The organism is Pontixanthobacter luteolus, assembly GCF_009828095.1.
Classification (GTDB): domain Bacteria; phylum Pseudomonadota; class Alphaproteobacteria; order Sphingomonadales; family Sphingomonadaceae; genus Pontixanthobacter; species Pontixanthobacter luteolus.
The window spans coordinates 1,360,588-1,471,965 of sequence record NZ_WTYP01000001.1 but is presented as its reverse complement, the minus strand read 5'-3'; the positions used below and the strand labels follow the sequence as shown (position 1 = coordinate 1,471,965).

The window sequence follows — 111,378 nt, the reverse complement described above, 5'->3', positions numbered from 1 at the left end:
TTCGCATCCTGCGGCGTGCGGTCCCAACCGGGAAAGAACGCGTCCGAATCGGCAAACGGCAGCGAAATCCCCAGATCCATTCCGATCAGGATGTCATTGCTGGCCAACCCTTCGATCAGCGAACGAACTTCTTGCCTCGACCAGTGTTTTCCCGGCGGAGACACAAGGCGCGGGGCGTCCTGCCCTTTGGCGGCTGCAACCGCGATACCCTTGTGGCGCTCACCCTTCGCGCCAGACCAGTCGATGGCAATGAATTCGGCAAAGCGGCCCGGTTTCATCGGCTGCGCAGTTCGGTCCGTTTCCGGTCCCACCATTCCATGCGTTCGCGCACCTTACGTTCAAACCCGCGCTCAACCGGTTGGTAATATTCCTGCGGCTCCATCTCGTCAGGCCAGTAATTGTCGCCGGAAAAACCGCCTTCGGCATTGTGATCGTAGGAATAGCCTTCGCCGTAGCCGATATCTTTCATCAGCTTGGTTGGTGCGTTCAGTATGTTCTGCGGCGGCATGAGGCTGCCGGTTTCGCGGGCGCTTTTGAAAGCGGCCTTTTGCGCGGCATAGGCGGCGTTCGATTTCGGCGCGGTCGCCAGATACAGGCACGCTTGCACGATGGCCAATTCGCCTTCCGGACTGCCGAGGAATTCATAGGCATCCTTAGCCGCGAGGCACTGGGTCAGGGCCTGTGGATCGGCCAGCCCGATATCCTCGCTGGCGAAACGGACCAGACGCCTAAGGACATAGCGCGGCTCCTCCCCGGCGGTCAGCATACGGGCCATGTAATAGAGCGCGGCCTGCGGATCTGACCCGCGCAGGCTTTTATGCAGCGCGGAAATCAGATTGTAGTGACCGTCACGATCCTTGTCGTAAACGGCAACACGCCGCTGCAGGAATTTACCTAGCCCCGCCGGATCGAGCGGTGTTTCGATCTTCGCCGCGTAAAGTGTCTCGGCCTGGTTGAGCAGGAAGCGCCCGTCTCCATCGGCGGATGCCACCAGCGCCTCGCGTGCGTCGGGGTTCAAGGGGAGGGGGCCCTCCAGGCCCTCTGCCCGTTCCAGAAGGATCGACAGTGCGGAATTGTCGAGCCGCCTCAGGATCAGCACCTGCGCGCGGCTGAGCAGCGCGGCGTTCAGTGCGAAACTGGGATTCTCGGTGGTCGCGCCGACCAGCGTTACCGTGCCACGTTCGACAAAGGGCAGAAAACCGTCCTGCTGGGACCGGTTGAAGCGGTGGATTTCGTCAACGAACAACAATGTGCGCTGGCCTGCATCGGCTGCCTTGTCTGCGGCGGCGAATGCCTTCTTCAGGTCTGCCACCCCAGAAAAAACCGCGCTTATCGCCTCGAACCGCATGCCGACAGCATCAGCAAGCAACCGTGCGGTTGTCGTCTTGCCTGTGCCCGGCGGACCCCAGAGTATCATGGAAGACAGCCGCCCCGCCGCGACCATGCGCCCGATTGCGCCCTCTTCGCCAGTCAAATGATCCTGCCCGACCACTTCGCTCAACTCGCCCGGGCGAAGGCGATCGGCGAGCGGCGCGTCCTCGCGCGGCGTATCGGCGGGAGGGGGCGGCGGGAGGTCGTCGGCAAACAAATCAGTCATTCGTCGATCCAGATAGTGACTTTGCCGAAGGATTGCACCAATCGCTTGACCAAACAGCCTTAAGATATATCTTAGAGCTATCTTAGTTATATCAGAAGGATCGAGAATATGAGACTGCACAAAAATCGGAAAGCGTGGAAAGCAGCCTTTCCCATGGCAGCAATGATGGCCGCAGGACGCGGTTGGGATGGCCGTTTCAGTTGGGATGGTGACGGTCCATGGGGCGGGCGAGGCGGTCAGGGTGGCCGCGGTCCGCGTAGCAGGCGCAGGATATTTGGATCGGGCGAGCTCCGGCTGACCTTGCTCATGCTGATCGGTGACGAACCGCGTCACGGCTATGAACTGATCAAGGCGATCGGCGAGATTACCGGCGGCAATTACGAGCCAAGCCCCGGCGCCGTTTATCCTACTCTGCAATTGTTGGCAGACGAGGGTTCGATCAGGGAAGCCAAGCCGAAAAAGGGCGATGAAGCCAAAAAGGCCTTTGAGATCACTCAGGCCGGCACAGACGAACTGGCTGAACGGGAAGCGGAAATCGCCGCAATCGTTCACAAGCTGACCGCCATGTCCGGCGACGAGGAACGGCACCGTGCGCCTGAGCTTTTCCGTGCGATGGGCAATCTGGCGGGCGTGCTCAAGAACAAGTACCGCGCAGGCGGATTCAAGGATGGCGACATCGAAGAAATCGTCGACATCATCGACGAGGCAGCAAAGCGTATCGAGCGCCTCTGACCCACGGGGGTTAACGCATTTGCCGGTCTGGATGCCGTGAGTTAGCTTCCTCCTATTGAGCCGCGCTAAAATTCTGCGCGGAGGGAGGAAATTATGAACGGCACGACCGGTAAAGCACCGTGGCACCTGTGGGTGATCGGTGTTCTGACACTGCTTTGGAACTCGATAGGGATCATGTCCTATCTGGCAACGCGGATGGACAAGCTGGAATCGCTTGGAATGACGGCTGACCAGATCGCGTATTTCGACAGCTACCCCCTGTGGGCGAATGCGTTCTGGGCGCTGGGCGTATGGGGTGCATTTGCAGGGTCGATCCTGCTTCTGCTCAGGTCGAGATGGGCCGTGACATCGCTAATCGTGGCGATTGCCGGGCTGGTGGGGACTTCGCTGTATCAGCATGTCCTCACCCAGACACCGGAAAGCCTCCAAAATCCCGTTCTTGCCGTATCGATCTGGGTGATCACGGCACTGATGCTCTGGTATGCTGTCAAAATGCGCAGCGCAGGGGTTTTGCGCTAACGGGCGTTGAGGCCATTCGCCTCAGGTTTTGCGTGCTTCGATCAGGCGGACGTAGGTATCTGCAACCGCCTGATTGATTGCATCCCAGCTGAAATCCAGGCTGCGTTTTTCACCGGCATCGCCGTGCTCCTTGCGCAGCGCGTTGTCCTGACAATAAGGCGCGATTGCCTCGGCAAAATTCTCCGGCGATCCATGCGGGACAAGCCGTCCTGTAGCCCCGTCATTTACCAGGCTGGATGAGCCGGTCGCACCGGCTGCGACAACCGGCAGACCGCACGCCATTGCTTCCAGCGTGACATTGCCGAAGGTCTCGGTAACCGACGGGTTGAAGAAGATATCCCCGCTGGCCAGCGCGCGGCCCAGATCAGGCCCGGTCTGAAAGCCGACGAAGATGCCGCCCGGCAGGTTCTTCTCGAACCATTTGCGGGCAGGGCCTTCGCCGATGACCATCACCTTGTGCGGCACCTGTTTCTTGCGCAGCTGCACAATCGTTTCGGCAAAAACGTCGAGACCCTTCTCCATCACCAGACGGCCAAGAAAAACGATGGCTACATCGTCGTCCTCGATGCCCAGTTTGCGGCGCCATTCCAGATCGCGCTTCTGGGAAGCGAAAACAGTCCGGTCCACCCCGCGCGACCAGATGGAAATGTCATCATGCATTCCCTGTTCGCGCAAAGTCTCGATCTGGCTTTCGGATGGTGCAACGAGCCCGTCGCAGCGATGATAGAACCGGCGCAGAATGGCCTCGAGCCACGGCTCAGTGAAACCAAGCCCGTAATAGCGCGGATAGGTTTCGAACCGCGTGTGCACCGAAGCGAGGATCGGGATGTCGTGTTCGCGTGCCCAGCTAACTGCACGGTGCGATGATACATCGGGCGAGGCCACATGAATGATGTTGGGATCGAAATTCGCAATGTCGTCGCGCACGCTTTTCGGCAGACCAAGCGGGAAACGGAATTCGCTGCGCCCGGGGATTGGCACTGAAGGTACGCTGACGAGGTCGCCCTGCGGCTCGAACGCGGGTTCATCCACGGTCGGCGCGTAAACGCGAACGCTGGCACCCTGGCGCAGCAGATATTCAACCAGACGGTTGAGCGCCTGATTCGCACCATCGCGAACGTAATTGTAATTGCCGCTGAAGAGCGCGATGCGAAGGTCGGACGTCTGCATATGCCAGCGCTTTAGATTGCCGCACCGCGTTTGGCGAGTGCGGAGTTCGTCGCGCACACAAAGCATTCCACCGATCATTTGCCGGGAAATGCTGATGCTGCTTGACATGCTGCGGCGCAACATTATTGCCGCCGACGGGCCACGCGGTCCCAACGCCGCGCGTGCTCTCTGTGAGGAGAGAATACATGACTGACGTACCTGCGCTCAAACCTGAGCGTCCTTTCTTTTCGTCCGGACCAACTGCCAAGTTCAAAGGCTGGTCGGCGAGCAATCTCAAAACCGAAGCACTCGGCCGTTCGCACCGTTCGGCAACCGGCAAGGCGCGCCTGAAATACGCGATCGATCTGACCCGTGAACTGTTGGGCGTGCCCGACGACTACCTTGTCGGCATTATGCCCGGTTCGGATACCGGCGCGCTGGAATGCGCGATGTGGACCATGCTTGGCGCGCGCCCCGCGACTGTCGCCGCATGGGAAAGCTTCGGCAATGTCTGGATTCAGGACGCGGTCAAACAGCTCAAGCTGAAGGACCTGACTGTCCTTGATGCCGATTACGGCGAAATCCCCGATCTGGCGAGCATTCCGCAGGACAACGATGTCGTGTTCACCTGGAACGGAACAACTTCAGGCGCACGCATTCCTGACACCGATTGGCTGGCCGAAGGCCGCGAGGGTATCACCATCAACGACGCCACCAGCGCGATCTTCGCGCAGGAAATGGACTGGTCGAAACTCGATGCGACCACGTTCAGCTGGCAGAAGGTGATGGGCAGCGAGGCACAGCACGGTATGCTGATCCTCAGCCCCAAGGCAGTCGCGCGTATCGAAAGCTACGATCCGGAATGGCCGCTGCCGAAACTGTTCCGCATGAAAAAGGGTGACAAGATCAATCGCGCGATTTTTGAAGGCGCGACCATCAACACACCCAGCCTGCTGGCGACCGAGGATTACATTCTCGCGCTGGAATGGGCCAAATCGCTCGGCGGCCGCCAGGCAATGTTCGAACGGGCCAGCGCCAACGCAAGAGTCGTGACCGACTGGATCGAAGCGACACCGTGGCTGCGCAACATGGTTTCCGACCCGGCAAAACGCACCAATACCGGTGTGTGTTTCGTGTTCCAGGGCGACTATTACGACAGCCTGTCGCCAGAAGACCAGGCAGCCGTGCCCAAGACCATCGCCAAGATGCTGGAAGAACGTGACGTAGGTTACGATTTCAACGGCTACCGCGATGCACCGCCAAGCCTGCGCATCTGGTGCGGCGGAACCGTGGAGAAGGAAGACCTCGAGCGTCTTCTGCCATGGATTGAATGGGCATACGCCGAAATCCAGAAATGATCGGCGGCCCCGGCACTGCCCGGGGCCCCGTTTTCCGCTGACGCGGCCGCTGTGCGGTCTGCGCCGGATTTTGCGAAGGAATTTTCTATGACGAAACCCAAAGTACTCATCTCTGACAAGATGGACCCGAACGCCGCCCGCATTTTTCAGGAACGCGGCTGCGATGTCGATGTAATCACCGGCGAAACACCGGAAGAATTGGCGGCGCGGATTGGCGAATACGACGGGTTGGCGATCCGTTCGTCCACCACGGTCACCCCTGAAATTCTCGATGCTGCGACCAATCTGAAGGTCATTGGCCGCGCCGGTATCGGGGTCGACAATGTCGATATCCCCTATGCCAGCGGCAAGGGCGTGGTCGTGATGAACACCCCATTCGGCAATTCGATCACCACCGCGGAACATGCGATTGCGATGATCATGGCGCTGGCTCGCCAGATCCCGGCGGCCGATGCCCGCACGCAGCAGGGCGAATGGCCGAAAAGCGCGTTCATGGGTGTGGAAGTCACCGGCAAGACGCTGGGCCTGATCGGTGCCGGCAATATCGGCTCGATCGTTGCCAGCCGCGCGCTCGGTTTGAAGATGAAGGTTGTCGCTTTCGACCCGTTCCTGACAGAGGACCGCGCCGTGGAAATGGGCGTGGAGAAGGTTGACCTCGACACGCTTCTGGCCCGTGCGGATTTCATCACGCTGCACACGCCGCTGACCGACCAGACCCGCAATATCCTTAGCCGGGAAAACCTTGAAAAGACCAAGCAGGGCGTGCGTATCGTCAATTGCGCCCGCGGTGGCCTGATCGACGAGGCGGCTCTGAAGGACCTGCTCGAAAGCGACCATATCGCAGGCGCTGCTCTCGACGTGTTCGCGCAGGAACCGGCCAAGGAAAACCCGCTGTTCGGCACCAAGAATTTCATCTGCACGCCGCACCTCGGCGCCTCGACCACAGAGGCACAGGTCAATGTTGCGCTGCAGGTTGCCGAACAGATGGCCGATTACCTGGTCAATGGCGGCGTCACCAATGCGCTCAACATGCCAAGCCTGAGCGCGGAAGAAGCGCCCAAGCTCAAGCCTTACATGTCGCTGGCTGAAAAGCTCGGCTCGCTCGTCGGACAATTGGCCCACGGCAATCTCGACAAGATCAGCATCGAGCGCGAAGGCGCCGCCGCCGATCTGAACGGCAAACCGATCACCGGTGCGGTGATGGCCGGTCTGATGAAACAGTATTCGGACACGGTGAACATGGTCAACGCGCCATACCTTGCAAAGGAACGCGGGCTGGACGTTCGCGAAATCCGCCACGACCGCGAAGGCGTGTATCACACGCTGCTGCGCGTGACGGTTGAAACCAGTCAGGGTGCACGGTCTGTGGCGGGCACGCTGTTCGGCAGCGAAGCGCCGCGACTGGTTGAAATCTTCGGCATCGGTATCGAGGCGGATTTGCAGGGCGATATGCTGTATATCGTCAACGAAGATGCGCCGGGTTTCATCGGCCGCATCGGTTCGCTTCTGGGCGAAAACGGTATCAATATCGGCAACTTCAACCTTGGCCGCCGCGATGGCGGAGGGGAGGCCGTGGTACTGCTTTCGGTCGATCAGCCGATCCCGCAAGACATTGTGCAAAAGGCCTGCGCGCTGGAAGGCGTCAAAGTCGTAACTCCGCTGGCCTTTTGATCACGTTTGGGGCAAGCGCCCGCTCGATATGAGTGAACAGCTATGAGTAATTCGACCGACGACTTGCTGCCAGTCGGACTTTCCGACCGCTTGCCCGAAGAAGCGGCAATTGCGACCCGTGTAATGCGGGCCGCATTGCAGGCGATGGACGCACACGGCTATGACCGCGTGCGTCCGCCGCTGATTGAATTCGAAAAATCGATGGCCGAACGGATGGACGGTGTGTCGCCGCGCCGGATGTTCCGCTTTGTGGATCCCGGCAGTCTGCGCACGCTGGCGCTGCGTTCCGACATGACGGTGCAGGTCGGGCGGATTGCCGCGACCTCGCTCGCTGGCGCCCCGCGTCCCTTGCGGCTGTGCTATGCAGGCGAAGTTGCGACGATCACCGCAGACCAGCTGGACCCGTCGCGCCAGCGATTGCAGATCGGCGCTGAATTGATCGGTGCCGACAGCGCAGCAGCGGCAGCCGAAATGGTGGAATTGGCGATTGAATCGCTCAAGGCAGCGGGAGCAATCGGAATCTCGGTCGATTTCACGTTGCCCGATCTTGTCGATACGCTCTCCGCGCAAACCATGCCGCTGGACGAAACCCAGATTGAGGCTGTTCGCCGCGAACTTGATACCAAGGATGCCGGCGGGCTGAAGGCTGCCGGCGGCGACGCCTATTTGCCGCTGCTTTACGCAACCGGCGACTTTTCCGATTCCATCGCTCGTCTTGCCGAACTGGATGCCGGCGGTGCGCTGGCATCACGGATCGAAGGGCTGAAAACCATCGCCAGCCGGGTTGGCGGCAGCGCGCGCGTCACTCTCGACCCGACCGAACGGCACGGTTTTGAGTATCAGAGCTGGTTCGGCTTTACGATTTACGCACAGGGTGTGCGCGGCGCATTGGGCCGCGGCGGCACGTACACAATTGGCGGCAGCGACGAGGCTGCGACCGGTTTCTCTCTCTATGTGGACCGGCTGGTTGATGCGCTCGACAGCGATAGCCAGCGCGACACGCTGTTCTTGCCGGTCGGTCATGACCGCGCAGCGGCGGCAGCACTTCGTGCCAATGGGTGGCGAACAGTTGCTGCCTTGTCTGGGGAAGACGACGCAGGGGCTCTTGGCTGTACGCACGTCCTTTCAGACGAGCAGCCGAAACCGCTATGAAGCCATTGCCTGTTTGCCAGTGGGGTCTGCGCGTTTGGCATACCCCGCCGGCTAACCGGTTATGAGTTGAACTTGCCCGGTTCCGGACCGATCCGGCCATCTGCATCGTCAAGGTCATCGATCATCTTCATCTGATTGGCGGTCAGTTCGAATGACAGTGCAGAGAAATTGTCCCGGATATGGTCAGGATTGGTGGACCGGGGCAGGGTGCTCAATCCGCACTGGATATGCCAGCGGATAACCACCGCAGCTTTGGACTGGCCGATCTCCTCCGCAATCTTGCTAACTGCATCGCTGCCCATGGCGTTGCCTTGGCCCAGCGGTGACCAGCTTTGCGTGACGATGCCCATTTCATCGTGCAGCTTGCGCATATCACGCTGCTGGAATGTCGGGTGCAGTTCAATCTGGTTGAGCGCGGGCACAACGCCTGTCTCATCGGCAATCCGTTTCAGGTCTTGCTCGCGGAAATTGGACACGCCGATTGACTTCGCCTTGCCTTGGTCGCGCAGTTCGATCAGCGCCTTCCAGGTGTCGACAAACAGATCTTTCTCCGGGCACGGCCAATGGATCAGCAACATATCGACATGATCGCGGCCCAGGCGCTGCAGGCATTTGTCTGCCGCCTTCAATGTGCGGTCATAGCCCTGGCTTTCGTTCCAGATCTTGGTCTGAAGGAAAATATCGCTCCAGTCGCCGATCCCTTCGCCGACGCCGCGTTCGTTCTGATAAATAGCCGCTGTATCGATCAGCCAGTAACCGGCTTCCAGCGCGGTTCGGACAGCGCCAGCGGCATCGTCTTCATCGATTTCCCAGGTTCCAAAGCCAAGCTGCGGAATCTGGCGATCATCGTTCAGGGTGAGGGTGGGATAGTTGTTTGTTTTGTTCATATCATTTCTACGAACGCCGGTGCGAGCGGTTCCGGTGAATTTGCATCCACCAGACCGCTTGACTTGCACTGCCTTGCACCTCTACCCCGCACACGCAATTCGGGCTCCGGTCCGTCCATTTCATCCCTGACGTCGAGTCCTGTCGAAGGACGTTTGAGGATCCCCGGGCAGGGGTGAAGGAATACCTATGGCTAACGTAACTGTGATCGGTGCCCAGTGGGGCGATGAGGGCAAGGGCAAGATCGTCGACTGGCTCGCCAGCCGCGCAGATGCCGTGGTGCGTTTCCAGGGCGGCCACAATGCCGGCCACACGCTGGTCATCGATGGCAATGTGTTCAAGCTTAGCCTGTTGCCCAGCGGCATCGTGTCAGGCACGCTGTCGATTATCGGCAATGGCGTGGTGCTGGACCCGTGGGCTCTCAAAGGAGAGATCGAGAAACTCGAATCGCAGGGTGTGACGATCACTGACGACAATTTCGCGATTGCCGACAATTGCCCGCTGATCCTGCCAATCCACCGCGATCTTGACGGTCTGCGCGAAACCGCCGCCGGCAGCGGCAAAATCGGGACCACCGGACGCGGCATCGGCCCGGCCTATGAAGACAAGGTCGGCCGCCGCGCGATCCGGGTGTGCGACCTCGCACATCTCGATACGCTGGAGCCGCAGCTAGACCGCCTGTGCGCGCATCACGATGCGCTGCGCGCCGGTTTCGACCAGCCGCCGGTCGACCGGGAGGCTTTGCTTGCCGAACTGAAGGAAATCGCCCCCTTCGTGCTGCGGTTTGCCCAGCCGGTTTGGAAACGGCTCAAGAAAGTGCGCAAGGCTGGCGCCAAGATCCTGTTCGAAGGCGCGCAGGGCGTGCTCCTGGATGTCGATCACGGCACCTATCCGTTCGTCACCAGTTCAAACACGGTCAGCGGAACAGCGGCCAGCGGGTCGGGCCTTGGCCCCAACTCGACCGGCTTCGTGCTCGGCATTGTAAAGGCTTATACGACCCGCGTCGGCAGCGGCCCGTTCCCGACCGAACTGGACGATGCAGACGGCCAGCGGCTGGGCGAGCGAGGCCATGAATTCGGCACCGTCACCGGACGCCAGCGGCGCTGCGGCTGGTTCGATGCGGTGCTGGTCCGCCAGAGCTGCGCAATCAGCGGCGTCACCGGTGTCGCGCTGACGAAGGTCGACGTGCTGGACGGGTTCGATACGGTGAAAATCTGCACCGGCTACCGCTTGCGCGGAAAGATCATGGATTATTTCCCCAGCCACGCTGCCGATCAGGCCGAGGTCGAACCGATCTATGAAGAAATGGAAGGGTGGAGCGAAAGCACTGCCGGTGCGCGCAGCTATGCCGACCTGCCCGCCAATGCGATCAAATACATCCAGCGTGTGCAGGAATTGATCGAAACGCCGGTTGCGCTTGTGTCCACAAGTCCGGAACGCGACGATACTATCCTGATGCGAGATCCCTTCGTCGACTAGAATTGTGACGATATGATCTTTACTTGATCTACATTTGTTCTTACCCTGTTCTTGTTATCAGGAGCTGGGAAGATGTCAGGTCACAGGGCGCAAGCCGATTTCGATTACCACCCGACAGGGGTTGCGCGCGGCGTTGCAAACGATCCCGCCGGGCTGCCGCTGACGGTATCGGTGTTTGCCGACCGCAGCCACGTGCGCGCCGGTATCCTCGATGATGCGCTGGCTGCCGGGCTGCGTCAGGGGCAGGTCGGCAGCGTTGATGACCTGCTGGGCGGTGAAGCCTGCTCGCTTGGCGAGGTGGTGCTGCTCGATTGTCCGGTTGTGGACGGCAGGGCACTGGCTGCGCTGGCCCGGCTGGATATGCGCATCGCCAATTCGGGCGCGCAATTGGTGATTTCAACGTCGGTCGATGCGCTCGATGACGTGTTCGGATGTCTTGACCAGTCGGCTCCGCAAATTCTTGTCGATCCCGCTAGGTCGGAACGCGTAATTGCGCTTGGCCGCGTTCTGGCGAAAATGCCTAACATGCGCCTACGCGATCTTTCGGATGATGATCGGATCACACTCCTGCGCCTGACCGAGCAGGTCGGACAGATTGCCGAGCGGCTGGAGCGCTTGGGTGCGGATGGAAAGTCCGCCGATGGGGGCGCCTTCCGCTTCGAATCTCCGACTGACGATTTCAGCGGGCAGGAAAGTGAGGACGGTTCGGGCCGGCTGGTGCGCAAAGTGCGTCCCTCGCTGCCCGATCCGCGTCTGGTGCGGCGCATCGTACGCCAGCGCCAATTGCGCGCGCGGTTTTTCGACGGTGATCTTTTCGCTGATCCGGCATGGGATATCCTGCTAGACCTGACGGCAGCCCGCGCAGAGCACACGCGTGTGTCGGTCACCTCCCTGTGCATTGCGAGCGGGGTTCCGCCGACAACCGCGCTGCGCTGGATCAGCCAGATGGTCGATGCTGGTCTGTTGGAGCGGGTTGAGGATGAGGCCGACAAACGCCGCGCCTTCATCGCGCTCAGCGACCGTGCGGCAGACGCAATGGCCCGCTATTTCATCGAATTGAAGAAAGACGCCGCCGCGCTGGTATGATTTCAGCCGGCTGCGCGCAGGATAATTGTCAGGCCGCAGACAGGCTCCCCGCTGTAAGGCAATTCGCGGCGCAGCGCGTCAGCTCTTGCCCGGTCGAGGATTTCTGTCGGCACCGCCGGATCGTGGAGCAAAAGGTCGGCCGTGCCGAGCAAACGGGCCTGTTTCAGCGTCAGGTCTTCAGGGTCATCGCTCGTAAGCTGAATTTCCACTGTCTGTGACGCTTCGGGATCGCTGGCCGCGGCAAGCCAATCGTCCACCCGATCTACAGACCCAGGATCGAGCGGATCAAGCGTGCCGCCTTCGGCAAGTGCTGCATCCAGAGCATTGCGGCGCTGTGCGCCGTCGGGGAACCGCGCACGCATGGCATCGCGGCTGGCGGCCAGTTTCGCGGCAAGATCGCCTAGGGTCTGAGGCAAGAGTTTCTCCAGACGCAGCCTGATCTGTTTGGAAAGGCCGGCTGAGGCACCGGATGTCCCGATCGCGATCAAGACCGGGTCACGGTCGAGAATGCTGGGGGTAGTGAATTCGCACAAATCCGGACGGTCGGCGACATTGACCAGCAGACCCTTGCGGCTCAGCCGCATGGCTGCCGCCTTCGCAGCGCGCTCATCCTCCAGCGCGATAAAAGCCAGCTTGGCGTGATGCGCCTCAGCCTCGCCGCAGGGGATCCCGCCCGCACGCTCGATCAGGCGCTTCTTCGCTTCGCCCATCTCCCCTTCGCCGAGCACGACCACGCGTTGTCCCGCAATGCGGTGGAGCAGGGGAAGCGAACCGATCACAGCCAGTCCGGCACCCGTTCTGCCGCCATGATGTCTGCTGCCGGCAAACGGTCTGCAACGACCGCGAATTTGTCGCCATCGACCAGCACTTCGGCCACGAAACCGCGGCTGTTGTAGCTGGACGCCATAGTCGCACCATATGCACCAGCGGTGCGGAAGATCGCCAGGTCGCCGCTTTCCAGAACGTCGAGATCGCGGTTCATGGCAAAGGTATCGCCGGTTTCGCAGATGGGGCCGACCACGTGGGCATTCATCTTGCCGCCCTTGGGGGCCACAGCTTCGATATCATGCCATGCGCCGTACATTGCAGGCCGGGCCAGATCGTTCATCGCTGCATCGACGACGATAAACGGGCTGGCATTCGAACTGCGTTTCACCCGGATCACCCTGGTCAGCAGAATACCGGCGTTGCCCGCAATGACGCGGCCCGGTTCGAAAGACAGCGCCACATCCCAGTCTTTGGTGACGCGCGCAACCATCGCCCCGTATTCGGCGGGGCTGGGCATGATTTCACCGGCCTTGTACGGCACGCCAAGTCCGCCGCCCAGGTCGACATGCGTTACCTTTTGCCCGGCATCGCGCAGTTCCTGCACCAGCTTGCCTACTTTCACGAAAGCAGTTTCCAGCGGTTCGAGGGTGGAAAGCTGGCTGCCGATATGGACGGCGATCCCGCGCATATCCATGCCGTCCTGATCGGCCAAATTGGCGTAGATTTCAGCTGCCCGGTCGATCGGAACACCAAACTTGTTTTCCGCCTTGCCGGTCGAGATTTTCTCGTGAGTGCGCGCATCGACGTCCGGGTTTACCCGCAATGCGCAGCGCGCTGTCATTCCGTAGCGTGCCGCGATCGAGGCCAGTTCATAGCCTTCTTCTTCGGATTCGATATTGAACTGTCCGATATTGGCGCGAAGACCCTGCAGCAGTTCATCATGCGTCTTGCCAACGCCGGAAAACACGATGTCCTGCGGCGCCATGTCGGCAGCCAATGCGCGCACCAGTTCGCCCCCGGACACGACATCTGCGCCGTAGCCTTCTTGCTGCAAGACTTTCAGCACTGCCAGGTTGGGATTTGATTTCACTGCAAAGGCGATGTGCGGTTTGTTCACCCCCGACAACGCATCGCGGAAAACACGGGCGTGGCGGATCAGGGTCGCGCGGGAATAGACATAGACCGGCGTGCCGACTTCTTCGGCGATCTTGGTCAGGGGCACGTCTTCGGCATGAAGCACGCCGCCGCGAAGTTCAAAATGATCCATCGTCTTGTTCTAAGCTCAATTTTCAGGCGGAAGATCGAACGGATCGTCTTCGCGTTCTTCACTGCGGCGGCGTAGTTCGACGCTGCGTTCCGGGGCGGCCTGCGGGTCCAGTTCCAGCAATTCGTCGGCGGTAGGCCGTGCCTCGCTACCCGTTGGGGCGACCGGCAGGCTCTGGCCCTCCAGCGGCTCCAGCGGTGCGCGCTGGGCACACGCACCCAATCCCGCAAGCAATGCCGGCATCACGCAAACGGCGATCGGGGATTTGCGGATCATGTGTCGTTTCCTTCAGCAATACCCAGAGCTTTGCGCGCTGTTTCGACCTGGCGCATTACCTGTTCAGGCGCAGTTCCGCCATAAGATGACCGTGCGGCAACCGATGCTTCGACGGACAGTGCGGTATACACCCGTTCATCGATACGTTCGTCGATGGCTTTGAGTTCCTCCATCGAAAGTTCGTCCAGCGCCGCGCCTTTTTGTTCAGCCAGCTTGACCGCTGCGCCGGTGATATGGTGCGCTTCGCGAAACGGTATGTCCGCCTCTCGCACCAGCCAGTCGGCAAGATCGGTTGCGGTGGCATAGCCAAGCTCTGCAGCCTGCCGCATCCGGTCGGTTTTGAAGGTGCTGTCGGCCACCATTCCGGTCATCGCCGCAATCGACAGCGCGAGCAGGCTGGCTGCTTCGAATACCGGCGGTTTGTCGTCCTGCATATCCTTGGAATAGGCGAGCGGCAGTCCTTTCATGGTGATCATCAGCGCGGTCGCTGAACCGATCACCCGGCCTGCATGTCCGCGCACCAATTCGGCCGCATCGGGGTTTTTCTTTTGCGGCATGATCGAACTGCCGGTCGACAGGCTGTCTGCCATCCGCACGAACCCGAATGGCTGGCTCGCCCAGATGATGAATTCTTCTGCCAGCCGCGAAAGATGCAGCGCGATCTGGCTGGCGGCCATCAGGTAATCGAGCGCGAAATCGCGGTCGGATACGGCATCCAGGCTGTTTGCGGTTGGCCGGGCGAACCCCAACGCCTCGCTGGTGGCGTCGCGGTCGATCGGAAATCCGGTGCCGGCCAGCGCCGCAGAACCAAGCGGGCATTCATTCATCCGTGCACGCGCATCTGCCAATCTCGACCGGTCACGCCGTAGCATTTCATAATAGGCCAGCAGATGATGGCCCAGCGTCACCGGTTGCGCGGTTTGCAAGTGAGTGAAGCCGGGCATGATGCTGTCTGCATGACGGCCCGCCTGCGTCACCAGCGCGTGTTGTAGCGCGGCAAGACCGGCATCGGTCTGCTCGATCGCTTCGCGAACCCACAGCTTGAAATCGGTGGCGACCTGATCGTTGCGGCTGCGTGCGGTGTGAAGCCGGCCGGCGGCAGGGCCGATCAGTTCCGCCAGACGGCTTTCGGTGGTCATGTGAATGTCTTCGAGGTCCCAGTTTTCCGGCACCCCGTCGCGTTCATATTCGGCGGCGACAGCATCAAGCCCGTCTGTGATCGTCGCTGCATCGTCTGCGCTAACAATACCCTGCGCACCCAGCATTGCGACATGCGCCTTGCTGGCGGCGATATCCTGACGCCACAATGCCTTGTCGAACGGGATAGAGGCGTTGATTTCGCGCATGATCGCGCTAGGTCCCTCAGCGAACCTTCCGCCCCACATCTGGTTGGAGCCTGCCTTGTCCTTACGATTTTCGCTCACGCGTAACGCCTTGATCCTGATTGGCCTGACTGCCGGCCTTGCAGCTTGCGATAGGGAAGCTACCAACCCGGCGCAAGAACAGGGCGAATTGGGCGCGGAGAAGTCCAGCTTGGTCGGAGAGATCGATCGCAGCCGGGCCGGGGAACTGCTGCCAGCGGTCAATGTGACCGGGCCGGACGGGGAAACGCTGAATCTGGGCGCGGCACAGGGGCAGCCGATCTTGCTGAACCTGTGGGCGACATGGTGCGCGCCCTGCGTGGTGGAGATGCCAATGCTGGATGATCTGGCGGGCGATCTGGACGGTCAGGTCCGGTTGGTCACCGTGAGCCAGGATTTTCAGGGCGCGGAAAAGGTCGTCCCGTTCTTCAAAAAAAAGGAATTCCAGAATCTGGAGCCGTGGATGGACCCGCAGAACGAACTGGGTTTTTCCGTAGGTAGCGAGATCATGCCTGTGACCGTGCTGTATAATGCCAGCGGTCAGGAAGTGTGGCGCGTAGTCGGCGAGTATGACTGGTCCAGCGCCGAAGCGCGCGAGGCCATACTCGCCGAATAATCGCGGAAATTACGCGTCAGAACTGGTAAGCTACACCAGCGCTGAGGACCCACGGGTCCAACTTGTGCTCTGTCTGAATGGCAAGGGTGTTGCCTGCGAACCAGCGCGCGGTCGTGTCGATGAAATAACGCTTTGCATCGACGCTGAAGGAAATGCCCTTGTCATTGATCGGCACATCAACGCCGGCTTGCAACGCCAGGCCGAGTTCATTCGACATATCGAAATCGGTGACGCCCAACGGGATTGTGGCAGCGCCCGGTTCTTCGTCGAAGAACAGGAAGTAAGCGGGGCCGGCACCGACATAGGGTTTCACACCGCCGAGATCGAAATGGTATTTCGCGGTCACGGTGGCCGGGATCAGCTTGGCATCAGAAACCAGTTCTGCGCCGGGCAGGCCGGTCGTCCCGTCGACATCGTGCTGCGTCATGCAGCAGATGGTTTCGACGGAGAAATTCTCGGTGAAGAAATACTCCACCGCCAGCGTCGGCACGAAGTTGTCGTTCGCTTCGGTCTGGGTATTGGCTGGCAGTCCGACAATATCGGTATCGATGCTCGTGATCTTGCCATCGGGCAGCACACCGGTGGCAAACAGTTTTGCCTGAACCGTGCCAGCCCGTTCAGCGGCCATAGCTGGCGCAGACACGGCAGCGATTGATGCGAAGGCCATTAGGCATACGGCAGTTGTGCGTTTCATAATCCTTATTCCCGGTGCCGCAGTGGCTGCCCGATGCAGCCAAGGGTTCTTGCGGCAACGAGGCTGGATTATTCGCGAAAAGACCTGCGTTCATTGATCTGGGTCAAAGACTGACCGGCTTTTTTGCACCAATTCGGTGGCACGTATTCAATTGCCACATTTCGGTGCCCATCATGGTCGCAAACGATGCATTCGGTTCATTCCTGCGCGACATTCCGCGTTCCACGCCGCACGCCAGCACGGCGTGCGGGCTGCAGAAGTTAGCCCATTTGCTGCCGATTTGCCGCGGGTCCATGGTACCGCTGGACCCCACCGAAAATTCGCTGGCCTACGTCGCCAGCGGGGCGACGAAACTCATCGCCAGCGCATCCGGCGGCAGGGAGCAGATTGTTGCGTTCCATTTTCGCGGTGATCTGGTGTCCGTTCCTGGCAATGCGTGGCATTCTTATGATCTGTGCGCGCTGGTCGACACGCAGATACTGCTTTTTCCGGCGCGTGAATTCATTGACCTGACCCGAACCGACCCGGCGTTCGAAGACATCCTGCTGGAACGATCGCTGACCGCGCTGCACCGGTGCCGGGACAAGGCCGTGGGGCTGGGCCGCAAGAATGCACAGGAACGGCTCGCCAGCTTCCTGGTCGGAATGGCCGAACGGATTGGTACACGTGAAGACGGCACGACTATCCTGGACCTGCCAATGTCGCGGCGGGATATTGGCGACAGTCTGGGGCTGACGATTGAAACCATCAGCCGCCAATTCGGTGAATTGCGGAAGTCCGGCCTGGTGCAGACCGTGGGCCGATGCCGGGTGGAATTGTGCGATTTGGCGGAATTGGCGAAACGGGCGGGTCATGCCTGAACCGCGAGCTTGTCCGGTAGAGCACGGCATTTTTTTCAAATTTGATCTGGATCAATGCGGGTCCGGGGCAGGCTTTCTAATGAGAGCGTGTTCTAGAGGGGTGAATTTCTAATGGAAGCTGTACTTGGCAGGGTCGGACTGTGGTTCCTGATCCTCTTGCTCGCCATCGGTGCGATAATCGGTGCGCAGGATAGCGGTTTTGCCGCGCATGCGACGATCATCGCAATTGTCGCGTTCGTTTTGATCTGGGTCACCGCTGGGCGGTACGACCCGATGGCGAAGGCGCAAAGCCTGTTCAAGATGCCAACCGGGCCGGAAACATATGATGATGATCCGGTCCGCTGGGGCGTGCTCGCGACCACGTTCTGGGGTCTGGCGGGTTTGCTGGCAGGATTGTTCATTGCCTTGCAGCTCGCCTTCCCAGTCCTGAATTTCGAACCCTATCTGACATTTGGCCGGGTCCGTCCGCTGCACACATCGGCGGTGATTTTTGCGTTCGGCGGAAACGCGCTGATCGCGACCAGTTTTTATGTTGTGCAGCGCACCTGCCGGACCCAATTGGCATTTCCTTCGCTCGCCCGGTTCGTGTTCTGGGGCTACCAGCTGTTCATCGTGCTGGCGGCCAGCGGCTATCTGCTCGGTATCACCCAGTCGAAGGAATATGCAGAGCCGGAATGGTATGTCGATCTGTGGCTGACCATTGTCTGGCTTGCCTATCTGGCGGTGTTCGTAGGGACCATCGTTCGCCGGCATGAACCGCATATCTATGTGGCCAACTGGTTCTACCTCGCGTTCATCGTGACGATCGCGATGCTGCACGTCGTCAACAACCTGGCGATCCCGGTCAGCTTCCTCGGCGCGAAAAGCTATAGCGCGTTCGCAGGCGTTCAGGATGCGCTGACCCAGTGGTGGTATGGCCATAACGCGGTCGGGTTCTTCCTGACCGCAGGCTTCCTCGCGATGATGTATTACTTCGTGCCGAAGCAGGCAGAGCGGCCGGTCTATTCCTACCGGCTGTCGATCATCCACTTCTGGTCGCTGATCTTCCTCTATATCTGGGCAGGCCCGCACCATCTGCACTACACCGCGCTGCCTGACTGGGCGCAGACACTGGGCATGGTGTTTTCGATCATGCTGTGGATGCCTAGCTGGGGCGGGATGATCAACGGCCTGATGACGCTGAACGGCGCATGGGACAAGGTCCGCACAGACCCGATCATCCGCATGATGGTGATGGCGCTGGCGTTCTACGGCATGAGCACGTTCGAAGGGCCAATGCTGTCGATCAAGGCAGTCAACGGCCTGTCGCATTACACCGACTGGACCATCGGACACGTCCATTCCGGCGCGCTGGGCTGGAACGGCATGATCACCTTCGCGGCGCTTTACTACCTCGTTCCGCGCCTTTGGAAGCGCGAACGGCTGTACTCGCTGCGGATGATCAACTGGCACTTCTGGCTCGCGACGCTCGGCATCGTTTTCTATGCCGCCAGCATGTGGGTCGCCGGGATTACCCAAGGCCTGATGTGGCGTGAATACGGCGTCGACGGATACCTGGTGAACAGCTTTGTCGACAGTGTCGCAGCTCTCCACCCGATGTACCTGATGCGGGCATTTGGCGGGCTGCTCTACCTCAGCGGCGCGCTGATCATGACCTACAACATCTGGATGACTCTGGCTGGCCGCATTCGCGAAGAAGCGCCCATGACAGAGACGCCGCATAGCGATGCTGCAGACCGTCCAATCACCACAGTTCCGGCCGAATAGGAATCCGACCGATGAGCAAGCAAAACAGCATTCTCGGGCGCCACAAGAAGCTCGAAAAGAACATCACGCTCCTGGCGGCTGGGACACTGGCGGTCGTTGCGATCGGCGGACTGGTGGAAATCGCGCCGCTGTTCTGGATCGATAACACGATCGAGAAGGTGGACGGGATGCGGCCTTACACTCCGCTGGAGCAGGCGGGCCGCGACATCTACATCCGCGAAGGGTGTTATACCTGCCACAGCCAGATGATCCGTCCGTTTCGCGACGAAGTGGAACGCTACGGTCACTACAGTCTGGCAGCGGAGAGTATGTACGATCACCCTTTCCAATGGGGTTCGAAACGTACCGGACCGGATCTGGCGCGCGTTGGCGGGCGGTATTCGGATGACTGGCATGTACAGCATCTGAAGAACCCGCAAAGCGTGGTTCCGCAAAGCATCATGCCGCAATATTCCTTCCTTGCCGAAACCGATCTGAAGGTTGCCGATCCGGCTGCGAATATGCGCGCATTGCAGATGGTCGGCGTGCCATACACTGATGAGCAGATTGAAATGGCCGAAGAGGATCTTCGCGGCCAGGCGGACGAGGCTGGCGATGCCAAGGGTATCGAAGGCCGGTATCCGAAATCGCAGACCCGCGATTATGACGGCAACCCCGCGCGTCTGACCGAACTCGACGCACTGATCGCTTACCTGCAGATGCTGGGTACGCTGGTGGATGTGAACAAGGCTGCGGCGCAGGAAGAACTGGCTGAGGAGAAAGGCCGGTGAGCTTCTACGAAACCTTGCGGCATTTTGCCGACAGCTACGGGCTGGCGCTGATGTTCGTGCTTTTCCTGATGCTGTGCCTGTGGCCGTTCCGGCCGGGATCGGACCGCCACAACCAGACTGCAGCCAATTCGATTTTTAAGGAAGACAGCGATGGCCAATAAGCCAACCGAAGGGCAGCGCGTCGACGAGCCTACTGGCACCGAATTCGTCGGGCATGAATGGGACGGGATCGAGGAACTGGACACCCCGATGCCGCGCTGGTGGGTGTGGACATTTTATCTCACCATCGTGTGGGCGGCGGTGTATGTTGTGCTCTATCCGGCATTGCCAATGCTGGAAAAGGGTACCGAGGGCATTCTCGGCTGGAGCAGCCGCGGCGATCTGGCCAAGGATATGAGCGCCGCCGATCTGGCGCAGCAATCCTTCCGCGAACAGCTCGCTGCGATCGATGTGGTGAAATTGCAGGATAACCCGCAGCTGATGCAGCAGGCGGTTGCTGGCGGGGCTGCCGCTTTCAAGGTCAACTGCGTCCAGTGCCACGGTTCCGGCGCAGCGGGCAGCCAGGGGCTGGGCTATCCCAACCTCGCCGATGATGACTGGCTGTGGGGCGGTGATTTGCAGGCGATCGAATACACGCTGATTCACGGCATCCGCCAACAGGGCGATGATCAGACGCGGTCGAGCATCATGCCGCCATTTGCCGGCGTCTTCAGCGATGAAGAGCTGAACGCGATTACCGATCACGTGATGTCGTTCAGCAAAATGGCGAACAGCAACCCGCTCGGTGCGGAAATCTATGCCAACAATTGCGCATCCTGCCACGGTGCAAACGGTATGGGCGACCGCGCACAGGGCGCACCAAACCTGTCCGATGCGATCTGGCTGTATGGCAACAGCCGCGCTCAGATCCAGAGCCAGATACTGGCACCACGCATGGGTATGATGCCCAAATGGGAAGGGCGGCTGGACCCGGTCACCATCAAGATGCTGGCAGTCTATGTGCATTCGCTCGGCGGCGGTGAAGATGTGATGGAGGTCGCTGAAGACCCGGCGGTCAATCCTGATGAGCAACCCTGACAAACCGATCGAGATAGAGGGCGGGGTCGTCAAAATGGTCGATCCTGCCGCCCATTCGGTTTCTGCCGCAACCGCAAAACCGGAAGCTGCAACCCGCCGCCACGCGCCGGAAGAGCCGCCGCCTGCGCATCTCTATGAGAAGCAGAAAACTGTCCATAACCAGCGCATCGACGGGCGTTTCCGGCGGTTCAAATGGGCGGTGATGATCCTGACGCTGGCGGTGTACTACATCACCCCGTGGATCCGGTGGGACCGCGGCCCATATGCGCCGGACCAGGCGGTTCTGGTCGATCTAGCCGGGCGGCGTTTCTACATGTTCGGCATAGAGATATGGCCGCATGAGTTCTATTTCGTGGCCGGCCTGCTCATCATGGCGGGGATCGGCCTGTTCTTGGTGACCAGCGCGGTCGGCAGGGCCTGGTGCGGCTATGCCTGCCCGCAAACCGTGTGGACCGATCTGTTCCAGCATATCGACCGGCTGGTCGATGGCGACCGTAATGCGCGTATCCGTCTGGATGCCGCACCGTGGGGACCAAGCAAGATCGCCAGGCGCGCGCTAAAATGGACCATCTATCTGGTGATCAGTTTCTGGACCGGCGGCGCGTGGATCATGTACTTCGCCGACGCGCCGACGCTGACCGCGGACTTCTGGACCGGTCAGGCCGCGCCTGTCGCATACACCACAGTTGCCATTCTGACGCTGACGACTTTCGTGCTTGGCGGGTTCATGCGCGAACAGGTTTGCATCTACATGTGTCCGTGGCCGCGTATCCAGACTGCGATGCTCGACGAAAAATCGCTTATCGTGACTTACAAGGACTGGCGCGGTGAACCGCGCGGCAGCCTGAAGAAAGCGCGCAAGGAGCCGGAAAAATTCGGCGACTGTATCGACTGCAAGCAATGTATCGCAGTGTGCCCGACAGGAATCGATATCCGTGAGGGTCCGCAGATCGGCTGCATCACTTGCGCGCTGTGCATCGATGCGTGCGACCGGGTCATGGCTGACATCGGCAAACCGCGCGGATTGATAGACTACGCGACGCTGGAAGATTGCGAGAAAGAAGCTGCCGGCGAAGAACCCCGTCCGGTTTGGAAAGCTTTGCTGAGGCCGCGCACAATTGCCTACACGATGATCTGGGGCAGCATCGGGCTAGCCATCCTGTTCGCCCTGGGTGTGCGCAACCATACGGAGATTTCCGCATCGCCAGATCGGAATCCGCCTTTCATGCTGATGAGCGACGGATCGATCCGCAACGCGTTCACGCTGAAGGTCCGCAACATGGAAAGCCGCCCGCGTGATATGCAAATTGGTCTGGAAGGTCTTCCGGGAGCGGTCATGTGGACTGGCGAAATTGGCCGCGGCGATGCAGCTGTAACGCAAGTTATCAAGGCGCAGGCTGATCAGACCAAGACCATCCGGGCCTACGTCATGGCGCCTGCAGATACGCCCGTCACAGACTTCCGCTTCACCGTCACATCATTGGACGAACAGCGTGAGACCGACACCAGCGAAACGCGCTTTTCCGCGCCAGGAGATAACTGATGGGCAAGCCGCTGACAGGCCGCACGATTTTGGGCATTTTCGTTGCCGGGTTTGGCATCGTTTTTGCCGTGAATTTCTACATGGCGTCGCTGGCAGTCGGCGGCTTCAGCGGGGTCGTGGTCAAAAACTCCTACGTCGCCAGTCAGGAATTCAATGGATGGCTGGAACAGGCGGAAAAACAGGATCGCCTAGGCTGGAGTGCTGAAGTCACCAAGGCACAGGCGGGGCATTTCTCTGTCGCGACCAAAGGCGTGCCGGAAGGGGCGGCAGTTTCCGCAACCGCACGCAGGCCGCTTGGTCAGCCGGAAACTGTCGACGTCGAATTCACGCAGGGCGCACCCGGCAATTACGTTTCGACACGTCCGCTCGCAGATGGCCGCTGGATCGTTCGTCTGGTCATCACTGATGGCGTGTCCCGCTGGATTGAAGAATTGCACGTTTCATGACCGCTCCGGCCACCATCGCGGCCGATACGGCGCAAGAGCTGGTGGACACACGCTTTACCGTTCCGGGGATGCGCTGTGCGGGCTGTATTGCAAAAATCGAACGCGGGCTGGCGGAGGTTGACGGGGTCGAGAGCGCACGGGTCAATTTTTCTGCCAAGCGTGTCGCGGTGCGCCATACGAAATCGCTGAGCGAAGATCACCTTACGCAGGCGCTGCTCGAACTTGGGTTCGAAGCGCAGGCTGCCGCGGTCAATCCGCTTGCTGAAGATGACCGCGAATCCAAGGCACTGCTGCGGGCGCTGGCGGTTGCCGGGTTCGGAATGATGAACATCATGCTGTTGTCGGTCAGTATCTGGGCGGGGGCAGGCGGCGCAACGCGCGAGATGTTCCACTGGCTGTCCGGCCTGATCGCACTGCCGGTCATTGCCTATGCAGGCAGACCGTTCTTCTCCTCCGCATTGATGGCGCTGCGGTATCGTAGAACCAACATGGACGTGCCGATTTCGATCGGCGTTCTGCTGGCCACCGGTCTGAGCATGTACGAAACACTCTACGGCGGCGGTCATGCCTATTTCGAAAGCGCAGTCATGCTGCTGTTCTTCCTGCTGGCGGGGCGCGCGCTCGATTCCATGATGCGCAACAAGATGCGCGCGGGCATTGGATCATTGCTCGGCCGGATGGGGCGCAGCGCGAGCGTGTTTCAAGGCGACGGATCGCTCTCGAGAATACCGGCTGACGAACTGGAACCGGGGATGCTGATGCTGGTCGCGTCGGGCGAGGCATTGGCCGCAGACGGAGTAATCGAACAAGGCAGCGGCGCGATAGACAACGCCATGCTGACTGGCGAAAGCGCGCCGCAGACTGTCGCCAGGGACAGCGCAGTTCACGCTGGTGCGATCAACTTGCTGGACCCCTTGCAAGTCAGGATCACCGCCGCCGCATCGGACACTGCGATTGCAGAGATCGCGCGCCTGATGGATGAGGCCGGGCAATCGCGCAGCCGATATGTCCGGATTGCTGACCGTGCAGCGCGGCTTTACGCGCCTGCCGTCCATTCACTGTCTGCGCTGGCATTTGCGGGATGGATGATAGCCGGGGCCGGGTGGCATCAATCGCTGGTGATTGCCATCGCTGTACTGATTATCACCTGTCCGTGTGCGATGGGACTGGCCGTTCCGGCAGCGCAGGTTGTTGCCAGCAACGCCCTGATCAAGCGCGGCGTTCTGGTGAAGGATGGCAGCGCGCTGGAAAGGCTTGCGGAGGTTGATACCGCTCTGTTCGACAAGACAGGCACCTTGACGCTTGGCGAAGCGCGTGCGGATGTCGAGGATCTGAGCGAAGCCGAGCGAGCAATCGGTCTGGCGCTTGCGCAGCAGAGCCGGCATCCGTTGAGTAAGGGTTTGGCAAGATCGCTTGGCTTGGCAAAGACTGCCCCGGCAGTGCTGAGCGATGTAAGCGAAGTGGGCGGTGCCGGTGTCTATGCGCGATGCGGCGGTGTCGATGTGGCGTTGGAAAAACCGGCGGGCGCGGTGTCGGCGATGGCCGTTTCTCTGCGTATTGGAGATGAAACGAAGCTGATCCGTTTCACCGATCAGATGCGCGCCGATGCAGGGGACACAGTTTCCCGTCTGGGCACATTGGGCATTACATCTGCGATCATGTCGGGCGACCGGCAGGATGCAGTGGACGAAATGGGCCGGGCGCTCGAAATCGAAGGCCAAGGCAATATGTTGCCGGCTGAAAAGCTGGAAAGGCTTTATGCGATGAAAGCCGCAGGCAGACTTCCCCTCATGGTCGGCGATGGCCTCAACGATGGACCCGCGCTGGCGGCGGCGCATGCCTCCATCGCGCCGGGCACGGCCAGCGACGCCAGCCAGCAGGCCGCCGATGCCGTGTTTCTGGGCGAAAAACTGATGCCGGTGGTCGATGCGATCCGGGTTGCCCGCCGGACAATGGTAATCGTGCGGCAGAACTTCGGATTTGCTATCGGATACAATGTGCTGGCCGTGCCGCTGGCCTTGGCCGGGCTGGTCACGCCGCTGATCGCAGCGATTGCGATGTCGCTCAGTTCTGTAGTGGTCGTTGCCAATTCGCTGCGACTGGCGAGGGCTGCAAAGTGAGCGGCCTTGCCATTCTGATCCCGATTGCGCTCGGCATGGGCGGCCTCGGCCTCGCGGTGTTCTTCTGGGCTATGAAAAACGGCCAATTCGACGATCTGGACGGCGCTGCGAACCGGGTTCTGATCGATGATGAAGAGGACGCGCTGTGAACTTTTCTCTCGCTGCGATCGGGGTTCTGCTGCCGGTTATGATCGGTCCGCTGCCTGCGGACGATGGGATGCAGGTTTTGCAGGTGCAGCTCTGTTCGGGCGGTGCGATCTCGATCCCGATTGGTGAACAGGAAACGCCGCCTGGACAGCCATGCCCCGCGAAGGCGTGCCATGCGGGCGCTTGCCGCAAGAAAATTTGATCTGACGCAAAGACGCCTGCCGGTAATGCGGCCACACAGGCTGGCATGTGGCCTTATCATCCAGACCTGCTGGCGACCCCGGTCCCCCGCTATACGAGCTTTCCCACCGCAGCAGAATTCGCAGCCGTGGACCCCGGCGCCTATCGCAATGCGTTGATGCAGGCAGAGGGCGAGATATCGCTCTACGTCCATATCCCATTCTGCGAGAAGATTTGCTTCTACTGCGGATGCAACACCGGTGCTGCAGGTCGCAGGCAGCGGGTGGTTTCCTATCTCGATGCCTTGCACAGCGAAATCGAAACGATTGCCGCCCTGCTGCCCGATAGCGCCCACATCGGGCGCATTGCGTTCGGCGGCGGCAGCCCGAATGCGATCACGCCAGAGGATTTTGAACGACTGACTGCTGCATTGCAGGACAATTTCGACTGCCCTGATCCTGTGTTTTCGATCGAACTCGATCCGCGAACGATGACTGAAGAATGGGCCGCAACAATCGCCCGCACCGGAATAGACCGGGCAAGCCTGGGCGTGCAGACATTCGCGGCGCAGTGTCAGAAGGCGATTGGCAGGGTTCAGTCAGAAGAAATGATCGTGCAAACGGTCAACTGGCTGCGCGATGCCGGTGTCACCTCGCTCAATTTCGATCTCATGTATGGCTTGCCCGAGCAGACTGAAGGCGATTTGCTCGACACATTGCATCGTACACGCGTGCTTGGCGCTGATCGGATCGCGTTGTTCGGATATGCCCATGTACCCCACATCGTGCCGCGTCAGCGGGCTATCGATGCCAGCAACATGGCCGGACAGGACGGGCGTTTTGCAATGGCCAAGCTCGGATATTCCTATCTCTGCACGCACGGCTACGTGCCGGTGGGCTTTGATCATTTTGCGAAACCGGGCGGCGATCCGCTAGCCCACGCGGCACTATGCGGCGGGCTGAGGCGCAATTTCCAGGGGTACACCGATGACCGCGCAAATACGCTGATCGGACTGGGCAGTTCGGCAATCAGCAGCTTCCCCGGCCTGCTCGCCCAGAACGAGAAGAACAGCGGGCGCTACAGGATGCAAGCTTCGCAGGGCCGGCTGACGGCCAGCCACGGCATCCTTCGTTCGGATGACGACCAGAAACGCGGTGCGATCATCGAATCGCTGCTGTGTCAGGGACACGCACGGATACCAGAGGCGATTCGCAGCGAGATCGCTGGCAGGCTGTGTCCGTTTACCGTTCGTGGCCTGGCTGCAATGGAGGGGGATTACCTGACCATCCTGCCAGATGGATTGCCATATACGCGTACAATCGCCGCGCTGGTTGACCCTTACCACGCAGAATCGCAGCGGCGTTTCAGTTCCGCCGTTTAGGCCCGGTTGGGCCGTGTTTGCACTGTAGGGGAATGGTGGGCGATGACAGGCTCGAACTGCCGACCCTCTCGGTGTAAACGAGATGCTCTACCAACTGAGCTAATCGCCCGATATCCATCGGAAGCGCCCTAATAACGCCCAAAGGTGCAAAATCAATCGCCAAAGTGGATTTCTTTGAACCTTTTTTTGCACACGGCTAAGGCCGCGGCATGAGCGACAAGCATATCAAGGTGTTCGCCACGGGCGGAACTATCGCCGGAGTGGCCGGTTCGGCGACGCGGCGCGACTACCGGCCGGGCCAGATCGGCATTGCCGATTTCCTGTCGGAGATGGATCGGATCGGCCTGTCTGCCAACCTGGTTGGCGAACAATTTGCCAATATCGGTTCGGAAGATATCGGGCCGCAGCTGTGGCACCGCCTGCACGATGCGGCGACGCGCGCGATGGCGGACGAGGATTGCCGCGGTATCATCATTACCCACGGGACTGACACAGCAGAAGAAACTGCGTTCCTGCTGGACCAGACGCTACCGACGACGAAGCCGGTCGTCGTTGTGGGCGCTATGCGCGCTGCCGATGCAGTGGGCAGTGACGGATTGCGCAATTTCGCCAATGCCGTGCGCGTGGCGGGCGATTCCGATGCGGCCGGTCGCGGCGTTCTGCTGGTCATGAGTGACCGCGTGTTTGCCGCCCGCGATGCGCGCAAGGCGCACACAGAGATGACGGATGCGTTCAAAGCGTTCCCACGCGGCCCGGTGGGGCACGTTACGCCGACCTCGCTGGAATGGTTCGGCCCGCCGTGGCGGACGGGCGAACCGGCGCGATATGAATTTTACGAAGATATGCCCAAGGTCTCGATTCTTTACGCCTATGCCGGAATGTCACCCGACAATGTTGCTCAGGCGCTGGAAGGCGGCGCGAAGGGTATCGTGCTGGCGGGGTTTGGTCACGGAAACGCGCCGCGCGGAATTCGTGATGCGCTGGCCGAAGCGGTTCGGCAGGGCGTTCCGGTGGTTCGCGCATCGCGCGTGGACGAAGGGCTGGTCGACCGTGAGCCGGAGGATGATACCGCCGGCTTCGTTGCGGCGCGGGCACTTGGCCCTGCACGGGCGCGTATTTTGCTGCAGTTGCTGCTTGCGAACGGGATCACCGACCCCACTCGCATACAACAGGAATTCAGCCGACGCTGACGTACTAAATTATCAGCTGTGCGGCGTGACGAGGTATTTCTCGCCGGTTTTCATTGCCCGGTAATCCAGCACGGCTTCCTTGGTCAGCATCTCTTCAAGGTTGACCTTGGTCTTGTAGCTGCTGGCGAAGGTGGTGGTCAGGTTGTCGAGCACGCGCTGGCGCATGCGGGTGACGGTTTCCATTCCGGCATTGGCGAGAAACGGCGTCAGCAGCCAGCCCGAAAGCGTCCAGCCAAAACCATAGCTCGGAGTCAGAATGGTCGGGCCCATATCGAGGCGGCCATAGATGAACATGCGCTTCTGCTGGTTTGAACCATAGCGGCTGTATTCGGTCATTTTCGACACAGCGACCTGTTCCATCGCCTTGAACACGTTGTCGGTCGCCTGACCGCCGCCAATCGGATCGAAACCGTAAAAGGCGTCAGTCGCATCGATCGCTTCGCGCAGCTGCTTCATGAAATCATCGTCGGATGAATTGACGACATGCTTCGCGCCAAGTCCCTTGAGCAGGTCGACATGGTCCGCCTTGCGCACGATGTTGACGAGTTCGAGGCCGTCTTCCTGACAGATCTTGATCAGCATCTGACCAAGGTTTGACGCCGCGGCCGTGTGCACGATCGCGTTTTGGCCATCCATCTTGGCATTCTCGACAAAACCGAGCGCAGTCATCGGATTGACGAATGCCGATGCGCCGTCTTCCACCGAATGATCGCCAAGCGGCAGGCACATCGTGGCATCGGCAATGCAATACTGGCTGTAGGCGCTGCCGGGGACGCAGGCGACGCGCTGACCGACCAGAGCCTTCGCCATGTCGCTGTCGCCCGCTGCGACAACCGTGCCGGCACCTTCGTTACCGGCGGGCAGTTTCTGGCCGTGGCGGGCCTTGGAACCGGTGTTGAAGGGTTCCGGCATTTTCGCGACGAATTTGCCGTTGCTGTATTCGGCATTTTCCAGATCGGCGGCACTGGTCAGGATCGCGAGGTCCGACGGGTTGATCGGGGCCGCTTCCATCTTGACGAGCACCTGATTGTCTGTCGGTTCGGGGAACGAAACATCTTCAATGGCGACGGTCAGTGTGCCGTCGCTTTCGAGCGTTGTGAAAAGCTGTTTGCCTGTGGTGGTCATCTCTCGTTCTCCTGGATGTTATGTTTTGTCGGGATATTTGGCTGATACGAAATAGAGGCCGTAGGGCGGGGCATTCAACCCCAGCGCCTGCCTATCTTTTGTTTCAAGTGCAGCAGCGACTCTCTGCTTGTCCCACCGGCCCATGCCCACATAGGCGAGGCATCCGACCATTGACCGGACCTGATGATGCAGGAAACTGCGCGCCTCTGCTTCGATAAAGACCCATTCATCGCGGCGATAGACATTGAGCCGGTCGAGCGTTTTTACCGGGCTTTGCGCCTGGCAGTTGACCGACCGGAAGGTGGTGAAATCATGCTGGCCGACCAGCACCTGCGCTGCGTCGTGCATCGCCGCCTCGTCCAGATGCTGCGGCACCTGCCAGGCACGGTTTTTCTCGATCGTCAGCGGCGCACGGCGGTTGCAGATGCGGTAAATGTAACTGCGCCCCTCGCATGAAAAGCGCGCGTGCCAGTCATCGGGCACGATTTCGCAATGCGTCACGGCAATTGGGTGGGGACGCAAATGAGCGTTCAGCGCCTCGGAAACCTTGAAAGTGGGCCATTCGCGTTCAAGATCGATATGCGCACGCATCGCATAAGCGTGGACACCGGTGTCGGTGCGCCCTGCCGATTGCATCCGCACCTGTTCGCCGCAGAACGCCTCTACGGCTTCTTCCACGGCCTGCTGGACGCTGGGACCATGCGTTTGGCGTTGCAGCCCCATGAACGGGGTGCCGTCAAATTCCAGAGTGAGCGCGTAACGGGTCAAGCGAACTGCGTCCCTTCGGGCACCGGCACGCCGCGCAGAAATTCGTCTGCGTCCATTTTCGGCTTTCCGGCTCGCTGGATGCGGACCAGCCGCAATGCACCGGTTCCGCAGGCGATGGTCAGCATGTCGTCCAGGGTGGCACCTGGCGTTCCCTGGCCCGCAGCCAGTTCCGCCTTCAAGACTTTTACGCGTTCACCGTTCATCTCAAACCATGCGCCAGGGAAGGGGGCAAGCGCGCGTATCTTCCGCTCGATAACCTCTGCATCCTCCGACCAATCGATCTTCGCCTCTGCCTTGTCGATCTTGGGCGCATGGGTCGCATCCTCATCGTCCTGTTCGACCGGGTGGTGGAAGCTCAGATTACGGACGGTGCCGACCATCAATTGCGCGCCCAGTTCGGCCAGTTCCTCGGTCAATTCGCCCGTCGTCTTGTCATCAATCGGTGTGCGAACGGTGGCCAGCATCGGGCCTGTGTCGAGCCCGGCCTCCATCTGCATGATGGTGACGCCGGTCACCGGGTCGCCGGCCATGATCGCGCGGTGAATTGGTGCCGCACCGCGCCAGCGCGGCAGGATCGACGCGTGGACGTTGAGGCAGCCATGCACCGGAATATCGAGAATCGCCTGCGGCAAGATCATCCCGTACGCTGCGACAATCGCGATGTCGGGTTCCAGCGCGGCAAATGCTTCCTGCGCTTCAGCAGTTTTCAGCGATGTCGGGCAGCGAACCTCGATACCGAGTATCTCGGCCTCTTTCTGCACCGGCGATGGTTGCAGTTTCTTGCCGCGCCCAGCGGGGCGGGGCGGCTGGGTATAAACCGCAACGATCGTGTGGCCGGCTTTGTGCAGGGCGTTGAGCGTCGGCACCGCAAAGTCGGGTGTTCCCATGAAAATGATGCGCATGGCGGGGTCTCTCGGCCTTCCTATTAAGCGCGGCAAGCCCTATCTTCGCCGGCATGGCATCGCAAGAGATCGAAACACTCAGTTCTGCATTGGCGCGGTTGCCCGGGCTTGGCCCGCGTTCCGCGCGGCGTGCGGTGTTGTGGCTGGTCAAACGCCGCGAAACTGCGCTGGCGCCTCTGCTGGACGCGCTTCTCGCGGTGCAGGACAGGCTGGTCGAATGCGAGATTTGCAGCAATGTCGATACGCAGCAACCATGCGGCATCTGCGCCGACCCGCGCCGCGACCAGCGTTCGATCTGCGTGGTGGAGGATGTGTCCGATCTGTGGGCGCTCGACCGGGCAAAGCTGTTCACCGGGCGTTACCATGTGCTGGGCGGGAAACTGTCAGCGATGGACGGAATCCGGCCCGAAGACCTGAATATCGGCTCGCTCCTCGACCGTGTATCGGTTGGCGGGATCGACGAGATCGTTCTGGCGATGAATGCCACGCTGGAAGGGCAAACGACCGCGCATTACATTGCTGAACGGCTGGAGGAATTTCCGGTACGTATCACTCAGCTGGCGCACGGCCTGCCGGTTGGCGGTGAACTCGATTATCTCGACGAAGGAACGTTGGCGCAGGCGCTGCGTGCGCGCAGACCGGTCGATTGAGCGTCTGCTGCGGCTTGCGATAGGGCGAAACCCACCCTAAATAGGGCGCATGGCTATCCGTGAAATTCTTGAAGTGCCGGACCCCCGGCTCAAAACCGTCTCGACCCCTGTCGATGTGTTCGATGACGAACTGAAGACGCTCGTCGAAGACATGTTCGAAACCATGTACGACGCGCCCGGTATCGGCCTTGCGGCGATCCAGGTCGGCGTTCCCAAGCGCGTTCTGGTGATCGATCTTCAAGAACCGGACATGGATGCGGAGCCGGAGGAATGCGGTCATGATCACGGTGACGGTCAGGGATCGCACAAGCACTATCCGGTGAAGAAAGAGCCGCGCGTATTCATCAATCCGGAGATTCTTGATCCGGCGGAAGAACTCGCGACTTATCAGGAAGGCTGCCTTTCGGTTCCGGAAATCTATGCCGATGTCGACCGTCCGGCGACCTGCCGCGTCCGCTATCAGGATCTGGACGGCAAAACGCACGAAGAAGACCTAGATGGTCTGATGGCGACCTGCATCCAGCACGAAATGGATCACCTCGAAGGTATTCTGTTCATCGACCACCTTAGCCGGTTGAAAAAACAGATGGCGATCAAGAAGCTGAACAAGCTGCGCCGCGCGGCCTGATCGTCAAACACCCAGCAGCAGACCAGAAACAGAAAAGCCCCCGATTTTCGGGGGCTTTTTGTTTGTCGGCGGTGCTTATGCCGATCAGGCGGCCTGACGCATCTGGCTTAGCGCTTTCAGACAATCGTCGGCACATTCACGGCACATCTGCGCGCACCGGCGGCAATGGTCGTTATCGTGCTTGGAACACTCGTCGAAACATGCCTCGCAAGCTGCAACGCAGGTACGCAGCATAGCCTCGATCACGCCGACATTTCCAGCGGTGCGGCGGGTGGCGACGCGGTAGGTCGCGGTGCAAATGTCCGAGCAATCCATGCACAGGCGGATGCATTCGCGCATATTGCCTTCTTCGGCGCTGCACGCATCGGCGCAGCTGTTGGCTATCGCCGCGCAATACATCGCGTGCTTGACCGCCTCGCCCAGATGTTCGTTGTAATCGGCCCCGACTTGGGGGTGATCCTGGATCATTTCCTTGATCGACATGAATAATCTCCTTTTCCATGGATCAGCGAACGAGGCAGGGGATTGGTTCCAGATGGAGCTTGGATTGGCCAAACGTTCCAGCTATGTTCCGTAAATGGACATTATTGGATTGATAGCCGCGCTAATTGCTTTGGTGGTTGGCGGCGCGCTCGGATTTTTTGTTGGCTCCCGGCCCGTAGCCGATTGGAAAACGCGCTATGAGCAACGCGACGCTGAGGCCAAGGAAGCATCGGACAAGGTTGGCCGCATGGCGCCTGAACTGGCAACCATGAGCGACCGCGCCTCGCGTGCGGATAAACTGGCGGAAAGGCTCGATCGCACCAGCGAGGAACTCACCGCGCTGAAGGCGCAGGCCGCCGGGTTCGCGGAACAAAAGCGATTGCTTGAAGAATCGCGCGAAAAACTGCTGAAGGAATTCGAGAATACCGGCGCGAAGGTGCTTGGCGCGGCGCAGGAGAAATTCCTTGAGCGAGCGAACGAGCGGCTGGGTCATTCGGAAAAGACATCGGAAGAGAAGATCAAGGCGCTGCTCCAGCCTGTGGGCGACCGGCTGAAGAAATACGAGGACCAGGTTACCGCGCTGGAGGAGAAGCGCACAAATGCTTTCACCTCGCTCAACACGCAGATCGAACAGATGCGCCTTGGCCAGGAAGAAGTCCGGCGCGAGGCGCAAAAGCTGAGCAATTCACTGACGGCCGGGCCAAAGGCTCGCGGCCGTTGGGGGGAACGGGCGCTGCAGAACGTGCTCGAACAATGCGGCCTCTCGCAGCACACCGATTTCAATCTGGAACAATCGATTGATACGGATGAGGGCCGCTTGCGGCCGGATGCCATCGTCAACGTGCCCGGCCAGAAGAAACTGGTTATCGATGCAAAGGTTTCGCTCAACGCCTATCAGGAAGCGTTTGAAACTGATGACGACAATGTGCGCAAGGCCGCACTGAGCGCTCACGCCAAATCGATGCGTGGCCACGTTCAGCAATTGGGCGCGAAAAGTTATCAGAGCCAGTTCGATGACGCGCCTGATTACGTGGTGATGTTTGTGCCCGGCGAGCACTTCGTCGCCGCCGCGCTGGAAGCTGATCCGGACCTGTGGGATTTCGCCTTCCAGAACGGTGTCTTGCTGGCCACGCCGACCAATCTGGTCGCCATTGCACGCACCATCGCGCAGGTTTGGCGGCAGGATCAGCTGGCCGATGAAGCACGTGAAATCGGGAAGGCCGGGGCTGAACTTTACGAACGGCTTGCTGTTGCATCACAGCATTTGAAGCGGGTCGGTTCCGGCCTCGAAACGGCGGTCGGCAATTACAACAAGTTCGTCGGCAGCTTTGAACGCAATGTCCTGTCTTCGGGCAAGCGACTGGCTGAGAAGGGCATCGAAATAGGCAAGCGCGAGATCGAAGAGGTTCCTCTGGTGGAATCGGCCCCGCGCTATACCGCTGCCGACGTGCGATCTGACGAGCAGGCTTCCCTGCCGGATCAGTCCAGCGACGCCAGCACTTCGTAAGCGAGGACAGCGCCCGCAACCGCAGCGTTCAGGCTGTCGGCGCGGCCTTTCATCGGCATCGTGACGCGCAAGTCGCACTCGGCCTCATATTCCTCTGGCAGACCGCGCGATTCGTTGCCGACCAGAATGAAACAGGGTCCGGCATAAGGGGCGCCGCGATAGGGCACTGCATCACGCAGGCTTGCTGCGACCAGCTGGCCATCGCCTGCGCGCAGCCATGTGACGAAATCCGCCCAGTCTGCCTGCGCCACCTGCTGAGTGAAAATCGCCCCCATGCTGGCGCGAACGGCCTCCACGGAAAAAGGATCGGCGCAGTCGTCAATCAGGATCAGGCCGCCGGCCCCGACCGCATCGCAGGTGCGCAGCATGGTCCCCAGATTGCCCGGGTCGCGCAGCGCCTGAGCGACCATCCAGATGTCAGCCGAGCTTCGGTCCAGCGCGCTCAGGGACGTGTCGAATTCACTGAACACCCCCGCCACGGCCTGCGGGTTATCCTTGCCTGTAATCTTGGTAAGGATATCGGCGGTGGTTTCGATAATCTCACCGCCATGTGCCTCGACTGCGCCTTCCAGCTCGGTCAGCAAAGCGTGCGGATCGCGTCCCTTGGCCATGACCAGCGTTTCCGGCAGGCGCCCGCATTCACGGGCATCGGTCAGCAATCGCAGCCCTTCGGCCAAGAATTTGCCTTCGCGCTTGCGGTGTTTCTTGTCGCGCAGACTGCGCAGGTATTTGACCGTCGGATTGGAGAATCCGGTGATTTCGCGCCGACCTGCAAAGGACATTATTCTTCGCCGAAGCCGTCTTCGACCAGCGCGCCAAGTTCGTGCAGGACCGCGTCGCTGTTTTCGCCGGTGACGATCAAATCGATCGTATCGCCCTTCGCCGCGCCCAGCATCATCAGGCCCAGGATCGAACCGCCTGCGGCCTCGTTACCATCCTTGGCGACCTTTACGTCGACGCCTGCTGGCAAGGCGGCCACTGCGCCGACGAATTTTGCGCTGGCCCGCGCGTGGAGACCGCGCTGGTTGACGATGGTGATTGTGCGGCGAACTTCGCTCATGATGCCTTTGCCTCGGCATTCTCCTGGCCAAGGAATTCGGATGCGATGGTGATATAGTTGCGGCCCGCATCGCGTGCGGCCATCGCGGTCGTCAGCAAATCGTTCTTCTTGCGTGCGCCCGCCAGCCTGATCAGCATGGGCAGATTGATCCCGGCGATGACTTCGACCCGGCCCTTGTCCAGCAGCGAAATCGCCAGGTTGGACGGTGTGCCTCCGAACAGGTCTGTCAAAATGATGACACCGGCACCGCTATCGACATCTTCGATTGCAGAGGCGATTTCCGCGCGGCGGGCCTCCATATCGTCGTTCGGGCCGATGCAGATCGTGGCGATCGCATCCTGCTTGCCGACGACATGCTCCATCGCATTGACGAATTCGTTGGCGAGATCGCCGTGCGTAACCAGAATGACTCCAATCATGGTCGGCGCATGTGTGACGATTTTCGTAAAGGCGCAAGGGCAATGCTGCGCAAGGTGGCGATCATGCCTTGGGTCCTTCAATTTCATCCGCGGCGCGCGAGGCCAGATTGCGATGAATGACCGTGGGCGAAAAGCCGTCTTCTTGCAAGGCATCGGCCATCCGCGCCGCGGTAAACACAGAGCGGTGACGGCCCCCGGTACAGCCGAACGCGATGTTGACGTAGCTTTTGCCCTGCGCCGCATATCGGGGGAGCAGAGTGCCCAGCAATGCGCGGATTTGGGCGAATGCGGTATCAAATGCCGGATCGCTGCGGATATGATCACCCACGGGTTTGTCCAACCCGGTCTGCTCACGCAGATCTTCTATCCAGTGCGGATTATCGAGAAACCGCATGTCGAACACCAAGTCGGCCAGAGGCGGCGTGCCGCGGGCAAATCCGAAGCTGGAAATAATGATCGACATGCTTTGCGGAGCACTGCCGCCAAACTGTTCGCGAACGTTTTGCTGCAACTGGTTGCTGGAAAACTCCGACGTATCGATCACCACATCAGCCCAGCGGCGCAGCGGCTCCAGCAATTCGCGTTCCGCCTGGATGCCCACCCGTACCGGCCGCCCTTGCGCCATAGGGTGGCGGCGGCGCGTTTCATTGTACCGGCGCTCCAGTTCCCCGCTCGCACAGTCGAGGAATACCGTTGTGACCAACAGATCGTCGCGCTCTGACAGTTCTTTCACCTTGGCGATAATGTCTTGCGGGACGAAACCGCGCGTGCGGGAATCGAATCCGATGGCCAGCGGGGTTCGCTGTTCGTCGCTGCCGCTGCGTCCGATCAAACGGCCAAGAAGGCGAATGGGGAAATTATCGATCGCTTCCCATCCGAGATCTTCGAGAACCCGCAGCGCGGTTGTTTTTCCAGCGCCGGAAAGGCCCGTGACCAGCAGAATGTGCTGGCGCCGATCGGTTGTTGTGGTTGGCGAATCGTTGGTCATCGGGCTTCGTGGTCTGGGCCTAAAACTGCCGCCTGCAAAGGTCTTTCACAGGAAAGGCAGCGATCATGGCAATCCATGGATCCGCATTGCCCAATGCACCCGTGTCGCCGCAGGCGACAGGCGTGGGTCGAATTGCAGCCGCGGTATTGCGTGACCTTCAATATCTATAATTTCAGCCTGCTCGACATAGCGCGGCGCATCAACGGTCAGCGCAAGGACAAGGCAAACCGGCGCATCTGTGACGGGCAGCGCCGCGATCCCGACATTCCGTATTTCAATCAGGCCTTCGGTGTTTGGCGGAGGGGAAGCATGCAGACGGCCGTTCTGCACATCGAGCGTCACGCCATCATCCCCGATCAGCATCGCACCGCGATCAATCAGCGTCAGGGCAAGAGAAGTCTTTCCCGCGCCCGGCGAACCTTCGATCAACATTCCGCGGCCTTCGATCGACACCGCTGTCGCCTGGCGCAGCGTCGTGCCGGTCATAACGCGTTTTCGACAACGTGCGGCAGTGACAGGATGAGGCACGCACCGTTTGTGCCATCGGCGCGGCTTTGTGCGAACAGCGACCCTCCATGCGCCTCTGCAATCGTTCTGGCGATGGCGAGGCCCAGGCCGCTATGATTACCGAAGGCTTCGGCATCGGGCCGCAGCGAATGGAAGCGCTGGAAGACTTTCTCGCGCGCATCCTCCGGAATGCCCGGACCTTGGTCGCACACCGTCAGGCGCACGGTCTGGTCTTCGATATTGATTTGCATGTCGATGCGACCGTTCTGCGGGGAAAATGAGACCGCATTGTCGAGCAGGTTTTCGATCACACGCTCTAGCCTCACGGGTACGCCCATCACGTTCGCGGCGCCAAGTGGTTTTGCTACTTCAACTGAAAGGTTGCGGTTTTCATCGCGGTATTCTCGCCGCTCGATAATCGCTTCGGCAAGAGCGGCCAGATCGATCGGTTCGAACTTCGCGCGCGACATTTCGGCATCGATCCGGCTCGCATCGGAGATTTCCGTTACCAGCCGGTCGATCCGGCGAACGTCATGCGATGCAATGTCGGTCAATTGTTTGCGGAGTTCCGGATCATCGACCCGAGCGAGCGACTCGATTGCGCTGCGCAGACTGGCCAACGGGTTCTTGATCTCGTGGGCGACATCGGCAGCGAAATGTTCGACGGCATCGATGCGCAGCCGCAGGGCGTCGGTCATATCCGAGACAGCGCGTGCGAGCAGGCCGATTTCATCTGCTCTTTCAGGCAGGCGAGGTACTTCGACTTCGCGTTCCCGCCCGAGCCGCACCCGGATTGCGGCCTTGGCCAGTGAACGAAGCGGCAGGACAATGGTCCGCGCCAGATAAAGCGACAGCGCGATGGAGATAAACAGCGCAAGGAACACCGCGCCGACCAGCGTTGTGCGGGCGCTGCGAACGGTTTCGGTGATGTCCACGGCATTGCGGGTGGTAAGCAGGGTCGACCCCTTCAGTCCCACAGGCGCCGCCGCATTGATTACAGGGGTCCCGTCAGGCGCATCACGCAGCTGGATCTGCGACAGACCTTGTTCGCGCGCTCTTGCAAGTTCGGGCCAGGAATCGGCCTGCGCCTCTGCCGGCTCGATGTAATCCGGGATCGGTTCGGCGCCGACGATCGTGTCCACCGCGCGGTCCAGCATCTGGGCGAAATCTTCCCGCCACGTATCCTGCCCCACATCGTCGAATGCAAAGGCAGGTTCGTCCAGCGCAAAACTGTCGGCCCACAAATTTCCTTCCGCATCGAACATGCGCAGGCGCATCCGCTGTTCCTTGCCGATTTGGATGAGCAGCGCTTCCTGTCGTTCGCGGGTCGCCCCCGCCAGCGCCTCTGCGGTAATCTGCGCCTCGATCCGGGCAAGTTTGTAGCGTTCGTCGAGCAGCTGTTTGCGGTAACCGTCGAGGTAGAAAATACCGCCGCCAAGCAAGGCAAGCGGCAGTATGTTCACTGCAAGAATACGGGAAGTGAGCGAGATCCAGCTGGACCAGCTGAGCTTGTCCAAGCCAGCTTCCAGCTTTTCTCCAATCGTGCTGTCAGCCATCGGTGAAGCTGTATCCCGCGCCGTAAAGCGTATCTATCGCATTGAAATCGGAATCCACGCTGCGGAATTTGCGCCGCATCCGCTTGATGTGGCTATCCACCGTACGGTCATCCACGAAGATATCGTCGGGATAGGCCGCGTCCATCAACTGGTTGCGTGACTTGATCACCCCGGGACGCGCAGCAAGGGCTTCCAGGATGAGGAATTCGGTTACCGTGAGTGATACGGGTTTGTCATTCCAGGTCACATGATGGCGGGCAGGGTCCATCGACAACCGGCCGCGTTCAATCGTCCCAGCGGGATTGCTGCCTTCATCACCCTCTGGCCCGGTAATGATCGCAGCCCGCGCATCGCTGCGGCGCAGGATTGCGCGGATGCGGGCGAGCAGCAGGCGCAGGCTGAAAGGTTTGGCGATGTAATCATCCGCGCCCTGAGCAAGCCCGGCCTCCTCGTCCTGTTCATCATCCTTGCTGGTCAGGAAAATGACGGGAAGGGCGGAATTCTGGCGCAATCGGCGAAGCAGTTCCATCCCGTCCATGCGCGGCATCTTGATGTCGAAAACGGCGAGGTCTGGCGGATTTTCCAGCAAGGCTTTCAGGGCTGCTTGGCCGTCGGAATACAGGCGCGTTGCATACCCTTCCGCCTGCAGCGCAATCGAAACTGTCGTCAGGATATTGCGGTCATCATCGACAAGCGCGATCACTTGCTGCCCGTCGGCAGGTTCCTCGCCATGTCCGATCACGGACCGCTGCTGCGGTTGCGACATTCCCTCTCCAAGCACACTGAATATTTCGATTGCCGGTGAAGTAGCGATTTCTACCGCGCTAGACAACGCGAGAGCGGCGAAATCCTGCGCCCAACCTGATTTCAGGCCGCGTGAGCGCCCGCCGGTTTGACGTAGCGGCGCGGGATGATTATGCGGCTAGCGAACGCCGGTGCATTCGTATGCAGGCGAATCGGTTACCACCGTAGCGACCTAAAATCCCGCGCTTGTTGGCCGGGTCAGGAGACATTTGTGACAACCCCGCTTTCATTCCCGCTTGCCAGCCAGAACATCGAAACTTCGGCCACGATCCATCCCAATCTGGGTACGGCACAATTGGTTGAACAGGCACTTGCCAACGGCGAAGGCCGCCTGGCGAAGCACGGGCCGCTGGTTGTTGAAACCGGGCAGCACACCGGCCGTTCTGCGAACGACAAATTCATCGTTCGCGACGATACGACCGAAGACACGGTCTGGTGGGGCAAGGTCAACAAGTCGATGACCGCTGAACACTTCGCGAATCTGAAACAGGATTTCCTCGCCGCTGTTGGACAGAAGGACACGCTCTACGTGGCTGACCTGTTTGGCGGATCGCAGCCGGAATACCGCGTAAATGTTCGCGTGATCAACGAACTGGCATGGCACAACCTGTTCATTCGCACTCTGCTGGTTCGCCCGACTGCGGATGAACTCGCCGATTTCACCCCTGAATATACGATCATCGATCTGCCCAGCTTCCGCGCTGATCCGGAACGCCATGGGACGCGCAGCGAAACCGTGATTGCGGTCAATCTGGCAGAGAAGCTGATCCTGATCGGCGGCACGAAATATGCTGGCGAGATGAAGAAGAGCGTGTTCGGCATCCTGAATTATCTGCTGCCGGCCAAGGGCGTGATGCCGATGCACTGTTCGGCGAATATTGGTTCTGACGGAAAGACCGCCGTATTCTTCGGCCTGTCGGGCACCGGTAAGACCACGCTTTCGGCTGATGCCAGCCGTACACTGATCGGCGACGACGAACATGGCTGGTCGGACACCGCGGTCTTCAATTTCGAGGGCGGTTGCTACGCAAAGATGATCCGCCTCTCGGAAGAAGCCGAGCCGGAAATCTACGCCACCACGCGCAAGTTCGGGACGGTTCTTGAAAACGTCGTGATGGACCCCGAAACCCGCGAACTGGACTTCGACGACAACTCGCTCGCGGAGAATACCCGCGGTGCCTATCCGATCGAATCGATCCCCAACACATCGGAAGACAATCTTGGCCCGGTGCCGAGCAATGTCATCATGCTTACCGCAGATGCCTTCGGCGTATTGCCTCCGATTTCGCGGCTAACGCCCGATCAGGCAATGTATCACTTCCTGTCGGGATACACCGCGAAGGTTGCCGGCACTGAAATCGGCGTGACCGAGCCAGAGGCCACTTTCAGCACCTGTTTCGGTGCACCTTTCATGCCGCGCCACCCAAGTGTTTACGGCAATCTTTTGAAAGAGCGCATCGCCAAGGGCGGGGTTGCCTGCTGGCTGGTCAACACCGGCTGGACCGGCGGCAAGTACGGTGTTGGCAACCGCATGCCGATCAAGGCAACGCGGGCCCTACTCAATGCGGCACTCGACGGATCGCTCAACAACGCTGAATTCCGCAAAGACCCGAATTTCGGTTTCGAAGTGCCAGTGGCTGTTCCGGGCGTCGAAAGCAGCATCCTCGACCCCCGCTCGACCTGGGCTGACGGTGAGGAATACGACCGCACCGCTCAAAAGCTGGTGCAGCTGTTCGTCGACAATTTCTCGGAATTTGAAGAGCATGTCGACGAAGGCGTGCGCAAGGCTGCGCCGACGGCTGCCTGACCAGACTGATTTCCAGTTGGAGAGGAAAGGCCTCTTTCCCTTGAGGGGGAAGGGGGCCTTTTTCGTGGCCGCCGGTCATTTCGCGGTCCAAGATATTGATATTATGGATAAATGGGTCTGAGGGGCAGGCTTCTGCCGAATGATCGGGCGAACGTTCAGCCCCTTTACATTGGTCCGTATTCGGACATGATACTCCTGACTGAAATAGCAGGAGAATAACATTGGGTCTTTTCGACGAAATTCTTAAAAACATCGGCGGCGCGCCGGATGATGTTGCGAACCTTGCCGACAAGATCGGCATCGATCCCGCGATGGCGGAAAAGGCGATCGCGGCACTTGGCCAGACCCATCAGATGCAAGGCGACACGGTCGAACTCGCATCTGCCAAGACCGGGCTGGACACCGGCGTGCTCAACCAGATCGTGCAGCATGTTGGCGGCGAAGGATCGCTGAGCAAGTTCGCTGCGATGATCGATCAGGATGGCGACGGTAATCCGCTGGACGAGATTGCCGGGTTTGCCGGCAAGCTTTTCGGCAAGAAATGAACTGAACCCTATTACAATCAGGAGGGCAGTATGAGCCTTGCACAAATGTTACAGCAAAGCGGCGTCATCGAAAGCATGGCCGGCGAACTGGGTATCGACCCGCAGACAGCAAAGGTGGGCGCCGGTGCGCTGTTGCCCGCAATCGTGGCAGGCATGGGCCGCAGTGCGACTGGCGGTGCGGCCACCAGCGATCCGCTAGGCGGTCTTGGCGGTCTGGCAGGTGCCATTCTTGGCGGCGGGGGCGGTAACATGCTCGACGCAGTTCTCGGCCAGTCACCAACGCCAACCCAACAGGGGAACGATATCCTCGGTACAATCTTTGGCAGCAAGGATGTGAGCCGCGGCGTCGCTGGCGAAGTTGCTGCACTGACCGGGATCGATGAAGCGATCCTGAAGAAAATGTTGCCGATTCTGGCGATGGCGGCGGCTGGTTATATGGCCAAGAACGCCGCAGGTGGCGGGGCGCAGCAACAGGGCGGAGGAGCGCTGGGCGGCATTCTCGGCTCCATCGTTACCGGCATGATGACCAGGTAACCAGGCGGCGGCGGGGCCGTTATCAGGCCCCGCCGCTGTTTCCTGATTCGTCTGCGCCGTCCGGCTCGGAGGCGCCCTCGTCATCACCATCAGTCGGCACGATTTCGACCACCGGCATGGATGACAGCATAGAGACGTCGAAAGGCTCGCCCTCGGGTGCCTTTTCCAGAGCCGCGACGAACCGACGTGCTTCAGCTGCCAGCCGTCCGCCATGCGGGTTGGCCATCAGCGGACGAACGCTGTGCGATGCCAAGCCGATCTTGCCTTCTTGTGCCTGCATCCTGCCGACCCTCATCCACAGCCCCTGATCGAAAGGTGCCAGCTGTGCTGCCCGCTCAAGGGCGTGCTTGGCCTGTTCCGGTGGTTCCAGCCCGCGCTCTGCGTAGCTGCGGTAGTAATGGATCAGCGGCAGAGGGTGATCGTTTTCCAGTTTGTTGAGTTTTGAGAATGGCACCATCGCTTCGCCATAGGCCTTGCCGCGATCTTCAGCGTCAGCTGCCAGCCTGAACAGCGAATAACCTTTCTGGATATAAGCGTTTTTGGTGCCAGAGTTCGCCGCGATGGCCCTGTCAGCTGCGGCGATGGCTTCTGCGTAGTTGCCGGCGTCATGCTCGGCTTCGGCCAAGACTGCCTGAACCGCCGCGTCAGCCGGGTATTCTTCCGCAATCTCGCGGACCTCTTCGAGCAACTCTATCGCCTCTTCGCGGTTGACGCCGCGCTGGGAGACGATTTGCAGCGGCAAAACCTTGTCATGCCCTTCGCTTACTTCGCGGACTGTAATCGCCCCTGTCTCCAGTTTGTCGGGACTGATCGTGAAGTTATACATCCGCTTGGCGCGCTGATATTTGTCCAGCTCATCTTCAAGCTGGTCCAGATCGCCAAAGGCTGATTGTGCAGCGTCAAGCGCATCCTGGCCACCGACCAGCGCGGCCAGATACGCCCTCATTTGTCCCTGACGTTCCTGATTGAAGGTCAGGTAATGATACAGCAGCCAGCTGCGGCCATAGAATGCGTCATACCGCTTCCCGCGATTTTCAGCGTAAAGTTCGCGGTCGAACAATTCGCGGACCGAAACCTTGTCGGCATAAAACAGCTCGTTTGCACGGTGGTTGGCGGGGCGGCCCACCACCACGTTTCCGTTAGCGGGGAACTTTGCCGAAGCGAAGAATTCGGCTGCGCCCTCGTTGATCCAGCGCGGCATTGCGAACCGCGAGCCCGAGATCATGAAGTGATGCGCGTATTCGTGGAGCAGCGTTCGCATGGAAGCGGTCGGTTCGCGGTTGCTCATCCGGATGTCGGGGACGAATGCGCGCGATCCGCCAGCACGGGGAACATAAAAGCCGCCGATGTATCGGCTGTTCTCACCATAAAGTTTCTGCAAGCTGCGACGGCTGCCGACCGCAAAGATCGTAACTCTGTTGGACGGGCTGGGTTTGGGCACGGTGCGGCCGCTCACATACTCCATCGCGGCATGATAGCTTTCCAGCATCTGCGCAAACTCGCGAATATCTTTCTCGCTATCATCTGCATAGACGACGAAATAATCGCTTTCCGCGACCCGCCACTTTGCTTGGGCACTATTCGGCAAAACGAGGAAAGATGCGGCGACGAGTGCCAGCAAGCGATAAATCATAAATCCCAACCCGTAGTCTGTTCGTTCGCACCGATGATAGCGGAAGAACTACGAAGTTACAGAGTGTTGTTTGGGCCGGTTTTATTTCTGGCTTAAGTCTCTCACATTCTCTGTCAGTCGCGTATCGACTTCAGTGTCGCCATGCAGAACCGAAACGTCACCTGTTGTCTCTAACACGACCGCCCTGATCTTGGAGAATTCAAGGGCGTTTGCTTCGCGCAGCTTCGCGATGAGATCCGATTGTGCGACCCGTTCTGCCTTCAGCGCCTCGTGGCAAATTTTCCCGTCCTTCATCAGCAGGACGGGATCATTCTGCATCGCACTTTCTACCTTGTCCGAGCTTTTGCGCAGCCGGGACGAAATGTTCTGGAACACAAACAGGGCCAGCATTGCTGCGCCGACCTGAGCCAGCGTCGGCCAATCGCTCGCTTGAGAGGCACCGGCGACCAGCGAGCCCAGCGCGACTGTCATGACGAAGTCGAAATTGGTCATTTTCGAAAGTGAGCGAAGCCCGTTTGTGCGGATCAGCAGCACTACCCAGACCATCGCAATGATCGAAAGCAAAAGCCCCCGGACGATGGCATCGATGACAGGATCGGATGGAAAAAACATTCTGGCCCCTTGGAAACGCGCACGCAGCTGCGTTCGCTCTTGTTAAGGGAGCGAACCAGCTGCGGCATTGTTCCCTCAGGCGCCGGTTGCGGATCCGATATAACGGTCGACGTTCTTGGCCAGCACATCCATCGGAACGTTGCCGCCAAGAATGACAGCATCGTTGAAAGCCTTGAAATCATATTTGCCGCCCAGCTCGGTCTGTGCGCGGCTGCGCTGGCTGACGATTTCGCTGTGGCCCAGCTTGTAGCCCGTGGCCTGACCTGGCCAGCTGCAATAACGGTCGACTTCGCTGGCGACTTCCTGCTTTTTCGATCCGTTGCGTTCGACGAAGAAGTTGACCGCGCGCTCGCGGCTCCAGCCTTTCGAATGCAGGCCCGTGTCGACCACCATCCGGCAGGCACGGAAGGCGAGTGATTGCAGGTAACCGAGGCGGCCAACCTTGAAATCGTCATACGCGCCAAGCTCGTCGGCCAGCTGCTCGGCATAAAGCCCCCAGCCTTCGCTGAACGGATTGAACGCCAGGATCGACCGGATCAGTGGCAGACGATTGGAATACTCACCCTCCCAGACGTGGCCGGGTATAGTCTCATGATATGTCAGATCGGCAAGATCGTACTTCCGGTGCAAGTCGGTGGTGTGCAGATTGATCCACATGCGGCCCGGGATTGATCCGTCCTTGCTGCCTGCTCCGCCATATGCGCCGGGTGCGCCGGGTTCTTCGGCGGGTGGCAGGCGGCGGATTTCCATATTGGGATCGACCAGAGTGTTGAACGCGCGCGGCATTTGCGCCTTGATCCAGTCGACCCGTTCATTGATGAATTCCATGATTTCCGCGCGGCCGGGATCACCTTCGGCAAATTTGTAGCGCGGGTCTTGGCTCAGTGCCTGCATGCGTTCACCGACACTGCCGGTGGTATAGCCGATTTCGCGCAGGATCGGGTCCATCTTGCCGTGCAGTTCCTCCAGTTCGGCGAGGCCCTGCCGGTGAATTTCATCCGGCGTCTTGCTGGTCGTGGTGCTGGAACGCAGCGCCCAGGAATACCATTCCTCACCAAAAGGCCGCTCGCGCATTCCGGGATCGCCCGTGGCTACAGTCTGTTCCTTGAACAGTTCGGCAAGCTGCGCTTCCAGTGCCGGGGCAACCTTCTCGAGAGTGATCTTCTCTCCTTCGGTCGCCCATTTGCGGGCGCCGGGCAGGGTGGCACCGGCTGTGCGCAATGGATCGACCAAAGATCCGCCGCCCTGCATCAGGTCACCCAGCGTCGCCTTCATCTGGCTGACTGCCTTCGCAAGTAGGAAATCAGGCGGAACCACGCCCATTGCCCGGGCCTGCTTCATCCGTTCCAGCTCGCCCGCGAAAACGCCGGGGACGGCTTCAAGCCGCGCAAGATACGCTTCGGCATCTTCAACATCGGCGAGTGGGTGAGTGGAGCCCATGAAACGGGGCAGGTCGAGATAACTCCCGACATTCTGGATCACGACATAGGGCGCGGTGCGCCAGCTGCCGACCGGGACATCGCCGTATGGCAAGGCGAAACCGGCCAGCGCCGTCTCGTATCCGCTTTGCACGACCTCAAGATTGGTGATGTGTTCCGCATCGAGGCCTTCACGTGGCCAGCTGCGGATAATCTGCAAATCGGTTTTGAGCTGAGCTGCATAGGCTGCCTGCCCCTCTGGCGACTGATCTTCCAGCTTGCCTCGCAGACCGGAATGATCGCCGGTGTCGACGCCGAGCCCGGTGGCTCTCTCAGGCTCATGCTGAAGCAAATTGTATGCAACTTTTTCCAGCATGAACTGGGTGCTGCGCGTCTGGGCAGACGCTGCAATTGTGCCTTCGCCAGCGGCGATGGTCGTGCAGCCGCCAAGTGTGACAGCGGTTGTGGCGCCAAGGCCTGCGATGGCTTGACGGCGAGTTATCTGAAATTGTGGTGTGGTCATGGCTGAGTGTGTGGCGCGGCGCAGGCACCGTGTCAAACCGTCATGCGCCCACAAAAAAGGGGCGAGCAAACGCCCGCCCCTTCCAGTTCAATGTCTGACAGATCAGTCGAGGAATTCGGCTGGAACCTTGCCGCCATTCTTGGCCAGTTCCTGCATCGTTTTCTTGTGCAACCAGATATTCTCTTCAGCCGATCCGGAATAATTCGTGTCGCCGAGTTCACCGGCCAATTCCTTGCGATTGGCGAAGGAAGAATCCACGCCAATCAGCTTCATCAAGTCGACGATCGACGTGCGCCAGTTCAGTTTGTCGGAACCGTCCATCGCATCAAGACGGGCAGCAACATCAACTTCGCTGATCGCAGCTGGCTGGGTGCTGGCAGCTGGCGTGACCGGTGCCGTCGGTGCTGCTTTCTCTTCTTTTTTGCCGAAGATCGCGTTTTTGATCGAGCTGAAAATACCCATTACCTAATTCTCCCGTCTATTTCGAAATGTGAGTTTTACCGCAGATTTGCGACTCAGACATGTAACGGTCCAGAGTCGCTTTAGTTCCACTCTTTCAGGGTGACACATACTGGTAAAAAGCGCTATCCGAACGATATGAATACAGTTCTTTCGATCTTGGCGCTCGCGGTTGTCGCACTTCTATTCGGGGCATTTTTGCTGTGGCGAAAAGGCGGTCCGATCAAGCAGGTTCTGCTGATGGTCGTTCTGGCCATAATTGCGGCAGTCAATATCGCGATCTGGACACTTCCCGACGACGAAGGAAAAGCGCCCCTCGACCGGTTGGACCAGATCGAGGGGCCAGTTGCAGGCTCGTGATTTCGTAAGGTCTATTCGGGCAGCTGCCAGCGCACTGCATTGGTATAGGTACCGCTGACCTTTTTGCCGCTGCTGTTGCGGGCCGGTTCGAAACGCGCGCGGCGCTGGACCAGTTTGCAAGTCGCCTGGTCGAGAACGTTATGGCCAGTCGATCCGGTAATCTGGCAGTTTTCGACTTTGCCGCTGGCGCTGACCGTCAGTTTGAAGCGGGCCAGACCGTCAAATTCCTTGCGGACCCAACTGGACCGGTAATCGGATTGGCTCACCCAGTCTCCCGGATTGTTCTTCGGCGCAGCTGCAACTGGATCGAACGCAGGGGGATCGGCTGGCTTCGTCCCGCCGCCAAGACCAGCACCCGTACCGGGCTTCAGGATCAATTCGTCCGCGAAATCATCGAAAGTCGGTTCGACGATGAAATCGGCCTCATTCACGACAATCGTTATCGGAAGGTCTGGAGCGGTCACGTTCTCGTTCCTCACCGGTGCCTTTGGCTTGACCGCTTCTTCCACCTCTTTCGGCGGGGGCGACGGCGGAAGGTCGATGACCGTTGTGCCTGTGAGCGGAGGTGGCGGATCGAGGATGTCGATTACCGTCGACAGTCCGCTGACCAGCACATAGCCGAGGCCGGCATGGATAGCGATAACTGCGGCAATGGCGGCGGGCTTGTTCGTCCGCGTGCCTTGATCGATATAGGACATGGCTTGCTCTCCTGTTGCGACCTCTTAGCGGCCTCCAATAGCGCAATGTTACAACATAACATTTGAAGAGCAAGGTATATCGCGTGGCAATTTGCCACTGATTTCAGGTGTGTAGGAATTCAGGCTGTGCGGGGCGTTAGCCCACAATCACTTGATCGGGCAGGCCGGGTCCAGGCGGAAATCGAGGTAATTGTCGACCGAGGCCATCAGTTCATCCTGCTCGTTCTCGAAGAAGTGGTTCGCCCGCGGGATCTCTTCGTGATGGATGGTGATGTGTTTCTGCGTGCGCAGCTTGTCGACCAGTTTCTGCACCGCGCTCGGCTGAACAACGGTGTCTGCGGTTCCCTGTATGAAGATGCCCGATGCGGGGCAGGGCGCAAGGAAGCTGAAGTCGTACATGTTTGCGGGCGGAGCGATCGAGATGAAGCCGCGCACTTCCGGGCGGCGCATCAGCAATTGCATGCCGATCAGCGCGCCGAACGAAACGCCGGCAACCCACGTCGTTTGCGCTTCGGGATGAATAGACTGCACCCAGTCGAGTGCCGATGCCGCATCGCTCAATTCGCCAATGCCATTGTCGAAGCTGCCCTGACTGCGGCCGACACCGCGGAAATTGAAGCGCAGCGTTGCAAATCCACGGTCGGTGAAAGTCTTGAAAAGTTTTTGCGTAATCCGCTCGTTCATCGTGCCTCCCCCTTGTGGGTGCGGGTGCAGGATCATGGCGACCGGCGCGCGCGGGCGCGGGGCGGGTGTGTAGCGGCCTTCAAGACGGCCTTCGGGACCGGGAAAAATTACGGATGGCATGAGTTCAACCTGTCAGATGTAGCGGACGCGCGGGTAGCGCGGCGTATTTCCCTGTCTATATAGTGTCACATGCGATTTTCGCAATTGTGATAACCATATCCAGAGGGCGCTATTTCCGACCGTATCTATCTCGACCATGCGGCGACTTCACCGATCCGGCCCGAAGCGCTGGCCGCGATGCAGGACGGGTTCCGGAAATGGGCCAATCCCAGCAGCCCGCACGCAGAGGGGCGCAAGGCGAAACAGGAGCTGGAGGATGCCCGCGCACGGGTCAAGAATGCTCTCGGCTGGAACGGCGAAGTGATCTTCACCAGCGGTGCGAGCGAGGCGCTTTCTATCGGATTGCAGCGCGCGAAAGCTGACCGCCAGATCGTGAGCGCGGCGGAACATGACGCAGTTTTCCGTGCGGCACCCGGTGCAGATGTCGTCGGGCTGCAAGGGCCGCTGGTCGACCGCGACGCGCTGGATCGACTGCTTCAACCGGATGGCTCCGCGATAGTTGCGGTCCAGCATGTGAATTCGGAGACGGGCGTAATGCAGCCGATCATCGAATTGGCACAGCAGGTCCGCTCCCGGAATGGCGTGATGCTGTGCGATTGTTCGCAAAGCGCGGGCAAGCACGCGCTCCCCGATTGCGACATGGCGGTGATATCGGCTCATAAATTCGGCGGGCCGATCGGGATCGGGGCATTGCTGGTGCGTGATTATGCGCTTCTCGATCCGATTGGCGGGCATGAGCGCGGATACCGTCAGGGGACGGAAAACCTGCCCGGTGCATTGGGTATGGCGGCGGCGCTCGAACAATGGGCGCCAGACGATCCGGAACCGTTCATTGATGTTGGCGACAAGTTCATAGAATTGACTGAAATTGTGACCGACCATGGCGGTGTGATCGTTGATGCAGATGGCATGACAACAATGTTCATCAAGTCGATCGCCCACCCGAGCCTGAGCGCGCAGGCGCAGTTGATCCGCCTGGATGCGATGGGGTTTGCCGTGTCGGCGGGCAGCGCCTGTTCATCCGGCACGCTCAAGAAAAGCCGGGTTCTCGACGCATTCGGAGTGGACGATGAAACCGCATCGCGCACGATCCGCGTCAGCATTGGCTGGAACACAGCGGCAGAAGATCTGGAACGCTTTGCACAGGCATGGGTAGGTCTGACGTGATCTATCTCGACTATCAGGCAACCACTCCGCTTGCCCCCGAAGCACGCGATGCCATGCTGCGCTGGCTCGACGGGCCTGACGGGCAGGGCTTCGGCAATCCCCATTCATCCCACAGGATGGGCCGCGCTGCCGCCGCCGCTGTCGAACTGGCGCGGGACAGAGTTGCGGCGCTGTTCCCGGCCGGCGGCAAGGTCATTTTTACCAGCGGCGCGACCGAGGCGATCAATCTGGCCATTCGCGGCACGAAAGGCGGAAAGGGAAAAGACAGCGTCTCCTTCTCCGCAATCGAGCATTCCGCAGTGGGCGATACCGCACGGTCGCTGGGCAAATTTCACGAGCTGAACGTCGCGCAAGACGGCCAGTGCAACATCAAGCAGGATATGCCGGCAGACACCCGGCTGGTCGCGGTGATGCAGGTCAATAACGAGATCGGCGTAATCCAGCCCACTGTCGAATGGCACCGCCGTGCGAAGGAGGCGAACGCGCTGTTCCTGTGCGACGCTGTGCAGGCCTATGGCAAGATCGAGGTCACCGGTGCGGACATGATCGCGATCAGCGCGCACAAATTCCACGGGCCCAAGGGCGTGGGCGCGCTGTGGATCCGCGATGGTCTTGACCTGACTGAGGTGCAGACCGGCGGCGGACAGGAAGGCGGGCTCAGGTCCGGCACGCTCAGTCCGGCTTTGTGCGCCGGTTTCGGTGCCGCTGCGAAAGAGGCGAAAGAGCGCATGGCGCAGGACGCGGAACATATTGCGGCGCTATGGGACCGCGCGCGGGAAATGTTCGCAGGCTGGGAATTGAATGGCAGCGCCGATGCCCGGTGGAAGGGCAATCTTAACATCCGCAAAGACGGTCTCGATGTTGCGAGGCTGATGTCCGATGCACGCAATGTGTGTTTTTCCGCCGGGTCTGCCTGCGCCAGCGGGTCCGGACGGCCCAGCCATGTTCTCAAGGCGATCGGGCTGAGCGACAAACAGGCCAAAAGCTCTATCAGGCTGGGTTTCGGCCGTTATACCAGCATGGAGGATCTTGAGGCAGGAGCCAGATCAATCCTCGAAGCAGCAGAGGCGCAAGGTATCTGATGGTTTGTGTTCGCTTTCAGGCGCCCGATGGCGCGATCACCGAAGCCCGCGCCGAAGCGGGTACATCCCTGCTGACAGCGGGGCAGGCGGCGGGAATGCCGCTAGAGGGCACCTGCGAAGGTCAAATGGCCTGTTCAACATGCCATGTGATTGTCGATCCCGATTGGTTTGGGAAATTGCCCGAGGCAAGCGAGGAAGAGGAAGACATGCTAGACCTCGCTTACGGTGTCACCCGAACCAGCCGCCTTTCCTGCCAGATTGCACTGACTGACGAACTGGACGGGATCACCGTAAGAATTCCCAGCGAAAGCCGCGATATGAGCGGGCTTTAGCCAACTGGCATTTCGTTGTATTCCGGGCCTTTCAGCAATCCGGAACCAGGACGGCCCGCCGCGCGCCAGCCTTTGACGGCCAGCCAGCCCAGCAGCAAGAGCGGCAGCAGGAATGTCAGCAGCCGGATCAGCGCGCCGATCATACCGCCGAAAGTCGGTCCCGCCGCGCTCAAGGCATCGGTTACGGGATCGGTGAAGCTGGATTCGCGCGCAATCACCGCGCCTGACGAATATGTAATATGCATCTGGCTGAAATCGACACGGCCAGTCATTTCGGCAAGCCAGCTTCGCGCCTGATCGATCTCTTCATTGACCTTGGCCACACCGCGTTCTGCCTCGACCAGTTCAGCGACGGTTCCGCGCCTGCTTCGCAGCACTTCCATCAGCCTGTCCCTCAGCACGATCCGGGTGCGCAGGCGTGCCTCGGTGTCGACGATTTGCTTTGATAGATCTTCGCCATCGATTGACGAAGATACCAGCTCTCCTTCGGCATTTTGCGCCACGCCGGTTATTGCCTTGCCGAAACTGCGAGCAATGGGGGCGGCAACGGCAAGTTGAAGGCTGCCTTGATGCGCGGCATCGTCCTCTCCGCTTTGCTGCATCGAAATGATCCGGCAAACATTTGGGCCGCGTGTTTCGCACATATCCGCATGCCGGTCCTGTAGCGGCTTCACGGCATCTTCCGGCAGGCGGAAGCCATATCCAAAGCGGTATGCAATCCGCGGCTGTCCGGCGATCGCTGTGCCTTCGTTTTCAAGAGCCGGAATCTCGGGCATCGCCGCTTCTGAGGGTGGTATCATCATGGCAGCAGGCGCAGAAATCGACTGGGCTGGTTCGACGTAGTCGTAGCTCGTCGAAGGTGAAGGGGGGTCCATAATCGTCAGACGTTCGATGATCTCCTCACCTCCGTTTTGCGAGTTTTCGGTCATGGTCACGACAACCGCCAACAGGCCGATTGCTGCGACGCCGCTGGCTGCCAACACCTTGTAATTCATCTCACTCTCCCTGTTTCATCTGTGAAGGCATATCCCAGTTTACGTGATGTGACAACATATCATAAGTGCAGGAGATGTTCTGGCGGAGGCGAGAGAAACAGAAGGGGCGGCCGCTCTCGCAGTGAAAGCAGCCGCCCCATCAAGCTTATCGGTTAGTCTTGTCTTTCTTAGGCGTCAGCAGTCTGGCGGATGCCGAACCTGCGATTGATTGCCCTGCCGCCAAGCACCAGGCCGCCGATTGGAACCAGCACCGCGGCGAGCATGATCAGCGCCGCAATCAGGAACCCGAAGATCGATCCGAGCGATCCGAGCGCACCCTGGATCGGGGAGAGGAAGTCGTTGCGGGCGACAGCTCCGGTTTCATAGCGGATATTGACCCGGCTATAGGCAACCCGCCCGCGCATCTCCTTCAGCCAGCTGCGTGCCTGATCGATTTCCTCATTGACCTGCGCGACGCCGCGCTCTGCCTCCACCAGTTCGCGGACCGTCCCTTTGCGTGTGCGCAGGACATTCTGGAGCCGGTCACGCAAGGCGGTTCGCGCCTCCAACCGAGCTTCGGTGTCGACGATAGCCTTGGAAAGTTCTTCGGCCGCGATATTCGCGGAGATCTGTTCTGCGCCGCTTTCGCCAGCTTCTTTCTCCAGCAACGCGCCGAACGCCCGCGCATGGCGGGTGGCTACAGCCAGTTGCAATTCGCCGGTCACCTCATCGCCGACCTCGCCGTTCTTGCGCATGCCCAAAATCTGGCAGCTTGCCGGCCCCTGTTGATCGCAGAGATCGGCGTGGCGCCGCTGAAGCTTGCCGATGTCTTCACCCGGCATCCGCCACGCGAAGTCATAAGTATAAGCCAGCTTGGGCAAATTGATCGCAACACTGCCGAGATCCGGAATGGCTGAGGATGCGGATGGCCCGCTCCCGGCTGAGTAGCCGGCCTCAGTCGCCACCTCGTCAGCTGCGGAGTCCGCCTCATAGCTTTGCGCGATATCCGCAGCTGCTTCGGTGCTTTCGCCCCGGTCCTCAGCGCAGGCCGCCAGCCCCAGCAGCGGGATCGCAAAACCAGCCAACATCGGACGTTTCATATTCTGCCTCATTTCAGCCTCCTTCTCGCCATAATTTAGCCACAATTGAGGCTCGCGAGGCCGATCGGTCAAGGCCAAAATGCAAAAAGCCCCACCGCGATCACGCGGCAGGGCCTTTCAAGCTGTTGATTATTTGCGTTTTTAGGCTGCTTCGGCCATCGCATTTTTCAGTTGGGCAATTAAGGCATCCGAGAAGGCAGGGATGTCATCCGGGTTGCGACTCGTGATCAGATTGCCATCTTCTGCCACTTCCTGATCCACGACCTTGCCGCCTGCATTGGTCAGATCGGTCCGCAGCGACGGCCAGCTCGTGACGGTCTTGCCCTTCACAATATCGGCCTCGACCAGAAGCCACGGCGCATGGCAGATTGCAGCAATTGGTTTGCCGCGCATGTTGAAGCTGCGCACGATATCAATCGCATCGCTTTCCATCCGCAGAATATCCGGGTTGATCTGTCCGCCGGGCAGCAGCAGCGCGTCAAAATCGTCGACCGATACGTCTCCCAGAGTCGTATCAACTTTGACGCTTTCGCCCCAATTGCCGTCTTTCCAGCCTTTGATCTCACCCGTTTCGATGCTTGCGACCGTGGTGTCGATGCCGGCATCGTTCAGACGTTTCATCGGACCCATCAGTTCGCTTTGTTCGAACCCGTTGGTGGCCATGATCAGTACGTTTGTCATAAAATAACTCCTTGAATTGCTTTTGCCTGATCAACGGGCGGGGACAGTGAATCGTTCCGGATTGTCCTGCGAGCCGTGCCGGTGATAAGGCGAAACGTATGGCGACTACCGACATTGAAAATACCGAACCGGATCCGTTCGACGCGATCGTCGATGCACCTTTCGATTCCGCGCTGTCGGAACGGTATCTGGTCTATGCCCTGTCCACGATTACGGCGCGTTCGTTGCCTGATTTGCGTGACGGGCTGAAGCCTGTTCACCGGCGCCTTTTGTGGACCATGCGCCAGCTCAAGCTGGACCCGTCAAACACGTTCAAGAAATCCGCCCGCGTCGTCGGCGAAGTGATCGGCAAATACCACCCGCACGGCGATACTGCGGCGTATGATGCAATGGTCCGCCTGGCCCAGGATTTTTCGCTCCGCTATCCGCTGGTCGAAGGGCAGGGCAATTTCGGCAATATCGACGGCGATAACGCGGCCGCCTATCGTTACACCGAAGCGCGGCTGACGCGCACCGCCATGCTGCTGATGCAGGGGCTGGACGAAGGCACGGTCGATTTCATCCCGACCTATAATGGTGAAGAGGAAGAGCCGGAGCTTATGCCCGGCCTGTTCCCCAATCTGCTGGCAAACGGTGCCAGCGGTATCGCGGTGGGCATGGCGACAAACATTCCCAGCCACAATGTTGCAGAGATTATCGATGCGACGCTGGAACTGATCGACAACCCCCACGTCGAACACCCGCGCCTGATGGAACTGTTCCACGGGCCCGACCTGCCGACCGGCGGATTGATCGTCGACAGTCCGGAAATCATTTCCAAGGCATATGAAACCGGGCGCGGGTCGTTCCGTATTCGCGGCCGGTTCCACGCGGTAGAGGCGGAGAAGGCCGAAGACCGCGAGGCAGGTATCGAGCGATTGGGCGGGGGCCAGTATCAGCTGGTCATCAGCGAAATCCCGTACCAGGTGCAAAAAGGCAAGCTGATCGAGCAGATCGCGCAGCTCATTGCCGACAAGAAGCTGCCCATCCTCGAGGATATCCGCGATGAAAGCGACGAGAAGATCCGTCTCGTGCTGGTGCCGAAGAACCGCAATGTCGATCCGGAACTGCTCAAGGAATCGCTGTACAAGCTGACCGATCTTGAAACCCGGTTTGGCCTCAACCTCAACGTGCTCGACGCTTCGCGCACGCCGATGGTGATGGGGCTGAAGGAATTGCTGGGCCATTGGGTCACCAGCCAGATCGACATCCTGCAGCGCCGCAGCCGCCACCGGCTGGAAAAGATCGCCGCCCGGCTGGAACTGGTCGAAGGTTATCTGGTGGCGTTCCTCAACCTCGACCGGGTGATCGAGATTATCCGCTACGAGGACGAGCCGAAAGCGGTGATGATCAAGGAATTCAGCCTCACCGACAGACAGGCCGAGGCAATTCTGAACATGCGTCTCCGTTCGCTGCGCAAGCTGGAAGAAATGCAACTGCGCGGTGAACGCGATGACTTGCTGAAAGAGCGGGAGGAACTGGAAACGTTGCTCGGCTCACCCGCACGGCAACGCACCCGCCTCAAACGCGATCTGAAATCACTGCGCAAGGAATATGCCGAAGACACGGCGATTGGCCGCCGCCGGACAACCATTGCGGAAGCTGCGCCGACCGTCGAATTCAGCATGGATGCGATGATCGAGAAGGAACCGATCACGGTTGTTCTGTCGCAGAAGGGCTGGATCCGCGGGGCCAAGGGGCATGTCGATCTGGCCGCCTCGGAAGACGGCATGGGCGATTTCAAATACAAGGAAGGCGACGGCCCGGCCTTCGCGCTGCACGCGCAAACCACCGACAAACTGCTGATTGCTGCCGATAATGGCCGTTTCTTCACGCTTGGCGGCGACAAGCTGCCCGGTGCGCGCGGGTTCGGCGAACCGATCCGCAACACGCTGGATATCGATTCCGCATCGCAGATTATCGGGGTGATTGTGTACCGGCCCAAGGGGCAGTTGTTGCTCGCTGCGTCGAACGGCAAGGGTTTCGCGGCAGAGATGGACGAAATGCTGGCCGAAACAAAGAAGGGCAGGCAGGTCGTCAATCTGAAGGGCGATGCCAAATTCCAGGTCCTGCGCGAGATAGACAAGGATCATGATCACATTGCGGTGGTCGGCGACAACCGCAAGCTCGTGGTGTTCAGCCTCGAGGAATTGCCGGTCCTGGGCCGCGGGCAGGGCGTAATGTTGCAGCGTTACCGCGATGGCGGCCTGTCCGATGCCACGACCTTCAAGCTGGAAGAGGGGCTTAGCTGGGCGATGGGCGGCAAGGGCGACCGGACCCGCACCGAGAATGAAATATGGCAGTGGAAGGTGGCCCGCGGGGCCGCTGGCCGCATGCCGCCGCAAGGTTTCCCGCGCGACAATCGTTTCACCTGATACGCGGTATAAAGAAAAGGGCCGGTGCGCTGATACGCACCGGCCCTTCTTTGCGACCCTTCAAGGGCTGCGACTTAGCTTGCCGAATTGGCAGCGATCGTCGTCTTGATCTGTTCATTGGTGAAAAGCGCCATCAGATTGGCTTCGCGTGCAACGAAGTGCTCGCGCAGAAGGCTGACCGGGCCATCGGCATGGGCGACGACTACAGTGTCACCGTCAACGCTTTCGACCACGCCCAGCGGCTGCTGGTTCGCGCTCAGAACGGCTGCGCCTTCGACGAGCAGAGCATCGCGTGCTGCTGCTGCCTTGACGATTTCTGCGTCCATCGCGTCATCAAGATAGGTCTTAGTGACAGTGATCGTCGGGCCGGTATCGCCTTCACCGAAGGATTCGGTCGGCAACGTCACGTTGTGCTTGCCGGTGTTGAAGGTGACCATGCCGTCAGCCACAGCTTCAACCGTGCCAACGGTGCCGCCTTCTGGGCCGGTGATTGTATCGCCAACCGCAGGTGCGGCGAAGGCAGAGGTGGAAAGGCTGGCTGCCGCGATTGCGGAGAGGGTGGCCAGTTTCATGAATTTCATCAATACGCTCCAAGTTCGTCGTTCAGGCGACCAGTCGCCACAGCACAGCCGGAAACCGGCGCAACAAGCGATCGCTCAGGAAATGCCCGTGCGCTGAAACCTGCTCCGCACAATACAGCGGAGCGGCCAGCATGGGCTTATGTTCGTCCCCGCAGATTTCAGCCCGCAGATTTCTGGACGTCGCGCTCTTTTCCAAATCATGGAGAAGAACGCAACACCCGGTTTATAGCGAAACAATCCTGAAGCTGGCCTGAAGCTGGCCTGAAGCTGGCCTCAAGCACTGATCTCAGCGCGTTTGGATCATGATTGGTGGCGGCGTACCGGACGGTTCCCGCTGGCTGCGCCCTGCGGCCTGCCACCCTTGCGGTGCGGTTTTTTCGCCGCCGGTTTGCTGTCATTGGTACGTTTTGCCTCGATCACGGGTTTGGTGACCGGGCCTTTCTTGTGACTGACATTTTTGGGGCGGGCGAAGTTTTCGCCCGATCCGTTGCCGGTCGAATCGTGTCCGCCGCCGCGGTTCCGGCGATCGCGGTCTTCGCGGCTCCGGTACTCGCCCTGATCGGGGGAGCGGCCCTCTGCATCGCGCCATTTGCGGTCGCGGCCACCGGCACCATTGGCCTTGGCCGGGCGATCACGGCGATTTCCGCCAGCGCCGCCTCTTCCGGCGTTACTGCCCTTGCGGAAACGTGCGCTGCGGTCGTCATCGCTACGCTCTGCACCGGTGCCCTTGCGGGCTGGGGCAGGCAGGCCTTTTGCCTGATCGACGAAATCGTCGGGCAGATTGGCCGGTGTAAGACGCTGACCGGTCAGTTTCTCGATATCGCGAATGTACGGTTTTTCATCCGGTGCGACATAGGCGATCGCGATGCCGCTGCGTCCGGCACGCGCGGTGCGGCCGATGCGGTGAACATATTGTTCTGACACGTTCGGAATCTCGAAATTGAACACCGCGCTGACGCCCGGAACATCGATGCCGCGTGCGGCAATGTCGGTCGCAACCAGCACGGGAATGCTGCCACGGCGGAAACCGTCCAGCGCGCGGGTGCGCTGCGCTTGCGACTTGTTACCGTGAATGGCAGCAGCGTTGATGCCAGCTGCCACGAGATGGCGGACGACGCGGTCGGCGCCGTGTTTCGTACGCGTGAAGACAAGCGCGCTTTCGATCTCGCCATTGGTCAGGCCCTTGCGCAGGGTCAGCGTGAGCAAGGCCTGCTTTTCGCGCTGGTCGATAAACGTCACGAACTGGTCGACACGTTCAGCGGTGGTCGATTGCGGGGCAACCTCCACGCGCACTGGGTTGCGGATGAAGCGCTTGCCCAGATCGGCGATCGTTTGCGGCATGGTGGCGGAGAAGAACAGGCTCTGGCGTTCCTGCGGCAGCATGTTGGCGATGCGGGTCAACGGCTTGATAAAGCCCAGATCCATCATCTGGTCGGCTTCGTCGAGGACGAAGATTTCGACATGCTGCAGGCTTAGCGCGCGCTGTTCGATCAGGTCGAGCAGGCGGCCCGGAGTGGCGACCAGTACGTCGCAGCCGGGGACCAACTTGCGGGCTTGTTGACGGGCAGGGACGCCGCCGAAAATGCACTGAACCGACAGGTCGAGAAAGCGCGCATACTCGCGCATGTTCTCGGCAATCTGCGCGGCCAGTTCGCGGGTAGGCGACAGGATCAGCATCCGGCAGCCAGCTGGAATGCGGCCTTTCGGATTTGCGGCCAAGCGGTGAAGCGAAGGCAGCGAGAATGCGGCGGTCTTGCCGGTGCCGGTCTGGGCGATGCCCAGCAGATCGCGGCCGTCGAGCAGCGCCGGAATGGATTCGCGCTGAATTGGTGTCGGCTCTGTATAGCCTTTGGTATTGAGGGCGCGAAGAATGGGTTCGGCGAGGCCGAGTTTTTCAAAATAAGACATAAAATACTTTCATTGGGCGCCGGTCGGAAGCCCAACAAAAGAGGGATTCCGGGCGCCAAGGGGTCCTTACGGCGACCCAAGCGTGAAAAGGGAAGCAATGCGATCAACGCAAATTCCGTGCACCGGATGCGGGACTAAACCCTTGTTTGTAAGGGGAAGTTCACGCTCGCAGCCGATTTCGCAGGACAATTCCCGCGCCGGACGTTGAGCGCCATGTAGGGTGGGGCGCTGCAATAAGCAATCAAATTACGTCAACTGGCCTGTTCGCGCCGCTCCAGCTCTTCGTCCAGAAGGGAGAGTACGCGCTCCCGGTCGGGGAAGCCTTCTGCCACCCATAAGTTCTGAATGCCCTGCAAAATGCGCGCGACCTCAGGCCCGGCGCCGACCCCTCGCTGAACGATCTCCCCGCCTTTGAGGGGGAAGGTTGGGACCTCCCAGCCGCGCAATTTTTCGATCGATCCGCCGACAAGCAAGACGCGGTCGACCGCAATCTCCATACCTTTGCGATAAGCGAGGGCGCGGGCGTTTTCGGCATCGTCTGCCAAGCGTTTTGAAACAGAAACCAGCCGTTCCCGCTGTGCGCGGGACAATCTCAGCCGCGAGGCGATGGTTTCCGCGACTGGCGGAACCGTAGGCACCATTGCGGCCAGCCGGCGCAGTCCGTCAGGCTTCACTCGCTCTGCCTTCTCACGTGCGATCAGCCGCTCAAGAACGTCGAGTTGGTGTGCCCCGCTCTCAGGCATGACCACCTGCATCACACCGAGTTTGCGCATTCTGGCAACGGTCGAGTGCGGATCAGGCAGACCCAGCAGGAGCAGCAATTCCTTCGCCACCCGTTCCCGGCTCAGCCCTTTGAGGGTTTCGGCAAGTTCGCTGCACGCCTGCTCGGCAATTTCATCTAGCTGAGAGCCAAACCGCGCCTGAAACCGGAAATAGCGGAGAATACGCAGGTGATCCTCGCGAATTCTTTCATGAGCGTTGCCGATAAAGCGAACGCGGCGCGCTGCCAGGTCTTCCAGCCCGCCGAAATAATCCGTGACTAGCCCGGTCACGGGATGCGCGTACAGCGCATTGATTGTGAAGTCTCGTCTGGCGGCATCGTCGCGCCAATTGCTAGCGAAGGCGACGGTCGCACGGCGGCCGTCAGTCGAGACATCCTTTCGCAAGGTGGTAATCTCTACCGGCCCGCCGGGCATCAGCGCGGTAATGGTGCCATGATCAAGGCCTGTGGGCACGCTCCGTATGCCAGCTTCTTTCAGGCGCCGAATGACTTCCTGCGGTTCATGCATGGTGGCGGCATCGATATCGGCCACTTCGATACCCAGCAGCGTGTCGCGCACCGATCCGCCGACCCAGCGCATATCCTCTGCCCCAAGGGCATCGACCAGCATCGCCAGGTCTTCACGGTGCAGCCAGTCTGCTTCGAGTTTGGTTTCGGCCATCGCGCCCCTATTCACCGAGAAGTGCCTCTATTTCAATCCGCCGCGACAAATTGGCGATGATAGCGGCTGTCACGCCCCAGATGCGGAAGCCTTCCCAGTCCATTTCCAGATAGCGCCGTGTCCGGCCGCGCCAGAACACCTCGTTCTCCGTCCAGTTGCTGCGTTCGAATACGACGCGCAGCGGGACTTCGAACCATGCCTCCACCTCGCGCGGGTGCGCTGTCAGCGGAAGATCGGGCGGGACCACGCCAAGCACCGGGGTAATGTCGAACCCGGTTCCTGTCTGGTACCGGTCGCTGGTGCCGATCAGCTGCACGTGCTGGGGGTGCAGGGCCAATTCCTCATGCGCCTCTCTCAAGGCGGCTTCAACCGGACCTTCGCCGCTGTCCAGCTTCCCGCCGGGGAAAGCGACCTGCCCGGGATGGTCACGCATGGTGGTTGGCCGCTGGGTCAGGATTACGCCCGGTTCTGCCCGGTCGGTCACCGCGATCAGCACCGCCGCTTTCGCGGTTCGCTCTGCCACGGCGAAGCGTTCATCGCTCAGCAGATCGGGGATCGGCTCGCGGTGGCCCAGTTCGAACAGGGCTGAAAGCCGGTCGAACAGCGCGCTCATGCAGGCAGAAGCGTGAAAGTTTCACCAAGGCTGGATACGGTCCAGTCATCGCCTGCCGCCAGCGCGATTTCGGCCAGTTGCTGATACGTGCTGCGGTTCAGCTTTGCCTCCAGCCCGCGGCGCACCTGCAAATATATCGACGGGGTTTCTTCGTCGCCGCGTGCCACCAGGCGGTTTTCCGGTCCGGCAACCACCAGATCATCGGTGTTCAGGCGGAATGCCAGCCCGTCGCCGCGCTGACTGACGTCGACTGCGATCAGCGCCGCGTCCTCGACCTCGATCCGCGCTTTCTCGAACGGCGTAACCAGCCAGTGCTGGCCGTCTTCATCGCGCACCAGCAAACCGGAAAAGGCCCGCACCATCGCGTGCCGCCGGATCAATCCGCCATCGTGATACCATTGACCATCGGCCGCGATCCGCATCAGGCTGTCTGTTTCCTGCGCAGGATTCCAGCTTTCGACCGGCGGCAGTTTGCGCGCGGCAACCTGTTGGGCAATTTCGGACAGGGTCAGTCCGGCGAGTTCGGGGGGTGGTTCGTAAGGCATTGGTCTGATTGCGATGCCAGACTTGCAGCATAACGCCAAGGGGCCAGATCAGGCCATCGGGCAGGGTTAGTCTGTGCCGGCCTCTGGATTGAAATCGGAAGGCCAGGGCCCCAGCATACCTTCTGCCGGAAGGATCGCCGGGTTCTCGCACCGGACCAGCAGGCGCGATTGCTCGAACGGGCCGGGGCAATGCCATTTGCCGGTCGGTGCAGCAGAGAAGCCGAAGAAACGCCCGTAATATTCAGGATCGCCGATCATCACCTGCGGAAGCGGTGACTGCGGGGCCAGCGCGCCCAGAGCCGCCAGCATCAAGGCCTTGCCGTATCCTTCGTGCTGCTTTTCCGGCAGAACGGCCACCGGGCCGACCATGATCAGCGGATGGTTGCGCCCTTCGGGGTCCGTCAGCGCGACGGGCCAAAGCTGGATCGTACCGGCGAGGTAATCGTCTTCATCCAGCGCGGCAAAGCTCAGCGCCTCCAGCCAATCGGTACCTTCGCGGATACGATAGGCTGTGCGCGCCTGCCGCCCTTCGCCAAAAGCGCGGTCGAGCAGTTGCTCGATCAGGTCGGCATCGACATTGGAAAGGGGGACTATGGTTGCCACGATGCGCGCGCCGATAGGACGCACTTCGCGCCCTGTCGATCAATTTCAGCTAGCAGCGGGTAAGGTTCAGCTCTCGCCCATCAGTTTTGCGGGGTGAGACGCAGCAATCGTCCGCCTTCGCCGTCTTCAAGCACCCACAGCGCGCCGTCAGGTCCGGTATCAATGGTGCGAAGGCGGTTTTCGAATTCGTATCGCGCAGCTTCCCGTGCCGTATCACCATCCACTTTGACGTGGATGATGGCGTTGGTTTTAAGACCCGCGATCAGGGCATCGCCCTGCCAATCGCTGAACAGGTTGCCTTTATAGAACACCATATCCCCCGGCGCGATAACCGGCGTCCAGGTGATTGCCGATCCGGCTAGGTCCGGGCGGGTCGAATTGTTCGGGATTTTTTCGCCGTCATAATGGTTACCGTCTGACACCACCGGCCAACCGTAATTGGAACCCGCTTTCACAAGATTGAATTCATCGCCGCCAGCCGGGCCGTGCTCGGTTTCCCAAAGGCGGCCCTGCGCATCGAAGTCCATGCCCAGGATGTTGCGGTGACCATAGGACCATATCTCGCTGGTCTTTCCGCCCTTGTCAGCCATCGGATTTCCCGCGGCCGGCGTCCCGTCGAGGTTGAGCCTGACGATAGTGCCAAGCGTGTTGGAGGTATCCTGCGCGGGCTGCATTTTCTGCCTGTCGCCCGAGGCGATATACAGATGCTGCCCGTCAGGCGAAAACGCGATCCGGTGCGAATAATGTCCGCGTCCGGTGACTTTGGGTGCCTGGCGCCAGATTATTTCTAGATCGTTGATCGAGCAGGCGCTCGCGCCGCCGCAGGCAAGCTTGCCGCGGCCAACAACAGCGCCGCGTGTGTCGCCGTCGCCAGCCTCTGCCCAGCTCAGATAGATCAACCCGCTCTGATCGTAATCGGGCGCAAAGGCGATGTCGCCTAATCCGCCCTGTCCTCCGTAATCGACCGCCGGTACGCCGGACACCGTGCCGATCTTGCCGTTTTCAGGTTGGAAGAATTTAATCTGGCCCGACTTTTCAGTGATGAACAGATTGCCGGTTGTCGGTTCGAACGCGGCGGCCCAAGGCTCATTGAAAGTGCCGTGTTCCGTCACGCTGAACGGTCCGAAGGTGCCTGCTTCTTTGGCACCGGCGACAGCCTGTGTCTCAGTGGCGGTTTCCACCGATCCATTGGCCTCGCAGCTTGATAGCGCGATGGCAGCGGGTGATAGCGCGAGGGCGAGAAGGGCGTTTTTCGAGATAGTCATGTTAGCTGTAACTCCTGACCGGCAATTTGGTGCCGAAGGCTTCACCATCGGGGTGGACGAGGCCGGACGCGGCCCCTTGGCGGGGCCGGTTGTGGCCGGTGCCGTGGTTCTGTGCAACCCTTGCCCGGACGGCCTCGACGATTCCAAGAAGCTTACCGCAAAACGGCGCGCGGTGCTGGATGAAACGATCCGGGGCACATGCGCATGGGCGGTCGGCATCGTGGATGTGAAGCAGATCGACGAGCTTAATATCCTCGGCGCGACAATGCTCGCCATGACGCTGGCGGTGAACCGGCTATGCTCGGTTCTCGACGGCGCCCCTAAGGCTGTGCTGATCGACGGGAATATGTCGCCATGCGGGCGCTGCGGCGAATGGGACGAGGCCGCATGGGGCAAAGGGCGGCCGATTGTCGGCGGTGACGCGCTAGAACCTGCGATATCCGCAGCCTCGATCGTCGCCAAGGAATGGCGTGACCGGATGATGCGGCATGCGGCGGCTGAGTATCCGCAATATGGCTGGGAACGGAACAAGGGTTACGGTACGAAAGACCACATGGCCGCGCTGCGCGAACACGGCCCGACGCCGCATCACCGCAGAAGCTTCGCGCCGGTTGCGCAGCTCAGCCTGATATAGGCTGCCTGCAGCGGCTCAGGCGAGAATTTCGCGAGCTTCTGAGGCGGCGATTTCAGCGATCACGGCGAAGCTGCTGGCGAACGCTGCGCCTTCGCGCCAGACGGCCGCTATCGAGCGTTTGGGCGCCCAGTCATCGATTTCGAAGCGGCGGACCATGTCTTCACCGCCGGTTTCTGCGCGCAGATACAGTTCCGGCAGCAGCGCCAGGCCCAAACCTGACCCGGCCATCTGGCGCAGACTGTCCAGGCTGGTCCCTTCGTAATCGCGCAGAAGGTCGGCGCCCATTTCCTCGCAAATCTGTTCGGTCTGACCATGCGACGGGTGCCGCCGGTCGAGGCTGAGGACAGGCTCGCCGGCAAAATCGCCGGGCTGCAAATGGCGTTTGGCGAACAAGCGATGATCGGGCGCGCCGACCATTTGCAGGGGTTCGTCAAACAATGGCTGCACGTGCATATCTCTGCCGATTACCGGCAAGGGGGCGAGCATCATGTCGAGCCGGCCATTGCGCAGATCGGCAAAATGGTCTGCCGGGATCCCTTCACGGATATAGAGCCTGAGGCTGGGGAATTCGCGGTGCAACCGCACCACTGCGCGCGGCATCAGATAGGGGCCGATTGTCGGTGAAACGCCCAGCCGGATAGTACCGGCCATTCCGTCTTTCCCGCGCTCTGCAATCGCGCGGATTTCACCGATATCGCGCAGCACACGGCGGGCGCGGCTGGCAATTTCGCGCCCGATCGGGGTCAGGCGAACCGGGCGGCCTCGATCGATCAGTTTCGACCCGAGGCGCAGTTCCATTTCCTTCACCTGCTGGCTGAGCGTCGGCTGGGTGACATTCATCTCTGCTGCAGCCCGCCCGAAATGGGCCGCGTCCTCGATAGCGATCAGATATTCCAGCTGGCGGAGTGAAGGCATGATAGATATTTTCTATCAGAAAGAGCGATAACTAACAATTGGAATTATCAAACCGGCGATGCGATATAGTGGCCAACAGGGCAAATTCAGGAGAGTGAGATGAATGGCTACCTCAAGAAATTGCGTTTGCGGCACCGCCGGATCGATCGTTTGATCGACACCAGCAAGGCGGCAGGCAAGCAAGAGGAAGTGAAGATACTCAAGCGTATTCGTCTGCAATTGAAAGACCGTATTGCACAGGTCCAGGCACGTGGAGAACCCGCGGTCCAGTGACCTCGCATCGGCGGCGCCGGGGAACCAACCCCCCTCCTGTGACCCCGGTGCCGTCACCTAAACAGAATGAACCACAGCGGCGTCCGCGGAATTTCACCGCGGCGCCGCTTTTTTAAGGGCAAACATCGTGGCCATAACCACCGCCGTCGAGGCATCCGCAAAATATCTGCGCGACTTCATGAAGGAAGAAAGCGCGGGCGGGATCGTGCTGATGATCGCTGCTGCTGCTGCACTGATCGTGGCCAATAGCGGCCTTGCCGGATGGTATGCGGGCCTTCTCCAGACGCCGGTTGCAGTCACGATAGGCGGTGGGGGAGTGGAGAAATCTGCCCTCTTATGGATCAACGATGGTCTTATGGCGCTGTTTTTCCTGCTCGTCGGGCTCGAGGTGAAGCGCGAGGCTCTGACCGGACAGTTATCAAGCTGGAAACAGTCTTCCCTGCCGCTGTTCGCTGCGCTGGGCGGAATGGTCCTGCCGGCGCTGGTGTTCACATCGATCAACTGGGGTCAGAGCGAGAACATGGCGGGCTGGGCGATCCCTGCTGCCACTGACATCGCCTTTGCCTTGGGCATCCTTGCGCTGCTGGGCAAGCGTGTGCCGGTCGCGCTCAAGGCGCTGTTGCTGGCGATTGCTGTCATCGATGACATCGGGGCGATCGTGATTATCGCGCTGTTTTATACCCCCGGCGTTGAAACCGGGATGCTGATTGCCGCCGCGATTGTATTCGCGCTGCTGCTGCTGATCGGACGCGCACGTGTCGGATCGCGCCTGCCTTACATTCTGCTGGGCGTTGCCCTGTGGTATTTCGTGCTGAAATCCGGCGTCCATGCAACGCTGGCGGGTGTGGCGCTGGCGATGACGATCCCGGTAACCAGCCGGGGCGGTGAAAAGATGCTTGAGCATATGGAGCATGGTCTGCACCCGTGGGTTGCATTCCTGGTCGTGCCGATCTTCGCTTTCGCCAACGCCGGTGTCGGCTTGCTCGATGTGGAAATGGCCGCCCTGATCGCGCCGCTGCCGCTGGGCATCGCGCTGGGCCTGATCGTCGGTAAGCAACTGGGCATCGTCGGCTTTGCGTGGATCGCCACCAGGCTGGGCATCGCCAATCTGCCGCAGGGCATTAGCTGGGCGCAGATATGGGGGCTGTCGCTGATTGCAGGTATCGGCTTCACCATGAGCCTGTTTATCGGGAACCTTGCCTTTGCATCCCCGGAACAAATCGCCGCGGTCAAACTTGGTGTGTTGTCGGGATCGCTGGTTTCTGCAGTGGCCGGCATCGCAATCCTGCGCTCCGCATCCAAGGCGACTAAATGACAACTGCAATATTGCTGATCCTTGCTGGCCTGGTCGGACTGGGGCTGGGCGGCGAGCTGCTGGTTCGCGGGGCCGTTGGCCTTGCCCGGCGGATGGGGATTTCAAACCTTGTCACGGGACTGGTAATTGTCGGTGCGGCGACTTCCATGCCGGAAATGGTCGCCAGTGTTCAGGCGGCCCTGATCGGCTCGCCCGAAATCGCCTGGGGCAATATTGCCGGGTCGAACCTGGCCAATACCCTGCTGATTTTGGGCGCGGCCGCGCTGGTCGCGCCGATCATCCTGACCGGTACCGGCAGACGCGACGCCGTCGTCGCCTTCAGCGCATCGGTTATGTTGTGGCTGCTCGCATTGGGCGGTTTCGCATCACCATGGCTGGGCGCCGCGCTGCTCGCGCTGCTGACGATCTATATCGTGTGGAGATACCGCCACCCGCGTCCGGCCGACGAAGACGAGCATGAAGACGAGGATGAAATTCCCGCCTTGTGGAAATCAGTCGTGCTGTTCGCGATCGGCGTTGCCGCGCTGATAGCCGGGGGTAAATATCTGGTCGACGGCGCTGTGGACGTGGCGCGCTTTGCCGGCCTCAGCGAAACGGTTATCGGTCTGACCGTGGTCGCGATCGGCACTTCGCTGCCGGAACTGGCCGCCTCTGTCGCTGCCGCGCTGCGCGGGAAATCGGGCCTGGCACTGGGCAATGTGGTCGGATCGAACATCTACAATATCCTGCTGATTGGCGGGGCGACGATGGCCATTTCCCCGGTCGCCATTCCGGCCGAGCTGGTGGATATCGAACTGCCGATGGTGGCTGCGACTGCGCTGATGGTTTTGCTGTTGTGCTGGTTTGCCGACCGGATCGGCCGCGTGCTCGGCGCGGTCTTGCTCGCCGCATTCATTGCCAACATTGCCCTGATCCTTGCATAAATTCGGCCAGCCGAGTCTTTCGCGCAACACCCCATCATGTCGAGTCTGCCAAATGCCATGAGTCTCAACATCTTGTGGGGGACTCTTTTCGTTCTTTCTTGGTTAGCGGGCTGTTAACCATAGGGCCCCAAAACTCTTTCCTTGACGTGGAGTCTGCTTGGACTCACCCTGTGGATAACTCAGGAAGGGAAAAGACAAGATGGGGGTCATCGAGACCACACGGATGCGCGCGGCCAAAACGAAACGCGCCAAAGCAGAAGTAACGAAACCGGATTTGCCGCTGGGGCAAATCCTGTCGGGCGACTGTGTGGAGGCCATGCGCTCCATCCCCGATGCCAGCATCGACCTCGTCTTTGCTGATCCGCCATATAACCTTCAGCTGGGCGGGGATCTGAACCGCCCCGATGGCAGCCAGGTCGACGCGGTCACCGATCATTGGGACCAGTTCGATAGCTTCAAGATTTATGATGATTTTACTCGTGAATGGCTGACCGAGGCAAAGCGTATCCTGAAACCCGACGGCGCGCTTTGGGTTATCGGCAGTTACCATAACATCTACCGCGTCGGCGCGATCCTGCAGGATTTGGGCTTCTGGATTCTCAACGACATCGTCTGGCGCAAAAGCAACCCGATGCCCAATTTCAAAGGCACGCGTTTCACCAATGCGCATGAAACGCTGCTGTGGTGTTCGCAGGGTGAGAAAGCGAAATACCACTTCAATTACCGCGCCATGAAAACACTGAATGACGAACTGCAGATGCGTAGCGACTGGGTGCTGCCCATTTGCGGCGGCCAGGAACGGCTGAAGGAAGGCGGCACGAAAGTGCACCCGACACAAAAGCCTGAGGCGCTGCTTTACCGCGTGATGCTTGCAACAACGGAAAAGGGCGACGTGGTTCTCGACCCGTTTTTCGGTACCGGTACGACCGGTGCAGTCGCGAAAAGGCTAGGCCGCGAATGGATCGGCTGCGAGCGGGAAAGCAATTATACGCAGGCCGCGCTGAAACGGATCGAGAAGGAATTGCCGCTGGACGAAAGCGCGCTGCAAACCATGCAGAGCAAGCGCAATGCGCCCAAGGTGGCGTTCGGCGCGCTGGTCGAGAACGGCTATATCAAACCGGGCACCGAGGTGTTCGACAAGAAACGCCGCTGGGTCGCGAAAGTCCGTGCTGACGGATCGCTGGTTTACGAAAAGCAGACCGGATCGATTCATGGGCTCGGCAAGGAATTGCAGGGCGCTCCAAGCTGTAACGGCTGGACATTCTGGCACATGGAAATCGGTGACAAGGTCGAACCGATCGACGCCGTCCGGCAGACCTATCTGCTCGCGGTTGAGGATTGATATCGGCTGAGTTGTCGGCGGTTTGACGCGGCAGTGGAGAGCATTGATCCTGTCCTACAGGTCCGGTGCCACGCTAGCCTCGCTTCATGACTTTGTGCCGTGCAAATTGCTCCGATGATTCCAGTTTCAGGACTGTGTTCCATGTGTTCCATCCTGTAGGATTTCAGCTTAGGGTCGCGGCATGACAGACAAGGTATACATTCGCCCGATTGGCCTCACACTCAGCCCGCAGGCGGAGCATGGCGATGCGATCCGTCTGGCAGGCGGGATGGTCTACGCGCACCGCTTTGCCGTGATCGTGACGCGCAGCGGTCAGGTGATCGAGCGTTCGCTCGGATCGCCCGAAACGGTGGAGGAAATTCTTGCTGACCTGCCAGATGGCGTTGCTGCGGATGCGGGCGAGCAATGGGCCGGGCTGACAACAGCACACGCCCCGCTGAAACTGGGCGAGCGAACCGTGCCGCTGGACCAGCCGCAGATCATGGGCATCCTCAACGTCACGCCTGACAGTTTCAGCGATGGCGGCGAATTCCTCGATGATCCCGCAGCAGGCAGGGCGCACGCCTCTGCCATGCTGGAAGCTGGTGCGGCGCTGGTCGATATCGGCGGGGAAAGCACGCGTCCTGGCGCACCCGCCACATGGGAAGGCGACGAACTGAAACGGGTGCTTCCCGCAGTCGAATATTGTGCCGGAATGGGCGCCGCAATCAGTGTCGATACGCGGCGACCGGCAGTGATGGAGGCGGCGCTGGATGCGGGTGCGCACATCATCAACGACGTATCGGCATTGCGGCACGATCCGCGCAGCCTTGAACTGTGTGCGGCACGGCAATGTCCGGTGGTGCTGATGCATGCACCCGGTGAAGGCGAAGACCTGCACGCCAATGGCGATTATTCAAACGTGGTGTTCGATGTGTTCGATTGGCTGAAGGCTGCACGTGACCGCGCCTTGGAAGCCGGGCTGGAACGGGGCAACATAATCCTCGATCCGGGCATCGGTTTCGGCAAGACGCTGTCGGAGAACCTTTCTCTGATCAACGCGCTGCCGCTGTTTCATGCACTGGGTCAGCCATTGCTGCTAGGTGCAAGCCGCAAACGGATGATTGGCGCGTTGTCGAACGAGGCACCTGCCGAGGACCGGCTGGGCGGCAGCATCGCGCTATCGATTGCAGGGATGAATGCAGGCGTGCAGTTGCACCGTGTCCATGACGCCGCGGCGGTCGTTCAGGCGCGCAATGTGTGGCGCGGTTTGCGCGATGCGGCGCTTACTGACTTTGCTGAGCTTCCTGCGGGCTAGAATGCGCGCCGCCGGCCTGGCGGATGCGGCTGAACGCGGCCTGCATCGCCTTTGCGATCCATTCCTCGTCGACGTTTTCATAGTCGATGGCGATCGGATCACCGGGAGCAGCGGCATAGGCACTGCGGTTTACGGATTCAGTCCGGATAACCGCCTTGCCTGCTTCATAGGTCAAAGCGACCGCGATGGTGCGCTTGCCGTGCACCTTGATGACGTAACGTTTCAGCTCGCTGGTCGCACCTTCTTCGGTCAATTCGAAGTCCTCGCGGCCTGAAAATGCTTCGCGGGTCAATTCGGCAAGTCGCTTCAGTTTGGGTGCTTCGTCACGGCCCCAGCGATACCTTTCGAACTGGTCCCCATCGACAACCTTGGAAAGGCTGTCGCATACCTGTTGAAACTTGCTGTCTGTCATGTCGCATCCCGGGCAAAAATTGGCTTCGTCACAGTTTCCATACAGCGAAACATCCTAACAATTCGCACTATGCGGGGGCGGCAAAAATCACCGCCATCGAGCTTGTGGGGCTTTGCAAAAACGGCTTCTGCATTTACGCCAGCAGCCAGGGGGAATCATGCAGAGACGAAACTTTTTGAAATCCGGTTCGGTACTCGGCCTGTTGGGCGGTGCTAGCTTCTCGGCGCCGCTTCACGCAGGAGAAGTGCGGATCCAGCACACCGGCAAATCGGTGGGCGGGCAGGCCCAGTCTCTGGCGTATCACTGGGTCGATGTCCTCCAGAACATCGCGGCAGAGGACGTCAGGCGCAACGAAGCGCGGCCAACCGTACTTGCGCGGGCGATGGCCATCGTCACGGGTGCAATGTACGAAGCGTGGGCGGCGTATGACGGCAAGGCACGCGGTGTCCTGTTTGGGGCCTCATTGCGTCAGCCACAGGCAAACCGGACCGATGCGAACAAACGCGAAGCGATCAGCTATGCCGCAGCCGGCGCTTTGATCGATCTTTACCCGGAAAATGTCGCCACTGTTCACGCGGCGCTTCGCGGCTTCGGCTACCGGCCTGAACTGGCGGTTCCCGGACGCAGCAACGCGGCCGGAATTGGCACGTTGGTAGCTGAAACAATGGCCAGCGAATGCCACCGTGACGGCGCGAACCAGCTGGGTGACGAAGCGGGATCGGCTGGCACCCCCTATTCGGACTACACCCAATATTCGCCGGCCAATCCGCCTGACCGGGTATACCACCCGGATCGCTGGCAACCGATCACGTTTCGTCGTGACGACGGGAGCACCTTTGCGCCGGGCTTTCTCACCCCGCACTGGTACCGGGTTAAAGCGTTTGCCCTGAGTTCGTGCGATCAGTTCCGTGCGCCGGAGCCGCCAAGGGTTGGGTCTGAAGAACTCCGCGACGAGGTGGACGAAGTTATCGCATTCAATGCGGGCCTCTCCGACGAGCAGAAGGGGTTGGTCGAGTTCATGCGCGACGGGCCGTCTTCCACCGGCCAATCTGGGCATTGGCTGCGTTTTGCTCAGGATATCTCGCGCCGTGACGGAAATGACCTCGATGCCGACGTGAAGATGTTCTTCCAGATCGGTCAGACAGCGCACGATGCGTTTATCGCTTCATGGGATTCGAAGCGATATTGGGACACCTCGCGTCCATGGACCCTCGTGCGGCATTACTACGGCGAGCGGATGATCAAGGGGTGGGGCGGACCTGGCAAGGGCACCATCGAGCTGAAGGGTTCCGAATGGTATCCCTACTCGCCATACGTGTTCGTCAGCCCGCCATTTCCCAGTTACGTTTCGGGGCACAGCACTGTCAGCGCCGCGTGCGCGGAAGGACTGCGCCTGTTCACGGGGGATGATGCATTCGGGGCGGAACTGATCCGCCACCCTGGCGAAATCACGGAACCCGATGCGCTGGGCGAAGATGTGCGCCTCTATCTACCGACATTTACCGAGACGGCGGAAATGGCGGGAATTTCGCGCATCTATGGCGGCTATCACATCCAGTCGGATAATATTGAAGGTCTGAAAATGGGCCGCAGCGTCGGCAAGCTGGTGCACGAGCGGGCGCAGGATTTGTTCGGATAGAGGGCGACGTCTGCCGTTCAGGCAGCGTCACCCATGCCGAGATCTCCGAGCTTGCGGTAGAGCGTCGACCGGCCGATTCCGAGGCGCCGGGCGACCTCTGTCATCCTGCCGCGGTAATGACCGATGGCCAGCCGGATTACATCGGCCTCGATTTCTTCCAGCGGCCTCAGATTGCCGTCCGCCGTGTAGAGCATGATGCCAACGCCTTCCTGCAGGGGGCTTGCGGCCTCATCGGCGAAGTCGCCAACCACTTCGACCAGCTGCGGGAAGCTTTCCACCGTCAGCGTCTCGCGGTCGCAGAACACCGCAGCCCGAAACAGCACAGCCTGCAACTGGCGGACGTTGCCTGGCCAGTCGAACGCTTGAAGCAGCGAAAGTGCGCTTTCGCTGATGGACATATGCCTGAGGCCGGGCTGTTCCCCGATCCGCGCGAGGAAATGGCGGGTCAGGGCCGGAATGTCCCCGGGCCGCTTGCGCAGCGGCGGAAGGGTAATCTTCGTCTGCGAAATCTCTTTCAGGAGATCGGGATGAAAATGGCCAGCATCATTCAGGTCCGCCAAGGGCAGATTGCTGGCGCTGAGGATCCTGACATCGACGCGGAAGCCGTGCTTTGCACCGACCGGGCGCACAATACCGGTGGACAAGGTTTCCGCGAGCTTTGCCTGCAAATCTTCGCTCAAACGGTCGATTTCGTCGAGGATAAGTGTGCCGCCATCGCAATGCTGCAGAGCGCCCACTTGCCGGTCGAAAGCGCCGGGAAAGGCGTTTTGTTCATGTCCGAACAGCACCGATTCTATCGAGTTGGCCGGAACGCTGCGGGCGTTAATCAGACGGATTACGCTCTTGGAGCGCGGGCTGGCCGCGTGCATCGCGCGCAGCAGCATTTCCTTGCCCGTGCCGCGTTCCCCTTCGATCAGCACCGGACCGTGCCCTCGCGCTGTCTTGGCTGCCTTGGCAAGGGCGGCACGGAAATCGGGTGCGTTTCCGATCATGGCGTCGAAATCCAGCGAAGCGTTCAGCTTCTCTGTCAGCGGCTGCAATTCGTCTTTGGGTGCCTCGATCCGCGTGGAGCTGCGCAATGCCTGCATCAGGCGGTCGGGTGAAACGGGTTTGATAAGATAATCAGTGGCACCGGCCCGCATAGCCTCCACCGCAAGCAGCGGGCTCGCACTGGTGGTCAACATCAGGATCGGCATCGCCGGCCGCCGTGCCTTCAATTCCTCAATCAGCGAGCAGGCATCATCGCCGGGCACCCATTGATCGAGTATGATCGCAGAACACTGCATCCCCTGGCGCGTGCCGAGCATGGCAATCGCCGTCTCGGAATCCTTGGCCACCAGCGTGCGCCAACCATCGCGCGCGGCGAGTGCGGTGATCAGCCGGCTCTGTGCCGGCTCATCATCGATCAGCATTAAAAGGCGTGATTCGCTGTCTGACATAATTTCCCAAACCGTCCCGTAGCGGTACAGGCGACCCATTTAGGGACGATGGGTAAAGTTCCGATTAAGGCTAAGAACCGCTTCGGCGGGCTTGAAGCGCAGCGGGCACCGCGATAAACCCGCACCCAGCAATTCAAATACTTTATCTCGAGGAAGACTTACGATGGCTTCGGCAAACGACATGAAAGCAGCAGAAAAGACCTACAGCAGCTTCATTTCCAATCTCAAATGGTCGGTCCCGCTGATCGCGGTAATCACGGCGATCATTGTCATGCTTATTGCGAACTAAGCCAGTATCGCTTTGCACATAGCAGCCCTGAAAGAACGCGCGGCGGGGGAAAAGCGCGTGTCGGTCACTCCTGAAACGGTGAAGAAATTCATCGCTTTGGGTGCGAGTGTTGCGGTTGAAACCGGCGCGGGGGAGGCTGCGTCGATTTCAGATGCCGACTATAAGGCAGCGGGTGCGAAAGTCGGCCCTGCAGACAAAACGGTCGCAGGGGCCAGCATCATCCTGGGCGTGCAGGCGCCCGATGTGGATACGCTGAAAGGCGCGTCAAATGGTGCATGGGTCGCCGCCACTTTCGATCCATTCGGCCGCAAGGACAGGGTAGAAGCCTACGCGAAAGCCGGGCTGGAAGCGTTGTCGATGGAATTCATGCCGCGCATCACCCGCGCACAAAGCATGGATGTGCTTTCGAGCCAGTCCAACCTTGCCGGGTACAAGGCGGTAATCGCCTCTGCCGATACGTATGGCCGCGCATTCCCCATGATGATGACCGCTGCCGGTACAATTCAGGCGGCAAAAGTTTTCGTGATGGGGGTTGGCGTTGCCGGTCTGCAAGCGATTGCAACTGCCAAACGCTTGGGCGCGCAGGTTTCGGCAACCGATGTGCGCTCGGCCACCAGGGAACAGATACAATCGCTCGGCGCAAAGCCTGTCTTCGTGGAAGACGTGGCCGGGATCGAAGGCGAGGGAAGTGGCGGTTATGCCACTGAGATGTCGGAGGAATACCAGAAGGCGCAGGCCGAATTGGTAAGTTCGCACATCGCCAAGCAGGATATCGTGATCACCACCGCCCTGATACCGGGGCGGGCGGCACCGCGACTGATTTCGGACGCGCAGATCGCGAGCATGAAGCCCGGCAGCGTGATCTTCGACCTTGCGGTGGCGCAAGGCGGTAATGTCGAGGGTTCGGCGCCCGATACGCTGGTTGAAAAACACGGCGTTACGATCATGGGATATTCCAACACGCCGGCGCATTTGCCTGCTGATGCCTCGGCCCTGTTCGCGCGCAACCTCTACAACTTCCTCTCGGCCTTCTGGGACAAGGAAGCGGGCAAACCGATCCTCGACGAGGAGATCGGCGATGCCGTCCGGCTGACGCAGGGCGGGGAAGTGGTGAACGACCGGCTGGCATAACTTTTGGGCCAGTCTCTGGCTTAGGGGCTGGAGAGAAAATTCTAAGAGGGGACAGAATGATCAAATTGCAGATCGCCTTGGCTGGTATGGCATTGGCGATGACCGCTCAGCCGGCGCATGCGAAAAGGCTGTATTCCATCTGGAATCTTGTCCCCCAAGGCGAGCAAGGAGATTTGGCAGGGACTACAAGCCTGCCAATTTTCGAGCAATCGCTTGTGCCTGCGCGCGCAGTTCGCCTCATGGCTGACGCGGTTACTGACAAGGGAAAGACGATCCCTGCGGGGACCGAGCTTTTCCGCGTCGTCGAGGAGACAGGCAAATCAGCGTTCTGCACGGTGAAGGATCGATCCGCCGGCAACGCAGCCAAATCGTTGTTCATTCCTGCTTTGGATAAACGCCCATGCCTCGTGGATACCGACAATGACGGCATCTTCGATTTGTCATTCAACGTTTTCGACAAATACGGTTCGGCGCTTACGCCCAGCGGGAATCTGAAGAAGGCGAAGGCGCTGCAACAGGGTTCAGCCTACGAGGAAATGAAGCCGACTGAATTCAGCGCAGGTTATCGTATGACTTTCCGGATTTATGGCAAACCCGACCTTTCAAAATTGGGCGTCGCGGTTGCGCTCGACAAGGGTACCGGCAAAGCCGAAGAAGGTGTGGCGCGCACCGAACGTGTAGGAAACACCGTGATGGCAATGAACGGTCAATTTACTGTGAATTCGATTATCGATGATCGGGTCCTTGCGAATGTTAAGGCAGATCCTTCGGTGGTGCTTGTTGGTGATAGCAATGGCGGAATGGCGGTGGTGAGCAAGCTCCCGGCCTTCCTGGGAGACTGACGTGGACTTTATTTCGATCCTGTCGATTTTTGTGCTGGCGTGTTTCGTCGGCTATTACGTGGTCTGGTCGGTCACGCCCGCGCTGCACACGCCGCTTATGGCGGTGACCAATGCGATTTCCAGCGTCATCATCGTCGGCGCGCTGATTGCGGCGGCAGCGGCGGATGTGCCGGGGGCGAAGTGGCTGGGGCTGCTCGGCATCGTGCTCGCATCCGTGAACATCTTCGGCGGGTTCGCGGTGACGGCGCGAATGCTCGCCATGTACAAGAAGAAGGAGAAGAAGTGATGCGTCGCTTTCTCCTTGCCGCGCCGTTTGCGGTGCTGGCCACCCCCGCTCATGCCGCGACCGGCGAGGCGGTGAACCCGTGGGTGGCGCTCGCCTATCTCGTGTCGGGCGTTTTCTTCATCCTCGCGCTGCGCGGCCTGTCTTCGCCCGCGACGAGCCGGACGGGCAACCGCTTCGGCATGATCGGCATGCTGATTGCGGTGGTGACGACGCTGGTGACGCATTTTCCGACCGTTACCCAGAACGGCACATCGACCAACGACGGAACACCGACCTTCCTAGTCTTGCCTGACCTTTTCTCCGCCAGCGAAATCCTGATCGCCATCGCCATCGGCGCGGTTGTCGGCATCACCATCGCTCGCCGCATCGCCATGACCGCGATGCCTGAACTGGTCGCGGCATTCCACTCGCTGGTAGGCCTCGCCGCTGTGCTGGTCGGCTGGGCGGCCTATCTCAATCCGGGCGCGTTTGGGCTGCTCGTTCCGATGGACACGATCGGCACGGACTATAGTTTGCCCATGCAGATCGGCGCGGTCTCGAAGATCGAAATGGGCCTCGGCATCGCCATCGGCGCGATCACATTCTCCGGCTCGGTCATCGCCTTTGCCAAGCTTTCGGGCCGGATGAGCGGTTCGCCGATCCTGCTGCCCGCTCGCCATGTCATCAATCTCGGCGTGTTGGCCGCGATCATCGTGCTGACCGCGCTCTTTGCAATGGCCGGGCCTTCCGAGACCATGCCGCTCATCGTCGCCATGACGGTGCTCGCCTTCGTGATCGGCTTCCTGGTGATCATCCCCATCGGCGGGGCGGACATGCCGGTCGTGGTGTCGATGCTGAACAGCTATTCGGGCTGGGCTGCGGCGGCGATGGGCTTCACGCTCGGCAATACGGCGATGATCATCACCGGCGCGCTGGTCGGTTCTTCGGGCGCGATCCTCAGCTACATCATGTGCCGCGCGATGAACCGCAGCTTCATCAGTGTCATCGCAGGCGGGTTCGGTGCCGACGCGGGCGCGGGCGGCGGCGAGGCGAAGGAGCAGCGCCCCTACAAGCAGGGCAGCGCGGCCGATGCGGCATTCATGCTCGAACAGGCGGAGAAGGTCATCATCATCCCGGGCTATGGTATGGCGGTGGCGCAGGCACAGCACGCCTTGCGCGAAATGGCTGATCTGCTGGAGGAAAAGGGCGTGGAGGTGAAATTCGCCATCCATCCCGTTGCGGGCCGTATGCCGGGGCACATGAACGTGCTGCTGGCAGAGGCTTCGGTCGATTACGACAAGGTGTTCGAACTGGAAGACATCAACAGCGAATTTGCCCAGGCCGATGTCGCCTTCATCATCGGTGCGAACGACGTTGTGAACCCGGCGGCAAAGACCGACAAGTCATCGCCAATCTACGGGATGCCGGTATTCGACGTGGACAAGGCCAAACAGGTCTTCTTCATCAAGCGCAGCATGGGCGGCGTGGGATATGCGGGCGTCGACAACGATGTCTTCTACATGGACCAGACGATGATGCTGCTGTCCGATGCGAAGAAGATGGTCGAAGAAATCGTCAAAAATCTGGACTGATCGATGAAGAAACTAATCCTGACCCTGGCCTTGCTCGCCGGGCTGGTCGGCTTTGCGATCGCGACCGGTCTGACGGACAGCGTGGTGGAATGGCGGGTGCGCTCTGCACTGGTTGAAAACGGTGTTGGCGAAAAACGCGCGGAATGTATGGCTGCGCGTATGACCGACCGCCTCAGTGTTCCGCAATTGCTGAAACTGCGGAACATGGAAGCGCAGGATGGCGAGCCGGAAAACCCCACCGGCATCCGAGACTTCCTTCGCCGGGTTGACCGGATCGGTGATGCTGAAGTCGTCGCGGTGACGGGGAGCAGCGCAGCCCTGTGCGCTATAGGGATCGGCTAGTTCAGATCAGGCCTTGGTGAATTTGGCGGTGCGGCAGAATACCAGGACACAGCCTTTGACCTTCAGCTCGCTACCGTCGCGCCATACTTCGGCGTCGAAATAGCGCCCATCTTCCGGGCTGTATCCCTTACCCTCGAAACGCGATCCGTCAGCGGAGAGATTCCAGAAAATGCGCATCCCCAGCAATTTGCGGTCGCGCTTCGCCTTGTCCGGGTTTTCGGTGTCGCGCGCGCCGCCCGCCGGTTCCGGCACCAGGAATTGCGAAATCTTCCCGCACATGGATTGGCCGCATTTGTAGAACTGGATCACGGATTTCCCGTCGTCCGTTTTCCAGGCGCCTGTGATCGACGCTGGCGCTGCGCTGGCAGGAGAGCCAAGCGTCAGAGCGGCCATTGCAGCGCTTGCTGCAAGAATTGCGGTTCTGGATAATTTCATCGCCGGGTCCCCGAAAGATATCTGTCGCTCATATACGCTTCAAGCAGCGGCTTGGTTTCGATCAATTAATCGCGCATAGTGATGCCAAGAGGGAGAGATGCAATGGCGAAACTGAATGCGGCGTGTCTGGCGCTGTCGATGACGGCATTTATTGCTGCACCGGCATGGGCTGAAACCATCAATGTAGCGGCTGGCGAGGGTGCTCAGGAGCGACTGCAGGAAGCCCTGATCCTTGCAGAGCCCGGTGATGAGATTGTTCTGCAGGGAGGCCGCTTCGAGCTTACCGACGGGCTTAGTCTGGATGTCGACAGTGTCACACTTCGCGGTGCGGGCATGGACCAGACCGTGCTCGATTTCACCGGACAGCAGGGCGCGGGCGAGGGGCTGCTGGTCACTTCCGACTTCGTTACGCTGCGGGACTTCGCGCTGGAAAATCCCAAGGGTGATGGCATCAAGTCGAAGGGGGCAGATGCGATCGTTTATCACCGCATTCGCGTAACCTGGACCAACGGGCCTGATCAGAACAACGGCGCCTATGGTATTTATCCGGTTGAGAGCACCGGCGTGCTGATCGATGGGACCAAAGTGTCGGGTGCATCCGATGCAGGCATTTATGTCGGGCAAAGCTTCGATATTACAGTCCGCAATTCGATTGCAGAGGCAAATGTTGCTGGCATCGAGATTGAAAACAGCCGCAACGCGCTGGTCGAAAACAATATCGCCACCCGTAACACTGGCGGGATCCTGATCTTCGACCTTCCCGGGCTGCCGGTCATGGGCGGCGGAAACGTGATTGTGCGCAGCAATCTGGTGGTCGACAATGACACGGATAATTTCGCGCCCCCCGGAAATATCGTGGCAGGGGTGCGGCGCGGCACAGGTATCATGGTGATGGCGAACGACAATGTGCTGGTCGAAAACAATGTGCTTACCGACAATGATACGGCAGACATCATGGTCATCGCCTATACGCAGCCATTCGATGATGATCGTTACAACCCCTATCCGCGAGAAGTAACAGTTGGTCCGAACGTCTATGCACGCAGCGGACGAAACCCGCAGCTCGACGGAGGGGAAATGCTGATGACGGCATTCGGTGGTTCGCTTCCATCCGTATTGTGGGACGGCCTGTCGGAAGACGGCACCACTGCGCTCTATGCGGTGGATGGCACTGCAGGCTGGTCGCTAAGCCTTACCGAGCAGGGGAAGGGCCTTGGCGATGCAAATCCGGGCCCGCTGGTGGTTGATGCGCCCGGTAAGACGTTCCAGGCAGAAGGCGTCGGCGCCCCATCGGAGCTGGAGGACAGGCTGGGATGATCGCCCGCGCCGGCGTATTTCTTGCAGCCGCTATCACGCTGGCTTTGAGCGCGTCTTATTCAGCGAATTCGAGTGCGCCGCAGGCCGTCAATCATGCTGTGATTGTCGGAGAAAACCTGCCGCGCAGCCTGAGCGATTTTGCGTTCTTTGTTGATAGCAGCAGACAAATCCCCAGCGCTGGTGTGACGCCCTACCGGCTGAACACTCCGCTGTATTCTGACGGGGCGGAGAAGCTGCGCTTTGTATATTTGCCTGCCGGTACGAAAATGCGCGCAAACGGGGCCGGGCTGCTGGAATTTCCGGTAGGTGCGGCACTGATCAAGACTTTTGCGTTCGGCGATGGGAATGCGCGGCGGTTAATCGAAACGCGGGTGTTGCTGCACCGGGAAAGCGGATGGCTTGCGCTGCCTTATCGCTGGAACGATGAACAGAGCGATGCAGCCTTGGCATTGGCGGGCGCGCGGGTGGATGTCGATGCCGGCGACAGCGGCCAGATCAGTTACCGGATACCGAACAAGAACCAGTGCAAGGAATGCCACGGCTTGCAAGGCGCAGTGGTTCCTATTGGCCCTAAGGCGCGCAATCTGTCGCATAGGTGGCTGTCCGATATGGCCGGTCGTTCGCGGCTGGATAAACTGCCGGATAAGCACGATGCGCTACCAGTTTGGGAAGATCGCAAAGGCAGCGACCTAAACGCAGCTGCCCGGGCTTATCTCGACGTCAATTGCGCCCATTGCCACAGGCCGGGGGCGACTGCATCGAATTCGGGGTTGGACCTCCGCTGGGAGCAGGACGAACCCTTTGCCTTCGGTGTGCGCAAGCGGCCCGTTGCTGCCGGGCGCGGGTCTGGCGGGCATGAATTCGACATCGATCCTGGTCATCCTGAGCGCTCTATCCTGGCGTACCGCATGGGCAGCACCGCGCCCGGCGTCGCCATGCCGGAACTGGGAAAATCGACCGTCGATGAAGCCGGTCTGGCAGTGATAGATCAATGGATTGCGGAGATGGAGCAATGAAGTTTCTGGCCAAGGGTGGCGTGATAATTGCTGTGCTGCTTGTCGCAGTATTTCTGATCTTCAGAACGCCTGACACAGACCCGGCCGAAATGCGCGCCAAGTACGGGACGCCGCCTTCGCAGTTCGTTCAGATCGAAAGCGGCCTCACTGTCCACTTGCGTGACGAGGGCCCGAGAGAAGCACCTGTCATCATGCTGTTGCATGGGTCCAATGCCGATCTGCACACCTGGCAGCCATGGGTTGACCGGCTTAAATCCGACTACCGCATCATACGGTTCGATCAGCCTGGCCATGGATTGACCGGGGCAACCCCTGATGGCGATTACGGGATCGGCACGTACGTGAAGACGATAGACCAGGTAGCGGACAAGCTGGCGATCGACAGTTTCATCCTCGGCGGCAATTCGATGGGCGGCGGCCATACGCTGCAATATGCGCTCGCGCATCCGGACAGGGTCGATGGGATGATACTGGTCGACGCATCGGGTCCGCCGCAAATGCAGAGCGATGACGACGACAGCGCCGGCAATATCGGCTTTACTATCGCCCGCACGCCCGTGCTGAACCAGCTGATGAAACATATCACTCCGCGCAGTCTCGTCGAACAGAGCCTGTCGCAAAGCGTGAGCAGGCAGGAAGTGGTCACACCCGAAGCGGTTGATCGGTATTGGGAATTGCTGCGGTATCCCGGCAACCGCGAAGCGACGATTTTCCGGTTCGGTCAGAAGCGCGTGCCGCTGACAGCTGAGCAAGTTGCCGGGCTGGATATGCCGGCGCTTGTGATCTGGGGGGCGGAAGACGCTCTCATCCCCTTATCCGCAGGCGAATGGCTCGGTGCCAATCTGCCGCGCAGCGAGCTGCTGGTTCTGGACGGGATTGGGCACCTGCCAATGGAAGAAGCGCCGGACCAAACGGCCGAAGCAGTCCGGACGTGGCTGGCGCAGGTCCAATTAACCACTAGCGATCAAAACTAATTCACTTTGATCTCGTCTTATGCCTAATATCCGATGAAATCAGATTGGCCGGGATTGATCGAAATCAGTCATCGGACCTGCGAGCAGGAGTAATGCGTGCGTAATTTGGGACTGATCGGGGGGATGAGCTGGATCTCCACCCGGGTTTACCTTGAACAGATCAACCGGCTGATACAGCGCCGCACAACCCCCCGAACAACGGCACCACTTCTGGTTGAATGTCTTAACTTCGCAGAACTGCATGGTACCCGCGATGGTGCCGGATGGGACCACGCCGGAGAGAGACTGATTGAATCGGCTACCAAGCTGGAACAGGCCGGGGCAGAGGCATTGGTGATCTGTGCCAACTCCATGCACAAGAATTTCGACCGCATTTCCGAGGCGGTCGACATTCCGATCCTCCACGCGGCAGACTACATTGGGAAACGCGTTGCCGAAGCCGGGAAGACCAAGGTCTCGCTGATCGGGCGCCGCAATGTCATGACGGAGGCATTCTTTCGCGAGCGGATTGTCGCGCACGGTGTCGATCTGCTGCCTCCTGATATGAACAATGTCGAACATATCGACAGGATAATTGACGAGGAGTTGATGGCCGGCAAGGTAAGCCGTGATGCGGAACGGGCGCTAAAAACAATCATCACTCAAAAAGAGCAGGCCGGGGCAAGTGCGATCATTCTCGCCTGCACCGAACTGGAACTGGTGGTGGATATCGACGCCAACGTGCTGCCGATTTTCGATTCCGCCAGAATCCATTGCCATGCGGCAGCCGACTGGATCATGGGCGAAGAGTAAAGGGGCCTGCGGGTCCGGCTTTCGTGATGTTGCCCGATTGTTCCCGTTGTTCGCGCCGGTCTGACCGCCTAAGCCGCGCAGCAGAATGAAACGCGCACACCTTGCTGCCGATCCTGCCGCGTCGCGTGGCCGTGAATTCGATGAGAACCGCGATGGGACGCGGGGGCCGCGCAGCGAATTTCAGCGCGACCGGGACCGGATAATCCATTCCATCGCCTTCCGCCGGCTGCGTAGCAAGACGCAGGTCTTTATCGCCCCCGACGGGGACCATTACCGCACCCGGCTGACCCATTCACTCGAAGTTGCCCAGATTGGCCGAGTGATCGCGCGAACCCTTGGCCTGGACGAAGACCTGACCGAGGCGCTTTGTCTGGCCCACGATATTGGTCATCCACCCTTTGGCCATGCCGGGGAAAAGGCGCTGTCGCAGGCGATGGAAAAGCACGGCGGTTTCGATCACAACGCGCAGTCACTGCGCACGCTGATGCGATTGGAAAGCCCCTATTGCGAACACGAAGGGTTGAACCTGACATGGGAACTGCTGGAGGGGTTGGCAAAACATAACGGGCCGGTTCTATCCCCCGGATGGGCGCTTGCTGAACTGGATGCCGATTTCTCGTTGGAACTTGCCAAATATCCTTCGCTGGAGGCGCAGATCGCAGCGGTCGCTGACGATATCGCCTATGACAATCATGATATCGATGACGGGCTGAGGGCAGGCTTCCTTGAGCTTGACGAGTTGCTGACGATAGACTTCGTTGCGGATCAGTGGCGCACGGTCGAAAAACGATTCCCAAATGCCGACCGTGACCGCCAGTTACGTGAATTGGTGCGGGGACAAATCGGACTGATGGTCAACGATGTGATCGAACAGACGGAAAAAGCGACCGCCGATGTCGAAACGATCGATCAGGTGCGTGAAGCGGGCGCTGCGCTGGGCGGGTTCTCCCCTGCGATGGCTGGGGCAGAGCGCCAGTTGAAGAACTTCATGTATGACAAGCTCTATTACCACCCGGAACAGATCGCCACGGCTGAAAACGCGCGGAACGTGGTGGCGCGCCTGTATGCGGCTTTCGAACAGGACAGCAACCTGCTGCCTTCTGGCTGGAAGGATACCTTGCCCGATCACGAGCCTGATCGAAGCAGGCACATTGCCGATTTTATCGCCGGAATGACCGATCGGTTTGCAATCGATCAGTGCGCAAAAATTTACGGGACGATGCCGGAAGGCCTCTCAAATGTCTGAGTTTATTCATGAGTGACCCCGTTCGAATTGCTCTGGTCGGCGCGACCGGCCTGATTGGCCGCACGATCATGGAAGAAAGCGCCCACCGCGCGGACCTGCGTGTGCTTGGTATCGCCCGCCGCGAGGCGAGAATGCCGACCCATGCGTGTATGGAGATGGTTGTTGCGCAACCGGGCGAATGGGGTGCGGTGCTGGAGCGGGTAAAGCCCGACGTGATCATATCCGCGCTGGGCACGACTTGGAAGAAAGCAGGAAAAGACGAGGATACGTTTCGCGCAGTCGATCACGACCTTGTGCTCGAAACAGCGCAGGCGGCGCAAAAGGCCGGGGTGAAGCATATCATTTCCATCAGCTCCGCCGGAGCAGATGCGGCGTCCAAAAATTTTTACCTCAAGGTGAAGGGCGAAACCGATCGCGACCTTTTGAAGGTAGGTTTCGACCGGGTGGATATTTTCCGCCCGGGATTGCTGCGCGGGAAACGCGAAGATGACATGCGTGTCGGGGAAAAGCTCGCCATGATCGGCAGTCCGCTGATCGACGCGATGATGCAGGGCAAATACCGAAAATACCGGTCTGTTCCCGCCGAAACGGTAGCAAGAGCCGCGCTGGCCATGTCGATGCGCAAGGCCGCCGGGAAATTCGTACACGACACTGACGGGATCAGAAGGGCGGCCAACAGCCTTCCGGTCCTGCAAGACTAAATCAAGCGGAGCCTGCCATGTGGGAAGCAATATTCAGTTCGGGCAATATGCTGGCGATGATCGCATGGGCCATGCTGATCCTGCTGCCGCGAAAGCCACTGGTGATGAGCGCGATCATGTATCTGGGGGTGGGGCTGTTATGTCTTGTCTACACGGCGGGCATCGTCAGCATTCTCGCCGGCTGGGCGGACCCGGTCGGCCCAGCCGATGCAACGACCAGCTTTTCAACCATCGAAGGCGTGCGCGCGATCTTTTCCTCGCAAGGCGGGGTCACAATCGGCTGGATTCACTATCTGGCGTTCGACCTGTTCGTTGGCCTGTGGATTGCGAAGGATGCAGATGCGAAAGAGTTTTCGCGCTGGCTTCAGGCGCCGATCCTGCTCGCAACCTTCTTTGCCGGCCCAGTCGGATTATTCCTGTGGCTCATCATCCGCGAGGGGCGTGCGCGCAAACTGGGCCGGATGAAGAACTGACTTATGTTTCTTCGTCGACAGCGTCGGCAGCAGACTGAAGGTCATCGCCAACACCGCGCACGGTGTTGCAGGCGGCGGTGCCAAGCAGCATTGCGGCGAGGCCCGTCGAAATAAGGATCTTCTTGATCATATCGTGCTCCAAAAGGCCGGAATGGCCCGGGTGGAAAATAAACTACGTGACACGGTAATAGGTTCCGGCCTCAGGGTATACGGGGGACGGATCGAACCGCTGCTGCGACACGGTGTTCACGGTATGCGATAATCAGTCCTGCACCGATGATCAGCGGGGCGCCGATCCACAGGGCTGCGGTTGGCAGGCGGTCAAAAAACCAGAAACCGAACACAGTGGCCCACAGGAGCGAGCTGTAATCCATCACGATGACACTGGCGACTGCGCCGTATTTCAGCGCGGCAGTCAGCAGGAATTGTCCCAGCAATCCCGATAGTGCCAGCCCGCCGAGCAATGCCCATTGATAGGGTGAATGGGGCTCATAGGTGAAGGGCAATGCCAGGGCGAGCAGCGGGGCCGTGAATAGCGAGAAATAGAAAACGATCGTCATCGGGCTTTCAGTTCGGGTCAGATCGCGAATCTGGATCGATATGAGCGCGATCATGAATGGCGCGGCAAGCGCGACCATCGCGCCGAACAGCGGTATGTGTCCGTCACCTGGCTGGGCGATAATAAGAACCCCGGCGAAACCGAGAAAGACTGCTCCCCACCGGTAAAGGCCCACTTGTTCCTTCAACAGCAAGGCGGACAGAATTACTGCCCAGATTGCCGAGGTGAAGCCGAACGTGGTCGCTTCAGCCAGCGGGAGCAGGGTGACCGCGCCAAAGTTCAGGAACATTCCGGTGATGCCATACAGTGCGCGCTGCGCGTGTTTGCCAAGTCGCTGCGTTTTCAGCGCGGAAAGTGCGCCGGTGGATGCAAACCACAGAAGAAGGATCGGGATTGTTGGCAACTGCCGCCAGAACAGGATTTCGGCGAGATGGATACCGCTTTCACTGGATAATTTGACCAGCACCAGCATCACCGAAAGCACAAACGCAGCGCCCAGTCGGATCAACAGCGCGTAAAGCGGCCGCTGAACGGGTTCGGTGGTCTCTTCGCTGCTCACGGCGCAGCAATAGGGCAAGTTGCGCGTTGTGCAACGTGCAGGGCGCAGGCCATATTGCAAGCCGCATAACTCCTGCCCATATGCGCCGGGTGAACGCTATCGCCAATCATCTGTTATTTGCCAGCGAGGCCGAGCTGGTCGGACTGGGCGGGGCGGCTATGTTGGTGATGGCCGTGATCGCCCTGTGGGCAGAGCGCCGCCGGGCACGCACCGCGCGCTTCGACAATGTCGGCTGGGTGCCGTGGACCAGCATTTTCGTTTTCTGCACGATGATCGGATCAGCAATGATGTTGCTGGCGATAAAGAGCTTTGCCGCAGTTTAATGCGGTACGCGGCAGTAGAAGCCTGACTTAGAGGCAGGCTTCCAGATAGGCCTGATCGAAACCGAACTGGCGCGATTTTTCCAGTGTGTACGGGCGCAGGCCCGATGCGCGGAATTCACCGATGATCTTGCCGTCTTCGCTTTCGTCCAGATATTCGAACTTGAACAGCTCCTGCGTCACGATCACATCACCTTCCATCCCGATCACTTCGGTGATGTTGGTGGTGCGGCGCGAACCGTCGCGAAGACGTTTGACCTGTACGATCAGGTCGACCGATTCCGCGATCTGGCGCGAAATGGCTTCCTTCGGAATCTTGATGTCGCCCATAAGGATCATGTTTTCCATACGGCCAAGGCATTCGCGCGGGCTGTTGGCGTGAAGCGTACACATCGAACCGTCGTGGCCCGTGTTCATGGCGGCGAGAAGGTCGAAACATTCTGCACCACGAATCTCACCCAGGATGATCCGGTCAGGACGCATACGCAGAGCGTTCTTCACCAGGTCACCAATGGTAATCGCGCCTTGCCCTTCAAGGTTTGGCGGGCGCGTTTCCAGCGGCAACCAGTGCGGCTGTTGCAAACGGAGTTCCGCGGCATCCTCGATCGTCAGAACGCGTTCGCCCGGATCGATCATTTTCGACAGAGCGTTGAGCATGGTGGTTTTACCAGAACCCGTACCGCCGGAGATCACGATGTTCATCCGGCAAGCGCCCGCGATTTTCAGCGCGGTACACATCTTGTCATCCATCGAACCGAAACCCTTGAGCATGTCGAGCGTGATCGGTTTTTCAGAGAATTTACGAATCGAGATCGCGGTGCCTTTGAGAGACAGAGGCGGGACGATCACGTTGACACGGCTACCGTCCTTGAGACGGGCGTCGGCGAGTGGTGTGGTCTGGTCGACGCGGCGGCCGACCTGGTTCACGATCCGCTGCGCGATCTGGAACAGATGCTGTTCGTCGCGGAACTGGATCGGGGCGATGATCAGTTTACCGCCTTTTTCAATGTAGGTCTGCTGCGGGCCATTGACCATAATATCGGATACATCCGGGTCGCCCAGCAGTTCTTCCAACGGGCCGAACCCGAGGAGTTCGTCGATCAGCACCTTTTCCAGCGCGAACTGTTCGCGGCGGTTCAGCGTGACCTTGAGTTCCGCCAGCACTTCCATGATGATCGGGCGGAATTCTTCGCTCAATTCTTCCTTGCTGAGCGTTGCGGCCGCTTCCGGATCGACGCGTTCGAGCAAGCGCGGCAGCACCTGCTCCTTGATCTTGTGAACACTGGCTTCGAAACCGCCAACTTCAGTCTGGTCCGCCATGACCGCATTGGCGCGGTCGGTCAGGCGGGTCATTGCATCGCTTTTGTTCGGCTGGCCGCCGCCGCTTTCGGCTGAGGCCTCGCCTTCGCCCGGCAGGGGCGGGAATTGCTCGCCCCCTGGCAGAGGTGCGTCGTCTTTTGGCGCTGGTTTACTATCGCCGCCCTTCATGGGGCGCGCGACACCGAAAGACGGACGGCCACCGGAATTCATCCCGCCAGGTCCATTCTTACGTCCAAAAGCGCTCATCGAGAGTCCCCTCATGTGGGCCAAAGCCCGGTAAATCCTAAATCTCTGCTGACGCGTTATGCCCAAGCAGTTGTGATCAGAAATGGTGAATAGGTTGGAAACCTTATTTTTTCCTAAACGCGCAAATCTGCGGGCCGGTGCGGCACGAACGCTTTGTTAACCACCTTTGGATATCGTTCTTTATCAGTCGAGTACCGATCGCAGGGGGTATCATGAGCGGGCTTTTCAAATTCGAGCTATTCAAGGAAATGCCTTGGAAGTGGGCGCTTTGGTGGGTGCTGCTACCAAACCTCGCAATTGTGGCGATGTGGCCGGTCGGTGGACCTTCGATGGCTACCCCTATGTTCCTGTGCGGCATTTTTGCGATGATTGCAGCGCAGCAGCCACACCGAGTGATCCGCATGGGCGCGATGCTAGGCATCTTTCTGACGGTTCTGGCGGTTTACGTGACCAAATCATTCAACATTGGTTTGAAGAACATCATCCATGTCGATCAATACGTAGGCGAGCTGTCGCCGGCGCAGTCGCCTGAATATGTGGCCGCTGGCGTGATCCTGCTGATTTCCATGGGCCTGGCTCTTCATTTCGGCTCTCGCACGCACAAGTTCGTTTCACGGCAACAATATGTGATGGCCTTTGCTGCGGTCGCACTGTTGGTGAATGTCGATACGCTGGCAACGGAAGGGACAAGGGGCAGTTACAAAGCCGTCGCGCCGGCCGGGACTCCGATTGATTCCGCGATCCTGCAAAATGGTATCAATCCTCAATCGATTGCGGCGAAGAACCTGATTGTCATTGTTGTTGAGAGCTGGGGTGTTCCGAATAACGATTTTGACCAAAGTATCGATCGCGCTGTGTGGGATACATCCCAGCTGCAGCAACGCTACACGGCCTCGCGCGGGATCAGCGAATATTATGGCTCCACAACCAACGCCGAAGTGCGTGAATTGTGCGGCGTATGGGCGGATCATAACTCGTTCGACTTCGACAACTCCCACTGCCTTCCAGAACGCTTCAGGGAAGCCGGTTTTTCGGCAACCGCATATCATTCGTTCAACAGCGAATTTTTCAGTCGCTGGGAATGGTATCCCAAGCTCGGCTTCGAGAGCAGTCACTTTGAAGAAAGTCTCCGCGCAGATGGTGCGCATTTCTGTGACGGCGTCTTTGCTGGCGCGTGTGACGTCGATGTGCCGGCAGTCTTCGGCAAGGATCTGAAAAACTCCAAATCCGAGAGAAATTTCGTTTACTGGCTAACGCTTAACGCGCACCTTCCGGTTGCTTCGGACGAGGTTCTCGGGACGGAAAATTGTACGCTGGGAGATGCAGACTGGCGTGACAGTTACCCGATGCTATGTCGCAGCTACCGCGTTCACGAACTGGTGGCGGATTCGATCTTTAAAGAGATCATGTCGGACGATTTCCCTGAATCCGACATTCTGATCGTGGGTGATCATATGCCTCCGTTTTTCCCGCGTGCAATCCGGTCTCGTTTCGATGCCGCGCACGTGCCTTGGATCTACCTGCAAAACAGGGAAGCACTCGAGCGTAAAGCCGCTGCCTCCAGCCAGCACGCACCCTAGGCAGGCCCGCTGCGAAAGTCTGTGCTGGCAATTTGCCAATCTCCGCCATAGGGCGCCTCTTTCGCAGGGGCACTGATGGCAGAACACGATACCAGAACCGGATTGCTGTACGCGCTGGCAGGCTTTGCGTTATTGTCGGTTGGCGATGCTGTGATCAAAACGATGGCCGGCCAGTGGTCGCCAATCGCGGTAGCTGCACTGAGGTTTGTATTCGGGGCAATCGGATTGTCTGCGCTGTTGCTGGTCCAGCAAGGCCCACCGGCTTTTCGCCCGCGCAGGCCATGGCTGCAATTTGGCCGGGGCCTGTGCCTCGCAATGGCGACGATTGGCTTCTTTTCGGCAGTTTTCCTGATGCCGCTTGCAGAGGCGACATCGCTGATTTTCGTTGCTCCCATTATCACGGCCATCCTCAGTGGTCCGATCTTGAAAGAGCGTGTCCCGCGGATAACGTGGCTGGCATCGCTTGCTGCGTTTGGCGGCGTGATGCTCATCTTGCGCCCGAATTTTCTGGAACTGGGCTGGGCGGCGTGTCTGCCGCTGGGTTCTGCGCTGTTCATGAGCCTTCTGGTCTTGGCCAACAGGGCGGTTGCGCGTGACGGAAGTGCCCTTTCGATGCAGGTTTTCATGGCTGGGGTTGCTGCGCCCACTCTGATCCTTGCTGCTGCCGCGGGTCATTTCAGCGGTGAACCAATCTTGTCGATCGGCGTGCCTGACTGGACGGTGATCGCCCGCTGCGCGCTTGTCGCGGTAACTGCCAGCACAGCGCACTGGCTGGTGTTCATCGGCACGACGAAAGCGGGCGCGGCCACCATTGCGCCCATGACTTACGTGCAGATACTGGTCGCAGCATCGCTTGGCTGGCTGTGGTTCGGCGATGTGCCTGACATTGCCACATTTGCCGGTGCGGGCATCATCATCGCTGCCGGTTTGATGCTGTGGTACGCGGGCAGACCGCGAACACAGCCAATCAGCGATTGAAACGACTGCAGCAGTCGCTACACGAAGCGGAAAGCTGTTTCGGGTAAAGCTGCCCGAACATTTGCAAGAACTTGAAAGTAAGGCTTCATTCCATGTGCGGTATTATCGGGATTGTCAGCGAAAACCAGGTTGCGGATCGGCTAGTCGATGGCCTGAGGCGGATGGAATATCGCGGCTATGACAGTGCAGGGGTGTGCACAATCGATAACGGGCAGCTGGTGCGCCGCAGGGCGCAGGGCAAGCTGAACAATCTGGTCGAAGAGCTGGCTGGCAATCCGGCACCCGGAACGATCGGCATAGCCCATACCCGCTGGGCCACGCATGGCGCGCCAACCACACACAACGCGCACCCGCACGCGACTGGCGAGGTTGCTCTGGTCCACAACGGAATTATCGAGAATTTCAAGCAGCTGCGCGATGATCTGATCGCAAAGGGCCGGTCGCTGGAAAGCGACACCGATACAGAGGCGGTTGCGCATCTGGTGTCGGAAGAGATTGAAGGCGGCGCCAGCCCCGAAGATGCGGTGAAGGCAGTGCTGCCGAAACTTCGCGGAGCTTTCGCTCTGGCGATTGCATTCCGTCAGAATCCGGACCTGCTCATCGGCGCACGCCTCGGCTCGCCGCTGGTCGTGGGTTACGGCGAAGGCGAAATGTTCCTTGGTTCCGATGCACTCGCACTGGCCCCACTGACCCAGAAAATCGCCTATCTGGAAGAAGGTGATTGGGTCGTGATCACCAAGGGTGAGGCGCGGATATTCGACAGTGAAAACAATTCGGTAGAGCGCGAAATTACGACTTCGGGAGCGTCGGCAGCTGCAGTAGAGAAGGGCAATTACCGCCACTACATGCAGAAAGAGATTTTCGAGCAGCCGACCGTGGTCGCGCAGACATTGCAGAGCTATGTTCACCGGGCTCAGGAAACCGTGGCACTGCCGCAGATCGATTTCGACCTTTCCACGATCAAACGCGTCACCATCGTCGCCTGCGGAACCTCGTTTTACGCTGGGATGGTCGCGAAATACTGGTTCGAACAGTTTGCCCGAGTGCCGGTCGATATCGATGTCGCGAGCGAATTCCGCTACCGCGAACCGGTGCTGGAAGATGGCGGGCTAGCCCTGTTCATTTCGCAGTCGGGTGAAACCGCAGACACGCTCGCAGCGCTGCGTCACTGCAAACAGGCAGGGCAAACCATCGGCGTGGTCGTCAACGTGCCGACCAGCTCGATGGCACGCGAGGCCGATCTTCTACTTCCGACCCATGCCGGTCCAGAGATCGGCGTTGCTTCGACCAAGGCGTTTACCTGCCAACTGGCAGTGCTTGCCGCTCTCGCTGCGCATCTGGCGGTGAAGAAAGGCCACATGAGCCGGGATGAAGAACGCGAGGTGGTTGGACACCTTCTTGAGGCACCTGCGTGTCTGAATGCGGCGCTCGATCACGATGACGATATCGCCAGCATGGCTCATCTGATCGCTCCGGCGCGCGACGTACTGTATCTGGGCCGCGGGCCTGACTTCCCGCTGGCACTCGAGGGTGCGCTTAAACTCAAGGAAATCAGCTATATCCACGCCGAAGGGTATGCTTCGGGTGAAATGAAACATGGCCCGATTGCGCTGATAGATGATCAGGTTCCGGTCATCGTTATTGCGCCATCTGGTCCGCTGTTTGAAAAAACCGTCTCCAACATGGAGGAGGTCCGTGCGCGCGGTGGCCAAATTGTACTGATCTCCGACCGTGAAGGTCTGGACGCGGCGGGCGAAGGTTGCATCGCGACGATCGAGATGCCGCGTGTTCACCCGCTTATCGCTCCGCTGGTTTACGCTGTGCCTGTCCAACTGCTCGCCTATCATACGGCTTGCGTTAAAGGCACCGATGTCGACCAGCCGCGAAACCTCGCCAAATCGGTGACGGTCGAGTGATGGTGTGAGCAGGAATTTTCCTTTAAGTTTTTGATCTGAAGTAATTTTGCCCCGCTCTTAATGCCGGGTCGGGGCATGTTTGCGCGGGGGGTGTTTTACTGCCCGCTAACCTTTCTCGGTTACCGGCAACGGGTGAACAAAAACCCATCTGACCTTCCCGCGCTGCCGGCGCGCCTTCCTGCGCTGGCTGTCGTCGGAATCACCAGTCCCGGACAGGATGACTGGGCGCGCCTGCGCGGCCTGCAATACGCCAAGTTGGCCAAGGGGGTTTTGCCGCGCATGATCGCGCACGGCGTGGCCGCAGCGCTGGTGTTCTGGATTTTCTGGGCAAGCGTAGGGCCGATTGCAATTGCCGCCTGGACTGCGGCGCTGGCCGGCGTGCTTTATTACGGAAACCGCTGCGATCAGGGTTTGGCTGATGCCGAAAGCCGGCGGCTGACCCGCGACGAATTTCGCAAACACTGGGTCGCGGTGGTACTTATCAGCTTGGTTTGGTGCATACCGATAGTCGGCTTTTCATTACTGGCGGGCCCGCGGGAATTGCTCGCCATATGGGCCATAGCCTGCACTCTTTCAGTTGGATCCGCGCTGGTTGTGGCGGCTGCTCCGCTGGGGACCATCATATTTGTGACCATCACGGCGCTGGCGGCGGCCATTACCGGCTTGATCCTCGGCGATTATGCCACTTCCGCGATCACCATGTTCTTCGCTGGCCTGCTTTGTGTGGGAACGATTGAAAGCGCACGAACCTACCTCACCGCACGAATTGCCGAAGCAGGTGTTGCTGAGAAAAGCGAAGTCGTGTCGCTGCTTCTTCGCGAATTTGAGGAAAACCAGGCCGATTGGCTATGGCAGGTCGATACCAACCGCAAGGTGCGCAGCATCTCCCCGCGTTTCGCATTCGCGCTGGGCAAGCCGCCGGAAGAGATCGAAGGCAAGCCATTCATCCAGCTGATTGCAGGCGATGCTTGGGAGACGGGGCATTTCGTGCCGAGCCTTCACGATCTGGCCGAGAGGCTCAAGCGGCGTGAGAACTTCTCCAATCTGATCGTCAAGGTCACCATCAACGCAGAGCATCGCTGGTGGGAGCTTTCCGGCACACCGATCCTCGATGAACAGGGTACCTATATGGGGTTCCGGGGCGTGGGATCTGATGTGACCGAGCAGCGCGAATCGAGCGAGAAGATCGCCTATCTCGCACGGTACGATACGCTTACCGGTCTACCGAACCGGCTGATGCTCAACGAGGCGCTGCGTGATGCGATCCGCTATGCGGAACAATGGCGCACGCGCTGTGCGTTCCTGATGCTGGACCTGGACCGGTTCAAGGCCGTGAACGATTCGCTCGGCCATCTGGTCGGCGACCAATTGCTGGCGAAGGTGTCGAAACGGCTCAAGGAATTGATGGACGATAACACGATGTGCGGCCGTCTGGGCGGGGATGAGTTCGCAATCGTGATCAGGGACGCATCCGAAAAGGGCACGATCGAAAATCTGGCGCGCAAGGTGATCGCACGGCTTTCCCAGCCTTACGACATCGATAACCATACTTTGTATGTCGGGGCCAGTGTCGGTTCGGCTGTCGGCCCGCGAGACGGCAATTCCGTTGAAGAGATTATGCGCAATTCGGACCTCGCATTGTACCGCGCGAAGGATGAAGGCGGGGGCGAGCACTTCGCCTATGAACCGTCGCTACACGCATCAGCGGAGGAGCGGCGCAAACTCGAATTTTCGCTCCGGCGTGCGCTTGAACGCAACGAGATGTCGCTCAACTTTCAGCCTGTGGTCGATGCGCATGAGGAAACAATTGTCAGCTTCGAAGCCCTGCTGCGCTGGAACAGCCAGGAACATGGCTTTGTGCCGCCTGACAAATTCATCCCGCTGGCAGAGGATACGCGCCTGATCGTGCCGATAGGAACTTGGGTGCTGGAACAGGCCTGCCTAGAGGCGACGCGGTGGCCGCGCCATGTGCGGATCGCGGTAAACGTATCGGGCGAACAATTGATCGAACCGGAATTTGCCGCCTCTGTCATTCGTGCGCTGTCGCAAAGCGGACTGGAGGCGAGCCGGCTCGAAATCGAAGTTACGGAAAGTATCTTCCTGCGCGATGCGAATATCGCCAGGGCCGCTCTCGAACAGGTGATCGCACTGGGCTGCACCGTCGCGCTGGACGATTTCGGCACCGGCTATTCTTCGCTGGGGTATCTCCGCAAGCTGAGCTTCTCGACCATTAAGGTCGACCGCAGCTTCGTTCAGGGTGCGGCGCAAAACAGTGCCGAAAGCCTGGCGATTATCCGCGCAGTTGTGGCCATGGCCGACAGCCTTGAAATGACCACGACCGCCGAAGGAGTTGAGAATGCGGAGGAAGCTGAATTGATCCGCAAACTCGGCTGCACAAAGATCCAGGGTTACTACTTCGGCCGACCGATGCCGGCGGTCGAAGCGTTGTCACTGTTTGAAGACGGCGGACGTTTGATCGCCTGATCGCCTGATCGCATGGAGCGAGCGCCGGTCAGGCGTGAACAAGCCCGTGCACAGCGTTTTCAAATAGAGTGCGCCCGTCGGTGCCGCCATGTTCCGGTTCAATCGCCCGCTCAGGGTGCGGCATCATGCCCAGCACATTGCCGGCCTGGTTCAGGATACCGGCAATATCACGGCGGGAACCGTTGCAGCTCTCAAGATAGCGGAATGCCACGCGGCCTTCGCCTTCAAGCCGGTCGAGAGTGTCCTCATCGGCAAAGAAATTGCCATCGTGATGGGCAACCGGAATATGGATCGTTTCACCCGCTTCATAGCCGCCGGTAAACAGGCTCTGGTTGTTTTCAACCTTGAGAGCGACCGTGCGGCAGATGAAATTCTGGCTCGCATTGCGCATCAGGGCGCCGGGCAGCAGGCCGCTTTCCGTCAACACCTGAAAACCGTTGCATACACCCAGAACCGGCACGCCGCGTTCAGCGGCAGCAATGACTGCCTTCATGATCGGACTGCGCGCGGCCATTGCGCCTGAACGGAGGTAGTCGCCGTAGGAGAAGCCGCCTGGCAGGGCGATGAAATCCAGTTTTTCGGGAAGTTCGGCATCACCGTGCCACACGCGCAAAGGCGCTGAGCCAGAGACCTTGGCCAGTGCCTCGGCCATATCCCGGTCGCAGTTGGAACCCGGGAAAGTGATTACGGCAGAACGAAACGACATTAGGCTGTTTCCAGTTTTTCGATCCGGTAGTTTTCGATGACCATATTGGCGAGCAATTTGCGGCACATCTGATCGAGATCATCATCGCTCGTATCATCTGCCACGTCGAGTTCGATCAGTTTGCCTGCGCGAACATCATTCACGCCTGCGAAGCCAAGCGCTTCGAGTTCGTGATGGATTGCGCGGCCCTGCGGGTCGAGCACGCCGGGTTTCAGCGAAACGTGAATGTGGACTTTCATGGGCGAGTGCTCCCGCATATGGCGCAGCGGCGCCGGGTTCGAACTTGCCCGCAGCCTATGACGTGCGACTCGCTTCGCTGCAAGGCGAAGCTGGCCATTATCCGCCGCTGACGGTTTCGTGCTTTGCCTTGCTCTCGTGCAGGACCAGCACTTCGACAGCGGCATCTTCGCTCAAATACCTTTCCGCCATCATGCGGACGTCCTCTGCGGAAATGCCTTTGATGACGTCTTCCGATTTCAGAAAGCGGGCGATGTCTTCTGGATGGGATTGGGCCCTATCAACGAGGCCGAGCCAGCTTCCATTGCTTTTCAGGGCATTGGAATACGCCTCCAGCAAGGGCTGACGCGCTCGGGCAAGGGTGTCGGCATCAACCGCATGTTCTCTGAGCGCATTGACCGCTCTGGATATCGCCGCGCGGGTTTCCTCGATGTCGGACACGTCCACTGATGCTGTTATAGAGAAGGTCCCATAACCCGGGAAAATCCCCGACAGTGCATTGCTGGAGGTTGGCGAATACGCCTTGCCCAATTTCTCGCGCAGCTCTTCCTGAAGCCACAGCCGGGTCACCCGTTCCAGTAGCTCGAGCGTCTGCGCTTCGCGCAAGTCTTCATCGTCGCGGGTGGGCCACGTATAACGCAGCAAGGCCTGATCAGGTTCGCCCTGATGGGTGACAATCCTTTGAGAGCGGTTGGCCGTGAATTGGCGCTGGCGCGCATCTGCATACGGGCGGAACTCCATTTCACGCTGCGGAAGCGCGCCTAGCGTGGCTGCCACCAGATCGATCGCCTGTTGCGGGTCGAAATCGCCGACCAGGGCAATCTCCAGCGCTCCTTCCCTCAAGCGACCGCTGATATCCGCCTGCAATTGGCTGAATGTCCTGGCCTTCATCGCCTTCTCGCTTTGCAACGAAAAACGCGGGTCAGCGTCAGACAGGATGCTGCCGAGAGAGGCTGACAGAGCATTGCCGGGCGTCGCGTCCAGGGTCTTGAAATAATTGGTTACATTGCGGCGATACCGGGTCTGTGCCTCTTTGCGATAACCCGGATCGGTCAGCGTCGCTGCAAGCAGTTGGAGCTGCAACTCCAGATCACGCCCCGTGGTGGTGCCGCTGCTGACAAAAGTATCGCTGCCGCTGCTGATCGTGATGCGGGCGTTGCGCCCGGCAAGTATGGTCTGGAGTTCATCGACCGAGTGTTTGCCTAAGCCGCCAGCAGGCATCGCTGCGACAAGTGACGTCACAAGCGGGTTCTGTCTGGTGTTGAGCAAATCGCCGCCATCGACATTCATCCTGAAACTGATCCGATCCTGCGACAGGTCAGTCTGTTTCAGGTTAAGCATCACGCCATTTGCAAATCGGATTTTTCGGATGCCGAGATCGGCGTCTTTCTCATCTGACAGGACCTGTCCGGCTGGCCCAAAATCGGTATAGGCGAATTGACTGGCGGCAATTGTTTCAGGTCTGCTGATCTTGCGCGAGGCGAGCTCGTTCCAGCTTGAACGAAGCGCCGCTGCCCCGCCATCCGGGGCGATTCTGCCACGGAACCGGATCATCGGATTGTCGAGCCGTGCAGCATCGTTCCTTACCGCAGCCAGCACAGCAGCAGGAGTTATGTAGGGTGCAAAACGTTCAAATCGTTCGAGCGAACTTTGCGGAGTGGAGGGAACAATCCCGTCGTCGATCAGAGCAGACGCAGCTCTGATCAGGCTGCTATTGCGCCGGGTGGATGCTGCTGAAACTGCGTTTTCCTGCCCGGCGCGTGTTCGCGCGACCTGTTCGCTTACCTCAGCATCGGAGAAGCCGAACGCGAGAGCGGTCCGGAGAGTCAACGCGGCAGCTTCCAGACCCTTTGCCCATCCGCCATCGGCGGTATCAACGATCAGGTTGGTGGTCCGCCCATCTTCGAAAATCGTGCCGGTGCCGAAACCTGCCGAACGAAAGGGCGCATCCTCCCCTTGGGCAAGGCGCTGTAGCCGGCGGTTGATCACCCTGTATCCAATTTGCCGAAGCAGGTTCTGCTGGCGGCTAGCCACGGTGTCGATCTCGTCCAGCGCGGCTGTGTTGCGGGATATCGCAACCCGTTCGGACAATGCCGGATCGAGGTAAATGTCCGTTTCACCGGCACGCTCCAGCGCGATCGGCCCTACCGGTGGTTCAACCGGCAATGGTGCTGCCGCCCAGTCTGAAAAATGGTCACGGATCGCTGTTTCTACGCTGTCAGTTTCGAAATCGCCGACGATCATCAGCACCGTGTTGGCTGGTACGTATTCACGCGCGTAAAATTCGCGGAACTGATCGGCAGTTGCTTGCTCAAGCACTTCGGGAATGCCGATCGGAAAACGATCGATATAACGCGCGCCGGGGGTGAGGAATGCGAAGCGGTCTTCCGTCTCTCGCTGCGAATAATTCCGGCGGTCGCGGCGCTCTGCCAGAATAACGCCGCGTTCCCGGTCGATAGCGTCCGGGTTCAGATTGAGTTCGCTAGCGGTCTCGCGCATCAGCATCAGCGCAGTGTCCAGCAGAGCCGGATCATTTCGTGGCAGGTCAAGCCGGTAACTGGTGTTCTCGAAACCGGTGCTGGCGTTGGTGTCGGCACCGAATGCCAGACCTTCGCGTTCCAGCAATTTGATCATCTCGCCTTCCGGAATGCGCCGTGATCCATTGAACGCCATGTGCTCAAGAAAGTGCGCCAGCCCGCGTTCCTCATCGCGTTCCGACAGAGAGCCGGAACCGATCTGCATCCGCACCAGCGCGGTACCTTCTGGCCGGTTGTTTTCGCGAATGATGTAGCGGAGCCCGTTTTCGAGCACGCCAAAACGAAACGCCGGGTCTACCGGAACATCGCTTTCCTCGAATGCCCATACTGGCTGCGCAGGCGGCGCAGTTTCCTGCCCGAGAACCGGAGCGGAGAATACAAGCGAAAATGCAGCAGCGAGGGCGAATCTCATCTCAGGTCAGCGGCCTAATCCAAAGGCGCTGTCGAGACGATTAACGGCCCGCAGCTGACTTACTTCTTCGGCTTGGTTTCGCGCAATTTGCCGCGGTGCGCGCTGAGGTCGAACACTTCGCCAGGGCCGTTGTCCTCATTACCGAGAATTCCCAAGCGGCGCGCCACTTCCTGATAGGCCTCTTCCTCGCCGCCAAGATCACGGCGGAACCGGTCCTTGTCGAGCTTCTCGTTGGTTTTCATATCCCACAGGCGGCAGCCGTCGGGGCTGATTTCATCGGCCAGAATAATGCGGCTGAAGTCGCCGTCATACATGCGGCCGAATTCCAGTTTGAAGTCGATCAGGCGGATGTCGATTGCTGCGAACATCCCGCAAAGGAAATCGTTGATCCGGATTGCCATGCTGGAAATGTCCTGCATTTCGTCCTGGCTGGCCCAGTTGAAGCAGGCGATGTGTTCTTCGCCGACCAGTGGATCGCCCAGCGCATCGTCCTTGTAACAATATTCGATCAGCGTGTGCGGCAGTGGCTCACCTTCTTCGAGGCCAAGCCGTGTGCAGATTGAGCCTGCCGCAACATTGCGCACTATCACTTCGATCGGAACAATTTCCACCTGCCGGACCAGCTGTTCGCGCATGTTGAGGCGCCGAATGAAGTGTGTCGGGATGCCGATATGGCTAAGCCGGGTGAACACATATTCGCTGATGCGATTGTTGATCACACCCTTGCCGTTGATCGTGCCTTTCTTCTGCGCGTTGAATGCGGTGGCATCATCCTTGAAATACTGGATGATCGTGCCTGGCTCAGGACCTTCGTAGAGAATCTTGGCCTTGCCTTCATAAATCTGGCGACGACGGGACATGGGCGTTTCCTTCGGTGCGCTTACAGGCGCGAAAAATGCAGCGCCCCGGCTGACGAAACGGTCCGCTTCGAACGCCGGGGCGTGCGCGGCTTTTACCGTCAGTGAGGCGAAAGTGCAATCAGTGAGCGGAAGGCGAACTTTCTTCTTCCACCGCTGGTGCGTGTTCGGCCTTCAGGCTCTCGATCAGCTTGCCCAGGGTGGCACGCTGAACAAGGACAGAGAACAGGACCGCGGCAAAGGTTGCAGCAAGCAGCAGGTCGCGCGTGGGCCCGGCGGGCAGCGACAGCGCGAGAGCAATCGAGATGCCCCCGCGCAGGCCGCCCCACCACAGCACGCGTCCGGCGCCTCTATTGTCCAGCCGCGCGGCGGGAATGATCTTGGTTGCGCTGCCGACCGCGATTGCCCGCGCTGCCAGGGTGATGACAATCGCTGCCAATCCGAAGATTGCCGCATCGGTTCCGGGCGCGAGGGCAATCAATTCGAGACCGATCAACAGGAACAGCACGGAATTCAGCAATTCGTCGACCAGCTCCCAGAACTTGATCAGATAATCGCGGGTCACATCACTCATCGCATAGGTAACCCCGTGATTGCCGATCAGCAGACCTGCAACAGCCATCGCGAGCGGCCCGGAAATGTGCAGCTGGGTGCACAGCGCATAGCCGCCCATCACGATTGCGAGTGTGATCAGCACTTCCAGCGTGTATTCATCCATGCTGGCAAGCGCACGGTAGCCGATGAAGCCGAATACCAGGCCGACCAGCACGCCGCCACCAGCCTCGATCGCGAACAGGCGGGCCCCTTCGGCAAGCGAGAAATCGTTGCCGGTAACTGCTGCGCCGAGCAGGATCACGAACACCACGATGCCCACGCCGTCATTGAACAGGCTCTCGCCGGCGACCGCAGACTGAAGCGATGCCGGGACATTTTCTTCCTTGAGAACGCCCAGTACCGAAACCGGGTCAGTCGGCGAAATCAGCGCGCCGAACACGAAGTACCAGATCGGGGTAATCGGAAGGCCGAGCAGCAAGCCAAGCCCCCAGCTTGCCGCACCGATCAGCAATGTCGAAATTACGACACCGACCGTAGACAGCAACAGCACCGGCAGCCAGGCGACCCTCAACCGGTCCAGATCGACATGCAATGCACCGGCGAACAATAGAAAACTGAGCATGCCCTGCAGCAGCGTGTCGGTGAAATCCATCTGTTCGAGGAGGCTGGCGACCCAGTCATCCAGGATAATCCCCGGAATGAAAGCGTCCGCCACCATCAGGCCGATTGCGCCCAGCGCGCCCATTACGGTCAGGCCGATGACATGGGGCAATTTGATGAAATGATGGTTCAGCCAGCCGAGGAAAGCAGAGGCAACCACGAGGATCGCGGCAATATCGAAAGGCGAAAGCGTGGTCGATGTTTCGTGCATTCACAGCGCATACCCCGCGTGCCGGGCGATTCCAATCAAATGCGCAATCGTTCAGATACTTGCCGCGCAGCGTGCGGTCAGCCAGAACCGCCTTATGGCCGCAGCGTCTTCTCTGGAAAGCGAACGCTTTCATTATCGCCACTCAGGCGTGCGCATTTGTTCGGACATTCATTTGCCCGAGTGGATGGCGTTCGCAGATGACGAGCAGGGCGCGAGCGGCGTGGATATTCGCATAATTCTTGCGCCCGATGCGGGGCCGGCAGAGCCGCCACCGGGGCATGGAACTTACGACGATGGGACGCTTTGCTTCGCGGTCGATGGCATCGGATCATGGACGGTTAGTGGCGGGGCCGAGATTGCCGTACATCCCCATCCGGGCGTTGGGGCGAGGGAGCTGCGGCTTTTTACACTCGGCAGCGCATGGGGTGCGCTGGGTTATCAGCGCGGCTGGGCCATGTTGCATGGCAGCGCTGTGGCGAGGAATGACCGCGCGGTTCTGTTTTGCGGGGATGCGGGCCAAGGCAAATCGACGCTGGCCGCGGCGATGACTGAACGCGGCTGGAAGCTGGTCGGTGACGATTTGAGCCGGATCGAGCCGGGCGGGGCAGGGCATACACCGATGATCCACCCGTCATCTGCCCGGCTCAAATTGTGGGACAGCGCGCTTCATTATCTGGGATTGAATAGCGAGGGGCTGGAGCGCGATTTCTTCCGCGACGAAAAATACCACCTTGCTGTTCATCCCGGCCAACTGGCAGCCCACCCGATGCCGCTGGCTGCGGTTTTCATCCTCGGATGGGATGATCGGCTTACCGCCGAAAGGCTACGCGGGGCGGAGGCCGTGCGCGGACTGGCCGAGGCATCGATGTACAGAAAGGAATACCTGGAATTGATGGGCACGCTTGCTGAACAGATCGTCCATTGTGCGCGGATCGCCAGCAATGTCCCGATCTACCGGATAGGCAGGCCGAGGGATTTCAAATTGCTGCCGAATGTGTGTTTGCAGGTCGATAAAATGCTTTCAGACATTGCAGCCGTGCGCGATCTGGCCGAGTAGACGGGCATGACTATTCGATACCAGAGGGAGGGCACGACGGGGTACCTTCTGATCGACCGGGCTGACCGCCGCAACGCAATCACGCTTGAAATGTGGCAGGCGATCCCCAGTCTGCTCGATGAAGTGGAGGCGGAAGAAGGCATTTCAGTGCTGGTCGTGAAATCCGTCGACGATGGATATTTCAGCGCGGGCGCGGATATTCGCGAATTGCTGGCGAACAAGGACGATGATGATTGGCGGGCTGCCAATCATGCCGCGATCTCGGAAACGCAGCACCGCCTTGAGAGATGCCCGTTGCCGACTGTGGCATTTATTGACGGTGACTGCATTGGCGGCGGATGCGGGCTTGCGCTGGCGTGCGACATTCGCGTGGCAACCCCGCGCGCCCGGTTCGGGATCACACCTGCCAAGCTGGGGATCGTCTACCCGTTCCACGACATCAAACTGCTGATCGAACTGGTCGGGCCGGGGCAGGCGAAACGACTGCTTTACACCGGCGATCTGATCGACGTTGCCGAAGCGCGCGACATTGGCCTGATCGAGATTATCGCCAGCAGCCCCGATGCGCTTGAGCGGGCCATCAGCAAGGCTTCCGGATCATCCAATCGGGTGATGAAGGCGTTGATGCGCCGCATTCTCGATGGGCAGGTGGCAGAGGATGCAAAGACGCAGGCCATGTTTGCAGATGGTTTCCGCTCGGCGGATTTTCTGGAAGGCGCGCAAGCCTTTATCGAAAAGAGAGCGCCCGATTTCTCGTAAAAAGAACCACACACCAAATGGAGCGAAGTGATGGATATTTCCAAGCTGATGTACCGGGACGGCCTGATGGATGGCGAAAGCATTCTTGTCACCGGCGGCGGGACCGGATTGGGCCGGGAAATGACCGAGGCGTTCCTCAAGCTTGGCGCTGATGTTCATATTTGCGGGCGGCGGCAGAACAAGCTGGATGAAGCTGCCGAGGAATTGATGGCGGCTCATGGCGGGAAAGTAACCGGGCACGCGTGCGACATCCGCGATGCTGATGCGATCAAGGGCATGGTCGATGCGATCTGGGCCGAGGGCGGCGCGCTGACCGGTGTGGTCAACAACGCAGCCGGAAACTTCATCAGCCGCACGGAAGATTTGTCGGTCAACGGTTTCAACGCGATTTCCGACATCGTTTTCCGCGGGACATTTTATGTCACGCACGAAATCGGAAAACGGCTGATCGCGGAGGAGAAGAAAGCCAGCTTCCTGTCGATCCTCACAACCTGGGTCTGGAATGGCGGGCCGTTCGTCGTTCCATCTGCGATGAGCAAATCCGCAATCAACACCATGACGCAGAGCCTTGCGGTGGAATGGGGCCGCTATGGCCTGCGTTTCAATGCCATCGCACCGGGCCTGTTCCCGACCGACGGCATGAGCGCGCGGTTATCGCCCGGCGGGCGCGGTGATAACTCGAACGACCGGATGAACCCGATGGGCCGTCACGGCGAAATGCATGAACTCGCTAATCTGGCCGTGTTTCTGATGGGGCCGGGCGCCGAGTGGGTAAACGGACAAACAATCGCGATCGATGGCGCAGGATATCAGGCAACCGGGGGCAATTTCTATCAGATGCTGAGCCCCCTCGGCGATGAAGAGTGGGACCAGATGCGCGCAATGATCAAGGGCACAAATGCCAAGGACAAGGCAGACCGGGCGACCTAGGCGGCAGCGTCTTCCGCCAGCGTCTGAGCGGTCCTGTAGTCCGGCTTGCCATTGTTGAGCCTTAGCGACCTGCCGGTAAACACGTAGAGGCGCGGCGCCTTGTATCCTGCCAGCCGGGAGCGCACGTGCGAGTCCAGCGCGTTTTGAAGCGCTGCGTCCCCGCAGATGACGGCTGCGATCTTGCGGCCGAAACGCGGATCAGGAACGCCGACGACCCGAACATCGGCCACTCCGCTGACTTCCTGCAGAACGGCTTCGACTTCTTCCGGGAAGACTTTCTCGCCGCCGGTGTTGATGCACATATTGTCGCGGCCCTGGAATTCGATGCTGCCGTCGCTGCGATAGCGGGCCCGGTCGCCGGTCATCAGCCAGCGTTTGCCGTCTATTGTGGGGAAGGTTTGCGCGTTCTTTTCGTCTTCCCCCAGATAGCCCAGGGGCAACGGGCCTGAGCGAGCGAGGATGCCGAACTGGTCCGAGCCCGGTTCGATCTCGCGCAGGTCGTCGCCCAAGACCTTTGTGTCGCGTCCGGGAATGGCGGCAAAATTGCCGCCGCCGGATGTACCAGCGGCAGTGGTGATCGTGACTGCCGTTCCGGCGCTCTCACTGGAACCCAGCGCATCCACGATAATCATTGCAGGGTTTACGGCGATGAGGCGCTGTTTGACCGACTGGCTGAACACCGCGCCCGACGAAGTGATCATGCGAAGGCTTGCTATAGCCTCTGCCGCGTCGGTGCGCGCTTCCAGGGCATCGGCAAGCGGCATCGCGAACGCATCCCCGACGAATGTAAGCGAACGCGCCTGATACTGGCGGACCGCGTCGATTGCCTGATCGGGGTCGAACCGCGTCGCAGGCACAGTCGCCAAGGTTCCGCCGCGCATCAGATGGATCATCGCAGCGAATTGACCAGCGCCGTGCATCAACGGGCTGAGCAGCAGCAGAGGCGCAATGGAGCTTTCTGCCGAAGGAGGAAGGGCGGCAGCGAATGCCGAATGTTCTGCAAGCGAAGCCGCAATCTTGGGCGGTTCCCCAATGCCCTGCGGCCAATGCGAGATCTGGAAAGCTTCCCAGGCATCTTCGAACGGCCACATCACCGCCTTTGGCATTCCGGTCGTCCCGCCTGTAGCTGTGAAAAACAGCGCTTGCGGGTCACTGTGCGGGTTGAAACCTTCTGCAACCGGATGAGCTGATAAGGCGCGCCATTGGTCAGATGCCGGATTGCTGGAGATAACGTGTTCCAGAACAGAAGACCTGGCGGACAAGGCGATATCCGTGAATTCATCTTCGGCGAACAGAACTTTCAGCCCGAAACGGGTGAATATGTCGCGCAGCTCGCCTTCCTGATAGTGGTAATTGACATTCACCGGGATCACGCCGGCTTTTGCGCAGCCGATATAGGCGAGGATGTATTCAGGCGAATTGCGCTGCATCTGGCCGGCAACGTCACCCGGCCTCATTCCTGCATCGATCAGTCCGCAGGCAATCGAATCCGTTATCGCATCGAGTTCCTGCCAGCTAACCGTGCGGGTGCCATGCACCAGCGCAGGCCTGCCCGGTTCAACAGACTGTGCAATCGCTTTCGCTGCAACGCCGAAATTCTCGCCACGCCAATTCATTTGGAAAGCCTAGCATCGCGGCAGGCATTGCCAAGAACTTACAGCGGTTCTGGAAGAGGGGGGAGATGGTGCCCAGAGGCAGATTCGAACTGCCGACACCACGATTTTCAATCGTGTGCTCTACCAACTGAGCTATCCGGGCATCTCCACCGGGGCCAATTAATCCCCAGCGCTTGTTGGAAGCGGCGCTATGGCGAAGGCGCCGATGATTGGCAAGGGGGTAATAGAGCTAAGCGCAGGAAAAACGACCAACTAGGCCTATTCCTGGAGTTCCCAGTCCTCCGGCGCCAGCTCTTCAGGTGCAGCAGGCCGGCCAGGCACGGCGTATCCGTCGCTGAACCACTGGTTCAAATCGCGGTCCCGGCAGCGACTCGAGCAGAACGGTGCGAATTCCTCCGAGCGCGATTTCTTGCAGATAGGGCAGGCTTTGGTCTTGGTCATAGCGGCACCGCCTGCGCGAATCCGGCTTCAAGCGCAAGGGACGGGTCCATTGCCGTCCGCACTTCGCGGCCTGTCCGGCGCGAAAGTTCGGCCAACCAGGCATCCTGAAACTTGCCCGCGACAGCCGGATGGCAATTGAGCTGCAATGCGCCGGGCTCTGTCACGTACTCTGCCTTGCGAAGCAGCAGGCATGCAGCAGAAGCGGCGCGGGCGTAATGGATATGCTGGATCAGGGAAGGGCGTTCAAAGCGCGCCACAATCTGAATGAAGCCGAACCCGTTCATTGCGGTGCGTTCGTGCGGCCAGTGATCCAGCGCAGCCTCTATGGCCTGATCTACGGCCTTTCTGTCGGCTTTTGCCTGCAGGGTAGGGAAATCAATCCCGATCGATCCGGAAAGATTGAACCTGCCGATCGATTCCGCAATCGGGTTTACAGCTGACAGGGCCAGCAAACGCGCATCGGCTGCACCATTACCGCCGCCGTCGATATCGATCAGCATCATCGCCGGCGTATCTGCGAAAATCAGCTCGCCGCCATCAAACGGTACGGCGCCGTTCGATGCCTCCAGCCACAATTCGTTCCAATCGCAATCGGGGAAGCGCCGGACGAGCTTTGGCTTACACCCCTGCGCCGTCAGCTGATCGAAAAGCGTGTCTGCGGCGGTGGGGGCTTCATTGGTCGGCACGGCATGGGCGAGTTTGCGGCGGTCCCTTTCAGGAACCTGCGAGCGTACAACCTTGCAGCGAATGGTGCTGCCTTCGCTGGCCGACACCGCAAGCCCGCTGACCAATGCCTCTTCGCCGCTGGCAAATTGCACCGTCCCCCGCTTGCTGCCTTTCGCGCGCGACACCAGCCGGGCATCGGACACATGGCCCGGGCCCAGCATTCCGCGCCGGTAAACACGGCTTTCAAGGATCCTGCCATGATCGCACAAAACGGCACGGTCTTCGCCGATACCGTGTTCGACCAGCCATTCAGCCAATTGGAAAACCTGCGGATTTCAGAAGCGCACGCGTTTCATACAGCGGCAAGCCCATCACTGCGGAATGGCTGCCGCGGATCCATTCAATCAGGCCTTCTGCCTGCCCCTGGATTGCGTAGCCGCCTGCTTTTCCCTCCCAATCACCACTGGTGATATAGGCGTCGAGCTCTTCTGCAGAGAGGCGCTTGAACTTGACGATTGTCTCGTTGAGCTTTTCGCGCAGCGTGCCATCCGGCGATAGCAGGGCAACAGACGACAAGACCCGGTGCCGCCGCCCTGACAGCAGCGTCAGGCACTCGCGTGCGGTTTCTTCATCTTCAGCCTTGGGCAGGATTCTGCGGCCGGCTGCAACCACTGTATCGCCCGCCAGAACAAACCCGTCTGAAGATGTAGCCGCCAGCGCTTTCTCGCGGCCCATGCGTTTTGCATAGTCGCGCGGCAGTTCAGTCGGCTGCGGGGTTTCGTCAATGTCGGCGGGCGCGATGCGCGCAGGTTCGATCCCCAAGCGGCCAAGCAATTCGCGCCGTCTGGGGCTGGCCGATGCCAGTATCAGGGAGAGAGCGGACAAATCCGCCGCCGCTTATTGTGGGCCAGGGCCCTGACCGGGGCCGCCACGGCCCGGCATGAAGCGGTAGGTGATACGCGCCTTGGTCAGGTCATACGGGGTCAGTTCGCACAGCACTTCGTCGCCAACCAGCACGCGAATGCGGTTCTTGCGCATCTTGCCTGCGGTGTGGCCGAGCACTTCGTGGCCGTTTTCAAGCTCTACCCGGAACATCGCGTTGGGCAGTAGCTCCACCACTTTGCCGCGCATTTCGAGGAGTTCTTCTTTCGCCATGTGTGTTCGTTTTCCCGTATGTGATCTGCAGTTGGTCGAATAATGTTGCGCGCCCATAGCCCCCGGCGGGATAAAAGGGAAGCCTCCTGCGTATTGAGCGTGTTCGAAGTTCTTAAATCCTTATTCGTCAGGGCCGCATCATTCAGGCCGTGAGACAATCCGATACACGACCGCCGGTTGACCGGACCGGAGGGCGGCGGCAATTGGCGGGCAAGGGTGGGAACTGACCGTTTTATGGAAAGCCAATGCTCTGATGCGTTTTACCACCTCAGCCTCGATCATCGCTCTCGCCATCTGTGCGCCCCTTTCGGCGCAGGAAAGCGCCGAGGGAGAACCGCTGCCCGATGCCTCCTCAGGCGATGAAATCCTGGTTATTGCCGACCGGCTGCGCGGCCAGGTCGATACCGCCCAGGCACCGATCCTGGAACTGGATGAAGCGGATATCGCGGCTTACGGCGTATCCTCGATTGAAGATTTGCTCGCCGCTATCGAGCCGCAGACCGGATCCTCGCGCGGTCGCGGCGGCGGACGTCCGGTTTTTCTGGTCAACGGGATCAGGGTCGGCAGTTTCCGTGAGTTTCGCTCCTACCCGCCAGAGGCGATCCGCAAGGTTGAGGTGCTCCCGGAAGAAACTGCTCAGAAATTTGGCTTTCCGCCTGACCGCCGGGTCATCAATTTCCTGCTCAAGGACGACTTTTCCGCGCTCACCGCAGAAGTGGAATACGAACAGCCGTTCGATGGCGGATATTCGTATAACGAAAAGGAACTCACGCTTCTGAAAATCACTGGCGGCGGACGGCTGAACCTGAATCTGGAATTCAGTGACAGGTCGCTACTGACTGAAGCGGAGCGCGGCATCATCCAGACACCGGGTAGCATCCCTGACGTCCCTGGCGATCCCGACCCTGCGCAGTACCGTAGCCTGATCGCGGACAGTGCGAACATCGAAGCGACAGCAAACTGGGCCAAGGCATTCACAGACAGCGGTGCGTCGCTGAGCGCAAACGGAACTTATGAGCGATCATCAAGCCGCAGCCTGTCGGGCCTAAACACAGTCATACTGACCGCGCCAAGCGGCGAAAGCGCGGTCCGGACGCTGGGCGCGGATAATCCATTGGTGCGGCGCAGCCAGTCGGATACTTTCTCCTCCGCAGCATCCTATTCGCGGCCTGTGGGTGATTTCCAGCTCACCGCAACTGCAGATGCGAGCTACGTGTCTTCAACGGCGAAGATCGACCGACGTGCGGATACGTCGGACCTTGTCGCTGCCGCGGCGGCTGGCACGCTTGCGATTGATGCCGCCCTGCCGGCGTTAGCCGATCCGGGTTTCGATATCGCAGATACCGACACCTATTCGGCGACGAGCAAGCTGACCTTGCGGGGCACGCCTGTCCTGCTGCCCGCAGGCGAATTGTCGACAACTTTCGATCTGGGTTACGACTGGGACCGGATTGAAAGCGAAGATTCGCGCGCCGGGTCAGCAATCCAGCTTACCCGCGGCAACATCAATGGCGGGATCAATTTGGCTGTGCCGATCACCAGCGTTCGCGATGACGTGCTCGCCGCTGTCGGCAGCGTCACCTTGAACGGGCAGGCCGGGTTCAATCACTATTCCGATTTCGGCACGCTTTACCGGCTGACGGGGGGCGTCACCTGGGCACCCACGGACACGCTCGACCTGCAAGCGACATATGTCTGGCGCGAAGTGCCGCCTTCTTTGTCACAGCTGGGCAGTCCGCAAGTGGAGACGCTGAACGTGCCCACTTTCGACTTTGCAACCGGCGAGACTTCGCTCGTCACTGTCACCAGCGGCGGCAATCAGAATCTGAAAGCAGAAACACAATCTGACTGGAATTTCTCTGCCAACTGGGAACTGCCCTTTATCGATGGTGCACGGCTCAGGGCCGAATATGTCGACAATCGATCGAGCGACGTCTCTTCATCATTCCCGTATCTTACCCCTGACGTCGAAGCAGCGTTTCCGGACCGGGTTACGCGGGACAATACAGGCCAATTGATCGCGCTTGATCAGCGGCCCGTGGATTTCTTTGAAACACGGACAAAGCGGCTGACATTCGGGCTGACCTTGCGCGGTTCTATCGGGTCCGGTGATCGCGGTGGACGACCGGGCAGTGGCGGCCCGCCGCGCGCGAGTGCGCGGGATGGGGCGGTGCGTCCGGACAGGGCAGCTGAAGGCCCCAGAGGGCCGGTCACCGAAGAACAGCGCGAACGCTTCATGCAATTCCGCGAGCGGCTTTGTGCCGATGATGGCGATGAATTCTTGAAGCGCGTCGCCCAGGCTCTAGCGGCGGGTGAGGCACCGGCTGATATCCCCGGTTTCGATCCTGAACGATTGCGCCAGATGATCGACCGGTTCCGCAGCGAAGACGGAAGCATTGACGAAGAACGGCTGGCTGCCTTCCGCACACGCATCTGCGACAGCGACGCCTTCCCGCGCGCGGACGCAACCGGGGATCGTAACGGACAGGAGCGCGCCCAAGGCCAGCAACGGAGTCCGCGGGGCGGTATGCCGCGCGGACTGCCGGGCCGGCCGCAAGGTACGCGGTATTTCCTCAATCTGTCGCACAGTATCGAACTGGAGCGTGAAATCCTGATTGCCGAGAACGGCCCGCTGCTGGACCTTCTGGACGGAGACAGCCTGACGTCTTCCGGCAACCCGCGCCATTCGGCTCAGCTTGAGGGTGGAATTTTTTCCAACGGATACGGAATGCGGCTTTCGGCGCGCTATACCGGATCGTCCCGCATCGACGGGACGGACGGTGCCAGCAGCACAAATCTGTTCCTGGATGATCTGGCGACGCTCGATCTGCGTCTGTTTGCCGACCTCGGCACCGTTTTCAAACAGGATGAAGGCCTGCTGAAGGGGATGCGCGCAAGCTTCCGGATTGACAATGTATTCGATGGCCGGCAGCGGGTGACAGACAGCAATGGCCAGACACCTATCGGTTTCCAGCCATTACTGATCGATCCGGTCGGCCGCTATGTCGGCATCGACCTTCGCAAACTGTTCTAGTGCAGGCGCGTTCTGGGGAATAGCAGACTGGCAAGTCCAGATGGTGCGAAAGGTTTCCATTCGCCTTCACGCTGGGCAAGCCTGTCCGCGATGGCCAGCATCACTGTCGGGTTCACGCCAAGTCCGCAGTGGCTGGCGTGAACTTCGATGTTTTCCGTCTGACCGGGCAATCCTTCGCCGGGTTGCTGGACGGAACCGCGCCAGTGAACCACACCGTCGGTCTTGGTCAGGATCGAAGTGGTCGGGACGGGCGGTGCAGCATCCAGCCCGGTGAAACGGCCTGCCTTGATAGGCTCAGGTTCCTTGCCATTGAGATATTCGAACAAAAGGCGCGCGCTGGTGTGATCACGGTCGTCGCTGATCGGGCTGCCAAGCGAAATGACGCAGCGGACTT

114 protein-coding genes and 2 tRNA genes (2 of these 116 cut by a window edge) are annotated in these 111,378 nt (G+C 59.7%); 60 read left to right on the top strand and 56 right to left on the bottom strand.

What is annotated here, in order from left to right; genetic code table 11:
* Together GRI43_RS07170 and GRI43_RS07165 are read right to left on the bottom strand one after the other, a co-directional pair.
* On the bottom strand, positions 1 to 278 hold the 5' portion of the coding sequence (locus tag GRI43_RS07170; RefSeq protein ID WP_160730321.1) for a hypothetical protein. 610 nt of this gene lie to the left of the window's left edge; 278 of the gene's 888 nt are visible here — the first part of the coding sequence; the start codon lies at positions 276 to 278; its stop codon lies beyond the left edge, outside the window.
* On the bottom strand, positions 275 to 1,597 hold the full coding sequence (locus tag GRI43_RS07165; RefSeq protein WP_160730320.1) for a replication-associated recombination protein A: 1,323 nt from the start codon (positions 1,595 to 1,597) through the stop codon (positions 275 to 277). The genes GRI43_RS07170 and GRI43_RS07165 overlap by 4 nt, the downstream gene beginning before the upstream one ends.
* 108 nt (positions 1,598 to 1,705) lie before the next feature.
* Between GRI43_RS07165 and GRI43_RS07160 the strand changes: the two genes are divergently transcribed.
* Both GRI43_RS07160 and GRI43_RS07155 read left to right on the top strand, forming a co-directional pair.
* On the top strand, positions 1,706 to 2,329 hold the full coding sequence (locus tag GRI43_RS07160) for a PadR family transcriptional regulator (protein WP_235903629.1): 624 nt from the start codon (positions 1,706 to 1,708) through the stop codon (positions 2,327 to 2,329).
* 93 nt (positions 2,330 to 2,422) lie between these two features.
* Positions 2,423 to 2,848, top strand: a complete 426-nt coding sequence (locus GRI43_RS07155; protein ID WP_160730319.1) for a hypothetical protein — start codon at positions 2,423 to 2,425, stop codon at positions 2,846 to 2,848.
* A gap of 21 nt (positions 2,849 to 2,869) precedes the next feature.
* On the opposite strand, the gene GRI43_RS07150 is transcribed toward GRI43_RS07155, so the two are convergent.
* A complete protein-coding gene (locus GRI43_RS07150; RefSeq protein ID WP_160730318.1) occupies positions 2,870 to 4,018 on the bottom strand; it encodes a glycosyltransferase family 4 protein in 1,149 nt (382 codons plus the stop codon).
* A 185-nt stretch (positions 4,019 to 4,203) separates the two neighbouring features.
* Between GRI43_RS07150 and GRI43_RS07145 the strand changes: the two genes are divergently transcribed.
* The 3 genes from GRI43_RS07145 to GRI43_RS07135 all read left to right on the top strand — a co-directional run bounded on the left by GRI43_RS07145 (position 4,204) and on the right by GRI43_RS07135 (position 8,178).
* A complete protein-coding gene (locus GRI43_RS07145; protein WP_160730317.1) occupies positions 4,204 to 5,355 on the top strand; it encodes a phosphoserine transaminase in 1,152 nt (383 codons plus the stop codon).
* An 87-nt stretch (positions 5,356 to 5,442) separates the two neighbouring features.
* Positions 5,443 to 7,026, top strand: coding sequence for a phosphoglycerate dehydrogenase (gene serA, locus GRI43_RS07140; protein ID WP_160730316.1), 1,584 nt, complete (start codon positions 5,443 to 5,445; stop codon positions 7,024 to 7,026).
* A gap of 42 nt (positions 7,027 to 7,068) precedes the next feature.
* The gene (locus GRI43_RS07135; RefSeq protein WP_160730315.1) at positions 7,069 to 8,178 is read left to right on the top strand and encodes an ATP phosphoribosyltransferase regulatory subunit; all 1,110 of its coding nucleotides are present in this window, start codon (positions 7,069 to 7,071) and stop codon (positions 8,176 to 8,178) included.
* A gap of 59 nt (positions 8,179 to 8,237) precedes the next feature.
* On the opposite strand, the gene GRI43_RS07130 is transcribed toward GRI43_RS07135, so the two are convergent.
* Positions 8,238 to 9,065 carry an aldo/keto reductase gene (locus tag GRI43_RS07130; protein ID WP_160730314.1) on the bottom strand — a complete coding sequence of 276 codons (828 nt, stop codon included), beginning with the start codon at positions 9,063 to 9,065 and terminating at the stop codon, positions 8,238 to 8,240.
* A gap of 187 nt (positions 9,066 to 9,252) precedes the next feature.
* Here GRI43_RS07130 and GRI43_RS07125 point away from each other — a divergent pair, with 187 nt between their 5' ends.
* The gene (locus GRI43_RS07125) at positions 9,253 to 10,542 is read left to right on the top strand and encodes an adenylosuccinate synthase (RefSeq protein ID WP_160730313.1); all 1,290 of its coding nucleotides are present in this window, start codon (positions 9,253 to 9,255) and stop codon (positions 10,540 to 10,542) included.
* Positions 10,543 to 10,614: 72 nt separating this feature from the next.
* Positions 10,615 to 11,628 (top strand): helix-turn-helix domain-containing protein, encoded by a 1,014-nt coding sequence (locus tag GRI43_RS07120; RefSeq protein ID WP_160730312.1) that lies wholly within the window; start codon positions 10,615 to 10,617, stop codon positions 11,626 to 11,628.
* 2 nt (positions 11,629 to 11,630) lie between these two features.
* On the opposite strand, the gene GRI43_RS07115 is transcribed toward GRI43_RS07120, so the two are convergent.
* Genes GRI43_RS07115 through argH form a run of 4 tightly spaced genes read right to left on the bottom strand, consistent with a single transcriptional unit; the run spans position 11,631 to position 15,321 of the window.
* Complete coding sequence (locus tag GRI43_RS07115) at positions 11,631 to 12,407, bottom strand: precorrin-2 dehydrogenase/sirohydrochlorin ferrochelatase family protein (protein ID WP_338090020.1); 777 nt, start codon at positions 12,405 to 12,407, stop codon at positions 11,631 to 11,633.
* Entirely contained in the window at positions 12,404 to 13,663 is a 1,260-nt protein-coding gene (lysA, locus tag GRI43_RS07110; RefSeq protein ID WP_160730311.1) for a diaminopimelate decarboxylase, read from the bottom strand. The genes GRI43_RS07115 and lysA overlap by 4 nt, the downstream gene beginning before the upstream one ends.
* Before the next feature lie 15 nt (positions 13,664 to 13,678).
* Positions 13,679 to 13,936 carry a hypothetical protein gene (locus tag GRI43_RS07105; RefSeq protein WP_160730310.1) on the bottom strand — a complete coding sequence of 86 codons (258 nt, stop codon included), beginning with the start codon at positions 13,934 to 13,936 and terminating at the stop codon, positions 13,679 to 13,681.
* Positions 13,933 to 15,321, bottom strand: coding sequence for an argininosuccinate lyase (gene argH / locus GRI43_RS07100; RefSeq protein ID WP_160730689.1), 1,389 nt, complete (start codon positions 15,319 to 15,321; stop codon positions 13,933 to 13,935). The genes GRI43_RS07105 and argH overlap by 4 nt, the downstream gene beginning before the upstream one ends.
* A gap of 16 nt (positions 15,322 to 15,337) precedes the next feature.
* Here argH and GRI43_RS07095 point away from each other — a divergent pair, with 16 nt between their 5' ends.
* Positions 15,338 to 15,913 (top strand): TlpA family protein disulfide reductase, encoded by a 576-nt coding sequence (locus GRI43_RS07095; RefSeq protein ID WP_235903628.1) that lies wholly within the window; start codon positions 15,338 to 15,340, stop codon positions 15,911 to 15,913.
* A 16-nt stretch (positions 15,914 to 15,929) separates the two neighbouring features.
* On the opposite strand, the gene GRI43_RS07090 is transcribed toward GRI43_RS07095, so the two are convergent.
* Positions 15,930 to 16,607, bottom strand: a complete 678-nt coding sequence (locus GRI43_RS07090) for an OmpW/AlkL family protein (protein ID WP_160730308.1) — start codon at positions 16,605 to 16,607, stop codon at positions 15,930 to 15,932.
* Positions 16,608 to 16,780: 173 nt separating this feature from the next.
* Here GRI43_RS07090 and GRI43_RS07085 point away from each other — a divergent pair, with 173 nt between their 5' ends.
* The 11 genes from GRI43_RS07085 to hemN all read left to right on the top strand — a co-directional run bounded on the left by GRI43_RS07085 (position 16,781) and on the right by hemN (position 26,898).
* Positions 16,781 to 17,467: a helix-turn-helix domain-containing protein gene (locus GRI43_RS07085; protein WP_160730307.1), complete on the top strand. Its 687-nt coding sequence runs from the start codon at positions 16,781 to 16,783 to the stop codon at positions 17,465 to 17,467.
* A 111-nt stretch (positions 17,468 to 17,578) separates the two neighbouring features.
* A complete protein-coding gene (ccoN, locus tag GRI43_RS07080) occupies positions 17,579 to 19,234 on the top strand; it encodes a cytochrome-c oxidase, cbb3-type subunit I (protein ID WP_160730306.1) in 1,656 nt (551 codons plus the stop codon).
* A gap of 11 nt (positions 19,235 to 19,245) precedes the next feature.
* Positions 19,246 to 20,004: a cytochrome-c oxidase, cbb3-type subunit II gene (ccoO, locus tag GRI43_RS07075; RefSeq protein WP_160730305.1), complete on the top strand. Its 759-nt coding sequence runs from the start codon at positions 19,246 to 19,248 to the stop codon at positions 20,002 to 20,004.
* On the top strand, positions 20,001 to 20,165 hold the full coding sequence (locus tag GRI43_RS07070) for a cbb3-type cytochrome c oxidase subunit 3 (protein ID WP_160730304.1): 165 nt from the start codon (positions 20,001 to 20,003) through the stop codon (positions 20,163 to 20,165). Before ccoO ends, GRI43_RS07070 begins: the two co-directional genes overlap by 4 nt.
* Positions 20,155 to 21,081: a cytochrome-c oxidase, cbb3-type subunit III gene (gene ccoP, locus GRI43_RS07065; RefSeq protein ID WP_160730303.1), complete on the top strand. Its 927-nt coding sequence runs from the start codon at positions 20,155 to 20,157 to the stop codon at positions 21,079 to 21,081. Before GRI43_RS07070 ends, ccoP begins: the two co-directional genes overlap by 11 nt.
* Entirely contained in the window at positions 21,068 to 22,624 is a 1,557-nt protein-coding gene (gene ccoG / locus GRI43_RS07060) for a cytochrome c oxidase accessory protein CcoG (protein WP_235903627.1), read from the top strand. Before ccoP ends, ccoG begins: the two co-directional genes overlap by 14 nt.
* A complete protein-coding gene (locus tag GRI43_RS07055; RefSeq protein ID WP_160730302.1) occupies positions 22,624 to 23,070 on the top strand; it encodes a FixH family protein in 447 nt (148 codons plus the stop codon). The genes ccoG and GRI43_RS07055 overlap by 1 nt, the downstream gene beginning before the upstream one ends.
* Positions 23,067 to 25,190 (top strand): heavy metal translocating P-type ATPase, encoded by a 2,124-nt coding sequence (locus GRI43_RS07050; RefSeq protein ID WP_160730301.1) that lies wholly within the window; start codon positions 23,067 to 23,069, stop codon positions 25,188 to 25,190. Before GRI43_RS07055 ends, GRI43_RS07050 begins: the two co-directional genes overlap by 4 nt.
* The gene (gene ccoS / locus GRI43_RS07045; RefSeq protein ID WP_160730300.1) at positions 25,187 to 25,339 is read left to right on the top strand and encodes a cbb3-type cytochrome oxidase assembly protein CcoS; all 153 of its coding nucleotides are present in this window, start codon (positions 25,187 to 25,189) and stop codon (positions 25,337 to 25,339) included. The genes GRI43_RS07050 and ccoS overlap by 4 nt, the downstream gene beginning before the upstream one ends.
* Positions 25,336 to 25,539 (top strand): hypothetical protein, encoded by a 204-nt coding sequence (locus GRI43_RS13860; RefSeq protein ID WP_202391682.1) that lies wholly within the window; start codon positions 25,336 to 25,338, stop codon positions 25,537 to 25,539. Before ccoS ends, GRI43_RS13860 begins: the two co-directional genes overlap by 4 nt.
* 45 nt (positions 25,540 to 25,584) lie before the next feature.
* Entirely contained in the window at positions 25,585 to 26,898 is a 1,314-nt protein-coding gene (gene hemN, locus GRI43_RS07040) for an oxygen-independent coproporphyrinogen III oxidase (protein WP_160730299.1), read from the top strand.
* A 33-nt stretch (positions 26,899 to 26,931) separates the two neighbouring features.
* On the opposite strand, the gene GRI43_RS07035 is transcribed toward hemN, so the two are convergent.
* A tRNA-Val gene (locus GRI43_RS07035) sits at positions 26,932 to 27,007 on the bottom strand.
* Positions 27,008 to 27,107: 100 nt separating this feature from the next.
* Between GRI43_RS07035 and GRI43_RS07030 the strand changes: the two genes are divergently transcribed.
* Positions 27,108 to 28,088: an asparaginase gene (locus GRI43_RS07030; protein ID WP_160730298.1), complete on the top strand. Its 981-nt coding sequence runs from the start codon at positions 27,108 to 27,110 to the stop codon at positions 28,086 to 28,088.
* A 12-nt stretch (positions 28,089 to 28,100) separates the two neighbouring features.
* Here the strand turns inward: GRI43_RS07030 and GRI43_RS07025 are convergent, their stop codons facing one another.
* The 3 genes from GRI43_RS07025 to fmt are packed head-to-tail and all read right to left on the bottom strand — an operon-like array spanning position 28,101 to position 30,883.
* Positions 28,101 to 29,213 (bottom strand): zinc-binding dehydrogenase, encoded by a 1,113-nt coding sequence (locus GRI43_RS07025; protein WP_160730297.1) that lies wholly within the window; start codon positions 29,211 to 29,213, stop codon positions 28,101 to 28,103.
* Between the two features lie 18 nt (positions 29,214 to 29,231).
* Complete coding sequence (gene truA / locus GRI43_RS07020) at positions 29,232 to 29,981, bottom strand: tRNA pseudouridine(38-40) synthase TruA (RefSeq protein WP_160730296.1); 750 nt, start codon at positions 29,979 to 29,981, stop codon at positions 29,232 to 29,234.
* Positions 29,978 to 30,883 carry a methionyl-tRNA formyltransferase gene (gene fmt / locus GRI43_RS07015; protein ID WP_160730295.1) on the bottom strand — a complete coding sequence of 302 codons (906 nt, stop codon included), beginning with the start codon at positions 30,881 to 30,883 and terminating at the stop codon, positions 29,978 to 29,980. The genes truA and fmt overlap by 4 nt, the downstream gene beginning before the upstream one ends.
* A 53-nt stretch (positions 30,884 to 30,936) precedes the next feature.
* Between fmt and recR the strand changes: the two genes are divergently transcribed.
* Together recR and def are read left to right on the top strand one after the other, a co-directional pair.
* Positions 30,937 to 31,533 carry a recombination mediator RecR gene (gene recR / locus GRI43_RS07010; protein WP_160730294.1) on the top strand — a complete coding sequence of 199 codons (597 nt, stop codon included), beginning with the start codon at positions 30,937 to 30,939 and terminating at the stop codon, positions 31,531 to 31,533.
* Between the two features lie 49 nt (positions 31,534 to 31,582).
* The gene (def, locus tag GRI43_RS07005; RefSeq protein ID WP_160730293.1) at positions 31,583 to 32,161 is read left to right on the top strand and encodes a peptide deformylase; all 579 of its coding nucleotides are present in this window, start codon (positions 31,583 to 31,585) and stop codon (positions 32,159 to 32,161) included.
* Between the two features lie 84 nt (positions 32,162 to 32,245).
* Here def and GRI43_RS07000 read toward each other — a convergent pair whose 3' ends face one another.
* Positions 32,246 to 32,644 carry a four-helix bundle copper-binding protein gene (locus GRI43_RS07000; protein ID WP_160730292.1) on the bottom strand — a complete coding sequence of 133 codons (399 nt, stop codon included), beginning with the start codon at positions 32,642 to 32,644 and terminating at the stop codon, positions 32,246 to 32,248.
* A gap of 94 nt (positions 32,645 to 32,738) precedes the next feature.
* Here GRI43_RS07000 and GRI43_RS06995 point away from each other — a divergent pair, with 94 nt between their 5' ends.
* The gene (locus GRI43_RS06995; protein WP_160730291.1) at positions 32,739 to 34,151 is read left to right on the top strand and encodes a DNA recombination protein RmuC; all 1,413 of its coding nucleotides are present in this window, start codon (positions 32,739 to 32,741) and stop codon (positions 34,149 to 34,151) included.
* Here GRI43_RS06995 and GRI43_RS06990 read toward each other — a convergent pair.
* The 7 genes from GRI43_RS06990 to GRI43_RS06960 all read right to left on the bottom strand — a co-directional run bounded on the left by GRI43_RS06990 (position 34,124) and on the right by GRI43_RS06960 (position 39,447).
* Positions 34,124 to 34,933 (bottom strand): TrmH family RNA methyltransferase, encoded by an 810-nt coding sequence (locus GRI43_RS06990; RefSeq protein ID WP_160730290.1) that lies wholly within the window; start codon positions 34,931 to 34,933, stop codon positions 34,124 to 34,126. The two genes, GRI43_RS06995 and GRI43_RS06990, sit on opposite strands and share 28 nt — an antisense overlap.
* Positions 34,933 to 35,211 carry an HPr family phosphocarrier protein gene (locus GRI43_RS06985; RefSeq protein WP_160730289.1) on the bottom strand — a complete coding sequence of 93 codons (279 nt, stop codon included), beginning with the start codon at positions 35,209 to 35,211 and terminating at the stop codon, positions 34,933 to 34,935. The genes GRI43_RS06990 and GRI43_RS06985 overlap by 1 nt, the downstream gene beginning before the upstream one ends.
* Complete coding sequence (locus GRI43_RS06980) at positions 35,208 to 35,630, bottom strand: PTS sugar transporter subunit IIA (RefSeq protein WP_160730288.1); 423 nt, start codon at positions 35,628 to 35,630, stop codon at positions 35,208 to 35,210. Before GRI43_RS06980 ends, GRI43_RS06985 begins: the two co-directional genes overlap by 4 nt.
* A gap of 61 nt (positions 35,631 to 35,691) precedes the next feature.
* Positions 35,692 to 36,618, bottom strand: a complete 927-nt coding sequence (rapZ, locus tag GRI43_RS06975) for an RNase adapter RapZ (protein WP_160730287.1) — start codon at positions 36,616 to 36,618, stop codon at positions 35,692 to 35,694.
* Between the two features lie 63 nt (positions 36,619 to 36,681).
* On the bottom strand, positions 36,682 to 37,104 hold the full coding sequence (locus GRI43_RS06970; protein WP_160730286.1) for an HPr kinase/phosphorylase: 423 nt from the start codon (positions 37,102 to 37,104) through the stop codon (positions 36,682 to 36,684).
* Complete coding sequence (locus GRI43_RS06965; protein ID WP_160730285.1) at positions 37,101 to 38,681, bottom strand: ATP-binding protein; 1,581 nt, start codon at positions 38,679 to 38,681, stop codon at positions 37,101 to 37,103. The genes GRI43_RS06970 and GRI43_RS06965 overlap by 4 nt, the downstream gene beginning before the upstream one ends.
* Complete coding sequence (locus GRI43_RS06960; RefSeq protein WP_160730284.1) at positions 38,674 to 39,447, bottom strand: response regulator transcription factor; 774 nt, start codon at positions 39,445 to 39,447, stop codon at positions 38,674 to 38,676. Before GRI43_RS06960 ends, GRI43_RS06965 begins: the two co-directional genes overlap by 8 nt.
* 249 nt (positions 39,448 to 39,696) lie before the next feature.
* Here GRI43_RS06960 and GRI43_RS06955 point away from each other — a divergent pair, with 249 nt between their 5' ends.
* The 3 genes from GRI43_RS06955 (at position 39,697) to GRI43_RS06945 (ending at position 42,371) form a co-directional block, all read left to right on the top strand.
* On the top strand, positions 39,697 to 41,292 hold the full coding sequence (locus tag GRI43_RS06955; protein WP_160730283.1) for a phosphoenolpyruvate carboxykinase: 1,596 nt from the start codon (positions 39,697 to 39,699) through the stop codon (positions 41,290 to 41,292).
* A gap of 221 nt (positions 41,293 to 41,513) precedes the next feature.
* Complete coding sequence (locus GRI43_RS06950; protein WP_160730282.1) at positions 41,514 to 41,837, top strand: hypothetical protein; 324 nt, start codon at positions 41,514 to 41,516, stop codon at positions 41,835 to 41,837.
* Between the two features lie 30 nt (positions 41,838 to 41,867).
* Positions 41,868 to 42,371 (top strand): DUF937 domain-containing protein, encoded by a 504-nt coding sequence (locus GRI43_RS06945; RefSeq protein ID WP_160730281.1) that lies wholly within the window; start codon positions 41,868 to 41,870, stop codon positions 42,369 to 42,371.
* Between the two features lie 22 nt (positions 42,372 to 42,393).
* Here GRI43_RS06945 and GRI43_RS06940 read toward each other — a convergent pair whose 3' ends face one another.
* From GRI43_RS06940 to GRI43_RS06925, 4 genes are all read right to left on the bottom strand, one after another.
* Entirely contained in the window at positions 42,394 to 44,004 is a 1,611-nt protein-coding gene (locus GRI43_RS06940) for a DUF1570 domain-containing protein (protein WP_160730280.1), read from the bottom strand.
* Between the two features lie 81 nt (positions 44,005 to 44,085).
* A complete protein-coding gene (locus GRI43_RS06935; protein WP_160730279.1) occupies positions 44,086 to 44,616 on the bottom strand; it encodes a DUF421 domain-containing protein in 531 nt (176 codons plus the stop codon).
* A 75-nt stretch (positions 44,617 to 44,691) separates the two neighbouring features.
* Entirely contained in the window at positions 44,692 to 46,557 is a 1,866-nt protein-coding gene (locus GRI43_RS06930; protein ID WP_160730278.1) for a DUF885 domain-containing protein, read from the bottom strand.
* A gap of 102 nt (positions 46,558 to 46,659) precedes the next feature.
* Positions 46,660 to 47,019: a DUF3597 domain-containing protein gene (locus GRI43_RS06925; protein ID WP_160730277.1), complete on the bottom strand. Its 360-nt coding sequence runs from the start codon at positions 47,017 to 47,019 to the stop codon at positions 46,660 to 46,662.
* A gap of 135 nt (positions 47,020 to 47,154) precedes the next feature.
* On the opposite strand from GRI43_RS06925, the gene GRI43_RS06920 reads away from it, so the two are divergent.
* On the top strand, positions 47,155 to 47,376 hold the full coding sequence (locus tag GRI43_RS06920; protein ID WP_160730276.1) for a hypothetical protein: 222 nt from the start codon (positions 47,155 to 47,157) through the stop codon (positions 47,374 to 47,376).
* A gap of 11 nt (positions 47,377 to 47,387) precedes the next feature.
* Here the strand turns inward: GRI43_RS06920 and GRI43_RS06915 are convergent, their stop codons facing one another.
* Both GRI43_RS06915 and GRI43_RS06910 read right to left on the bottom strand, forming a co-directional pair.
* The gene (locus GRI43_RS06915) at positions 47,388 to 48,074 is read right to left on the bottom strand and encodes a TonB family protein (protein WP_160730275.1); all 687 of its coding nucleotides are present in this window, start codon (positions 48,072 to 48,074) and stop codon (positions 47,388 to 47,390) included.
* Positions 48,075 to 48,221: 147 nt separating this feature from the next.
* On the bottom strand, positions 48,222 to 48,878 hold the full coding sequence (locus tag GRI43_RS06910) for an alpha/beta hydrolase (RefSeq protein WP_160730274.1): 657 nt from the start codon (positions 48,876 to 48,878) through the stop codon (positions 48,222 to 48,224).
* A gap of 177 nt (positions 48,879 to 49,055) precedes the next feature.
* Here GRI43_RS06910 and GRI43_RS06905 point away from each other — a divergent pair, with 177 nt between their 5' ends.
* From GRI43_RS06905 to GRI43_RS06895, 3 genes are read left to right on the top strand one after another with little or no spacing between them, the layout of a single operon-like run.
* On the top strand, positions 49,056 to 50,045 hold the full coding sequence (locus GRI43_RS06905) for a cysteine desulfurase family protein (protein ID WP_235903626.1): 990 nt from the start codon (positions 49,056 to 49,058) through the stop codon (positions 50,043 to 50,045).
* Positions 50,042 to 51,127, top strand: a complete 1,086-nt coding sequence (locus GRI43_RS06900; RefSeq protein ID WP_160730686.1) for an aminotransferase class V-fold PLP-dependent enzyme — start codon at positions 50,042 to 50,044, stop codon at positions 51,125 to 51,127. The genes GRI43_RS06905 and GRI43_RS06900 overlap by 4 nt, the downstream gene beginning before the upstream one ends.
* Positions 51,127 to 51,459 carry a 2Fe-2S iron-sulfur cluster-binding protein gene (locus GRI43_RS06895; RefSeq protein WP_160730273.1) on the top strand — a complete coding sequence of 111 codons (333 nt, stop codon included), beginning with the start codon at positions 51,127 to 51,129 and terminating at the stop codon, positions 51,457 to 51,459. Before GRI43_RS06900 ends, GRI43_RS06895 begins: the two co-directional genes overlap by 1 nt.
* Here GRI43_RS06895 and GRI43_RS06890 read toward each other — a convergent pair.
* The 3 genes from GRI43_RS06890 to GRI43_RS06880 all read right to left on the bottom strand — a co-directional run bounded on the left by GRI43_RS06890 (position 51,456) and on the right by GRI43_RS06880 (position 54,214).
* Positions 51,456 to 52,454: a DUF4349 domain-containing protein gene (locus GRI43_RS06890; protein WP_235903625.1), complete on the bottom strand. Its 999-nt coding sequence runs from the start codon at positions 52,452 to 52,454 to the stop codon at positions 51,456 to 51,458. The two genes, GRI43_RS06895 and GRI43_RS06890, sit on opposite strands and share 4 nt — an antisense overlap.
* A gap of 167 nt (positions 52,455 to 52,621) precedes the next feature.
* Positions 52,622 to 53,545 carry a DUF4349 domain-containing protein gene (locus GRI43_RS06885; protein ID WP_160730272.1) on the bottom strand — a complete coding sequence of 308 codons (924 nt, stop codon included), beginning with the start codon at positions 53,543 to 53,545 and terminating at the stop codon, positions 52,622 to 52,624.
* A gap of 129 nt (positions 53,546 to 53,674) precedes the next feature.
* Positions 53,675 to 54,214 carry a type 1 glutamine amidotransferase domain-containing protein gene (locus GRI43_RS06880; RefSeq protein ID WP_160730271.1) on the bottom strand — a complete coding sequence of 180 codons (540 nt, stop codon included), beginning with the start codon at positions 54,212 to 54,214 and terminating at the stop codon, positions 53,675 to 53,677.
* Positions 54,215 to 54,312: 98 nt separating this feature from the next.
* Here GRI43_RS06880 and parC point away from each other — a divergent pair, with 98 nt between their 5' ends.
* Positions 54,313 to 56,628: a DNA topoisomerase IV subunit A gene (gene parC, locus GRI43_RS06875; RefSeq protein WP_160730270.1), complete on the top strand. Its 2,316-nt coding sequence runs from the start codon at positions 54,313 to 54,315 to the stop codon at positions 56,626 to 56,628.
* 74 nt (positions 56,629 to 56,702) lie between these two features.
* On the opposite strand, the gene GRI43_RS06870 is transcribed toward parC, so the two are convergent.
* The 7 genes from GRI43_RS06870 to GRI43_RS06840 all read right to left on the bottom strand — a co-directional run bounded on the left by GRI43_RS06870 (position 56,703) and on the right by GRI43_RS06840 (position 63,585).
* A complete protein-coding gene (locus GRI43_RS06870) occupies positions 56,703 to 57,209 on the bottom strand; it encodes a hypothetical protein (RefSeq protein WP_160730269.1) in 507 nt (168 codons plus the stop codon).
* A gap of 300 nt (positions 57,210 to 57,509) precedes the next feature.
* On the bottom strand, positions 57,510 to 59,117 hold the full coding sequence (locus GRI43_RS06865) for a DEAD/DEAH box helicase (protein ID WP_160730268.1): 1,608 nt from the start codon (positions 59,115 to 59,117) through the stop codon (positions 57,510 to 57,512).
* A 251-nt stretch (positions 59,118 to 59,368) separates the two neighbouring features.
* Positions 59,369 to 60,559: a CCA tRNA nucleotidyltransferase gene (locus GRI43_RS06860; protein ID WP_160730267.1), complete on the bottom strand. Its 1,191-nt coding sequence runs from the start codon at positions 60,557 to 60,559 to the stop codon at positions 59,369 to 59,371.
* 7 nt (positions 60,560 to 60,566) lie between these two features.
* On the bottom strand, positions 60,567 to 61,172 hold the full coding sequence (locus GRI43_RS06855; RefSeq protein WP_160730266.1) for a CoA pyrophosphatase: 606 nt from the start codon (positions 61,170 to 61,172) through the stop codon (positions 60,567 to 60,569).
* Positions 61,169 to 61,717, bottom strand: a complete 549-nt coding sequence (locus tag GRI43_RS06850) for a DUF1285 domain-containing protein (protein ID WP_160730265.1) — start codon at positions 61,715 to 61,717, stop codon at positions 61,169 to 61,171. The genes GRI43_RS06855 and GRI43_RS06850 overlap by 4 nt, the downstream gene beginning before the upstream one ends.
* A gap of 66 nt (positions 61,718 to 61,783) precedes the next feature.
* On the bottom strand, positions 61,784 to 62,320 hold the full coding sequence (locus GRI43_RS06845) for a GNAT family N-acetyltransferase (RefSeq protein WP_160730264.1): 537 nt from the start codon (positions 62,318 to 62,320) through the stop codon (positions 61,784 to 61,786).
* Between the two features lie 80 nt (positions 62,321 to 62,400).
* A complete protein-coding gene (locus tag GRI43_RS06840) occupies positions 62,401 to 63,585 on the bottom strand; it encodes a PQQ-dependent sugar dehydrogenase (protein ID WP_160730263.1) in 1,185 nt (394 codons plus the stop codon).
* Here GRI43_RS06840 and GRI43_RS06835 point away from each other — a divergent pair.
* On the top strand, positions 63,584 to 64,219 hold the full coding sequence (locus tag GRI43_RS06835; RefSeq protein WP_160730262.1) for a ribonuclease HII: 636 nt from the start codon (positions 63,584 to 63,586) through the stop codon (positions 64,217 to 64,219). The two genes, GRI43_RS06840 and GRI43_RS06835, sit on opposite strands and share 2 nt — an antisense overlap.
* A gap of 15 nt (positions 64,220 to 64,234) precedes the next feature.
* On the opposite strand, the gene GRI43_RS06830 is transcribed toward GRI43_RS06835, so the two are convergent.
* The gene (locus GRI43_RS06830; protein WP_160730261.1) at positions 64,235 to 65,134 is read right to left on the bottom strand and encodes a hydrogen peroxide-inducible genes activator; all 900 of its coding nucleotides are present in this window, start codon (positions 65,132 to 65,134) and stop codon (positions 64,235 to 64,237) included.
* 99 nt (positions 65,135 to 65,233) lie between these two features.
* On the opposite strand from GRI43_RS06830, the gene GRI43_RS06825 reads away from it, so the two are divergent.
* From GRI43_RS06825 to folP, 5 genes are all read left to right on the top strand, one after another.
* Positions 65,234 to 65,407, top strand: a complete 174-nt coding sequence (locus tag GRI43_RS06825; RefSeq protein WP_160730260.1) for an HP1242/YdcH family protein — start codon at positions 65,234 to 65,236, stop codon at positions 65,405 to 65,407.
* A 133-nt stretch (positions 65,408 to 65,540) separates the two neighbouring features.
* On the top strand, positions 65,541 to 66,722 hold the full coding sequence (nhaA, locus tag GRI43_RS06820) for a Na+/H+ antiporter NhaA (RefSeq protein ID WP_420849995.1): 1,182 nt from the start codon (positions 65,541 to 65,543) through the stop codon (positions 66,720 to 66,722).
* Positions 66,719 to 67,645: a calcium/sodium antiporter gene (locus tag GRI43_RS06815; RefSeq protein ID WP_160730259.1), complete on the top strand. Its 927-nt coding sequence runs from the start codon at positions 66,719 to 66,721 to the stop codon at positions 67,643 to 67,645. The genes nhaA and GRI43_RS06815 overlap by 4 nt, the downstream gene beginning before the upstream one ends.
* A 199-nt stretch (positions 67,646 to 67,844) precedes the next feature.
* Positions 67,845 to 68,987 carry a site-specific DNA-methyltransferase gene (locus GRI43_RS06810; RefSeq protein WP_160730258.1) on the top strand — a complete coding sequence of 381 codons (1,143 nt, stop codon included), beginning with the start codon at positions 67,845 to 67,847 and terminating at the stop codon, positions 68,985 to 68,987.
* Positions 68,988 to 69,168: 181 nt separating this feature from the next.
* Complete coding sequence (folP, locus tag GRI43_RS06805) at positions 69,169 to 70,284, top strand: dihydropteroate synthase (protein ID WP_160730257.1); 1,116 nt, start codon at positions 69,169 to 69,171, stop codon at positions 70,282 to 70,284.
* Here the strand turns inward: folP and GRI43_RS06800 are convergent.
* Positions 70,253 to 70,696, bottom strand: coding sequence for a hypothetical protein (locus tag GRI43_RS06800; RefSeq protein ID WP_160730256.1), 444 nt, complete (start codon positions 70,694 to 70,696; stop codon positions 70,253 to 70,255). The genes folP and GRI43_RS06800 overlap by 32 nt on opposite strands.
* A gap of 157 nt (positions 70,697 to 70,853) precedes the next feature.
* Between GRI43_RS06800 and GRI43_RS06795 the strand changes: the two genes are divergently transcribed.
* Positions 70,854 to 72,335: a vanadium-dependent haloperoxidase gene (locus GRI43_RS06795; protein WP_160730255.1), complete on the top strand. Its 1,482-nt coding sequence runs from the start codon at positions 70,854 to 70,856 to the stop codon at positions 72,333 to 72,335.
* A gap of 17 nt (positions 72,336 to 72,352) precedes the next feature.
* On the opposite strand, the gene GRI43_RS06790 is transcribed toward GRI43_RS06795, so the two are convergent.
* Positions 72,353 to 73,774, bottom strand: a complete 1,422-nt coding sequence (locus tag GRI43_RS06790; protein ID WP_160730254.1) for a sigma-54-dependent transcriptional regulator — start codon at positions 73,772 to 73,774, stop codon at positions 72,353 to 72,355.
* Positions 73,775 to 73,865: 91 nt separating this feature from the next.
* On the opposite strand from GRI43_RS06790, the gene GRI43_RS14025 reads away from it, so the two are divergent.
* Genes GRI43_RS14025 through GRI43_RS06760 form a run of 6 tightly spaced genes read left to right on the top strand, consistent with a single transcriptional unit; the run spans position 73,866 to position 78,235 of the window.
* A complete protein-coding gene (locus tag GRI43_RS14025; RefSeq protein WP_268893574.1) occupies positions 73,866 to 74,063 on the top strand; it encodes an aa3-type cytochrome c oxidase subunit IV in 198 nt (65 codons plus the stop codon).
* 12 nt (positions 74,064 to 74,075) lie between these two features.
* Positions 74,076 to 75,194, top strand: a complete 1,119-nt coding sequence (locus GRI43_RS06780; protein WP_160730252.1) for an NAD(P) transhydrogenase subunit alpha — start codon at positions 74,076 to 74,078, stop codon at positions 75,192 to 75,194.
* A gap of 56 nt (positions 75,195 to 75,250) precedes the next feature.
* Positions 75,251 to 76,036 (top strand): hypothetical protein, encoded by a 786-nt coding sequence (locus tag GRI43_RS06775; RefSeq protein WP_160730251.1) that lies wholly within the window; start codon positions 75,251 to 75,253, stop codon positions 76,034 to 76,036.
* 1 nt (position 76,037) lies between these two features.
* A complete protein-coding gene (locus tag GRI43_RS06770) occupies positions 76,038 to 76,322 on the top strand; it encodes an NAD(P) transhydrogenase subunit alpha part 2 (RefSeq protein WP_006833497.1) in 285 nt (94 codons plus the stop codon).
* Positions 76,322 to 77,893, top strand: a complete 1,572-nt coding sequence (locus tag GRI43_RS06765) for an NAD(P)(+) transhydrogenase (Re/Si-specific) subunit beta (protein ID WP_235903624.1) — start codon at positions 76,322 to 76,324, stop codon at positions 77,891 to 77,893. Before GRI43_RS06770 ends, GRI43_RS06765 begins: the two co-directional genes overlap by 1 nt.
* A gap of 3 nt (positions 77,894 to 77,896) precedes the next feature.
* Entirely contained in the window at positions 77,897 to 78,235 is a 339-nt protein-coding gene (locus GRI43_RS06760) for a hypothetical protein (RefSeq protein ID WP_160730250.1), read from the top strand.
* 6 nt (positions 78,236 to 78,241) lie between these two features.
* Here the strand turns inward: GRI43_RS06760 and GRI43_RS06755 are convergent, their stop codons facing one another.
* Entirely contained in the window at positions 78,242 to 78,670 is a 429-nt protein-coding gene (locus GRI43_RS06755) for a DUF2147 domain-containing protein (RefSeq protein WP_160730249.1), read from the bottom strand.
* Positions 78,671 to 78,772: 102 nt separating this feature from the next.
* Here GRI43_RS06755 and GRI43_RS06750 point away from each other — a divergent pair, with 102 nt between their 5' ends.
* The 7 genes from GRI43_RS06750 to GRI43_RS06720 all read left to right on the top strand — a co-directional run bounded on the left by GRI43_RS06750 (position 78,773) and on the right by GRI43_RS06720 (position 85,189).
* Positions 78,773 to 79,987: a parallel beta-helix domain-containing protein gene (locus GRI43_RS06750; RefSeq protein WP_160730248.1), complete on the top strand. Its 1,215-nt coding sequence runs from the start codon at positions 78,773 to 78,775 to the stop codon at positions 79,985 to 79,987.
* Complete coding sequence (locus GRI43_RS06745) at positions 79,984 to 81,003, top strand: SO2930 family diheme c-type cytochrome (RefSeq protein ID WP_160730247.1); 1,020 nt, start codon at positions 79,984 to 79,986, stop codon at positions 81,001 to 81,003. Before GRI43_RS06750 ends, GRI43_RS06745 begins: the two co-directional genes overlap by 4 nt.
* Entirely contained in the window at positions 81,000 to 81,977 is a 978-nt protein-coding gene (locus GRI43_RS06740) for an alpha/beta fold hydrolase (RefSeq protein ID WP_160730246.1), read from the top strand. Before GRI43_RS06745 ends, GRI43_RS06740 begins: the two co-directional genes overlap by 4 nt.
* Before the next feature lie 96 nt (positions 81,978 to 82,073).
* Positions 82,074 to 82,769, top strand: coding sequence for an amino acid racemase (locus GRI43_RS06735; RefSeq protein ID WP_160730245.1), 696 nt, complete (start codon positions 82,074 to 82,076; stop codon positions 82,767 to 82,769).
* Between the two features lie 85 nt (positions 82,770 to 82,854).
* On the top strand, positions 82,855 to 84,015 hold the full coding sequence (locus GRI43_RS06730; RefSeq protein ID WP_160730244.1) for a deoxyguanosinetriphosphate triphosphohydrolase: 1,161 nt from the start codon (positions 82,855 to 82,857) through the stop codon (positions 84,013 to 84,015).
* 8 nt (positions 84,016 to 84,023) lie between these two features.
* Positions 84,024 to 84,716: an NAD(P)H-binding protein gene (locus tag GRI43_RS06725; RefSeq protein ID WP_160730243.1), complete on the top strand. Its 693-nt coding sequence runs from the start codon at positions 84,024 to 84,026 to the stop codon at positions 84,714 to 84,716.
* Positions 84,717 to 84,733: 17 nt separating this feature from the next.
* The gene (locus GRI43_RS06720) at positions 84,734 to 85,189 is read left to right on the top strand and encodes an ABA4-like family protein (protein ID WP_160730242.1); all 456 of its coding nucleotides are present in this window, start codon (positions 84,734 to 84,736) and stop codon (positions 85,187 to 85,189) included.
* Between the two features lies 1 nt (position 85,190).
* On the opposite strand, the gene GRI43_RS14020 is transcribed toward GRI43_RS06720, so the two are convergent.
* Positions 85,191 to 85,319 (bottom strand): hypothetical protein, encoded by a 129-nt coding sequence (locus GRI43_RS14020; protein WP_268893573.1) that lies wholly within the window; start codon positions 85,317 to 85,319, stop codon positions 85,191 to 85,193.
* Positions 85,320 to 85,389: 70 nt separating this feature from the next.
* On the bottom strand, positions 85,390 to 86,307 hold the full coding sequence (locus GRI43_RS06715) for a DMT family transporter (RefSeq protein ID WP_338090018.1): 918 nt from the start codon (positions 86,305 to 86,307) through the stop codon (positions 85,390 to 85,392).
* An 89-nt stretch (positions 86,308 to 86,396) separates the two neighbouring features.
* On the opposite strand from GRI43_RS06715, the gene GRI43_RS06710 reads away from it, so the two are divergent.
* The gene (locus tag GRI43_RS06710) at positions 86,397 to 86,630 is read left to right on the top strand and encodes a hypothetical protein (RefSeq protein ID WP_160730241.1); all 234 of its coding nucleotides are present in this window, start codon (positions 86,397 to 86,399) and stop codon (positions 86,628 to 86,630) included.
* A 27-nt stretch (positions 86,631 to 86,657) separates the two neighbouring features.
* On the opposite strand, the gene GRI43_RS06705 is transcribed toward GRI43_RS06710, so the two are convergent.
* Positions 86,658 to 88,193 (bottom strand): TadA family conjugal transfer-associated ATPase, encoded by a 1,536-nt coding sequence (locus tag GRI43_RS06705; RefSeq protein WP_160730240.1) that lies wholly within the window; start codon positions 88,191 to 88,193, stop codon positions 86,658 to 86,660.
* 212 nt (positions 88,194 to 88,405) lie between these two features.
* On the opposite strand from GRI43_RS06705, the gene GRI43_RS06700 reads away from it, so the two are divergent.
* The 4 genes from GRI43_RS06700 to GRI43_RS06685 all read left to right on the top strand — a co-directional run bounded on the left by GRI43_RS06700 (position 88,406) and on the right by GRI43_RS06685 (position 95,151).
* Positions 88,406 to 89,773: a sulfatase-like hydrolase/transferase gene (locus tag GRI43_RS06700; RefSeq protein WP_160730239.1), complete on the top strand. Its 1,368-nt coding sequence runs from the start codon at positions 88,406 to 88,408 to the stop codon at positions 89,771 to 89,773.
* Between the two features lie 75 nt (positions 89,774 to 89,848).
* A complete protein-coding gene (locus GRI43_RS06695) occupies positions 89,849 to 90,751 on the top strand; it encodes a DMT family transporter (RefSeq protein ID WP_160730238.1) in 903 nt (300 codons plus the stop codon).
* A gap of 92 nt (positions 90,752 to 90,843) precedes the next feature.
* On the top strand, positions 90,844 to 92,667 hold the full coding sequence (gene glmS, locus GRI43_RS06690) for a glutamine--fructose-6-phosphate transaminase (isomerizing) (RefSeq protein ID WP_160730237.1): 1,824 nt from the start codon (positions 90,844 to 90,846) through the stop codon (positions 92,665 to 92,667).
* Positions 92,668 to 92,742: 75 nt separating this feature from the next.
* Positions 92,743 to 95,151 (top strand): putative bifunctional diguanylate cyclase/phosphodiesterase, encoded by a 2,409-nt coding sequence (locus GRI43_RS06685; protein WP_160730236.1) that lies wholly within the window; start codon positions 92,743 to 92,745, stop codon positions 95,149 to 95,151.
* A gap of 28 nt (positions 95,152 to 95,179) precedes the next feature.
* Here GRI43_RS06685 and purQ read toward each other — a convergent pair whose 3' ends face one another.
* The 5 genes from purQ to GRI43_RS06660 all read right to left on the bottom strand — a co-directional run bounded on the left by purQ (position 95,180) and on the right by GRI43_RS06660 (position 101,326).
* The gene (gene purQ, locus GRI43_RS06680; protein ID WP_160730235.1) at positions 95,180 to 95,857 is read right to left on the bottom strand and encodes a phosphoribosylformylglycinamidine synthase subunit PurQ; all 678 of its coding nucleotides are present in this window, start codon (positions 95,855 to 95,857) and stop codon (positions 95,180 to 95,182) included.
* A complete protein-coding gene (purS, locus tag GRI43_RS06675; RefSeq protein ID WP_160730234.1) occupies positions 95,857 to 96,096 on the bottom strand; it encodes a phosphoribosylformylglycinamidine synthase subunit PurS in 240 nt (79 codons plus the stop codon). Before purS ends, purQ begins: the two co-directional genes overlap by 1 nt.
* A 97-nt stretch (positions 96,097 to 96,193) precedes the next feature.
* Positions 96,194 to 99,043 carry a M16 family metallopeptidase gene (locus GRI43_RS06670; RefSeq protein WP_160730233.1) on the bottom strand — a complete coding sequence of 950 codons (2,850 nt, stop codon included), beginning with the start codon at positions 99,041 to 99,043 and terminating at the stop codon, positions 96,194 to 96,196.
* 59 nt (positions 99,044 to 99,102) lie between these two features.
* Entirely contained in the window at positions 99,103 to 99,903 is an 801-nt protein-coding gene (purC, locus tag GRI43_RS06665) for a phosphoribosylaminoimidazolesuccinocarboxamide synthase (RefSeq protein ID WP_160730232.1), read from the bottom strand.
* A 118-nt stretch (positions 99,904 to 100,021) separates the two neighbouring features.
* Positions 100,022 to 101,326, bottom strand: a complete 1,305-nt coding sequence (locus GRI43_RS06660; protein ID WP_160730231.1) for a cation:proton antiporter — start codon at positions 101,324 to 101,326, stop codon at positions 100,022 to 100,024.
* A gap of 94 nt (positions 101,327 to 101,420) precedes the next feature.
* Between GRI43_RS06660 and GRI43_RS06655 the strand changes: the two genes are divergently transcribed.
* From GRI43_RS06655 to GRI43_RS06645, 3 genes are read left to right on the top strand one after another with little or no spacing between them, the layout of a single operon-like run.
* A complete protein-coding gene (locus GRI43_RS06655; RefSeq protein ID WP_160730230.1) occupies positions 101,421 to 102,383 on the top strand; it encodes a hypothetical protein in 963 nt (320 codons plus the stop codon).
* A gap of 6 nt (positions 102,384 to 102,389) precedes the next feature.
* Positions 102,390 to 103,142, top strand: a complete 753-nt coding sequence (locus GRI43_RS06650; protein WP_160730229.1) for an enoyl-CoA hydratase/isomerase family protein — start codon at positions 102,390 to 102,392, stop codon at positions 103,140 to 103,142.
* A 30-nt stretch (positions 103,143 to 103,172) separates the two neighbouring features.
* Positions 103,173 to 104,072: an SDR family oxidoreductase gene (locus GRI43_RS06645; RefSeq protein WP_160730228.1), complete on the top strand. Its 900-nt coding sequence runs from the start codon at positions 103,173 to 103,175 to the stop codon at positions 104,070 to 104,072.
* On the opposite strand, the gene GRI43_RS06640 is transcribed toward GRI43_RS06645, so the two are convergent.
* From GRI43_RS06640 to infA, 6 genes are all read right to left on the bottom strand, one after another.
* Positions 104,069 to 105,688, bottom strand: a complete 1,620-nt coding sequence (locus GRI43_RS06640) for an AMP-binding protein (RefSeq protein ID WP_160730227.1) — start codon at positions 105,686 to 105,688, stop codon at positions 104,069 to 104,071. The genes GRI43_RS06645 and GRI43_RS06640 overlap by 4 nt on opposite strands.
* 66 nt (positions 105,689 to 105,754) lie before the next feature.
* Positions 105,755 to 105,830 (bottom strand) — tRNA-Phe (locus GRI43_RS06635).
* Between the two features lie 116 nt (positions 105,831 to 105,946).
* The gene (locus GRI43_RS06630) at positions 105,947 to 106,129 is read right to left on the bottom strand and encodes a DNA gyrase inhibitor YacG (protein WP_160730226.1); all 183 of its coding nucleotides are present in this window, start codon (positions 106,127 to 106,129) and stop codon (positions 105,947 to 105,949) included.
* Positions 106,126 to 107,112, bottom strand: a complete 987-nt coding sequence (locus tag GRI43_RS06625) for a ribonuclease E/G (RefSeq protein WP_160730225.1) — start codon at positions 107,110 to 107,112, stop codon at positions 106,126 to 106,128. The genes GRI43_RS06630 and GRI43_RS06625 overlap by 4 nt, the downstream gene beginning before the upstream one ends.
* Positions 107,105 to 107,680, bottom strand: coding sequence for a Maf family protein (locus GRI43_RS06620; RefSeq protein ID WP_160730224.1), 576 nt, complete (start codon positions 107,678 to 107,680; stop codon positions 107,105 to 107,107). The genes GRI43_RS06625 and GRI43_RS06620 overlap by 8 nt, the downstream gene beginning before the upstream one ends.
* A gap of 12 nt (positions 107,681 to 107,692) precedes the next feature.
* Positions 107,693 to 107,950 (bottom strand): translation initiation factor IF-1, encoded by a 258-nt coding sequence (infA, locus tag GRI43_RS06615; protein ID WP_011413465.1) that lies wholly within the window; start codon positions 107,948 to 107,950, stop codon positions 107,693 to 107,695.
* Between the two features lie 253 nt (positions 107,951 to 108,203).
* Between infA and GRI43_RS06610 the strand changes: the two genes are divergently transcribed.
* Positions 108,204 to 110,984, top strand: coding sequence for a TonB-dependent receptor (locus GRI43_RS06610; RefSeq protein WP_160730223.1), 2,781 nt, complete (start codon positions 108,204 to 108,206; stop codon positions 110,982 to 110,984).
* Here the strand turns inward: GRI43_RS06610 and GRI43_RS06605 are convergent.
* Positions 110,981 to 111,378, bottom strand: the 3' portion of a protein-coding gene (locus tag GRI43_RS06605) for an esterase/lipase family protein (RefSeq protein WP_160730222.1). Its footprint extends 406 nt past the window's final position; 398 of the gene's 804 nt are visible here — the last part of the coding sequence; its start codon lies off the right edge, out of view; the stop codon is at positions 110,981 to 110,983. The genes GRI43_RS06610 and GRI43_RS06605 overlap by 4 nt on opposite strands.

Excerpts from the sequence above, each read along its gene's own strand:
- GRI43_RS14020 (WP_268893573.1), bottom strand. The coding sequence starts at position 85,319 with ATGATCAAGAAGATCCTTATTTCGACGGGCCTCGCCGCAATGCTGCTT.
- GRI43_RS06935 (WP_160730279.1), bottom strand. The coding sequence starts at position 44,616 with ATGTTTTTTCCATCCGATCCTGTCATCGATGCCATCGTCCGGGGGCTT.
- GRI43_RS06840 (WP_160730263.1), bottom strand. The coding sequence starts at position 63,585 with ATGACTATCTCGAAAAACGCCCTTCTCGCCCTCGCGCTATCACCCGCT.
- glmS (WP_160730237.1), top strand. The coding sequence starts at position 90,844 with ATGTGCGGTATTATCGGGATTGTCAGCGAAAACCAGGTTGCGGATCGG.
- GRI43_RS06705 (WP_160730240.1), bottom strand. The coding sequence starts at position 88,193 with ATGAGCGCTTTTGGACGTAAGAATGGACCTGGCGGGATGAATTCCGGT.
- purS (WP_160730234.1), bottom strand. The coding sequence starts at position 96,096 with ATGAAAGTCCACATTCACGTTTCGCTGAAACCCGGCGTGCTCGACCCG.
- GRI43_RS07090 (WP_160730308.1), bottom strand. The coding sequence starts at position 16,607 with ATGAAACGCACAACTGCCGTATGCCTAATGGCCTTCGCATCAATCGCT.
- GRI43_RS06755 (WP_160730249.1), bottom strand. The coding sequence starts at position 78,670 with ATGAAATTATCCAGAACCGCAATTCTTGCAGCAAGCGCTGCAATGGCC.
- GRI43_RS07085 (WP_160730307.1), top strand. The coding sequence starts at position 16,781 with ATGGTCGCAAACGATGCATTCGGTTCATTCCTGCGCGACATTCCGCGT.
- GRI43_RS06720 (WP_160730242.1), top strand. The coding sequence starts at position 84,734 with ATGTGGGAAGCAATATTCAGTTCGGGCAATATGCTGGCGATGATCGCA.
- parC (WP_160730270.1), top strand. The coding sequence starts at position 54,313 with ATGGCGACTACCGACATTGAAAATACCGAACCGGATCCGTTCGACGCG.
- GRI43_RS06910 (WP_160730274.1), bottom strand. The coding sequence starts at position 48,878 with ATGCCATCCGTAATTTTTCCCGGTCCCGAAGGCCGTCTTGAAGGCCGC.
- GRI43_RS06985 (WP_160730289.1), bottom strand. The coding sequence starts at position 35,211 with ATGAGCGAAGTTCGCCGCACAATCACCATCGTCAACCAGCGCGGTCTC.
- GRI43_RS06825 (WP_160730260.1), top strand. The coding sequence starts at position 65,234 with ATGAATGGCTACCTCAAGAAATTGCGTTTGCGGCACCGCCGGATCGAT.
- GRI43_RS07030 (WP_160730298.1), top strand. The coding sequence starts at position 27,108 with ATGAGCGACAAGCATATCAAGGTGTTCGCCACGGGCGGAACTATCGCC.
- GRI43_RS06830 (WP_160730261.1), bottom strand. The coding sequence starts at position 65,134 with ATGCCTTCACTCCGCCAGCTGGAATATCTGATCGCTATCGAGGACGCG.
- GRI43_RS06815 (WP_160730259.1), top strand. The coding sequence starts at position 66,719 with ATGACAACTGCAATATTGCTGATCCTTGCTGGCCTGGTCGGACTGGGG.
- hemN (WP_160730299.1), top strand. The coding sequence starts at position 25,585 with ATGTGGCCTTATCATCCAGACCTGCTGGCGACCCCGGTCCCCCGCTAT.
- GRI43_RS06835 (WP_160730262.1), top strand. The coding sequence starts at position 63,584 with ATGTTAGCTGTAACTCCTGACCGGCAATTTGGTGCCGAAGGCTTCACC.
- GRI43_RS07150 (WP_160730318.1), bottom strand. The coding sequence starts at position 4,018 with ATGCAGACGTCCGACCTTCGCATCGCGCTCTTCAGCGGCAATTACAAT.
- GRI43_RS06995 (WP_160730291.1), top strand. The coding sequence starts at position 32,739 with ATGGACATTATTGGATTGATAGCCGCGCTAATTGCTTTGGTGGTTGGC.
- serA (WP_160730316.1), top strand. The coding sequence starts at position 5,443 with ATGACGAAACCCAAAGTACTCATCTCTGACAAGATGGACCCGAACGCC.
- infA (WP_011413465.1), bottom strand. The coding sequence starts at position 107,950 with ATGGCGAAAGAAGAACTCCTCGAAATGCGCGGCAAAGTGGTGGAGCTA.
- GRI43_RS06775 (WP_160730251.1), top strand. The coding sequence starts at position 75,251 with ATGATCAAATTGCAGATCGCCTTGGCTGGTATGGCATTGGCGATGACC.
- GRI43_RS07025 (WP_160730297.1), bottom strand. The coding sequence starts at position 29,213 with ATGACCACCACAGGCAAACAGCTTTTCACAACGCTCGAAAGCGACGGC.
- GRI43_RS06740 (WP_160730246.1), top strand. The coding sequence starts at position 81,000 with ATGAAGTTTCTGGCCAAGGGTGGCGTGATAATTGCTGTGCTGCTTGTC.
- GRI43_RS07155 (WP_160730319.1), top strand. The coding sequence starts at position 2,423 with ATGAACGGCACGACCGGTAAAGCACCGTGGCACCTGTGGGTGATCGGT.
- lysA (WP_160730311.1), bottom strand. The coding sequence starts at position 13,663 with ATGGATCATTTTGAACTTCGCGGCGGCGTGCTTCATGCCGAAGACGTG.
- GRI43_RS06855 (WP_160730266.1), bottom strand. The coding sequence starts at position 61,172 with ATGAGCGCGCTGTTCGACCGGCTTTCAGCCCTGTTCGAACTGGGCCAC.
- GRI43_RS06765 (WP_235903624.1), top strand. The coding sequence starts at position 76,322 with ATGCGTCGCTTTCTCCTTGCCGCGCCGTTTGCGGTGCTGGCCACCCCC.
- GRI43_RS06960 (WP_160730284.1), bottom strand. The coding sequence starts at position 39,447 with ATGTCGCAACCGCAGCAGCGGTCCGTGATCGGACATGGCGAGGAACCT.
- GRI43_RS07145 (WP_160730317.1), top strand. The coding sequence starts at position 4,204 with ATGACTGACGTACCTGCGCTCAAACCTGAGCGTCCTTTCTTTTCGTCC.
- rapZ (WP_160730287.1), bottom strand. The coding sequence starts at position 36,618 with ATGACCAACGATTCGCCAACCACAACAACCGATCGGCGCCAGCACATT.
- GRI43_RS06645 (WP_160730228.1), top strand. The coding sequence starts at position 103,173 with ATGGATATTTCCAAGCTGATGTACCGGGACGGCCTGATGGATGGCGAA.
- GRI43_RS06870 (WP_160730269.1), bottom strand. The coding sequence starts at position 57,209 with ATGAAATTCATGAAACTGGCCACCCTCTCCGCAATCGCGGCAGCCAGC.
- GRI43_RS07125 (WP_160730313.1), top strand. The coding sequence starts at position 9,253 with ATGGCTAACGTAACTGTGATCGGTGCCCAGTGGGGCGATGAGGGCAAG.
- GRI43_RS06980 (WP_160730288.1), bottom strand. The coding sequence starts at position 35,630 with ATGATTGGAGTCATTCTGGTTACGCACGGCGATCTCGCCAACGAATTC.
- GRI43_RS07135 (WP_160730315.1), top strand. The coding sequence starts at position 7,069 with ATGAGTAATTCGACCGACGACTTGCTGCCAGTCGGACTTTCCGACCGC.
- GRI43_RS06940 (WP_160730280.1), bottom strand. The coding sequence starts at position 44,004 with ATGATTTATCGCTTGCTGGCACTCGTCGCCGCATCTTTCCTCGTTTTG.
- GRI43_RS06890 (WP_235903625.1), bottom strand. The coding sequence starts at position 52,454 with ATGAATTACAAGGTGTTGGCAGCCAGCGGCGTCGCAGCAATCGGCCTG.
- GRI43_RS06650 (WP_160730229.1), top strand. The coding sequence starts at position 102,390 with ATGACTATTCGATACCAGAGGGAGGGCACGACGGGGTACCTTCTGATC.
- GRI43_RS06895 (WP_160730273.1), top strand. The coding sequence starts at position 51,127 with ATGGTTTGTGTTCGCTTTCAGGCGCCCGATGGCGCGATCACCGAAGCC.
- GRI43_RS06685 (WP_160730236.1), top strand. The coding sequence starts at position 92,743 with ATGTTTGCGCGGGGGGTGTTTTACTGCCCGCTAACCTTTCTCGGTTAC.
- GRI43_RS06865 (WP_160730268.1), bottom strand. The coding sequence starts at position 59,117 with ATGTCTTATTTTGAAAAACTCGGCCTCGCCGAACCCATTCTTCGCGCC.
- fmt (WP_160730295.1), bottom strand. The coding sequence starts at position 30,883 with ATGCGCATCATTTTCATGGGAACACCCGACTTTGCGGTGCCGACGCTC.
- GRI43_RS06810 (WP_160730258.1), top strand. The coding sequence starts at position 67,845 with ATGGGGGTCATCGAGACCACACGGATGCGCGCGGCCAAAACGAAACGC.
- GRI43_RS06915 (WP_160730275.1), bottom strand. The coding sequence starts at position 48,074 with ATGTCCTATATCGATCAAGGCACGCGGACGAACAAGCCCGCCGCCATT.
- GRI43_RS07055 (WP_160730302.1), top strand. The coding sequence starts at position 22,624 with ATGGGCAAGCCGCTGACAGGCCGCACGATTTTGGGCATTTTCGTTGCC.
- GRI43_RS06640 (WP_160730227.1), bottom strand. The coding sequence starts at position 105,688 with ATGAATTGGCGTGGCGAGAATTTCGGCGTTGCAGCGAAAGCGATTGCA.
- GRI43_RS06905 (WP_235903626.1), top strand. The coding sequence starts at position 49,056 with ATGCAGGACGGGTTCCGGAAATGGGCCAATCCCAGCAGCCCGCACGCA.
- ccoP (WP_160730303.1), top strand. The coding sequence starts at position 20,155 with ATGGCCAATAAGCCAACCGAAGGGCAGCGCGTCGACGAGCCTACTGGC.
- GRI43_RS06790 (WP_160730254.1), bottom strand. The coding sequence starts at position 73,774 with ATGTCAGACAGCGAATCACGCCTTTTAATGCTGATCGATGATGAGCCG.
- GRI43_RS06945 (WP_160730281.1), top strand. The coding sequence starts at position 41,868 with ATGAGCCTTGCACAAATGTTACAGCAAAGCGGCGTCATCGAAAGCATG.
- GRI43_RS06660 (WP_160730231.1), bottom strand. The coding sequence starts at position 101,326 with ATGCACGAAACATCGACCACGCTTTCGCCTTTCGATATTGCCGCGATC.
- GRI43_RS06850 (WP_160730265.1), bottom strand. The coding sequence starts at position 61,717 with ATGCCTTACGAACCACCCCCCGAACTCGCCGGACTGACCCTGTCCGAA.
- GRI43_RS06760 (WP_160730250.1), top strand. The coding sequence starts at position 77,897 with ATGAAGAAACTAATCCTGACCCTGGCCTTGCTCGCCGGGCTGGTCGGC.
- GRI43_RS06965 (WP_160730285.1), bottom strand. The coding sequence starts at position 38,681 with ATGGCTGACAGCACGATTGGAGAAAAGCTGGAAGCTGGCTTGGACAAG.
- GRI43_RS06880 (WP_160730271.1), bottom strand. The coding sequence starts at position 54,214 with ATGACAAACGTACTGATCATGGCCACCAACGGGTTCGAACAAAGCGAA.
- GRI43_RS06610 (WP_160730223.1), top strand. The coding sequence starts at position 108,204 with ATGCGTTTTACCACCTCAGCCTCGATCATCGCTCTCGCCATCTGTGCG.
- purC (WP_160730232.1), bottom strand. The coding sequence starts at position 99,903 with ATGTCCCGTCGTCGCCAGATTTATGAAGGCAAGGCCAAGATTCTCTAC.
- GRI43_RS06730 (WP_160730244.1), top strand. The coding sequence starts at position 82,855 with ATGAAACGCGCACACCTTGCTGCCGATCCTGCCGCGTCGCGTGGCCGT.
- GRI43_RS06750 (WP_160730248.1), top strand. The coding sequence starts at position 78,773 with ATGGCGAAACTGAATGCGGCGTGTCTGGCGCTGTCGATGACGGCATTT.
- argH (WP_160730689.1), bottom strand. The coding sequence starts at position 15,321 with ATGTGGGGCGGAAGGTTCGCTGAGGGACCTAGCGCGATCATGCGCGAA.
- purQ (WP_160730235.1), bottom strand. The coding sequence starts at position 95,857 with ATGTCGTTTCGTTCTGCCGTAATCACTTTCCCGGGTTCCAACTGCGAC.
- GRI43_RS06885 (WP_160730272.1), bottom strand. The coding sequence starts at position 53,545 with ATGAGGCAGAATATGAAACGTCCGATGTTGGCTGGTTTTGCGATCCCG.
- GRI43_RS06655 (WP_160730230.1), top strand. The coding sequence starts at position 101,421 with ATGGCCGCAGCGTCTTCTCTGGAAAGCGAACGCTTTCATTATCGCCAC.
- GRI43_RS06700 (WP_160730239.1), top strand. The coding sequence starts at position 88,406 with ATGAGCGGGCTTTTCAAATTCGAGCTATTCAAGGAAATGCCTTGGAAG.
- GRI43_RS06725 (WP_160730243.1), top strand. The coding sequence starts at position 84,024 with ATGAGTGACCCCGTTCGAATTGCTCTGGTCGGCGCGACCGGCCTGATT.
- GRI43_RS06630 (WP_160730226.1), bottom strand. The coding sequence starts at position 106,129 with ATGACCAAGACCAAAGCCTGCCCTATCTGCAAGAAATCGCGCTCGGAG.
- GRI43_RS06990 (WP_160730290.1), bottom strand. The coding sequence starts at position 34,933 with ATGTCCTTTGCAGGTCGGCGCGAAATCACCGGATTCTCCAATCCGACG.
- def (WP_160730293.1), top strand. The coding sequence starts at position 31,583 with ATGGCTATCCGTGAAATTCTTGAAGTGCCGGACCCCCGGCTCAAAACC.
- recR (WP_160730294.1), top strand. The coding sequence starts at position 30,937 with ATGGCATCGCAAGAGATCGAAACACTCAGTTCTGCATTGGCGCGGTTG.
- GRI43_RS06800 (WP_160730256.1), bottom strand. The coding sequence starts at position 70,696 with ATGACAGACAGCAAGTTTCAACAGGTATGCGACAGCCTTTCCAAGGTT.
- ccoG (WP_235903627.1), top strand. The coding sequence starts at position 21,068 with ATGAGCAACCCTGACAAACCGATCGAGATAGAGGGCGGGGTCGTCAAA.
- GRI43_RS06745 (WP_160730247.1), top strand. The coding sequence starts at position 79,984 with ATGATCGCCCGCGCCGGCGTATTTCTTGCAGCCGCTATCACGCTGGCT.
- GRI43_RS06860 (WP_160730267.1), bottom strand. The coding sequence starts at position 60,559 with ATGGCCGAAACCAAACTCGAAGCAGACTGGCTGCACCGTGAAGACCTG.
- GRI43_RS07130 (WP_160730314.1), bottom strand. The coding sequence starts at position 9,065 with ATGAACAAAACAAACAACTATCCCACCCTCACCCTGAACGATGATCGC.
- ccoO (WP_160730305.1), top strand. The coding sequence starts at position 19,246 with ATGAGCAAGCAAAACAGCATTCTCGGGCGCCACAAGAAGCTCGAAAAG.
- GRI43_RS06695 (WP_160730238.1), top strand. The coding sequence starts at position 89,849 with ATGGCAGAACACGATACCAGAACCGGATTGCTGTACGCGCTGGCAGGC.
- GRI43_RS06920 (WP_160730276.1), top strand. The coding sequence starts at position 47,155 with ATGAATACAGTTCTTTCGATCTTGGCGCTCGCGGTTGTCGCACTTCTA.
- ccoN (WP_160730306.1), top strand. The coding sequence starts at position 17,579 with ATGGAAGCTGTACTTGGCAGGGTCGGACTGTGGTTCCTGATCCTCTTG.
- GRI43_RS07000 (WP_160730292.1), bottom strand. The coding sequence starts at position 32,644 with ATGTCGATCAAGGAAATGATCCAGGATCACCCCCAAGTCGGGGCCGAT.
- folP (WP_160730257.1), top strand. The coding sequence starts at position 69,169 with ATGACAGACAAGGTATACATTCGCCCGATTGGCCTCACACTCAGCCCG.
- GRI43_RS06930 (WP_160730278.1), bottom strand. The coding sequence starts at position 46,557 with ATGACCACACCACAATTTCAGATAACTCGCCGTCAAGCCATCGCAGGC.
- GRI43_RS06925 (WP_160730277.1), bottom strand. The coding sequence starts at position 47,019 with ATGGGTATTTTCAGCTCGATCAAAAACGCGATCTTCGGCAAAAAAGAA.
- GRI43_RS07105 (WP_160730310.1), bottom strand. The coding sequence starts at position 13,936 with ATGATCCGCAAATCCCCGATCGCCGTTTGCGTGATGCCGGCATTGCTT.
- GRI43_RS07160 (WP_235903629.1), top strand. The coding sequence starts at position 1,706 with ATGAGACTGCACAAAAATCGGAAAGCGTGGAAAGCAGCCTTTCCCATG.
- GRI43_RS06670 (WP_160730233.1), bottom strand. The coding sequence starts at position 99,043 with ATGAGATTCGCCCTCGCTGCTGCATTTTCGCTTGTATTCTCCGCTCCG.
- GRI43_RS06795 (WP_160730255.1), top strand. The coding sequence starts at position 70,854 with ATGCAGAGACGAAACTTTTTGAAATCCGGTTCGGTACTCGGCCTGTTG.
- GRI43_RS06970 (WP_160730286.1), bottom strand. The coding sequence starts at position 37,104 with ATGACCGGCACGACGCTGCGCCAGGCGACAGCGGTGTCGATCGAAGGC.
- GRI43_RS07120 (WP_160730312.1), top strand. The coding sequence starts at position 10,615 with ATGTCAGGTCACAGGGCGCAAGCCGATTTCGATTACCACCCGACAGGG.
- GRI43_RS07050 (WP_160730301.1), top strand. The coding sequence starts at position 23,067 with ATGACCGCTCCGGCCACCATCGCGGCCGATACGGCGCAAGAGCTGGTG.
- GRI43_RS07165 (WP_160730320.1), bottom strand. The coding sequence starts at position 1,597 with ATGACTGATTTGTTTGCCGACGACCTCCCGCCGCCCCCTCCCGCCGAT.